At 33.1% G+C, this 95302-nt stretch carries 76 protein-coding genes and 1 tRNA gene; 36 read left to right on the forward strand and 41 right to left on the reverse strand.

Features of this window, described 5'->3' with window-relative positions; all coding sequences use genetic code 11:
* Both DZ60_RS0113930 and DZ60_RS0113940 read right to left on the reverse strand, forming a co-directional pair.
* Positions 1-3647, reverse strand: a 3647-nt coding sequence (locus tag DZ60_RS0113930; RefSeq protein ID WP_025742657.1) for an integrin alpha, incomplete at its 3' end; no start/stop codon positions are given.
* 276 nt (positions 3648-3923) lie between these two features.
* Positions 3924-5165 (reverse strand): ABC transporter permease, encoded by a 1242-nt coding sequence (locus tag DZ60_RS0113940; protein WP_025742658.1) that lies wholly within the window; start codon positions 5163-5165, stop codon positions 3924-3926.
* An 8-nt stretch (positions 5166-5173) separates the two neighbouring features.
* On the opposite strand from DZ60_RS0113940, the gene DZ60_RS0113945 reads away from it, so the two are divergent.
* The 4 genes from DZ60_RS0113945 (at position 5174) to DZ60_RS25255 (ending at position 9896) form a co-directional block, all read left to right on the forward strand.
* Positions 5174-6454: an exo-beta-N-acetylmuramidase NamZ family protein gene (locus tag DZ60_RS0113945; RefSeq protein ID WP_025742659.1), complete on the forward strand. Its 1281-nt coding sequence runs from the start codon at positions 5174-5176 to the stop codon at positions 6452-6454.
* Positions 6455-6654: 200 nt separating this feature from the next.
* A complete protein-coding gene (locus DZ60_RS0113950; protein ID WP_051477662.1) occupies positions 6655-8799 on the forward strand; it encodes a tetratricopeptide repeat-containing sensor histidine kinase in 2145 nt (714 codons plus the stop codon).
* A complete protein-coding gene (locus tag DZ60_RS0113955) occupies positions 8789-9436 on the forward strand; it encodes a response regulator transcription factor (protein WP_025742661.1) in 648 nt (215 codons plus the stop codon). Before DZ60_RS0113950 ends, DZ60_RS0113955 begins: the two co-directional genes overlap by 11 nt.
* 310 nt (positions 9437-9746) lie before the next feature.
* The gene (locus DZ60_RS25255; RefSeq protein ID WP_161634422.1) at positions 9747-9896 is read left to right on the forward strand and encodes a hypothetical protein; all 150 of its coding nucleotides are present in this window, start codon (positions 9747-9749) and stop codon (positions 9894-9896) included.
* 222 nt (positions 9897-10118) lie between these two features.
* Here DZ60_RS25255 and DZ60_RS0113965 read toward each other — a convergent pair whose 3' ends face one another.
* Entirely contained in the window at positions 10119-10613 is a 495-nt protein-coding gene (locus tag DZ60_RS0113965) for a YkgJ family cysteine cluster protein (protein ID WP_025742662.1), read from the reverse strand.
* Between the two features lie 72 nt (positions 10614-10685).
* Between DZ60_RS0113965 and DZ60_RS0113970 the strand changes: the two genes are divergently transcribed.
* Together DZ60_RS0113970 and DZ60_RS0113975 are read left to right on the forward strand one after the other, a co-directional pair.
* Positions 10686-11399: a class I SAM-dependent methyltransferase gene (locus tag DZ60_RS0113970; protein WP_025742663.1), complete on the forward strand. Its 714-nt coding sequence runs from the start codon at positions 10686-10688 to the stop codon at positions 11397-11399.
* A 177-nt stretch (positions 11400-11576) separates the two neighbouring features.
* Complete coding sequence (locus DZ60_RS0113975; RefSeq protein ID WP_025742664.1) at positions 11577-12353, forward strand: hypothetical protein; 777 nt, start codon at positions 11577-11579, stop codon at positions 12351-12353.
* Positions 12354-12425: 72 nt separating this feature from the next.
* On the opposite strand, the gene DZ60_RS0113980 is transcribed toward DZ60_RS0113975, so the two are convergent.
* On the reverse strand, positions 12426-14051 hold the full coding sequence (locus DZ60_RS0113980) for an amidohydrolase (protein WP_025742665.1): 1626 nt from the start codon (positions 14049-14051) through the stop codon (positions 12426-12428).
* A 262-nt stretch (positions 14052-14313) separates the two neighbouring features.
* Here DZ60_RS0113980 and DZ60_RS0113985 point away from each other — a divergent pair, with 262 nt between their 5' ends.
* On the forward strand, positions 14314-14607 hold the full coding sequence (locus DZ60_RS0113985; RefSeq protein WP_241448746.1) for a hypothetical protein: 294 nt from the start codon (positions 14314-14316) through the stop codon (positions 14605-14607).
* Positions 14608-14876: 269 nt separating this feature from the next.
* Here the strand turns inward: DZ60_RS0113985 and DZ60_RS0113990 are convergent, their stop codons facing one another.
* Positions 14877-16676 (reverse strand): DUF885 domain-containing protein, encoded by a 1800-nt coding sequence (locus tag DZ60_RS0113990; RefSeq protein WP_034229774.1) that lies wholly within the window; start codon positions 16674-16676, stop codon positions 14877-14879.
* Between the two features lie 517 nt (positions 16677-17193).
* Here DZ60_RS0113990 and DZ60_RS0113995 point away from each other — a divergent pair.
* Entirely contained in the window at positions 17194-22977 is a 5784-nt protein-coding gene (locus tag DZ60_RS0113995; RefSeq protein WP_025742668.1) for a BACON domain-containing protein, read from the forward strand.
* A 157-nt stretch (positions 22978-23134) separates the two neighbouring features.
* On the opposite strand, the gene DZ60_RS25690 is transcribed toward DZ60_RS0113995, so the two are convergent.
* The 3 genes from DZ60_RS25690 to DZ60_RS0114010 all read right to left on the reverse strand — a co-directional run bounded on the left by DZ60_RS25690 (position 23135) and on the right by DZ60_RS0114010 (position 29049).
* Positions 23135-23950: a M23 family metallopeptidase gene (locus DZ60_RS25690; RefSeq protein ID WP_025742669.1), complete on the reverse strand. Its 816-nt coding sequence runs from the start codon at positions 23948-23950 to the stop codon at positions 23135-23137.
* 226 nt (positions 23951-24176) lie between these two features.
* Positions 24177-26003 (reverse strand): TonB-dependent receptor, encoded by a 1827-nt coding sequence (locus DZ60_RS0114005; RefSeq protein ID WP_025742670.1) that lies wholly within the window; start codon positions 26001-26003, stop codon positions 24177-24179.
* 28 nt (positions 26004-26031) lie between these two features.
* Positions 26032-29049 carry a tetratricopeptide repeat protein gene (locus DZ60_RS0114010; protein ID WP_025742671.1) on the reverse strand — a complete coding sequence of 1006 codons (3018 nt, stop codon included), beginning with the start codon at positions 29047-29049 and terminating at the stop codon, positions 26032-26034.
* A 444-nt stretch (positions 29050-29493) separates the two neighbouring features.
* Between DZ60_RS0114010 and DZ60_RS0114015 the strand changes: the two genes are divergently transcribed.
* Positions 29494-30177, forward strand: coding sequence for a cell division ATP-binding protein FtsE (locus DZ60_RS0114015; protein ID WP_025742672.1), 684 nt, complete (start codon positions 29494-29496; stop codon positions 30175-30177).
* 635 nt (positions 30178-30812) lie between these two features.
* Here DZ60_RS0114015 and typA read toward each other — a convergent pair.
* On the reverse strand, positions 30813-32612 hold the full coding sequence (typA, locus tag DZ60_RS0114020) for a translational GTPase TypA (protein ID WP_025742673.1): 1800 nt from the start codon (positions 32610-32612) through the stop codon (positions 30813-30815).
* Between the two features lie 555 nt (positions 32613-33167).
* Here typA and DZ60_RS0114025 point away from each other — a divergent pair.
* The 5 genes from DZ60_RS0114025 (at position 33168) to DZ60_RS0114045 (ending at position 37408) form a co-directional block, all read left to right on the forward strand.
* Positions 33168-33917 carry a hypothetical protein gene (locus tag DZ60_RS0114025; RefSeq protein ID WP_152537439.1) on the forward strand — a complete coding sequence of 250 codons (750 nt, stop codon included), beginning with the start codon at positions 33168-33170 and terminating at the stop codon, positions 33915-33917.
* 28 nt (positions 33918-33945) lie between these two features.
* Positions 33946-34482, forward strand: coding sequence for a hypothetical protein (locus tag DZ60_RS0114030; RefSeq protein ID WP_152537440.1), 537 nt, complete (start codon positions 33946-33948; stop codon positions 34480-34482).
* Positions 34483-34494: 12 nt separating this feature from the next.
* A complete protein-coding gene (locus DZ60_RS0114035; protein WP_025742676.1) occupies positions 34495-35457 on the forward strand; it encodes a sporulation-delaying protein SdpB family protein in 963 nt (320 codons plus the stop codon).
* Between the two features lie 245 nt (positions 35458-35702).
* Entirely contained in the window at positions 35703-36521 is an 819-nt protein-coding gene (kdsA, locus tag DZ60_RS0114040) for a 3-deoxy-8-phosphooctulonate synthase (protein WP_025742677.1), read from the forward strand.
* Between the two features lie 5 nt (positions 36522-36526).
* On the forward strand, positions 36527-37408 hold the full coding sequence (locus DZ60_RS0114045; RefSeq protein WP_025742678.1) for a hypothetical protein: 882 nt from the start codon (positions 36527-36529) through the stop codon (positions 37406-37408).
* Between the two features lie 9 nt (positions 37409-37417).
* On the opposite strand, the gene DZ60_RS0114050 is transcribed toward DZ60_RS0114045, so the two are convergent.
* Positions 37418-37762 (reverse strand): DUF1801 domain-containing protein, encoded by a 345-nt coding sequence (locus tag DZ60_RS0114050; RefSeq protein WP_025742679.1) that lies wholly within the window; start codon positions 37760-37762, stop codon positions 37418-37420.
* A gap of 55 nt (positions 37763-37817) precedes the next feature.
* Between DZ60_RS0114050 and DZ60_RS0114055 the strand changes: the two genes are divergently transcribed.
* The 7 genes from DZ60_RS0114055 (at position 37818) to DZ60_RS0114090 (ending at position 44005) form a co-directional block, all read left to right on the forward strand.
* Positions 37818-39317, forward strand: a complete 1500-nt coding sequence (locus DZ60_RS0114055; RefSeq protein ID WP_025742680.1) for a carboxypeptidase-like regulatory domain-containing protein — start codon at positions 37818-37820, stop codon at positions 39315-39317.
* A 72-nt stretch (positions 39318-39389) separates the two neighbouring features.
* On the forward strand, positions 39390-39995 hold the full coding sequence (locus tag DZ60_RS0114060) for a hypothetical protein (protein WP_025742681.1): 606 nt from the start codon (positions 39390-39392) through the stop codon (positions 39993-39995).
* Between the two features lie 30 nt (positions 39996-40025).
* Positions 40026-40319 (forward strand): winged helix-turn-helix domain-containing protein, encoded by a 294-nt coding sequence (locus DZ60_RS0114065; protein WP_025742682.1) that lies wholly within the window; start codon positions 40026-40028, stop codon positions 40317-40319.
* 53 nt (positions 40320-40372) lie between these two features.
* The gene (locus DZ60_RS0114070; protein ID WP_025742683.1) at positions 40373-40834 is read left to right on the forward strand and encodes a Coq4 family protein; all 462 of its coding nucleotides are present in this window, start codon (positions 40373-40375) and stop codon (positions 40832-40834) included.
* A gap of 310 nt (positions 40835-41144) precedes the next feature.
* Complete coding sequence (locus DZ60_RS0114080; RefSeq protein ID WP_025742684.1) at positions 41145-41792, forward strand: DUF1361 domain-containing protein; 648 nt, start codon at positions 41145-41147, stop codon at positions 41790-41792.
* A 25-nt stretch (positions 41793-41817) separates the two neighbouring features.
* Positions 41818-43173: a cell envelope integrity protein CreD gene (gene creD, locus DZ60_RS0114085; RefSeq protein ID WP_025742685.1), complete on the forward strand. Its 1356-nt coding sequence runs from the start codon at positions 41818-41820 to the stop codon at positions 43171-43173.
* 58 nt (positions 43174-43231) lie between these two features.
* Positions 43232-44005 (forward strand): hypothetical protein, encoded by a 774-nt coding sequence (locus DZ60_RS0114090; RefSeq protein WP_152537441.1) that lies wholly within the window; start codon positions 43232-43234, stop codon positions 44003-44005.
* A gap of 1117 nt (positions 44006-45122) precedes the next feature.
* On the opposite strand, the gene DZ60_RS0114095 is transcribed toward DZ60_RS0114090, so the two are convergent.
* On the reverse strand, positions 45123-45656 hold the full coding sequence (locus DZ60_RS0114095) for a DUF2911 domain-containing protein (protein WP_025742687.1): 534 nt from the start codon (positions 45654-45656) through the stop codon (positions 45123-45125).
* 258 nt (positions 45657-45914) lie between these two features.
* Here DZ60_RS0114095 and asnB point away from each other — a divergent pair, with 258 nt between their 5' ends.
* From asnB to secDF, 6 genes are all read left to right on the forward strand, one after another.
* Entirely contained in the window at positions 45915-47585 is a 1671-nt protein-coding gene (gene asnB / locus DZ60_RS0114100; protein ID WP_025742688.1) for an asparagine synthase B, read from the forward strand.
* A 404-nt stretch (positions 47586-47989) separates the two neighbouring features.
* Entirely contained in the window at positions 47990-49930 is a 1941-nt protein-coding gene (gene gyrB / locus DZ60_RS0114105; RefSeq protein WP_025742689.1) for a DNA topoisomerase (ATP-hydrolyzing) subunit B, read from the forward strand.
* A 199-nt stretch (positions 49931-50129) separates the two neighbouring features.
* Positions 50130-51128, forward strand: a complete 999-nt coding sequence (locus DZ60_RS0114110; protein ID WP_025742690.1) for a DUF6588 family protein — start codon at positions 50130-50132, stop codon at positions 51126-51128.
* Between the two features lie 421 nt (positions 51129-51549).
* Entirely contained in the window at positions 51550-52476 is a 927-nt protein-coding gene (mdh, locus tag DZ60_RS0114115) for a malate dehydrogenase (protein ID WP_025742691.1), read from the forward strand.
* A 274-nt stretch (positions 52477-52750) separates the two neighbouring features.
* Positions 52751-53374: a hypothetical protein gene (locus DZ60_RS0114120; protein ID WP_034229758.1), complete on the forward strand. Its 624-nt coding sequence runs from the start codon at positions 52751-52753 to the stop codon at positions 53372-53374.
* 228 nt (positions 53375-53602) lie between these two features.
* Positions 53603-56671: a protein translocase subunit SecDF gene (gene secDF, locus DZ60_RS0114125; protein ID WP_025742693.1), complete on the forward strand. Its 3069-nt coding sequence runs from the start codon at positions 53603-53605 to the stop codon at positions 56669-56671.
* Between the two features lie 296 nt (positions 56672-56967).
* Here secDF and DZ60_RS0114130 read toward each other — a convergent pair whose 3' ends face one another.
* The 7 genes from DZ60_RS0114130 to DZ60_RS0114160 form a co-directional block, all read right to left on the reverse strand.
* Positions 56968-57699: a hypothetical protein gene (locus tag DZ60_RS0114130; RefSeq protein ID WP_025742694.1), complete on the reverse strand. Its 732-nt coding sequence runs from the start codon at positions 57697-57699 to the stop codon at positions 56968-56970.
* Positions 57700-57811: 112 nt separating this feature from the next.
* Positions 57812-58180, reverse strand: coding sequence for a cupredoxin domain-containing protein (locus DZ60_RS0114135; protein WP_025742695.1), 369 nt, complete (start codon positions 58178-58180; stop codon positions 57812-57814).
* 64 nt (positions 58181-58244) lie between these two features.
* A complete protein-coding gene (locus DZ60_RS0114140) occupies positions 58245-58793 on the reverse strand; it encodes a carboxymuconolactone decarboxylase family protein (protein ID WP_025742696.1) in 549 nt (182 codons plus the stop codon).
* Between the two features lie 184 nt (positions 58794-58977).
* Positions 58978-59133, reverse strand: a complete 156-nt coding sequence (locus DZ60_RS25260; RefSeq protein WP_161634423.1) for a hypothetical protein — start codon at positions 59131-59133, stop codon at positions 58978-58980.
* Positions 59134-59504: 371 nt separating this feature from the next.
* On the reverse strand, positions 59505-59885 hold the full coding sequence (locus tag DZ60_RS0114150) for a DoxX family protein (RefSeq protein ID WP_025742698.1): 381 nt from the start codon (positions 59883-59885) through the stop codon (positions 59505-59507).
* Between the two features lie 143 nt (positions 59886-60028).
* Positions 60029-60868, reverse strand: coding sequence for a helix-turn-helix domain-containing protein (locus DZ60_RS0114155; protein WP_025742699.1), 840 nt, complete (start codon positions 60866-60868; stop codon positions 60029-60031).
* Positions 60869-61015: 147 nt separating this feature from the next.
* Positions 61016-61660, reverse strand: a complete 645-nt coding sequence (locus DZ60_RS0114160) for a flavin reductase family protein (RefSeq protein WP_025742700.1) — start codon at positions 61658-61660, stop codon at positions 61016-61018.
* 758 nt (positions 61661-62418) lie between these two features.
* Here DZ60_RS0114160 and DZ60_RS0114165 point away from each other — a divergent pair.
* The gene (locus tag DZ60_RS0114165) at positions 62419-63783 is read left to right on the forward strand and encodes an FAD-dependent oxidoreductase (protein ID WP_025742701.1); all 1365 of its coding nucleotides are present in this window, start codon (positions 62419-62421) and stop codon (positions 63781-63783) included.
* Positions 63784-63786: 3 nt separating this feature from the next.
* Here DZ60_RS0114165 and DZ60_RS0114170 read toward each other — a convergent pair whose 3' ends face one another.
* The 9 genes from DZ60_RS0114170 to DZ60_RS0114215 form a co-directional block, all read right to left on the reverse strand.
* Positions 63787-65154 carry an aldehyde dehydrogenase family protein gene (locus tag DZ60_RS0114170; protein ID WP_025742702.1) on the reverse strand — a complete coding sequence of 456 codons (1368 nt, stop codon included), beginning with the start codon at positions 65152-65154 and terminating at the stop codon, positions 63787-63789.
* Positions 65155-65197: 43 nt separating this feature from the next.
* Positions 65198-66130, reverse strand: coding sequence for a sterol desaturase family protein (locus tag DZ60_RS0114175; protein WP_025742703.1), 933 nt, complete (start codon positions 66128-66130; stop codon positions 65198-65200).
* 157 nt (positions 66131-66287) lie between these two features.
* Complete coding sequence (locus DZ60_RS0114180) at positions 66288-66713, reverse strand: VOC family protein (RefSeq protein ID WP_025742704.1); 426 nt, start codon at positions 66711-66713, stop codon at positions 66288-66290.
* A 55-nt stretch (positions 66714-66768) separates the two neighbouring features.
* Positions 66769-67725, reverse strand: a complete 957-nt coding sequence (locus DZ60_RS24720; protein WP_081740500.1) for a YybH family protein — start codon at positions 67723-67725, stop codon at positions 66769-66771.
* A 207-nt stretch (positions 67726-67932) separates the two neighbouring features.
* A complete protein-coding gene (rluF, locus tag DZ60_RS0114195) occupies positions 67933-68802 on the reverse strand; it encodes a 23S rRNA pseudouridine(2604) synthase RluF (protein WP_025742705.1) in 870 nt (289 codons plus the stop codon).
* Between the two features lie 95 nt (positions 68803-68897).
* On the reverse strand, positions 68898-69737 hold the full coding sequence (locus tag DZ60_RS0114200) for an alpha/beta hydrolase (RefSeq protein WP_025742706.1): 840 nt from the start codon (positions 69735-69737) through the stop codon (positions 68898-68900).
* A complete protein-coding gene (locus DZ60_RS0114205; RefSeq protein WP_025742707.1) occupies positions 69737-70102 on the reverse strand; it encodes a cupin domain-containing protein in 366 nt (121 codons plus the stop codon). The genes DZ60_RS0114200 and DZ60_RS0114205 overlap by 1 nt, the downstream gene beginning before the upstream one ends.
* Positions 70103-70107: 5 nt before the next feature.
* On the reverse strand, positions 70108-70674 hold the full coding sequence (locus DZ60_RS0114210) for a hypothetical protein (protein ID WP_025742708.1): 567 nt from the start codon (positions 70672-70674) through the stop codon (positions 70108-70110).
* A gap of 19 nt (positions 70675-70693) precedes the next feature.
* Positions 70694-72229: a helicase HerA-like domain-containing protein gene (locus DZ60_RS0114215; RefSeq protein ID WP_025742709.1), complete on the reverse strand. Its 1536-nt coding sequence runs from the start codon at positions 72227-72229 to the stop codon at positions 70694-70696.
* A 114-nt stretch (positions 72230-72343) separates the two neighbouring features.
* On the opposite strand from DZ60_RS0114215, the gene DZ60_RS0114220 reads away from it, so the two are divergent.
* The 3 genes from DZ60_RS0114220 (at position 72344) to DZ60_RS0114230 (ending at position 75187) form a co-directional block, all read left to right on the forward strand.
* Entirely contained in the window at positions 72344-72793 is a 450-nt protein-coding gene (locus DZ60_RS0114220; RefSeq protein WP_025742710.1) for a RidA family protein, read from the forward strand.
* Between the two features lie 164 nt (positions 72794-72957).
* Positions 72958-73587, forward strand: coding sequence for a 7-carboxy-7-deazaguanine synthase QueE (locus DZ60_RS0114225; protein WP_025742711.1), 630 nt, complete (start codon positions 72958-72960; stop codon positions 73585-73587).
* A gap of 1102 nt (positions 73588-74689) precedes the next feature.
* Positions 74690-75187, forward strand: coding sequence for a DUF192 domain-containing protein (locus tag DZ60_RS0114230; protein WP_025742712.1), 498 nt, complete (start codon positions 74690-74692; stop codon positions 75185-75187).
* Between the two features lie 47 nt (positions 75188-75234).
* Here DZ60_RS0114230 and kynU read toward each other — a convergent pair whose 3' ends face one another.
* The gene (gene kynU / locus DZ60_RS0114235; protein WP_025742713.1) at positions 75235-76527 is read right to left on the reverse strand and encodes a kynureninase; all 1293 of its coding nucleotides are present in this window, start codon (positions 76525-76527) and stop codon (positions 75235-75237) included.
* A 127-nt stretch (positions 76528-76654) separates the two neighbouring features.
* Here kynU and DZ60_RS0114240 point away from each other — a divergent pair, with 127 nt between their 5' ends.
* Positions 76655-77302 carry an O-methyltransferase gene (locus DZ60_RS0114240; protein WP_025742714.1) on the forward strand — a complete coding sequence of 216 codons (648 nt, stop codon included), beginning with the start codon at positions 76655-76657 and terminating at the stop codon, positions 77300-77302.
* Between the two features lie 118 nt (positions 77303-77420).
* Here DZ60_RS0114240 and DZ60_RS0114245 read toward each other — a convergent pair whose 3' ends face one another.
* The 6 genes from DZ60_RS0114245 to DZ60_RS0114270 all read right to left on the reverse strand — a co-directional run bounded on the left by DZ60_RS0114245 (position 77421) and on the right by DZ60_RS0114270 (position 84421).
* Complete coding sequence (locus DZ60_RS0114245) at positions 77421-78932, reverse strand: S8 family peptidase (protein WP_025742715.1); 1512 nt, start codon at positions 78930-78932, stop codon at positions 77421-77423.
* 483 nt (positions 78933-79415) lie between these two features.
* Complete coding sequence (locus DZ60_RS0114250; protein WP_025742716.1) at positions 79416-79709, reverse strand: Sec-independent protein translocase subunit TatA/TatB; 294 nt, start codon at positions 79707-79709, stop codon at positions 79416-79418.
* Positions 79710-79797: 88 nt separating this feature from the next.
* Complete coding sequence (locus DZ60_RS0114255) at positions 79798-82113, reverse strand: M1 family metallopeptidase (protein ID WP_025742717.1); 2316 nt, start codon at positions 82111-82113, stop codon at positions 79798-79800.
* Positions 82114-82176: 63 nt separating this feature from the next.
* Positions 82177-82686 carry a DUF6702 family protein gene (locus DZ60_RS0114260; RefSeq protein WP_025742718.1) on the reverse strand — a complete coding sequence of 170 codons (510 nt, stop codon included), beginning with the start codon at positions 82684-82686 and terminating at the stop codon, positions 82177-82179.
* Positions 82687-82781: 95 nt separating this feature from the next.
* Complete coding sequence (locus DZ60_RS0114265) at positions 82782-83537, reverse strand: peptidase associated/transthyretin-like domain-containing protein (RefSeq protein ID WP_161634424.1); 756 nt, start codon at positions 83535-83537, stop codon at positions 82782-82784.
* Between the two features lie 95 nt (positions 83538-83632).
* Positions 83633-84421, reverse strand: a complete 789-nt coding sequence (locus DZ60_RS0114270; RefSeq protein ID WP_025742720.1) for a peptidase associated/transthyretin-like domain-containing protein — start codon at positions 84419-84421, stop codon at positions 83633-83635.
* A gap of 99 nt (positions 84422-84520) precedes the next feature.
* Here DZ60_RS0114270 and pepE point away from each other — a divergent pair, with 99 nt between their 5' ends.
* The 3 genes from pepE (at position 84521) to DZ60_RS0114285 (ending at position 88588) form a co-directional block, all read left to right on the forward strand.
* Entirely contained in the window at positions 84521-85228 is a 708-nt protein-coding gene (pepE, locus tag DZ60_RS0114275) for a dipeptidase PepE (protein ID WP_025742721.1), read from the forward strand.
* Positions 85229-85239: 11 nt separating this feature from the next.
* The gene (locus DZ60_RS0114280) at positions 85240-86154 is read left to right on the forward strand and encodes a glutaminase (protein WP_025742722.1); all 915 of its coding nucleotides are present in this window, start codon (positions 85240-85242) and stop codon (positions 86152-86154) included.
* Positions 86155-86263: 109 nt separating this feature from the next.
* Positions 86264-88588, forward strand: coding sequence for a tetratricopeptide repeat protein (locus DZ60_RS0114285; protein WP_025742723.1), 2325 nt, complete (start codon positions 86264-86266; stop codon positions 88586-88588).
* A 9-nt stretch (positions 88589-88597) separates the two neighbouring features.
* Here the strand turns inward: DZ60_RS0114285 and DZ60_RS0114290 are convergent, their stop codons facing one another.
* From DZ60_RS0114290 to DZ60_RS0114320, 7 genes are all read right to left on the reverse strand, one after another.
* Positions 88598-89440, reverse strand: a complete 843-nt coding sequence (locus DZ60_RS0114290) for a GNAT family N-acetyltransferase (protein WP_025742724.1) — start codon at positions 89438-89440, stop codon at positions 88598-88600.
* Positions 89441-89488: 48 nt separating this feature from the next.
* On the reverse strand, positions 89489-90358 hold the full coding sequence (locus tag DZ60_RS0114295) for an NAD-dependent epimerase/dehydratase family protein (RefSeq protein WP_025742725.1): 870 nt from the start codon (positions 90356-90358) through the stop codon (positions 89489-89491).
* Complete coding sequence (locus tag DZ60_RS0114300; RefSeq protein ID WP_025742726.1) at positions 90351-91967, reverse strand: GMC family oxidoreductase; 1617 nt, start codon at positions 91965-91967, stop codon at positions 90351-90353. The genes DZ60_RS0114295 and DZ60_RS0114300 overlap by 8 nt, the downstream gene beginning before the upstream one ends.
* Positions 91958-92368, reverse strand: a complete 411-nt coding sequence (locus DZ60_RS0114305; RefSeq protein WP_025742727.1) for a hypothetical protein — start codon at positions 92366-92368, stop codon at positions 91958-91960. Before DZ60_RS0114305 ends, DZ60_RS0114300 begins: the two co-directional genes overlap by 10 nt.
* Positions 92358-93203: a polysaccharide deacetylase family protein gene (locus tag DZ60_RS23130; protein WP_025742728.1), complete on the reverse strand. Its 846-nt coding sequence runs from the start codon at positions 93201-93203 to the stop codon at positions 92358-92360. The genes DZ60_RS0114305 and DZ60_RS23130 overlap by 11 nt, the downstream gene beginning before the upstream one ends.
* Positions 93204-93278: 75 nt before the next feature.
* Positions 93279-94157, reverse strand: a complete 879-nt coding sequence (locus DZ60_RS0114315; RefSeq protein WP_025742729.1) for a glycosyltransferase family 2 protein — start codon at positions 94155-94157, stop codon at positions 93279-93281.
* Positions 94158-94303: 146 nt separating this feature from the next.
* Positions 94304-94376: transfer RNA gene (locus tag DZ60_RS0114320), tRNA-Gly, on the reverse strand.
* Positions 94377-94743: 367 nt separating this feature from the next.
* Between DZ60_RS0114320 and DZ60_RS0114325 the strand changes: the two genes are divergently transcribed.
* A partial coding sequence (locus DZ60_RS0114325; RefSeq protein ID WP_025742730.1) for a hypothetical protein occupies positions 94744-95302 on the forward strand: 559 nt, incomplete at its 3' end.

Below are 95302 nucleotides of genomic sequence, written 5' to 3' on the forward strand. Positions count from 1 at the left end.
GTGCAACCCAATTCCTGATCAGAAGGACAGGTAATATCGGGGTCGGTTGTATCAGCATCAGTGTTTACCTGAAATGTACATTGTGTTTCATTTTCACTATCATCTGTAACAGTAATCGTTACAGATATATTTGCAGTAAATATAGTTCCTGCTAATGGGGCTTGGGTAATCTCTAGATCCGAATCACAATTATCTGTGGCAACTACCATCGTAGTATAATCGGGTAGTTCTGCACCAATCGTTAATGTTTGATCTTCAACACATGTTTCTATCTCTGGTGCGGTGGTATCATTGTGACCTCCATAAACAATGTGTGTTTTTCCTTGTACTTGATCAAAAGGAGAATCTGGTATTTGTCCTAAAAAAACATCATCGATATCATCTCCATTAAAATCTCCAATTCCGTCAACAGAAGACCCCAAATACCGAGAAGAATCATTAGTCCCCAAAAAATAAACTCCATTGGCACCATTAATTTGACGAAGATCAAAAACTGCATCCCAACTGGTATTTCCATAGACTACATAAACATTTCCGTTATCTCTACTATATTGTGCACTAAGTATTAAATCATCAATATTATCATTATTAAAATCTCCTGCACTATTAATGGATGCTCCGGATTGCCCTCCAAACACATTTCCATAAATAGCAAAACCATTCGTCCCATCTAGACTGGTTAGATCAAAATTTGCCGGATAACTGGGTTGATTTCCAAAAATCACATAACTTACACCTGCTCCTGGCTCCCCATCATCTGCTGAAGGCGCTGTAACAACAAAATCGCTGTATGCATCTCCATTAATATCAAACATTCCGGCAGTACCCGCTCCCAGACCTCCATCATTGATTCCGGAAATAACAAATCCATTAGAGCCATCTAACGTAGTTAAATCCATTTCTGCAACCCCTGGACCCGGACCAAATACGACGAACGCCTGCCCTGTTCTACTCACACCATTAATTTCTGAGTATGGAGCTCCGACAACTATATCCCCAAAACCATCATCATTAATATCACCTATCCCTGATGCACTGCTACCTAAACGGCTATTAAGAAGTACCCCATTCATTTTGAATCCATTGGTACCATTGAGACCATCTAAATCAAAATTACTTGGAAATGTAACCCCAGAACCAAAAACCACATAAGCATTACCAGCATGATCCATGCCATTGGGTGATGAATAATAGGTTCCTAAAATTATATCATCAATATCATCGTCGTTTACATCACCGGCAGCTCTAACAATATTCCCACCTCCAGCTGAATTAGTTTCTTCATCATACGTAATCGTAAACCCATTGCTTCCATCAAGGGATGCTACATCAAATTCAAAAGGAAACGGAGAAGTTACATCTCTTCCATAAATTATAAATGCTTCATAAGAGTCATTAAGGATAAGATCATCTATCCCATCATCATTAAAATCACCTATCTTATCTGCCGAGACAAATTCGAAACCTCCGGTACTTTGCTTTGTGATTTTAAATCCTTGTGAAGGTGTTAGAAGAAACAGGTCAAAAGTGGAGGGATATGGAGTACTGGAACCATAAACCACATAAGCTTCGAAAGGCGCATCAGGTAGGGCATATTGGTCGTCATAATTAGAGAGATGCTCAGCAACCAAAATGATTACATCATCCAAACCATCATTATTAATATCACCTGCATCACTCACAAATGTTGACCAACCTGGCCTTTCAAGATAAGGTCCCATCATGGTAAACCCATTAGATCCTGATAATTGTTCTGGATAGACTAAGTCGTAACATTCGGGTTCTTCGATATCCTGCAGTATGATAGAAAACTGACATTCTGTATAATTACCTGCTCTATCTTCTGCTCTGATGGTTACTATCATCCCATCAGTTACGGGAGTACCCCTTGGTGGATCTTGTGTAATAATTAATGTATAATTAGGTTGACATCCATCGGTAATATCCTCATACATAGGCTGTATATATTCCGGCAATGTTACATCTGGTGCAAGTATCTGATCGCCTGGACAATTTGCTATCACAGGAGGCGTATAATCTATACTTCCGTCCAAGGTTCCTCCATAAACAATATAGGCTCTTCCGGTAAGGTTATAGGAATATAATGATCGAGATATTGCACCAATAATCAAGTCAGGTCTATCATCACCATTGATATCACCTGCATTACTTACGTTACGCCCTAATTGTTGATAACTAAACCTAGCATCATCTATGAATGCTATTCCATTATCACCATTCACTAAAGAAGTCTCAAAAACAGCGTCCCATGGTTGATCACTACCATAGATCACATATGCTTCACCCGCGTTGCCCTGGCCATACGCTCCTACAATAATATCATCAAATGTATCGTCATTAAACTTTCCTGCCATACTTACAGAATATCCGACATACCCATAGTTTTCATCCCCTTCTATAGTAAAACCATTAGTGCCATCCAAAGCAGTAACATTCATACTTGCTCCAAAACCAGTACTATTTCCAAAAACTACATACGCTTTTCCTGCTTGGATTGAAGCTTCAACATCTGCATGATATGCTCCAATAATCATATCATCTACCCCATCTACATTAATATCTCCGGCAGCAGAAACCGAAATACCAAACCGATCTCCACCCTCTGCACCTATCATTTGAAAACCGTTACTTCCATCTAAATCCGAAAGTAATAACTCAGATGGAAATGGATTCGTAGCATCGCGGCCATATACCACAAAAGCAACACCTGTATCAGGAATTACGTCAGCAGCATAGGCAAATCCTAATATAATATCATCGAAGCCATCTCTATTAACATCACCCGCGGTATTAATGGCTGCTTGATCTGGATTACTTGATCCAGTAAGGGTATCGTAATTAATGACAAAACCATTGCTTCCATCCAATGTTGCTGTATCAAAAACATCAGGAAATGTATCAGAGGACCCAAAAATGACATTTCCTTTCCCTGAAAGAACTCCGACAGAAGTAGATGAATATACGATTACATCAGGTTGACCATCACTATTAATATCTCCTGCTGTATTTACTGCTGTTCCAAAAGATCTTTCATCAGTTGTAGAGATCAATCTAAACCCCGTACTCCCAGAAATATTGGAGGTTAATAAAGTAGAAGAAAATGTATCACCCCCAAAAACAACATAGGCACTTTCATTTCCGGGCTCTCCTAAAATAACATCATCAAACCCATCGTCATTAAGATCCCCAAGAGCCCCTGATGATAATCCAAGATTCCCATCTTCCGTTTCTCCTTGTATAGTAAATCCATTGGTCCCATCCAATGTTGATAAATCAAAATTGAGATCAAATGGCTCGCCCTCTTTGCCAAATACAATATATACCGTTCCTGCATCTTCTTCTGCTGTATCGGCCAAAGGAGCACTTATCAAAAAATCATCAATATCATCATCATTGATGTGACCAGCATTACTAACAACATATCCTGCTTGATCATATGCTGTAACGCCTTCTGCAATGAAACCATTGTCTCCATTAATGTAAGAAATAGGTATTTCCGGACATTCATAAGGACTACTTGACTGACCATAAGAACCTAAAAAACAATTACATAAAATAATAAAACTCAAAAGTAATAATTGTATCCCCTTATCAATTTTAACTTTTTTATTCACTACATTTTTCATCTCTCCTTCCTTATAATTAACTCCTACGAAATTAAAATGTAGCGCGAAAAATGTTGGTACTATATACCGTGATAAATTATCTTTAAAAAATCACGGTTTTCAGTGTTTTTTTATTTAAAAAAATTTTTTTCATAACCATTAATTCAAATTTTACAGAAAAGAAAAGTTGAATTTTATTTTCTATCAAATCTCTTTTCATAATAAATGAGGTTGGGTCATTAATATGGAATATCTTTTTTAAGAAAAATATGATATGGTAGTAAGTACATTATTTCCTTACTGAAAACGTATTGATTTTGTGGGAGATATTTTTGATATTATATACGAAGGAATTAATAACATAAGAAGGCATAACAACATAGTACCTATATTAAGAATAAATATATACCCCCAATCTATATAAATAGGTGCTGTATTTACATAGTATGTTTCTGGATTGAGACTTACTATCTCATATTTTTGTTGAAGTAGCAATAATCCAATTCCGATTAGATTTCCCCAAAAAAGTCCAATCAATATTAAATACGCAGCGTTATACAAAAAAGTCTTACGTATACTCCAATCATTTGCTCCCAAGGCTTTCAATATTCCTATCATAGGTGTTTTTTCAAGAATCAAAACAAGTAAAGCGGTAATCATATTAATTCCTGCCACCAAAATAATGATTCCTATAATACCAATAATATTCAAATCAAAAAGCTTTAACCATTCAAAAATAGTAGCATATTTTAAAGTAATAGTCTGACTATCTAAAGTAGAGGGTATATTTTCATAAATCTCCTGTCCTTTTTGATCTATCTTATCAAAATCATCAAGAAATACTTCGAAGTTTCCGACATCATCTTTCTCCCATTTATTCATTTTAATGATATGGCGTATATCTGCAAAAAGAAAGGTTTCATCAAATTCTTGAAAACCTGAATTATAAATCCCTATAACCTTAAAAGCTCTAACGAAAGGTTTTGAATTTGACGAGGTATTTTTTTTCAAAAAATATGTAACTACTTTATCTCCTAATTTCAACCCCAATCGATTGGCTAAATGCGATGACAAAAGAATTTCTTCATTAAGTTTTCCTGTATAGTCAGGAATTTTACCCTCAATAAGGTATTCCTCAAAATAATTCCAATTATACTCTTTTCCTACTCCTTTTACCACAACTCCATCAAAATCTGTTGCTGTTCTTATGAGCCCCATTTTTGTAGCTACACCTTGTATATGGGTTATCCCATCTACTTCTGGGAATTCTGGGTAAAAACTTTGATCTGTCGATATTGGAAATGTGGACTCTAAACTACTGTTACCATCAAAATTAGAAATTAAAACATGCCCGTTAAATGCGGCAACTTTTTCACGAATTTTGCGTTGTAAGCCTACACCTGTAGCAATAGTAATCAACATCATGATCATACCGATTGCAATAGCCGAAATTGCAATTTTTATGATTGGGGTCGAAATGCTACTTTTATGTTCCTTACCTTTGATAAGGCGTTTGGCAATAAAATACTCAAAATTCAAGTTTCACTATGGTTTTTGTTAGAAATGCATTCAAAAATACATTTTTATTCCTTTTAATAATTTTTATTTCTTGTGTAAGCGGAATAAAAACACCTCCGAATACTGAGGCTGAAGAAGCTGAGAGTCCTATTTCTTCTTCATACCGCGTACAAGATACTATAAAAAACCAACATCAAATTGTTGTTGGGGCAAATCAAACAGAGGTTTATATACCGCTTATCGGAAATAAAAAAATAGCCCTTGTAGGAAATCAGACTTCTGTTATTTTTAAGAATACTATAGACCAAGAAGATTATGTACATCTAGTTGACTCTTTGCTATCAAGGAATATCAATATTGTTAAAGTTTTTGCTCCCGAACATGGTTTTAGAGGCAAAGCAGATGCTGCTGAACTTGTTGCCGACGGAAAAGATATTAAAACAGGTATTCCTATTTTATCTTTATATGGTAAACAAAAAAAGCCTTCAACTAAATCTTTATCTGATATTGAGCTTATGGTTTTTGATATTCAAGATGTGGGGGTACGATTTTACACTTATATCTCTACACTTCATTATGTCATGCAGGCCTGCGCAGAAAATAACATTCCGGTGTTGATATTAGACCGTCCCAATCCCAATGCTCATTATATCGATGGTCCTACCCTAGAATCAAAACATGCAAGTTTTGTTGGCATGCATCCCATTCCTTTGGTTCATGGTATGACAATTGGTGAATATGCTAAAATGGTTAATGGTGAAGGCTGGCTAGGTAAAGGCTTAAAATGCGATATTGAGATCATTCCTGTAAAAAACTATACACATAGCACTCCATACCACCTACCCATTCGACCTTCTCCGAACTTACCTAATGATAAAGCTATCAATCTATACCCTAGTCTAGGTTTTTTTGAAGGCACTACCATTAATGCAGGTCGAGGAACAGAATATCAATTCCAGATGTATGGATCGCCAGATCTCACCATTGAAAATTACGACTACACCTATATCCCGAAACCTAATTTTGGGGCAAAATATCCCAAACATAGAGGAGAAATATGTTATGGTCAAGATTTAAGAAAAAGTACTGCATTAGATTCAATACAATTGAAATGGCTGTTTGATGCTTATAACAATTCAAAAAATAAAGAAACATTCTTTAAGACTAAATCGTTTACAGCCCATGCTGGCAATGAAAAACTGCAACAGCAAATAGAACAAGGAATATCCCTACAAGAAGTACGAGCTTCATGGCAAGAGGATTTAGAAAAGTTTAAAGAAAAAAGAGAACAATATCTTATTTACAAATAGATTCTCATTATAACTATAAAATTACTAAAAATCCTTTACTACTTATTTTGAAAAAAATATCCTAAGGAAGTTGATTCTTTTGGCGTACAAATAAAACAAATTAAACACAAATAGCTACAAAACAACATTTTACACAATAAAAATACCCCTGAAAACAGGGGTATTTTTTTTTACAGGAAACAATACATTTGTCTATGCTTATGTCATTACATAGAGTCATTATATATAATATCTTTCTTCTTCCTTACCTCATTTTGGCGCAGGTAAAGGAGCATAAGATTGTCCATCTTGGAGAAAGTATAATTCAAGGTTATGGAGAAAAAGAAGAACAATACATAGAAAAAGCATACGAGCTGTTTCACAATAATAAGCAAAAAGAAGCTTACCAACTAGCACACAGACTACTTAAGACTGTAGTAAAAAGACATTCTAAAGCCAAGACAAGTCTACTTTTGGGGTATTACTTTAATTCAAAAGGTCTTATAGATTCTAGTTTTTATTTTACCAACAAAGCAATAAAACTCAACATTATCTCCAATGATTCACTAAGAAATCGAATTAACGGACAAGCGTATAATCTACTCGGTATTAATTGCAAAAACAAAGGCCTACTCGAGAAAAGTAAAAAATGGCACATACAAGGGATTAGTGTCTCACAAAAATTTAATGAAGAAAACCTATATTACGCACACACGCACGGTTTAGCACTTACTTACAGTAAAATGAAAGATTATGAAAATGCCTTAAACTTGTTTAAAGAGTGTTTAGAATACAAAAAAAACCCAGAGATCGTTTATGGAAGCTATATCAATATCGCTAATATTTATGCCCAATTAAAAGATTATAATTCATCAAATAATTACTTTGAAAAAGCACTACAATTAAGTCAGAAGCAGGAAAAACATAAAGCCTCAGTAGTAATCACTATAAATATAGCCGCAAATTATCATGAGCAAGGAAATTTTAAAAAAGCTATTGTTCTATATAAGAGTGCGATCAAAATAGCCGATAAAAATGAGTTTACACAACTTGCACTTATTGCACGTCTAAATATTGGTAATTCTTTCCTAAAATTAGAACAATATCAAAAGGCAAAAAAAATCTATGAAAGCAGTTTAAGCAGTGCAATAAAACTTGGATTTCTTGCTGAACAAAAAACAATTTATGACAATCTTAAAGACATACACCTAAAGCTTAAAGATTACCAAAATGCTTTTGAATTTTTAACAAAGTCAATAGAAATTACTGATTCTATCAATCAAATGCAAAAGGCCAAAGAGATAAGAGAATTAGAGGTTGAGTACCAAACATTACAAAAAGAAAAAGAAATTAAGGTATTACAAGTTGTAAACGCCAATAGATCATTAGAACTAAAAAATAAGGAAGAGGCAATAAAGAATCTTAAACTACAACAAGAGGTCATACAAAAAGAAAATGAAAATAAGATTTTAGCATTTCAGAATTCATCAGAAAAAAGAAGAAATGAAATTGTTGTCCTAAAAAAAGATCAAGAATTACAAGAAGCGAAACTTATCCGACAAAAAAGTATAAAAAATATTATTTTATATTCTTCAATAATTATTCTGATCCCTATTATTGGTTTATTGATAATGTATTATCAAAAACTCGTAACTCAGAAGGAATTGCACAGAAAAAAAGAAGAAATTAGCCAACAACAAACAGCGTCTTTAATAAAAGATCAAGAACTAAAACTTATTAAAGCATCTATAGAGGGGCAAGACAAAGAGAGAAAACGTATCGCCCAAGAGTTACATGATAGTATTGGTGGTAATCTGGCAGCAATAAAACTACAGCTTAATAATACCATTGTGAATGGCCAAAGGAAATCACTAAAAACAATAAATAATCAAATTGATGATACCTATGAACAAGTACGTAATTTATCTCATAATTTGATCCCTAAGAAGTTTAGAAAGAATAATTTTTGTGATGTTATCGAAGAATATATGGACAATATTGCCAGTGCATGCAATCTCAAAACATCTTTTCTTGTATACCCAAGAAAAGAGATCGATTATATTGATGAGTTCCTTCAAATCGAAACATTCAAAATTATACAAGAACTTATTACTAATACTATAAAACACGCCAAAGCTTCTTCGATAGAATTGCAATTAAATCTTATAGAAGATACACTCAATGTATTATTCGAAGATGATGGGATCGGTTTCGAAACCAAAAATAGTATCGAAGGTATTGGACTTAATAATATAAAAAGTAGATTAAAAAATATATCCGGCGACTTTTTTATTGATTCTAGAATCAATAGAGGTACCATCATAAATTTAGAAATCCCAATAATAACCATTCAAAATGAAATATAATTTAATTATAGTAGACGATCACAAAATGTTTTTAGACGGTCTGTTAAGTATTTTAAATTCTGAAGATGAGTATAACATCCTGCTAACAGCAAAAGATGGAACCCATGTTGCTAAGTATTTAGAGATTAACCCAAATGAAAAAATTGACCTTATCATTACGGATATTTCTATGCCCGAATTAGATGGTATTTCGCTCAACAAAGTGATAAAAAAGAAAAAAAAGAATATAAAAACACTAATTGTGAGTATGCATAATGATTCGCAAATGATCGATTCACTGATAGAAAATGATGTAGATGGTTATGTGCCAAAAAATGCCGAAAAAGAAGAACTTCTCAAAGCTATCAAAACCGTACTTAAAGGAAAAAAATACTTCTCAAAAGAAATAAAAGACATTTATCTCGAGAACAAATTCTTACGTAAGAAACAAGAAGATATCAAATTAACACAACGCGAAGTCGATGTCATCACATTAATCGCTCAAGAATTCACTACTCAAGAAATTGCTGATCAATTATTTTTGAGCAAGCATACCATAGAAAGTTACAGAAAAAATCTAATCGCAAAATTAAATGTTAGAAATCTGGCAGGGTTAACAAAATATGCACTTAAAATGAATTATATAAAAAATGACTGATTAAACTTATTCTTATTTTAGAAAAACTTTAAAATATTAATCATTTTATAAGAAAGATAATCACTTGAAGACTTTACTTCAAAAATAATTCAATTTCTTTTATATATAACCTACTGATTTAGGTACAACACCCAAGACAACTTATTGTTGTTAGTTTTTCAAAACACACAGAACTAACTCACTGATTATTAGACAAAATGTTATAAACTTGTTAATTCTAAAAAATCACTGAAAACAGGGGGGTATTTAATACCAAAATGATCTAATTTTCAAACTCGAAATTCATATAAACCTGAAAAGAATAGTCAAAATGAAATTATCAATCAAAAGCTACAAAATCCAATCAAATGATGTTCTAAATCAAATTCAATTATCAAAAATATTTGGAGGAACAGAAGTAACACGTCCGGGATATGATTTAGAAAATCCATTAATAGACCCAGATGAAGCTACAAGCTAAAATTTTTATCAAAGGCAATCAGATAAACGACAATAGTTAATTAAAATATAAAAAATTGATCTTTATTTTTTAATATGAAGATCAAACAAGTTAAGTCCTACCAATATATCTGTAAAAAGGTCATAAGAACACTATCTTATGGCCTTTTTTATTGTCTCGTAAAAAACCCAATTAAATAGCCCCTTTCCTTCTTTCATTAAAACCGCTACTGTAATACAAAATTTACAAAGTTAATCTTGCTTTCATTTTTTCGACAATAGCATATGCAGCTGGACAAATTGCAACGTTTTTTAAGGTTATATTCGTGATTTGTTGAAATTTCTTACGATCCGTATGCGGATATTCTCGACATGCCTTGGGTCTTACCTCGTAGATCCCACAATAATTATCTACCCCTAAAAAAGTACATGGTGTTTGTTGCAGTACTAAATCATTATCTTCATCAGTTCTAAGGTATTGTTCTTCGAACCGTTTTGGTTTAATTTTCAAAAACTTCGAGATACGCACTACATCTTTATCAGTAAAAAGAGGCCCTGTGGTTTTGCAACAATTTGCACATTGCAAGCAATCAGTCTCGCCAAATTCTTGATCATGCAGGTCCTGCATTATTTGGTCCAACTTTTTAGGAGGTCTTTTTTTGAGTTTAGCAAAGAACTTCTTATTCTCGATATGTTTATCTTTGGCCAATTGTGGTAATTCGTCTATACGATCTTGCATACTACAAAAATAAGATATTTTGATCATTGCAAAAGCCAATATCAATACATCATTTTAAAATCAAACAACATTATGAAACCTGATATTTTTGGAAACGCCATCAAGGATTTTTATTCAAATCAATATACCCAAGATATTATTGTTAAAGCAGATGATTTTGATGACGACCATATACCAATCCCTTATCTTTTCAGGTCATATACTGATATGCCCAAAATAGAACAAAGAGCATTAGATCTATCTTTTGGTAAAGTATTAGATGTTGGATGCGGAGCTGGCAGTCACAGTCTTGTGCTTCAAAACCAAAAAAAACTAGACGTAACAGCTATTGATATTTCTGAAGGTGCCGTCGAAGTCTGTAAAAAAAGAGGAATAACAGATGTAAGAGTTTTTGATTTTTTTGAAATTGATAACTCACAGTATGACACTATTTTGTTCTTAATGAATGGTAGCGGTATCATAGGCACCTTACATAATATAGATCGCTTTTTTTTACACCTTAAAACTGTATTGGCGCCAGGAGGGCAAGCATTAATTGATTCTTCTGATATTTCATATCTTTTTGAAGAGGAGGATGGCGGATTTTGGGTTGACACATCAGTTGGATATTATGGAGAAATGAAATACAAAATAGCATACAAAAAACAGGTTTCAGAAGAATTTGATTGGTTATATATCGACTATAATACCTTACAAAATGCGGCAAATACTAATGGATTTCTAGTAGAACTATTATTGACAGGAGAAAACAATGAATACCTTGCAAAACTTACTGTAGCTGATTGATTACATCAAAGAAAAGGATACGTTTTGGTTTTTATTTAAAAAAAAGAGCGTGTTCACAAAACCTCGGTACAATTTTTGATACCTAGAGATTCTATATAGTAAAACTATGTTAAAGAAAAATATAATGACGAATAAAACCGTTTATTTATATGTGCTAACCTCTATAAACTGCATCTTTTGAAAATATTAAAATTACTCAGTTATCTATTTATATCCTCCCTAATTCTTGTGGGATGTTCTAATGATGATAATGACAACGTTGATTCTAATAGTATTGCCAATCAGGCAAACAACAAACAACCTCTTGGATCATCAGCCAATGATTTATTGAGTGATACAAACTTTAGCAGTATCACCGTTGAAATTGTTTCTGTAGAAGGATTTGAACCTACTGCGGCTGCATTATCTGGTTTTACTCAATTTCTAGAAGACCGTTTATTCAAACCAGAGGGCATTACTATTACACAACGCTCTGTCGTTTCTTCTGGCAAAGCCCCCTTTTCTATAGAAGAAATCGTAGAAATAGAAAATGACACGCGAACCTTATTTAATGAAGAAGATGATATTGCAGTATATATATACTTTGCTGATGGTAGCAGAGAAGATGACAATGGTGATGAACAAATAACTTTAGGTTCGGCATACCTGAACACCTCGATAGTCATCTATGAAGATACTTTACGAAATCTAACAACTAATTTTAATGCTCCGTCTCTTAGTACTATAGAAAATGCAACACTAAACCATGAATTTGTTCATTTATTGGGTTTGGTGAATATTGGCACTCCTCTACAATCTGATCATGAAGACGAAGAAGAAAGTAATCATTGTAATGTAGTCGGCTGTCTAATGCAATCAGCCATACAATTTGGCAACGGTGTTATGGGCATAAATAATGTCCCTGAACTTGATCCTCTATGCATTGCAGACTTGCAAGCCAATGGCGGAAAATAAGAAGCCGCAATCGCAATGAGCTCCAAAAAACCAAAAGAAACCTCTTCTACTTCATAAGAAAAAAGGAGGTTTTTAATATACTTTTTCTCCGCCCAAATAAGTCGCATTTACTTTTATAGTAGGAATTTTATCTTCATCTACCTTCATTATATCTTCTTCTAGTATTACAAAGTCGGCAAATTTACCTCGGGTGATACTTCCTTTTTCTAATTCCTCAAAATTACTGTAGGCAGCCCAAAGTGTCATTCCTTTTAAAGTTTCTTCTCTTGTAAGTGCATTTTCTTTTTGAAAACCACCTTTGGGATACTGTTTTAAATCTTTTCTTGCCACAGCAGCATAGAACGTGTAAAAAGGGTTCACATGTTCTACCGGATAATCTGTCCCCAAAGCGAGTCTCCCTGTTTTTTCTAATAACTTCTTATATGCATATGCTCCTTTTAAACGCTCTAACCCCAATCGTTCATCTGCCCAGTACATATCACTGGTAGCATGAGTAGGCTGCACACTCATTATTAAGTTATCATCAAGCAATTCAAATTCATTAGAATCTACAACCTGTGCATGTTCAACACGCCATCTTCTATTAGATGTACCCTGTAAAACATCATAGTACGTTTTCATTACAAGAGCATTGGCAGAATCGCCTATAGCATGTGTATTCATCTGAAAATCTGACAATACTAATCTTTTGGCGAGTTCTTTGAAATCTTCATTGCCTATCACCATCGCACCAAAATGATCCTCCTGATCACTGTATGGTTTTTTTAATACGGCACCTCTTGACCCCAATGCTCCATCGGCATACACCTTAAAAGAAGAAACATTAAGCTTATCGGTTTTGTATACTCCTTTTTGCAAATAATAATCTACATACTCTGGCACATTACTTACCATTGCATACATGCGTATCTTGAGTTTATTCCTTTTTTGCAAACTATCTATTAATGCAATTACCTTTGGACTAAGTCCTGCATCATCTATTGTAGTCAACCCATAACCAAAATTAATTTTTTCAGCATCCATTAATGCGTTAATTTGTTCATCACGAGATGGCTCAGGAATTATTGCTTCAACGAGTCCCATTGGGTTGTCTATAAGAACCCCCAAAAGCGCACCATCTTTCTGTAAAATCTCCCCTCCCATTACCTTAGTATCAATTGTAATTTTGGCCATATCCAATACTTTTTGATTCACAAGCATTGCATGACCATCTACCCTTGTCAAAGCTACAGGAGTATCCGGAAATAGACTATCTAAAATCTCTTTTGAAGGATACTCTTTTACCTCCCAATCGTTCTGATCCCAACCTCTACCAGTAATAAAAGATAAATTCTTTTCTTCTTGAAACACTACAAGACGTTTCAATACCTCATCATAGCTTTTGGTTCCGGTAAGATCTACTTTCTGTTGTTGTAAACCAAGTCGATAAAAATGGCAATGTGCATCTATCAAACCAGGAACTATTGTTTTTCCCTTTGCGTCTAATGTGTCTGTAGCTGCATACAAATGTAATAACTCTTCATTGGTACCAATAGCCAAGAATTCGCCTTCTTTAACAACAAATGCTTCGGCTTTGGGATACGAATCATCTACTGTATACACATTAGCATTAAACACTAATAGGTCTGCTTGGATTTTGGTTTTTTGACAAGAAATAAGTAATACGATACTACCTAGAAATAGGACTATTTTTTTCATGTTAGTTGAGTTTGTGTTTCTAAAAATAATAATATCCATTTTGTAGGTTGGTTAATTTTTTCATAATATCAAAACACTAATTTTTCAATTTCAAAAACTGTATAATATTTTGCCTTAGTAAAAATTCCCTTAACACCTTAAACAACAAACTTAAAAGCAAAAAAAGCACACCCTAATATTGAGGTGCTATTTAGTTTTAAAACACCAAATAGTATCTTTACAATAAAAACATATGCGTGACGAAAAACTAAAAATCTACAAAATGCTTGTCGATAAATGTCCCAGATTTAAAATTAAGGGCAAAACAATGCCATACACTTCTGCAAATGGCCATATGTTTTCTTTATTCAACAAGAACAATGAAATTGGCATGCGTTTTTCTAAGGATGTCCAAAAAAAGTATTTGAAAGAATTCAACACGACACACTTTATTTCTTACGGAGCAGTAATGAGAGGATATGTCTTAATTCCTGAAACTATGCTCAATGATTTGGACCTATTAGCTATTTACCTTAATGAAAGCTATGAATATGTTATGTCACTTGATCCTAAATAATCATTAGAAAAATTAATAATCTAATGAAATGAAATACCGAACATGAATAACATTACTTCGGGATAGCACCAAATCTTATAAACACTAAGAAGCAAAGGTCTAATTGTTTAATTACTTTAAAGAATAGTGCGCATCACAAAACAGTATCGCATAAATTCATAATGATAAAAACTGTTGAAACTTTTATCATTGACCTCTTTTACCAACATACCATTCAAAGAAAATCGTACCAGAGTTATATATGGCATTTAAAATTATAGGCTTACAAATCAACTTTTATTCTTTTTTATCCAATTGTTAATCTTATTTTCCAGAATAGCCAAAGGCACACATCCAGTTTCTAGAACTTCATTATGAAATTGTCTAATATCAAAGGTTTCTCCTAATTCTTGTTCTGCTTTTGCTCGAAGTTCCTTAATTTTTAGTTGGCCTATTTTGTATGATAACGCTTGCCCTGGGTTTGCCATATAGCGTTCTATTTCGGAGATAATACCTGCTTCGGATTCTGCCTCATTATCCATTGAATATTGTATAGCTTCTTCTCTAGACCATCCCTTTGCATGCAAGCCCGTATCGACAACTAAACGAATGGCTCTATGCATTTCCATTCCTAACATACCAAAATATTGATATGGATCGGTATATAAGCCCAGCTCTTTACCTAATGATTCACTATACAATGCCCAACCTTCACCATATCCGCTGTACCACAATGTTTTTCTAAATTTCGGAAGCACTTCACTTTCTTGAGTTAATGAAATCTGATAATGATGTCCAGGAATCGCTTCATGCAAAAATAACGATTCGTCATTATGGGTATTATATTTTAAGACATCAGGAATCGGAGTATAAAAAATTCCCGGTCGCGTACCATCTAATGATCCAGGGTTATATTCTGCACTTGCAGATTTTTCTCTAAAAGCTTCTGTACGCCTTACTTCAAAAGGGGTTTTAGGTTTTATATCGAATAATTTTTCAATTTGCGGTTTCATGCGATCATGAATAGCATTAAAATTATCCAAAACCTGCTTTGGCTCCGTAAAAGGCATCAATTCTTTCTTAGTACGAACATAATCAAAAAACGATTTCAGGTCTCCTTCATACCCTACCTGTTCTTTTATCTTTTCCATTTCTGAAGATATTCTTGCCACTTCAGAAAGTCCCAGCTCATGAATCTCATCAGCTGTCATATTTGTAGTTGTATACAGTTTAATCTGATGTTGATAAAATTCTTTTCCATTAGGAATTTCAGAAATTCCAGAACTTGTTCGACCCGCTTCGAGATATTCTGTACTCATAAATTGATGCAGTTTGGTATATGCAGGAATTACCTTCTCTGAAACCATCGCTTTATACTTTTTTGTAAGTTGTTCCTTATCTTCTACCGAAAAATTTTCTGGAAACATTTTGACAGGCGAATAAAAGAGATGTTCTTCAAGATTTGTTACGGTTAGTGCTTCTAATTGTGGTAAAACTTTTACTATTATTGATTTAGGAAGCACATATCCTTTTTCCATACCTTCTTTCATTTTTTCTTCTGCAGATTGCATCCATGCCAAATATCCATCAAGACGAGAAAGCCAATTATCATAATCTGTTACAGTAGCAAAAGGTTGTGCACTTGCCCCGCTAGCAAGCTGCCCTATTAATAGATTAATAGACCACATTTGATCAATCGGAAAATACTCCTTTTTAAATGTAAAGCCTTCTAAATGCACATCGCATTCCCACAACAAAATCTCTTTAGTTATTTTCTGACTTTCAGAAAGCATTGCATCATCATATTTTGACAACTGTTCTTTATATGACGTATAATATGTCTTCATTTTTTGAACCGTTTCTTCTGCCAATTCATTAGAAAATTGATCATTAAACCTGTTATCTCCTTCAAAAGTAGCCCTAAGAGGGTCAAACAAAAGACCTTCTTCATAATATGCATTCAACATAGTAGTAAAATCATTGTCAATAGCAGTTTTTGCAGCAGGCTCATTTTTGACAGTATTAACCTCTTTTTTACAAGATAAAAAAGTACTAATAACAAAAAATACAAACCCTATTTTTTTTATCATGATCGTGTGTGTTTTATTTTTAATAATGAGAAAGATACTAAAATTGGCATCAACATTTAGTACAATTATTGAAACATTTTTTTTCAAAAAAACTAATATAAATAACCATTCGGCGTTATACATATTCTAATGAGCAACGAAAAGCACGTATCTCAATATTTTGGTAATTATCAAGAGAAATTCTAATCAAAAAACAGCTAATTAACTTTATTTAACAATTGATTCTGATAATCTTATTTTTTTAACTAAAAAAATAAAAAAACAATATTATATTTACACTTTTTTTTAATCAACAACACAATAACTATAAAATAATTACGCATCACGAATTTCGTCTTAAAACCAACCTTTTTTTCATGAATAGGAAAGCATCCTTACATCTTCTTGCTAACTACAAATCATAATAAACCGATTACTTTTTTATGATTCTTCATAATGCACTTTTTTTAAAACAATAAAATATAGTACCAATACGTCACACTTGTACATTAATCACTAACACACATAAACACCAAAAATGAAAACTCACTTTAATGAATTTAGAGGCTCACACCATATGGCCGCTAATTCTTCACTACTCAAGTTAGTTAACGCTCAAACATTATTATTTCTAACTTTCTTATTTTTTATAACGCCAAAAACCGCTAATGCAACAGACTACACCATAAGTTCTGATGATGAGTTCAACGATCTCTCACTTTCTGCTGGTGATGTTGTTACATGGGCCAACGGAACGTACTCTGACCAAAGCATTAATTTTATAAATGCAAGTGGTACAGCATCAAACCCTATTATTTTAAAAGCAGAAACTCCTGGTGGAGTTATCTTTACAGGAGAATCTCGTTTATTTTTTGCTGGTGACTACCTGATCGTAAATGGATTTTACTGGAATGGTGGTGAAGGTGCAAGTGATCATATTTCTTTTCGTCGAAATGGTTCTGACTCTGATTTTGGAAACAACTGTACCATTAGAAATTGCGCTTTTAACAACTTATATACAGAAGAACCTGGAAAAAGTAGATGGATTGTTCTTTATGGCACCAACAATATTGTCGAGAACTGTTCTTTTGTAAACAAATTAAGTGCAGGAGCCTGTATTTTGGTAGAATTAGCATATCAAGGCACTACTATTCCGGCACATACAATTAGAAGTAATTACTTTTACAATATTACACCAAAGGATACATTCTCTACTAATTCAGGAGATTGTGAAGCGATAAGAATTGGTGTTAGCGAATTCCAAGCAATTAGCGCGCAAGTTACTGTTGAAAACAACTATTTTAAGGAAGCTGATGGTGAGAATGAAATTATAACCAATAAAAGTGCCGACAATATATTCAAAAATAACACTTTTAGAAACTGTCGAGGATCTCTGGTATTACGTCATGGTTCAGGAGCATTAGTTGATAGCAACTTCTTCTTAGGTGAAGGAAAAGCTAAATCAGGAGGAATTCGAGTAACCGATAGAGATCATGTAATTATTAATAACTACATGCAAGACCTAAGCAATGATGGGGATGTATGGAACAATGCAATTACCCTTGTCGGAGGTGGTGAGTCTTCTGGAGGAAGCGGTAATGGATACCAAAATGTAGATAATGTTTTAATAGCATTTAATACTATATATAATTCTGATGATCCAATTCATTATAATGACAGAAACTCGTATGATCCTACAGGTGTTATAGCTTACAACCTTGTATATGGCGCAACAGGAACTGACCTTATTACTGGCGATATTTCTGGAACAGGCTCTGGAATAGAATACGTAGGTAATATCATGGGAGGATCGACTATTGGGGTAACCTCTGGAGGTATCACAGAAGCAATAGAGACTTTTACTGCTAATGGTGAAATTGTTAAACCCATAAGTACAGGTATAGCTGCAAATGCAGGAGGTAATGACTATGCTGCGACAGTAAACACAGATATAGAAGGACGTACTCGACCTAATAGCAATATGGATGTCGGTGCCCATGAAGTATCAGGAGGTACAGGAAATGTTATATATAGTCCAATTACTGATAATCAAGTAGGGGATAATATTGGATCATGTTTCCTTGATGCATCTGGTAATACACTAAGCACATGTGGCGACACAGGAACAAGTGACATTTTACTAGTATCTTCAGCTTCAGACTTTAGTGCAGACGAAGAAACGCAAACAATAAATATTACTTCTAATCTATCCTGGAATGCTAGTGATGATAGTTCTTGGATCTCTATTACACCAACTAGTGGATCTAATGATGGATCTATAAGCATAACGGTTTCAGAAAACACAAGTACTTCTGATCGCTCAGGAGAAATTACGGTTACTGGAGGAAGCTTAACAAGAACAATAAACATAACTCAATTAGGAGTAGAAGATGCGACTGAAATATTAACTATATCATCACCTACTGATTTTTCAGCTAATGGTGGTACACAAACGCTTAGTATTACTTCTAACTTAGATTGGACTCTAAGTGAGAATAGCTCATGGCTATCAACTAGTACTACAAATGGTTCAAATAACGCAACGGTAAACATAATTGCTTCAGAAAACACTTCTAGTAGTTCACGAAACGCAACCGTAACCGTAAGTGGCGGAGACATTACACGAAGCTTTACCGTTACACAAGAAGCAGCATCAAATTCTAGCTTAGCACCTTCAAGCATACTTCCTGACTTAGCATATTTTAAAATCACATATCCATTAGATATAAATGGAGACGATTATGAAGGTGTTGAATATAATGACCGAGAAGATCCAGACATTAAAGCACATGAAGTTAGAGACCTTGTGGATTATGTACCTTCAACTCCGTTCTCTGAATACTTTTATGTCGAAGGAAACGAAGTTGTTTTTAAAGCGCATTGTGCTGGAGCATTAAGTAGCGCAAATGCCTACCCTCGAAGTGAACTTAGAGAAACAATAGATGGAAATGATGAATTTTGGAGTTTCGATGATGAACAAGAATTAAATGCAACTTTTAGAGTTACACACCTACCAAATATAAAACAAGAAGTTTGTATGCTGCAAATCAAAGGAGACTCATCTGAAGAAGTTTTTAGATTAGAGTACCGAGCAGATGATGACGATGAACTGTTACATGTAACTATAAATGAAGATGACAATCAGGATGACTACCAGAATATCATGGATTATTCACTAAATGATGTTATAAAGGCTAGAATGTATATTAATGATGGACGCGTATATATAGAACTTGACAACCTAAATGTAAGTGGACCTAATGGCGAATGGAATTACGACTTTGATAGTGCTTATGGCGGTGGATATTTTAAGGCTGGTGCATATACTCAATCTTCTATTTGGGAAGAAAAAAACAAGGCTGGAGATGAAGAACCAGATGCTTATGGCGAAGTACGATTTAGTGAACTAAGACTAGGGACTTCTGTACCTGAGGATTACTTAGAGCTTTCATCTGCCATAAATTTCTCTTCTAATGAAGAATCAAAAACAACAACCGTAACTTCTAATGTAGAGTGGACAGTTTCAGAAAACAACTCATGGATATCTGTGGACACCAATAGCGGATCTGGTAATGGCTCTATTACTATTACTACCGCAGAAAACCTTGAAACCTCAGAAAGAAGTGGATTAATTACTGTTTCGGGAGCTGGTATTACCAAAACAATTACTGTTACTCAAGCAGGTTTTACTATTCCTGGACTCTGTACTGAGGGGACTAATTTATCATTGACAGCATCAATAGCTAATTTTAGTGATGAAGAAAACTCTACTAATACCGTTACTAATATTCTAGATGGAAACCCAGGTAACCGATGGTCTGCAGAAGGATTTCCGCAATATGCAGTAATTGATTTAGGAAGTGATTATAATATCAATGAAATTAATTTGACTCCTTATGAAAATAGAGCCTATCAATTTACTGTAGAAGGATCTTCGGTTTCGGCAACTTCTGATTTCTTTACATTAATAGATGCTTCGGATAATACATCAGGTGGAGATGTAATTAATAGAACTTTTCCAGAACAATCAGCTCGTTATGTAAAACTAACTATTACAGGAGCATCTGGTTATACTGGATCATGGTCCTCGATTATAGATTTTGAAATCCTCTGCGCAGGAGCAACTCAAACCGATAACCTAACAGTATCGGATGTTTCAGAATTTCCTGAGACTGGTGAAACACAAACAGTAACAGTTACATCGAATGTTGATTGGACAGTTTCAGAAAACAGCTCTTGGGTCTCTGTGAATACCAATAGTGGATCTAACAACGGATCTATAGAAATTACTGTAGATGAGAATACATCTACAAACACACGTACTGCTGATATAACTGTTGAAGGTGGTGACATTACCAGAACCATTACTATCACACAAGCAGCAGCTACCATTGATGATATACTCACAGTATCCGCTGTTTCTGAGTTTTCGGCTGATGGAGAAACACAAACGGTGACAATCACTTCTAATATTGACTGGACAGTTTCAGAAAACAGCTCTTGGGTCTCTGTGAATACCGATAGTGGATCTAACAACGGATCTATAGAAATTACTGTAGATGAGAATACGTCTACAAACGAACGTACTGCTGACATAACTGTTGAAGGTGGTGACATTACTAGAACCATTACTATCACACAAGCAGCAGCTATCATTGATGATATACTCACAGTATCCGCTATTTCTGAGTTTTCAGCCGATGGAGATACACAAACGGTGACAATCACATCTAATATTGATTGGACAGTGTCAGAAAACGGCTCTTGGGTCTCTGTGAATACCGATAGTGGATCTAACAACGGATCTATAGAAATTACAGTAGATGAGAATACATCTACAAACGCGCGTACTGCTGATATAACTGTTGAAGGTGGTGACATCACCAGAAACATTACTATCACACAAGCAGGAATAAATATATCAGAAGGTTGTACCGAAGGAACCAATTTATCCTCTAGTGGTTCAATTATTGACTTTAGTAATGAACAGAACTCTGAACATACAGTTGATAACATATTGGATGGCGACCCTGACAATCGATGGTCTGCAGAAGGATTTCCTCAGTATGCTGTGATTGATTTAGGAGACACTTACAACGTAAATGAAATTAATTTGTATCCGTACAGTGATAGAGCATATCAATTTTTGGTAGAAGGTTCATTAAATTCTGCAACTTCAGGATTCGAAACATTAACAGATGCAACAGATAATACTGATGATGACTCTATCATAAATCGTAGCTTCACATCCCAAACAGTTCGATATATCAAACTGACTATTACGGGAGCTTCTGGATATACTGGATCTTGGTCTTCTATTTCTGATTTTCAAGTTATCTGTTCTGGAATCATAGTACCTGAAGAAGTTTTAGAAGTCTCTTCTATATCTGATTTCTCATCAGAAGGAGAAAATCAAGAGGTTACAGTCACCTCAAACCTTTCCTGGACTATTACAGATAGTACAAATTGGATATCAACTACTCTCACAAGTGGATCAGAAAATGGTTCTTTCGACATAGTTGTTGAAGAAAATACAGAAGCTAATGAGCGTACGGGTACTGTAACAATAAGTGGAGGAAATTTAACTCGAACGATAAACATTACTCAAGATGCTGCCGAACTCAATAGTAATTGTACCGAAGGATCAAACCTAGCTATAAATGGGGTTATTGTGGACTATAGTGACGAACAAAATTCTGAACATACTGTTGATAACATTATAGACGAAAATCCAGATAACCGATGGTCTGCATCAGGATTTCCTCAATATGCGGTGATTGATTTAGGCGATTTGTATAATGTAAATGAAATTAATTTGTATCCATACAGTGATAGAGCTTATCAGTTTTTGGTAGAAGGCTCACAAAACTCTTCTACTTCTGGTTTTGTAACATTGACAGATGCAACATCAAATACAGAGGGAGGTTCTATAATAAATCGTAGCTTCGCACCTCAGTCAATGCGTTATATTAAACTCACAATTACAGGAGCATCAGGATATACTGGGTCTTGGTCTTCTATTTCTGATTTTGAAATTTTATGCTCTGGTATTACTGCTAGTAGCAACCCTATTTTAGAAGAAAGTACTGCTTCTATTAAATCATACCCTAATCCAACAAATTCATTTATCAATATAGAAATCGAAGGTTATTCTGATGCGAGAGAAATACAGATATTCTCTACATTAGGCCAATTACTTCATACTTCCAAAATTGAATCTAGAATTAACACAATCGATGTAAGCCAATTCAAAACAGGAATATATTTGATCGACATAAAAGGGAAAAAGAATCTTCCAATAATAAAGTTTAGTAAAAAATAACGTACTAAACCTATATCAAAAAAACCGGGTAGTTTTTATGACTACCCGGTTTTTTGTTTTTTTAAATTGTCTTATCCTGAAATAGCGTTACAATTAAATGTTATTTTATGGAATCAAGAGATTCAAATTACCTACCTAAATTGAAACTGATCAAAAATTAATACCCTCTCATATATTTCTTCTTTTCTATAAGCTCTACTGCTTCTTCCCCCTTCCCTATCAGAAACTTTGTCTTAAGAGTTTCTCTTTTCTTTAATCTCTGAAAAAACACTGTAAAATGTAAATGAGGTCCTGTAGCCCAACCTACATCTCCGCTTAACCCAATTAACTGACCTATTTTCACATTAGCTCCCACTTTTACTTTAGCACCATTCTGTTTGAGATGTGTATATTCGGCAAAGGTTCCGTCCTCATGATAAACAAGAATATAATTATTATATTTTGCGCATTCTGATGTAGTACACCTTTTAGTATAACTTTGCTCAACATCTACTACAACCCCTCCTCTTGCAGCATAAACTTTTGTGCCAATAGGCATTTTGAAATCTAATGAATTTTCATTCTGATGAGAAACAGCCCCATTATAACCTTGCGAAAGCCAATAATCTTCACCTTTGGGAAATGGTAAATAATATTTAAAATCATCATCATATTTTAAACGATTATGGTCCCCAAAATTATATGTTGATTCGAACCCTAGTTTAATCCTCTTTCTTGCATTTACAATTTCCAAAACAGTAATTATATGCCCTTTGGTTTTTTTTGGTACTACAAAGACTTTATCATTACCGTTACTGGAACTAAGATTTTCTAGTCTTAAGTTCATTTCGACGGATACTGGAGTTACTTCATCATTGTCAGCCAAAATCACATATCCAGTTTTGGTTTCTTCATAATATAGACGAAAGTTCTCTTGTGAGAATGTAATAACAGAAAACAAACTGAAAAGAAGAAAAAGACTACTATTTCTCATTATTTTTATTTTATCGTATTAAAACCATCATTTTTTAAATAATGACAAATAAGATAACAAAAAATATGCCTAGAATAAGAAATATTTGATTTCTCGCACAATAGCAAGCGTATATCTACAGTAAAATTGACCAAAAATATATAAAATACATTACAGCAAATAGGAGCAAGAACATTCTTAAAATTTTATCTTTTGCCCTTTCTATTTTGTGTATTAAAACAGATAATTAATAATCGAACTTATAAGTAGCACCTCCTAAAACCTGTAACCCTTGTACCGGAAAATTGACCCATTGCTCATAATTTTGTCCTGTAAGATTATTGCCCTTTACAAAAAAGGAAAGTCTTTCACTTAGGCGATATCCCAAATTAACATTGGCATCAAAATAAGAATCTAACACGGTAATAGGTTCTGAAAAAGCAGTAGGTGTAAATTGATTATCAATATCCTTTCGTTCTCCTACATGAAATAGTTGTGCTCCAAAAAACCAATTTTTATTGACTTGATAGTCCAAAAACACTGTAGACTTCATTTCAGGTAAATTCCATGGCTCTTGTTCATTCTCCATTGTATAATCAAAAACTTCGACAGATGCTCCCAAAAAAAACTTTTTATTAACCTCTACATTTAATTCTCCATAGGCTTTTATGGTTTTTACATTGTCATAACGATATGCAAAAGAGTTACCATGATCAAATCCTGCTAACTTTAGCAGCGGCACACTATTAGAAACAAATAAGGGCTTGCTATTCTCGATATTATAACTTCCTTTTATGTTATACCCCAATACATCTGCTATTTTACCTTTTAACCCTATATAAGCATCATATGGATTATCTGTGGGTTGTATAGTCATTGTCGGAGAAACAAACGGGTTTTCTTTTACGGCATCTCTGTACGTATTTTGCCTAAGCATTCCTTCTAATCCACCGTATACAATTACATTATCATCTAACAACCTATAAGATGCCGTTATTTTTGGATAAATTAAAAGGTCATTATCTGCTTGCTGCGTATTTACACTATACACAAGCTCTGCTCCTAGAATCAATGTTAGATTATCTCTTAACACCTGAAGGCTGGGATGTACACCAAAATTTATGACCTGGTAGTTATTTATTACACCCACAGTAATCTCTCTATCAAAAGACCCCTTAAGAAAATCAACCGTTGCCTTTGTAGTAATTAATTCATGGCCCATCTCAAACTCCATCGTAGGAGCGACGACCAAATGACTTTCTTTAGACTTAAAAGCATCTCTAAAAAAACTAAAGTCAGCTTCAATTCTCTTAAAATATAGTTTATTAAACTCAAACTTACCTCCTAGTTTTGCTCCAAAGTAACTTTGTTGAGGGTCTATAGCTTCAATTTCTTCATCAGATAAAATTGGGGTTTCAGGAAGCCCATACCAGTTATACAATTTATGCTCTATCCCCGCCTCGATACCATATGTATAATCTCTGGTTCTTGAGGTATAATTAAAATCCAAAAAAGTATTGTAATACTTATCTTCTAATTTTACATCTTCTATTCCTCCTTGAGAGGAATTATGATGCAAGTAAATTCCTGCATTATCCGACCTATTGATCTGAAAATTACTATAAAACTCTGCCAAAACAGATGTAAAACTCCCTAACCCCAAAGTAGCATAATTATCATAAATCTTTATAGGTTTTGGTTTATCTATATTAGCTGCCTTCCCTTTAATCGGAGTATATGTAGAAGCTACCGGAACAGAAAAAATACTATATCGTAATTCTTTTTTTTGTTGCGTAATAGAATCATTAAGAACAGGAATAGATTTTACTTTAAAAGCATCACTTATGGTTGGGGTGTAAGCTTTAACAATCACCACACGCTCTGTATCTAGTGTTTCATTTTCATTATCTTCTTCTTGCCCAAAAGCAGACATACTAAAAAAGACACCTAACAAGAAAGAAACAAGGAACCTGTTATACTGCACCTTACTAAAGGTTTTTACCAAAAAAATTGCTAAATATTTTTGATATTTGTTTGAAAAGAGAATAATATCCTTTTTAAAATATATCGACATATAATATAAATCGTTTAATAACTGATTACTACTGTTCGGTTTGAATTGATGAGTTTGTCTTTGCTTCATTGGCTTTAATCACCTGCAATTCGATACTTGCCTCATCAACCACCTCTGGGTAATCCGTGAAATTTTTAATTACAGTTTCTAAAATATAAGTTGCCTGATAGGCATCGTTAAGCCCATAAAAGTTTTTGGCCATTAACACCAATCCTTTGCATCCAAAAAATCGATACCCTGGAAAATCTTTAGAGAGTGTCTGGATAACATTATTAGATGCCTTGTAATTTCCTTCTAAATTCTTAAAATATGCATCATGATATAAGGCTTCAGCAGCTAATTCACCAGTTGCAATTTTTTGCACTTCAGCATATGCGCTTTTTGCCTTTGACATATTAGAAGTTTGCATAGCTGCTCGTGCTATAAAAATCTGAGCATCGCTTTTTACATCATTCTGAATTTTTGCATTGGTCAAAACCTTATCGGCATATTCAATTGTTTTTTGATAATCCCCTAATTGGTAATAACACTTCATTAAGTTAGTTTGTGCAAAAATTATATTTTGGGGGTAATCAGCATATTGTTCTAGACGTTCTAATACAGGAATTGCGTTTTTATATGTACTTGACTCTAGATATATCTGCGATAATCTAGCTAGCGCTCTCTCTGTAAATTCTGTCCTATCTTTTTGCAATACATACTCATAATGTGGGATCGCCTCATCAGTATTTTGATTCTTAAAATATAATTGAGCAAGATAAAAATGCCCCTTCATCGCATGCAACCCAGTCGGAAACTCATTTAAGTATTTTTTAAAACCAGTAATTGCTCCCTTATCATTACCATCTAAAAATTGTTTTTCTGCAGCCTCATAAGAAGTGTTATCCAAATCTGCATCACTAATATCAACAAAACTTAAACCTTTTACCCAAGATGCGTATTCATCTGTTCTTCCTAAGTCTACATAAATAAGTCGAGCAGTATTTACAGCTTGTATTGCTTCATCAGTACCTGGATATTCGGCTACTACTTTTTTAAATTTTGCTAATGCATTTTCTCCTTTATCTCCATTGTAATAAACCAGCCCTTGTTTTAATAATGCTTTAGGAACATAGGAGCTTCTTGGCATATCATCAATAAGACGATTATAAGCATCAATACCTTGTTGTATTTTATTCTCAGAAATATAAACATCTCCCAGAGTAAACATTACATCGTCTCTATACGTGGATTCTCGATATACTTTTAGGAACATTTCGAGGTTCTCAATCTTTTGATCATTTTTATCTATAAAACCATAACTAATAGCCTTCTGATAATGCGCATAATCAGAGTTTGGTCCATTTTTTTCGATTACCTTATTGTACGCTTCTAGAGCTGGCCAATATTTACTCGAAATAAAATGGCTATCCCCTAATCTCAAATATGCATCCATCAATTTGATCTCATCAACTCCGCTTTTTTTAGAAAACGCATCAAAATTATCTGTAGACTTGGTATATTGTTTTAGTTTAAAATTAGTGTAACCTAAATGATATTCGATATCGGCATATTCCTTAGTTAGGTATGCGCCATTACTATTTACATACTCCTCAAAATTTAGTAAGGCCTCTTCAAAATCTCCCAAAACATAATAACTTTCTGCTCTCCAAAATAAAGATCTAGCGATAAAAATAGGATTAATACGTTCGTTTAGGGATTTATTAAAATATACAATTGCTCGCTCATATTGATTTGACAGATATAACTCTAACCCCCTATAAAAAGCAACTTTTTGATACACTGATCGATCACCATAATTATTGTTCCCCTCAAGAAGGTTCATTGCTTCTTTATAGTTCTTAGATGTAATATATGAGCTAATTAAAAGTTCCTTAATCTCGTCTTCATGCTCAGTATCAGGATATAATTTTAGGTATCTCAATAATACATTTGGCGTACTCTCAAAAGAATTCCCAATTTCATACCCTAATTTAGCATAGTTATAAAGTGCATCTTCTTTGATTTTTCCTTCAAAATCCATTTCTGATGCATTCTTAAATGCATTTAATGCCTGTTGTTTTTGGTCTGTTTTTAAATAAGACTCTGCAAGATGGTAGTATGCATTTTGCGCAGGAGCATTTCTACCATCAACTATCTTATTAAATTCTGAAATTGCATTTTGATAATCTCCCTCCTTATAGTAGGCATATCCCAAATAATAGTAATCTGTATTATTCCATTTTCCTTTTCGTCCTTTGTATTCTTTTAGATAAGGAATTGCATTTTTATAATCTTCTAGATTAAAATAGCTTTCTCCTATAATCTTATTTAATTCAGATTTTTCTAATGATTTAGATTTTGGTAATTGCACAAGCCCTTCTTCTATTGCCCCCCTAAAATTACCAGATTTAAAATTCATATCACTCTGAAAATAGGACAGGTTTTTATTATACTCGTCCATATCTCTAACCTCATCAAATAACTTATCTGCTTCCCTATAATTATCTCCTTCATAAGCAATAAAACCAAGATAATATTTTGCTCTTGCACCATATTTGGGCGAATCCTGTACCCTAACTAAGAATTTCTTAGCCTCGTTAAACCGTTGTATTTTAAAATATGCATATCCATTATTAAAATCATAGAGTTCCTTTTGAAAACGATTTAGATTACTCGTATCAACCTTATCATACCATTTACGGGCATACGCATATTTTCCATTATCAAAATAATACGTAGCAGCATCCATATATGCCGCATTACGCTTTACACTTGTTGGATATTGTCTAACAAAATTTTCTAGAAGTTGATCTGCATCTCGTTGATTTAACCATACTGCACAATTTGCAATATAATAGGTACACTCTGCATCAATATTTTCGTCTTCGGATGCATCTCTTACTTTATCAAAAAGATTTTGCGCAGCAAGAAATTGCTTATTATTATATAATTCTAATGCTTGATTAAAAAGCACTAAATCATTAGTGTAGATGGCAGATTGTTGTGCCGTAATTGATATTGACACACCAATTACGAGAAGCATCGAATAGATGTAATTCTTCATTTAATTAAATGAGTTTAGAGTTATTTATTTCGATCCAATATAAATCGATCAAAACAGAACAACAATTTAATGAAACTCAAGGTAAACCTTGTTTTGTTTGAGTAAATATCTTTTCCCAGTAGATGATTTATGTGTTAAATATCGTCCAATTTATGCTATATTAACGTAAGTTTTTAAAGATAATTACATTAAGAAATTAGAATTATGAATTCTTTAGTATGCAATCAATTAAAAAGGACAAAATTGAAAATATATAGTAACTAAGTAATTTATTTAGTAAAACAAGAGTATACAAAAACCATTTATTTATAAAAACCTAAAATATTTATATCAAAAAAAGGTTATTAATTGGTATTAGTTAAAAACTATTGCTTTGCTAAAATATTTATACCAGAAAACTTTTTACTTTTACCAATAACTATTAATAATTTAGAATCATTACTTATGTCTAATACGGTTTTAAGCCTAAAAAATGCTTCAATTTATCAACGCGAAAACTTAATCCTCTCAGAAGTTAATGTAGAAGTAAACAAAGGTGATTTTGTATACCTAATTGGTAAAACCGGTACAGGTAAAAGTAGTTTTATGAAAACACTTTACGGAGATCTTCCACTTTTAGAGGGAGAAGGAAGTATTGTAGATTTTGATTTACCTACATTACAAGAAAATCAAATTCCCTTTTTACGAAGAAAACTAGGTATTGTATTTCAAGATTTTAAACTTCTTAATGATCGTACCGTAAAAGACAACCTTTTATTCGTTCTTAAAGCCACAGGATGGACTGATGAAAAAGGGATGATTAGTAAAATAGATGATGTCCTTGATAAAGTAGGCATGAAAACCAAAGACTTCAAATTTCCGTATCAATTATCAGGAGGAGAACAGCAGCGTATAGCGATTGCAAGAGCATTACTCAATGACCCAGAATTAATACTTGCCGATGAACCTACAGGAAATTTGGATCCTCAAACCTCTGTAGAAGTTATGGAAGTGCTACAGGATATTAATAAAAATGGTAATACAATTCTCATGGCAACTCATGATTATGCCTTATTACTAAAGTATCCATCAAAAACATTAAAGTGTGACGGCAGCAAGGTTTTTGAAGTAGTACAAAGAAAAGGATAACAACATCAATACTATACAACCACCTACCTTAATACAATAAATAGCAACACTACTATTTAGTTTCAAAAATCAAAAAAAAATACGAAAACCTGTATTTAATCGTTAAAAAATTGCTTTTTACCGATTATTTATTGTTTTTTACAAGTGAAGTCATAATAAAACTACGTATATTTGAAATGTAGATTTAATTAAAATTATTTATTACACTCGCCCCAAAAAGCGAACAATACCTCGAGATATTTGGATTAGCCCCAAAAATATCGAATAAAAACCCGGAAGCCTTCGGGTTTTTTTTATGAAAAAAAACAACTTTTTCTTGTTATGATATCATATCTGTGCATCTAATAAGTAGTTGGATACATGAAGTTCGGTATCCATTGATAAACAATTAGTCTAACAAATAAAATTAAGGGGTATGAAATTATTTTACACAGCAATGAATTTCAATTTAAATGGTGTTTTAAGTTTCTTAAAACAATTACCAGAAGCAACAAGCTATGTTATGAGGAAATAATGTTTTTCTTGGGGAAGATTAAAAACATATAATCATTACATTTTTTGATTGCAAATCAAAAAACCCGAATAATTAAAATTATTCGGGTTTTTACATATTATATAGTATTTAAGAAATACTATTATACAATCTTATTACGCTTACGCTCTACTTCTGTTAAGTAAATTTTACGCAATCTTAAGTGATTTGGAGTTACCTCTACGTATTCATCTTTTTGAATATATTCTAGCGCCTCTTCTAACGAAAACTTAATTGCTGGTACAATTTTAGCTTTATCATCTGCTCCAGAAGAACGTACATTTGAAAGTTTTTTGGTTTTGGTAATATTAACAGCCATATCATCTCCTCTAGAGTTTTCGCCTATTACCTGCCCCTCATAAATATCTTCTCCCGGATCAACAAAAAACTTACCTCTATCCTGTAATTTATCAATAGAATATGGTATTGCAGATCCTTTTTCCATAGAAACTAAAGATCCATTAATACGCCCAGGTATATCCCCTTTTAATGGTTGATATTCCTTAAAACGGTGCGCCATAATCGCCTCTCCTGCAGTGGCTGTCAGTAATTGATTACGCATACCAATAATTCCTCTAGAAGGAATTATAAATTCGCATACCATTCGATCACCTTTGGCTTCCATACTCAACATTTCTCCTTTTCGCATGGTAACCATTTCTACAGCTTTCCCAGAAACGCTTTCAGGCAGATCAATAGTTAATTCCTCTATAGGCTCACATTTCACACCATCAATCTCCCTTATAATCACCTGAGGTTGACCTATCTGCAACTCATATCCTTCTCGACGCATAGTCTCAATAAGTACAGATAAATGCAATACTCCACGACCAAAAACGATGAACTTATCAGCACTGTCTGTTTCATTTACTCGTAATGCTAAGTTCTTCTCTAGTTCTTTCTCTAATCTTTCCTTAATATGTCTTGAGGTAACGAATTTCCCATCTTTTCCGAAGAAAGGTGAATCATTAATTGTAAACAACATACTCATTGTTGGTTCATCAATAGCAATTGTCTTAAGCCCTTCTGGGTTTTCTACATCTGCAACCGTGTCACCAATCTCAAAACCTTCTAAACCAACCAAAGCACAAATATCTCCCGCTTCTACCTTCTCAGCTTTTCTTCTTCCTAATCCTTCAAACGTATGAATCTCCTTTATTTTGGTCTTTTTGATAGATCCATCTCTCTTTACCAAAGAAACTTGCATGCCCTCTGTCAGCGTTCCTCTTTGTAAACGACCAATAGCAATACGTCCTGTAAATGACGAAAAATCCAAAGAAGTAATTAACAACTGCGGTGTACCTTCTTCTAACTTAGGAGCAGGAATATGCTCTATCACCATATCAAGTAAAGGCTCTATAGAATCCGTCTCGTTTTTCCAGTCATCACTCATCCAGTTGTTCTTTGCAGAACCATATACTGTAGGAAAGTCTAACTGCCACTCCTCTGCACCTAGTTCAAACATCAGATCAAACACTTTCTCGTGAACTTCTTCTGGAGTACAATTTTCTTTATCTACTTTATTCACTACAACACAAGGCTTCAATCCTAGATCTATTGCCTTTTGTAATACAAAACGAGTTTGCGGCATTGGCCCTTCAAAAGCATCAACAAGTAATAAAACCCCATCAGCCATATTTAGTACTCGCTCTACTTCTCCTCCAAAATCGGCGTGACCGGGGGTATCAATAATATTAATTTTAGTATCCTTATATATAACAGAAACGTTCTTTGAGGTAATTGTGATTCCTCTTTCGCGCTCAAGATCATTATTATCCAAAATTAAATCACCCGTATTTTCGTTTTCACGAAAAAGTTGACAATGATACATAATTTTATCCACCAACGTAGTCTTACCGTGATCTACGTGAGCAATTATTGCAATGTTTTTTATAGCAGTCATATACACCTTAATTTAAGGCTGCAAAGGTAAGGGTTATTTTGACAGGTTGTATATTTAATTTACAATATTAAGACGGATACAAAACAAAGGAATCAAAAACTATGAAAAACAAAAATAAAACACTTTAAATCAGTAATTTAATACAAAAAAAATAAAGATTTTTATCAGACAAAAATTGCTTTGGAATTATGATAAAATACGTTTCTCAAATTTTTAACGAGAATGACACAATGTAAGTACTGTCTACAAAAAACAGCTGTGCTAAAAAAATTAAACAAATAGCAGGAATTTTCTACCCTCCAAAAAACACAAACTTCTTTTCTAGGTAATTACCATATTAATCAAAAGTATTTATGGTCTAAAAAACTTCTTGAGATTTATAAATCAAAACCCCTGATTTATAAATCTCAAGAACCACCTCTTGTTTCTCATACATCATACAGATTACTTTTAGGTGTATAAATAATCACAAACATGACGCACACAGAACGTTTTAATGGTGAAAGCCGAAAAACCATAAACATAGAGTAGGCATAAAATTAAAAATCATTTAGTATGAAAAACACTCTTAAATTCTTAATGTTTGCCATTGGCATGGCAGCTTTGATCATTAGTTGCTCAAATGAGCAAGACGACCTCGAATATACGGACGCACATATTAATAACCTGTCGGGCGAAGAACTCTTTAAAAGTATCATTTTTGCCGATGGAGAAATCACTAGTAAAATCCCCGCTTTAACAAGTAATCTTGATTTTGAATCTTTCTTTAACGATGAGGAATTGGTCGCTTATCGTGAGACACAAGATAAAATCCTTTCAAGAATTCAAGAAAAGGACCCGAATTTTCTCTCTTCATTTAAGGAAGCAATTATTTCTAAAGAATTTTATCTAATTAAAAAATCAATCCTAGAGGCAACTGATTTATTAGTTAAAACATCTAACGAAATTAATAACATATCTATAGCAGATGGAGAAAAAATTGCTCAATCGATCATAAATAACAAGGAACTCGATATTACCAAATTTGATGCAGAGGGAAGAAAGATCATCAATATGAAATTAGACGAACTATCTAAAACAAATTTGAACGAGGATAACAAATTTGTATTGGTAATTGGTTTTGGTATAGCAGTAGTGACTGCCGCTGTTATCGGAAATGTAGCCTATGTTGTTAATGCGTACAGCTTTGGAAATGTTACACAAACTGTTAATTGGCAATTACCTGAAGCATACCCAGATCAGGATTTGGGCGATGATATGGTACTTGATGAAGTTACTACATCCCTAATACAGTTAACTAACTAAATCATAAATCTACAAACAAACCTTGGCTATGAATATTACACGCTTCTACTTTATGATGATGATCATAACGGGCTTTATTATTTTTTACACCCTCGTTGTTTTTATTCAAGATAACCCTGTTTCTCTTAGGTACGATATCGGGAATAAAAGAAGTGTAAAAATGTTTATCAGCCAAGGTTTTGGTTTTTTTACCAAAGATCCCAAAACAGATATATATAGGTTGTACAAAGACAATAACGGAACAGTTGAAGAAATCAAGCACGAAAATTTTGGTATTGATAACAGTTTTGGAACTAATAGAAGAATGCGCTTACTAGAAAGCAAACTTGAAATGGTTTTTGGTAGATTAGACTCCACAGATTACCTATCGCCCAAAATACCACTTCAAAAGTTTTTTGTGGACCCAGAATCCATAAAACCAGTAGTTATAAAATTTGATCATCAGCTTATATGTGGTGAATATTACCTTGTAAAAAGCAAACCAAAACCTTGGTCTCTTTTCTCAAAAGATTTAATAGGCTATTACCCATATAAGGTTAGTAAAATGATTTTTAAATGTCAATAATATACCTATACAATGAAAATTATATCTCAAATAACCAATAAAGAATATCATACAAATGTAGTAGGGTTATCAAGAAGCCTTCTAGCCTTTGGCACATTGTTAACGCTATTATTTAATAACAATCAATTATTATTTTTTTATGGAGTTGATTTTGATACTAGATATATAGGTCAAAGTCCATTTACTCTTTTTGGCCTATTCACAGATGCTAATTTAATGTATGCTAAGCTAATAGCAATTGCAGTACTATTGGTAGTAATACTTGGTTATTACCCAAGATTTATGGGCATCCTTCATTGGTATATAACCTACAGTTTTTTGAGTGATTGCCCTATCGTAGACGGAGGAGATCAGATCGCTTCACAAATCACATTGATACTAATTCCTATTACACTTTTGGATAGTAGAAAAAGTCATTGGAATAAGCCTCGGACAAAAAACTACAGTCCATACTTAAGAATTGTTACTTATTTCGCTTTTTTTCTACTACATTTTCAAATAGCCTTTATATACTTTGATGCAGCGGTATCAAAAATTAGAGTTGAAGAATGGATAAACGGTACAGCAGTGTATTACTGGTTTACGAGTCCCACTTTCGGAGTTGGTGATTTTTTACAACCCTTAATATACCCTCTACTCAAACACCCAATTACCTTAACGCTTATTACATGGTCTACCATAGCACTTGAACTCACCCTTGCAGGAGCACTATTCATGAAATATACTAAATCAAAGATTCTCCTGTTTTTGGGTTTGGCTTTTCACTTTATGATTATTCTAATACATGGCTTACCTAGTTTCTTTTGCACCATGTCAGCTTGTTTGGTCATCTATTTACTCCCTTCAAATTACCACATATCATCTATAAAAATCGCAGAAATTTTTTCAAAAAAAAATGATTTCTTTTTTGTTTTCAAAAAAAAATTCGAAACCATTTTGTCTAAAAATAAATCATCTAAAAGAGTAATCTCATAACTTAAATTTACATCCGAGGGTACATAAAAGATGTACTTTAAACAATTATTTCTCTTTCTCATTAATTCGTGCTAATGCAGATAATGTAATAGTTAATCAAAAAGATACTTGTGATATTTTTTTATGATGTTGTTTTCTGTCAGAATAGATCGGTCTTAATCCAACTCCTTGTTATAATTACTTTTAGTGATAATTCTTTGCTTGCGTTACTAAAAGACTATCTTTGCTTCGGAAAAAAACTAATGATGGAATTAAAGAACATCCCTAATATCAAGCATCTTGACGCTGACAATTTTTTTCTTTTGGCAGGTCCTTGTGCAATCGAAGGAGAAGAAATGGCATTGCGCATTGCAGAAAAAGTAGTTGAGATTACCTCTGAACTAAAAATTCCATATGTTTTTAAAGGTTCTTTCAAAAAAGCAAATCGTAGTCGTATTGATAGCTTTACTGGGATCGGAAACGAAAAAGCCTTAAAAATTTTACGTAAAGTTGGGGAAACATTCCAGATTCCTACCGTGACAGACATCCACGAAAATGAAGATGCCCTAATCGCTGCAGAATATGTAGATATTTTACAAATTCCTGCTTTTTTAGTGCGACAAACAGACCTTGTTGTTGCTGCCGCCAAAACAGGAAAGACTGTTAATTTGAAAAAAGGACAATTTATGAGTCCTGAAGCCATGCAACATGCTGTAAAAAAAGTAAAAGACAGCGGCAATGACAATGCTATGATTACGGATCGTGGTACCATGTTTGGATATCAAGACATGGTTGTTGATTTTAGAGGGATCCCAACAATGAAACAATTTGCTACAACTGTCCTAGATGTTACACATTCTCTACAACAGCCAAATCAGTCAAGTGGTGTAACAGGAGGAAGACCCGATATGATAGAAACAATTGCTCGAGCAGGAATCGCAACGGGCGTTGATGGCTTATTCATAGAAACGCACTTTGATCCTGCAAACGCAAAAAGCGATGGAGCCAATATGCTAGACCTACAATATCTAAAAAAATTATTAAGCAATCTGGTAGCGATTAGACAAGCTATTGCTAATCTCTAATCGTCTTGAGAAAAAAAATACTACTAAGTTTCTTAGTTTTAATACTGGGAAAACAGAAAACTATTGCGCAAAATGAAGAGGTTTCACCCCTTGCAAATAGCGACAATAATACAACAGGAAATAAGGGAAGAGTTTTCTTTTATTGGGGCTGGAACACTGCGCAGTATAGTAATTCGAATATTCATTTTTATGGAAACAATTATGATTTTACTATTCATAATGCACAAGCCGGAGATAGAATTACAAAACCTATTACATTTAGAGAATACTTACATCCTACAAATCTTACCATCCCACAAACTAATGCAAGATTAGGATACTATTTTCATGACCATTGGAGTGTTTCGATTGGATTAGATCATATGAAATATGTGATGCGCCTTTTTGGTAATGCAACAATATCAGGAGAAATTAATCTCACAGATCAGGACGAGGGCGTTCCTTACTTTAATGGTAATTATGATCATAGTGACATTGCCTTATTAAAAACATTTGTTGAGTTCGAACACACAGATGGACTTAATTATGTAACTGCAGAAATCGGCCGTATTGATAATCTGGGAGCGTACATAAACCTTAATCCGAAGAAAATACAAATTAACCTTATCGAAGGGTTTAGTGCCGGGGTGGTAATCCCCAAAACAAATGCAACCATTCTAGGAAAAGAGCGTCATGATGCGTTTCACCTTGCTGGCTATGGTATATCACTAAAAGGAGGAATTAATATCACTTTCTTTAATTCATTTTTTATTCAAACCGAGATCAAAGGAGGATTTATAAACCTTCCCGATATTAGAACAACCAATAGCACTAGTGATAAAGCAACACAAAATTTCTTTTTCTTTCAACAAAATGTTACCCTTGGCGGAACCTTTAAGATATTTTAAAATATCTTTTTATTCATATAACCCTTTAGCCTCATTGAGAATATCGATGGCAACCTGATTATCTATATCCTCAAGAGCCCTATACCTCAATGATTTCATCACCTTTCTCCCATCTGTTACTAAATGATCTAAATGAATATTGATCTGATTGGCTTTCCAGAATCCAACATCAACATATCCTTTGGTTACATTGAGGTAACAAAATGGTTTATCAAACAAATAATAAAAAGGAATTTTATACTTGTATTTAAGCACCACAGAAGGAACAGATGTCTCTATAAGTATCTGAATGTGTGACAGTATCGTTTTAAAAGGTTCTGATTGATTAAGTATATATTCTTCTGCTGGATTCATAAAAAATCGCTATTTTTAGAGTAGAAAAACAGTAACCCCAATATACATATTCCCTTTGAAACTAAAAAAAACAGATTGCCTGCCCCTGCAACTAGTTCTTTTACTTTGCTTATTTACCCCATTACTAATAATAGCGCAAGAAAAAGAAAGCACTTCTAAACAAGCCCCTATTACCATCGTGGCAAAGGTTCTTGATAAAGAATCTAAAGAACCACTGCCTTTTACAAATGTAATTGTAGAAGGAACTTCTATAGGAACTATTACTAATGAAGAAGGCTTTTTTGAACTTACAGTCAGCGAAAAATACAAAAGATCTAAACTTGTTTTTTCATTTATAGGATATCAAAACACAAGTATTGCGATCAAATCATTTGATGGCAATGACAAATTTGTATATCTAGAAACCGAATCTAACTCATTAGATGAAGTACTACTTATAGCTAAAAACAAATACAAAGAATTTATAAACCAAGCCATCGCTACGACATCTCAAAATTATGCACAACAAGCAACATTGCTAGAAACATATTACCGAGAGCTTACCAAAATAGACAATAAGTACACAAAATTTGCAGATGCTGCAATCAACCTTTACTATTCTCCGTATGATGGTTCTTTTGATTTACAGAGGTCAAGAGTAGGATATTATAGGTTTAGTAGATTAGAGAACGAAATAAAAAAAGTTCCTTTTCCAGAACCTTCGGACCTTATTGCTGACTACAAAGACCAAGCAAAAATAATTGCTCTTCGAAAAAGTGATAACCTACAGAAATATAAAATACTAAAGCAATCTAAAGAACTTAGCGCTATTGATACCACCAACTTAAAGTGGCTTGAAAATAATGAAATTGGCGGGGGACCTTTAAGACTAACGGGAGCAGATAAATTTAAGAGACAGGAAGATTTTTTTGATCCAAAAACCAACGGTCAATATTTGTTCAAACTCTATGGGCGAAGTAGCTATAACAACAAGCCAGTATATATCATTTCCTTTGCACCAAAAGATTCGACAAATGCAAAAGCAAAATATAAAGGAGAAATTACTCTCGATGAAGAGAGCAAAGCAGTAATAGCCTACCAATATAGCCTAACCAAATTATCAAAAAAACAAAGCAGTCAAAAATTTGGGGCACAACTTAAAACACCAGAATCTGTAGAAAAAGAAAGTAAACTGGCTTTTATAAGTCGTACGACAAGTCTAGAAGATTATAAAATATATGTAACCTACTCTTATTATAACGGAAAATGGTACTTAAAACGTATTAAAGCCACAAACACCTATCTTAATACCGGAGATTTATTCGAAGACTATACCGCAATTACAGAATCAGAATTAGTAATCAATAAAACCCAAACAGAGAATATTCAAGTATTTCCTATTAATGAAGTATTTGATAGTATATTTTCGAATGCATTATTTAATCTTAACCTCCCCTATAATCAACCTTTCTGGAAAAGCTATAGTACCCTTGTAGCAACAGGAGTTGTCGGAAAAGCACTCGAAGATCTAGAGTCAACAAGTAGCTTAGAAAAACAATTCGAAACAAATAAATAGTAGTATTTATCAAATAAAAACTTGTGCATTTCAATATTTTAATTTTACTTTGCAATTCAAAGTACTTTTAATATGAGCACTAAAGAATACCTAAAAGACATTACAGAGATCAAAGACATGATGAACAAATCATCTCGTTTTTTTTCTCTTAGTGGTTTATCAGGAATTATGGCAGGAATCTACGCCTTAATCGGCGCCGCAATAGCATACTACCTAGTAACCACAAGCCAAAGAGGCTATCTTATTACTGATGGAAAAATATTTAATTACATTTTAATAGATTTGGCCGCCGTGGCACTTGTTTCTACACTCACTGCAATCGTGTTAAGTACGCAGAAAGCAAAAAGAAACAATGAGATTTTATGGAATACCGCCTCAAGGAGATTACTTGTAGCATTTTTGATTCCTCTAGTTACAGGCGGAGTATACATATTGATCAAAATTGCAACCAACCACTATGGATTAACAGGTTCCCTAATGCTTATTTTTTATGGTCTTGCATTAGTGAATGCATCTAAATATACCATTGGCAATGTCAAATACTTGGGGTATATAGAAATTGTCCTAGGGTTAATCTGTGCTATATATCCAGGCTATGGCTTTTGGTTCTGGGTACTAGGATTTGGTGTAATGCATATTATATACGGAAGCCTTATTTATTTTAAACACGATAGATAAACGCATCGTTATCCTAGGTAAAATAAAAAAATGAAGAACATCATTAATAATATTAATAAGGCTTTTGATCACAGAATCCGATTAGGCATTATGTCTATTTTGATGGTGAATGAATATGCTGATTTCAAAATGCTAAAGGAGCTACTTGGAGCTACAGATGGCAATCTGGCAAGCCATACAAAAGCTTTAGAAAAAGAAGCATATATACAAGTCGAAAAATCATTTATCGGTAGAAAACCCAACACAAAATATAGTGCCACAAAAAAAGGCAGAGAAGCATTTAAGAAACATGTAGAAGCAATTGAAAAGCTTCTAAAACAATAACTTATATTTTTTTATTCATTCACTTTGAAATTCAAAGTACTTTAAAAATTGAAATGAGAGCAATACTGGTAGAGAGATTATACGAATGGACGAAAAAACCGTATCAAAAATGGTTTAAAAAGGACCTCCCATGGAATATTTCGATAAAAGAACTTATCCAATATCCCAAAGAAAGTTTGGGATTTCACTTAGGGTGTTTTTTGTTACAGCATGACTTCACCCCTCAACCCAAACTAGAAGATCATGATGTGTTTCATGTGCTTACAAATACTGGGATTACAGTATATGAAGAAATCGCCATGCAATATTATCTTTTCGGAAATGGAAAACGCAGCGTATATCTTCTTTTCGTGCTCCTCATAGGTTCCCTATTATATCCCGATAAAATCAGGTTTTTTATACAAGCATATCAAAAAGGCAAAAAAGCATTTCCCTTTTATCAACTAGCCTATCAAAATTTACTTTATCAATCACTGTCTTCATTACAAAAAACTTTATCAATCCATTCTATATGAAAATCATACAACCCATAAACAAGAATTCTCTAATACTAGCTTCAGTTAGTTTTTTATTAGGCACTACACTCTTATTGCTCTTTTTTATAGTGAATTCTCCCATTATTAAAGTCGTCAGTATTTTTTATGTATTAATTAGCGCATCACTTAATGCAATAGCATTTATAGGCTTATTAAGCAACTCCCTTATAAATACCCAATACACCAAAGAGAATATTACTTCGATCCTACTCTTTCTAATCAATATTCCCGTAAGCCTTCTCTACTTCATTATCATATATACACAACCACACTTTTAAAAATTAAACATATGAACACACTACATGAACAACTTCCGTTTATAAAAAATTTTACTGCATCGGTCATCTTCAGTTTCACCCTATTTCTAATGCGTGCGATAAAAACGGATTCTATTTATTACCTATTCTTATTCTGGAATCTATTTTTAGCCTGTATCCCCTATGCTATCGTGCTATTAATCAGTATTAGAAAAATGAATCCATTATTATTTTGGCTGGGTTTTCTAATTTGGTTGGTATTTTTACCCAACTCACCCTATATCCTAACAGACCTACAGCATATACGTCTTAGTCCAAAACACACTGTTTGGTTTGATGTATTAATTATCATGTCGGTTGCCGTCAATGGGCTGACTATTGGTTTTGTATCCCTTCGCATGATGCAAAAATTACTTCAAGAAAAATTAACAGGAAAAACAATCAATAGGATCACCCATCTTATTCTTCTTCTCTGTGGATTCGGAATCTATCTGGGCAGAGTTCTAAGATGGAATAGCTGGGATATTCTTTATCATCCGATCGGGATTATATCAGATGTCGTAAAAAGGTTTGTATTTCCGATACAATATATCGAAACATGGATGTTCACTATGGCATTTGGTGGGTTCCTTATTCTAACCTATCGATACGCTTATAACAATCAAGAAAAATCTAATTAAAAATAAACACTAAAATTTTATTACTATGGAAACGCAAAAACAAAAGAAACCCTTTGGTGAATGGATCAAAACCTCTATTACCATTAGAATGCTTATGGTCGGTATTTTGATTCTGGTGCTACTTATACCCCTATCCTACATCAAAAACCTAATACAAGAACGCAATATCAGACAAGATGAAACAGTAAAAGAAATTAATCAAAAATGGGGAAACGAAGTTCTATTATATGGACCCATACTTAAAATACCCTATCAAATACATACCCCAAAAAAAATCTGGGACAAAAAAACTGAATCCTATATAGAGGAAGATATCATTACTACAGATTATGGATTCTTTTTTCCCAATACGCTAGACATACAATCAGACATACAATCAGAAACTCTTAAAAGAGGAATTTACAAATCTGGTGTATATACAGCAGATATGGATATCAAAGGTTCTTTTTCAGTACCAAATTTTGAAATACAAAATATTGCAGCTGCAGATATTTTATGGAATAAAGCAACTGTAATTATCAACTCTACCAATTTAAAGGGAATAAAAAGTAATTTAGAATTAAAACTGGGACCAAATTCGTATCCATTAAGATCTAGATATACGAAAAACTCCTATACCAATATTTTAGAAACCAAATTTCTAAATGAAAACTCGTTACCCAAAGACAACACTATTAACTTTGACCTCCAGCTAACTATAAACGGAAGTGAAGAGTTAAAATTTATCCCCGTAGGAAGAGAAACCAAGGTAACTATGACATCAAATTGGTCATCTCCTAACTTTTCTGGCAATTATTTACCTGATCCAAAAACGAAGGAAATCTCTGAAAATGGTTTTAAAGCTAATTGGAAAATATTACAAATCAATAGAGAATTTGAACAGGAGTTTTTTGGAGAATTGCCGCATATAAACTCATCAGCATTTGGTGTAAAACTCTTTATCCCCATTGATGAGTACCAAAAAAGTGAACGAGCTACCAAGTATGGATATCTAGTAATCGCACTCACCTTTTTAGTATTTTTTCTAATACAAAGCATTAGTAAAATACATATTCATCCTTTTCAATACCTTATGATTGGTCTGGCTTTAACCATGTTTTATACATTACTGATTTCTATATCTGAGCATTCTAACTTTTTTATAGCCTATGGCATTGCAGGAGTTTCTGTTATCGTTCTGATCTCTACATACTCTAAAGCTATTCTTAAAAGTTTTAAGTTTATGAGATTTATAGCCACTTCACTAATTGCTTTATATACATTTATCTTCGTAATTATACAATTAGAGAAGTATGCATTGCTAGTAGGAAGTATAGGATTATTCTTAATTCTTGGCACTATTATGATGGCATCCAGAAAAATCGATTGGTCAAATAACTAATCTTAGTCTAACACAACGGCTATGATTTATTTAAATTATAGCCGTAAAACCTACAAAATTGAAATATTTAATACTCATATTATCGTTTCTATTATTCGCTTTAGGCATGATAATCCTATTGATAAGTCTTTATGTTTTTGGACTAGGTTTCTTTACCATAGCTATGACAACAGGAACTTTAATAGGTTTTATTGCAACTATTATAAAACCAAGAATTGGGTACACTATTATTTTTATAAGCACAATAGTCTGGCTATTAAGATACTCTGAGCATGCAAGTTTCTTGATTTTCTATGATATAGAAAATTTCGGAAGATGGATTATGGTTCTCATCCCTTTATCAATCTCAGCAGTTTTATTCGGACTAAGTCTTAAAGCAGTACAGAATGAACGTAAAAAAGAGTTCAAATTTATCTGGATACCCATAACATTAATAACATTCATTTCGATAGGACTTTTATCATTTGTTAGAAAGTCACATATCAATGAAATTAATTGTTGGTATTATTTAGATAATAAATCTGATACGATAAAAATGACATTCGCCATCAGTCCCCAGCATAAATTTGATGCCCTATGTCACTCAAAAAACCTCAAGGAACTGATCCTTCAACAAGGAATCAAATATGAGTCAATAGATGGATATTATTTTCCCGAATCCAAAGTAAAAGTTATAACAAGCTTTAAAAAAATTACTAATGTCAAAGTTATGGGTTTTAGAAACTCTGAAACGAACAAAAAAATTAATTTCGAAAATGACTTCGAAATAGACATAAATTCAATAAAAGGAGATAAAAGCATATTAAAACCTAGGTTTACATGGGGAGATTAAATCAAAACTATATTTTCAATAAATAAAGCTTCTCGTTGATAACAAAAAATCATATTATGTAAGAACTTATTTTACGTTGTACAATTCACTTCAAAAAAACAACTAAAACCGTTGTATGTATTTTTTCAAAAAAAACACCTCTCTAAAAGCAGGTACTTATATATACAATTATACACCCGTTTTTTCCTACAAGTATTTTCAAAAAAACAGTATCAAAAAACGAAATAATTAAATTTAAAATTAGATAATATTCGCCATCCTTTACGACTTAAAAATTGGTCAACCAAAAACAAAAAATTGGTCAACCAAAATGACCTTTATTCTGACCTCTAAAAAAGGGGAAAAAACCCCTATCCCCAGATCATTTAATGTAAGAATTTACTTCAATTATTAACATTTATTTGTGATTAAAAAATACATACAGCGCCTTTATACGCCTTACATCTAAAACATCATTTTCACTATGTTAATTTTTTTTTCAAGGTACCTTTTGATAGTATCTTTGCATAACAAATTATAAATCAAAAGATTATGAAGCTATTTTACGGAATTATAACAATTAATTTTAAAGTTTTAAAAAGCTTTTTGAAGCAACTACCATCGGCTAGTAGTAATGCTATTCACAGATAAAATTGTTATACAAAAAAATTAGGTAAGCCGAGGGGTACAAAACATATTGCAAATACAAGATTATTGAAAAAAATAACAGGGAAAAAACCCTCAAATTTTCTTTAATAAAGACAATATTTTTTCGAAAAAAACAATTAAAATACGTTTTCTGGTATTTTATCGCAAAAAGGACAATTTATATCCTAAATTGTTCTAAAAGAACTTTCTAAAACCTTACAAGTTATTATATTTGTAAGTAATTAATACATATAGTAATCTAAATTAAAATAATATGGGGATATTTTACACAAAATTCAGATTAACTTTTAGAATTGTAATGGATTTTCTAAAAGAGCTACCTGGGGCGTCTGGTCACGCAATACACAGGTAACAAAACGAAATTTATTATTCTGTATGGAGAATAATTAGTATTGAAGAAATACAAAAAAAAGCTTGACACTAGTTCTGTCAAGCTTTTTTTATTTTATTTATTCGCCAAATAATTCATTTACATATAAAATGGTACTTCGGTACGTACAGTATCCCATGCCATAATCATATGATATCCTTTATCCACTTTTTTAAACCCTATAGAAAACGCTTCGACTTCATTACCAGAAGCAACAGGAACCTTAATTCTTGCTACATCCATACTTTTGTCATAGGTATATGCTCCCCAACTATCTAAATCTGAATTTATGATAATTGTCCATTCCTTTTCACCCGGAATTGTAAACAAAGAATAAGTCCCAGCTTTTATTGTTTTGTCACCCATAGTAACATCTTTAAAAAATTTGACCTCAGTCGCTTCATCTGCCCCAGTACGCCAAACTTTATCATAACTTACAAGCTCTCCAAAAATTTTACGTCCTTTTTTCTGAGGTCTACTATATATTACCTTAATCGTAGGCTTGGCATTTTTATCTACTTTTGCGTACGAAATATCAGTAGGACTCTTTTGTAACTTTGCAAATTTTTGTGCATTAACAGTCGATAATACTCCCAAAATCAATACTGCAATTAGAATTAGTGATTTTTTCATAATGGTGATTTTAATTTTAATTAAGAGATGTAAAGATATTATTGAACTTACATGCTAAATGTTAATCCTACCCCAAATTCTGTTAAATATCTTAAAAATAACAATCTATTAGCAACTGTAAGTCTTATCTCATTTTAAAGTTACGATTCAATACTAATAACACATTATAAATAACAAAATGAAATCAAAAATCCTGATTATGTTTTAATACACAAATTATAAGCCAATCTTTGATCTCTCAATAAAAAATTATAATGTATGTGTGGAATTGTTTGTGCTTTTGATTTGAAGCAAGATTCAGAGATATTAAGACCTCAGTTATTAGAAATGTCCAAAAAGATTCGTCATAGAGGACCGGATTGGAGTGGTATTTATTCAAATGAAAAGGCAATCTTAGCGCACGAGAGACTAGCTATAGTAGATCCAGTCTCTGGTAAACAACCTTTATTTAGTGAAGATAAAAAATTAGTACTTGCCGCAAATGGTGAAATTTATAATCATAGAGAACTGCGTAAACAATTTGATGGAAAATACAATTTTCAGACAGAATCTGATTGTGAAATTATATTAGCATTATACAAAGAAAAAGGTGCTGATTTCTTAGATGACCTTAATGGTATTTTTGCTTTTGCACTATATGATGTAGAAAAAGATACCTACCTTATTTCTAGAGACCATATGGGAATAATTCCTTTATACATGGGATGGGATCAAAATGGTAGTTTCTATGTAGCATCAGAACTGAAAGCTCTTGAAGGAGTTTGCACAAAAATAGAATTATTCCCTCCAGGACATTATCTGTCTAGTGAAGAGGAAGGATTAAAAAAATGGTATGTTAGAGAGTGGTCTGATTATGATGCTGTAAAAGATAATCAAACCAGCATAGACGAACTAAGAGATGCACTAGAAGCAGCGGTGCATAGACAATTAATGTCTGATGTTCCTTACGGCGTATTACTTTCTGGTGGCTTAGACTCTTCTGTAACTTCTGCAATAGCAAAAAAATATGCAGAAAAAAGAATCGAATCTGGTGATACTAAAGATGCTTGGTGGCCAAAGTTACACTCTTTTTCTGTCGGATTAGAAGGATCTCCAGATCTTGCAGCAGCACAGAAAGTAGCAGATCACATAGGAACAGTTCATCATGAAATCAAATTCACGATACAAGAGGGACTTGATGCAATTAAAGATGTAGTATACAACTTAGAAACATATGACATCACAACAATAAGAGCTTCTACTCCTATGTACCTTATGGCACGTGTAATAAAATCAATGGGAGTAAAAATGGTTTTATCAGGAGAGGGTGCTGACGAAATTTTTGGAGGATATTTATACTTCCATAAAGCTCCAAATGCACAAGAGTTTCATGAAGAAACTGTACGTAAATTGAGTAAATTACATATGTATGATTGTTTACGTGCTAATAAATCTCTTGCCGCTTGGGGAATCGAAGGTCGTGTTCCGTTCCTAGATAAAGAATTTATGGATGTAGCCATGCGTATCAACCCGCAGGATAAAATGATTAACGGTGAGCGTATGGAAAAATGGGTAATTCGTAAAGCATTTGAATCTTATTTACCAGAAAGCGTAGCTTGGAGACAAAAAGAACAGTTCTCTGATGGTGTAGGATATAGCTGGATTGATACACTCAAAGAAGTGGTTGATAAAGAGGTGACAGACGAGCAAATGGCAAATGCACATTTCAGATTCCCGATACAAACACCTCAAAACAAAGAAGAATTTTATTATAGATCTATTTTCGAAGGTCATTTCCCTAGTGATACCGCTGCCTTAAGTGTTCCTCAAGAACCATCAGTAGCTTGTAGTACTAAAATTGCCTTAGAATGGGATGAAGCTTTCAAAAACATGAATGACCCAAGTGGTCGAGCTGTTGCTAATGTTCATGAAGAAGCGTATGATGAATAATATATAACGATTACAGTTTACTTTATTTAAACTGAAATTTGAGTTAGTTGAGCTATAAAACCCAGAGAAAATTTTCTCTGGGTTTTATTATTACACCAATCTATAGTAGAAATTAAACAATTCAAATAGGATATTAACGTGCACCAATACCCTACCACAAATCCAATCCACTTTTAAAGACCTCTACGCATAATTAACAAATAAGAACTTATGACCTCATTATGCTCAAATTGATTTTAAGGGGGTTTTTATCGTTTTTAAGGGCTTTTTTTGCTTTTCTAGTATATTTCTCAACGAATTGTTAATAACTCTTTAAATCATCTTTGACAAATCCTTTTTATATTTTACTGTTTTTTTATCTTTGTTTGTTGTCAAAACAAAAAAAATAAAAACAAAGGGATTTTATGAGCGAAGAAGCTAATAGGAGTAATTACTCTGCAGATAGTATTCAGGCACTAGAAGGAATGGAACATGTTCGTATGCGTCCATCGATGTACATTGGCGATGTTGGATCTCGAGGCTTACACCATTTGGTATACGAAGTAGTAGATAACTCAATTGATGAAGCTCTTGCAGGATATTGCGATGCTATTGAAGTAACCATTAATGAAGATAACTCTATTACTACCAAAGATAATGGTCGTGGTATTCCTGTTGGAATTCATAAAAAAGAAGGTGTCTCTGCATTAGAAGTTGTAATGACCAAGATTGGTGCAGGAGGAAAATTCGACAAAGATTCTTACAAAGTTTCTGGGGGTCTTCATGGTGTGGGTGTATCTTGTGTAAATGCATTATCAGACCATTTGCATGCCACTGTACACAAAGAAGGAAAAGTATGGGAGCAGGAATATGAAAAAGGAAAACCTCTATACCCAGTTAAATCTACTGGTGACACGGATTTTAATGGTACTATAGTTACTTTCAAACCAGATGCTACAATTTTTCAGCAAACGCTAGAATATAATTATGACACCTTGGCAAGTCGTATGCGTGAGCTATCATACCTTAACAAAGGTATCACCATTATACTTACAGATAAGCGCCATCAGGATGACAAAGGAAATGATATTACAGAAACATTTCATTCTCAAGAAGGATTAAAAGAATTTGTAAAGTTCCTTGATGCTAGTCGAAGCCCTATCATTGCTGATGTAATTTCTATGGAAGGGGAAAAAAATAACATCCCAGTAGAGGTTGCTATGATCTACAATGATTCCTATGCAGAAAATCTACATTCTTATGTAAATAACATCAACACGCACGAAGGAGGAACTCACCTATCAGGATTCAGAAGAGGTCTAACCGCTACGCTTAAGAAGTATGCTGATGCTTCAGGAATGTTAGACAAATTAAAATTTGAGATCGCTGGAGATGATTTTAGAGAAGGACTAACAGCTATCATTTCTGTAAAGGTACAAGAACCACAGTTCGAAGGACAAACCAAAACCAAATTAGGAAACAGAGAAGTTACCTCGGCAGTTTCTCAAGCGGTTTCAGAAATGCTAGAAAACTATCTAGAAGAAAACCCGAATGATGCAAAAACCATTGTTCAAAAAGTAATCTTAGCTGCTCAGGCAAGACACGCTGCCAAAAAAGCACGTGAGATGGTGCAACGTAAATCTGTGATGAGCATAGGAGGATTACCTGGTAAGCTTTCTGATTGTTCTGAGCAAGATCCTGCATTGTGTGAGGTATTCTTAGTAGAGGGAGATTCTGCAGGCGGAACAGCTAAACAAGGTCGTGACCGAATGTTTCAGGCAATTCTTCCACTTCGTGGTAAGATATTAAATGTAGAAAAAGCAATGCACCATAAAGTTTTTGAAAACGAAGAAATCAAAAACATCTTTACTGCATTGGGTGTAACAATTGGTACCGAAGAAGATAGTAAAGCTTTAAACCTTTCAAAATTAAGATACCACAAAGTGGTCATTATGTGTGATGCCGATGTCGATGGTAGTCATATTTCCACATTAATTCTAACCTTCTTCTTCAGGTATATGAAGGAACTTATAGAAGCTGGTCACATATATATTGCTGCACCACCATTATACCTTGTAAAGAAAGGTGCAAAAAAACAATATGCATGGAATGATGATCAACGAGATCGAATTGTACAAGAATTTGGAGACAACTCTAAAATACAACGATACAAAGGTCTGGGAGAAATGAATGCTGAACAATTATGGGACACTACTATGAATCCTGAATTTAGAACAATGCGTCAAGTAACCATAGAAAACCTAACAGAAGCAGATAGGATCTTCTCTATGCTTATGGGTGATGAAGTGCCACCGCGTAGAGAGTTTATAGAAAAGAATGCTGTGTATGCCAATATCGATGCATAACAGATTTTATACAGTATGAATATATGAAAAACCACCTTCACAGGTGGTTTTTTTATTGTACTGATTTGCAAAAAATAGATTTTTTAGGATAATAGGAGCATCGAAAATCCGTTATCCCTATAAGTATAGCGGATTTTTTTTATATTGCAATCCCTAGAATACCAATTTTAAATTTAAAATGGTAATAAACCCAAATCTAATGAAAAGATGTTTTATGCTGCTGGTGGTACTAATCAACCATGTTGCCATTTCTCAATCCGATGTTGATAGAATTCTAGAAATAGGAATCGATAATGCTCAGACATTTAGTAAAGATTATTTTGCCCCTGTAGGAGAGTTATTGGTAAATAGCGCTACAAATGGCTGGTACAATACTGCAAAAACAAAAAAACTATGGCATTTTGAGCTTGGCATCGTAGGCAACCTTTCTTTCATAAGAGAAGACAAGCAATCCTTTATATTTAGAGTTCAGGAATATACTGACATAACACTGCCCAATGGAGAAACCAATCAGGTAGTATCTACCGCTTTGGGTACAAATCAAAATGATATTTCCGTTATTATAGATGAAGGACAAGCAACCCAAGCTACAGTGATTTTACCAAACGGATTAACAGACAAAGCTTTTAAATCATTACCTAGCGGATACATACAAGGATCAATGGGATTAACTAAAAGCACAGAAATAAAAGTAAGATTCTTACCCAAAACAGGTGTCAGAGGAGCAGAAATACAATTATACGGTGTAGGTTTTCAGCATGAATTTACAGATTGGGTATACCCTCTAAAACGATGGCCAGTTCGTGTATCTGCATTACTAGGATATACAAATATCAAAGGCTTTTATGAAGCTAACTCTATTACAATAATACCCGGAACTGATCAGGAAGTACAGCTTACCACTAATTCCTGGATACTAACGAGTATTGCATCCACCAAATTTCCAGTTCTAAACTTTTACGGTGGTCTAGGATATTACTTTGGTGCTACAAAAGCTGATCTATTAGGCTCTTTTGAAATACAAAATGGCCCACTGGCATCAGAAGTTGTAATTAATCCTATTGCCGTAAAAACGAAAACCAATGGTGTAAAAGCTACTTTTGGAACTTCTGTAAAATTTGGTGTTTTCAAGGCTAATCTTGATTACTCATTTCAAAACTACAGCAATATCTCTCTCGGACTCGGATTTGGGTGGTAATTAACCGTTGACGCAGTTTCTCTTTTTAGTATTTAGAAAACAAAAAACAGGATAATTCCTTTTTACAAGAGTAAGATACATCACAAGCCATCAACAATTATTATGCGATACTAATTATGAATTAAAACGAGCAAGAAAGCCCAAACAGAAATAAACAAGTCTTTTGGCGTATTGTAACTTCCCATTTGTATCAGATCAATAATTACCAAACTACTAAAAATCAAAAACAAAAAACACTTCATTTTGTCTTTTATTCTTTTATTATCTTAAAAATTTGAATATCCCTAAGTAAAACAACCGTAACCATTTCTTAGATTGACAAATAACCTCTTAATAAACCCCTCTTTTCTTAATCAATTCATTAAAGAATTTGTATTTTCGCCAAAAAAATAAGTTTTATTTATAATCAAAAAAAAATACCATGAAAGTTACAGTAGTTGGTGCAGGTGCCGTAGGTGCTAGTTGTGCCGAATATATCGCAATAAAGAATTTTGCTTCAGAAGTAGTTGTATTAGATATCAAAGAAGGATATGCAGAAGGAAAAGCAATGGATCTTATGCAAACCGCATCTTTAAACGGGTTTGACACCAAAATCACAGGAACTACCGGAGACTATTCTAAAACCGCAGGAAGTGATATTGCTGTAATTACCTCAGGAATTCCACGTAAACCAGGAATGACACGTGAAGAATTAATAGGAATTAATGCCGGTATTGTAAAAACAGTTTCTGCAAATCTTATTGAGCACTCTCCAAACGCAATTATCATTGTAGTAAGTAACCCTATGGATACCATGACGTACTTGGTACACAAAACCACAGGACTTCCTAAAAACAGAATCATCGGTATGGGCGGAGCCCTAGACAGTGCTCGTTTCAAGTATAGATTAGCTGAAGCATTAGAAGCACCAATCTCTGATATTGACGGTATGGTTATAGGTGGTCATAGTGATAAAGGAATGGTACCATTAACAAGACTAGCTACAAGAAATAGTGTGCCAGTTTCTGCATTTATTTCTGAAGAAAGACTTGAACAAGTAGCTGCAGACACAAAGGTAGGTGGAGCAACACTAACTAAACTTCTTGGTACCTCTGCATGGTATGCTCCAGGAGCTGCTGTATCAGGACTTGTACAGGCAATTGCTTGTGATCAAAAGAAAATTTTCCCTTGTTCTGTTTTATTAGATGGTGAATATGGTTTAAGCGATCTATGTATTGGCGCTCCTGTTATACTAGGTAAAAACGGAATCGAAAAAATAGTAGAAATAGAACTAAGTGATGCCGAAAAAGCTAAACTTTCAGAAAGTGCTGAAGGTGTTAAAAAAACAAACGGATTGTTAGAGTTATAAAAACAACCCTTTTTAGCATATAAAAAATAAGAGCTGCGTAATGCAGCTCTTATTTTTTTAGGTAATAGTAAATCTCTTTCAAAGCAACATACCAAAACTAAAAGAAAAACGTTTTGAAGTTTATCTCGTATTAAGGTTATGCATCTGTAGAAGAGTAAATGACTTTTTTTTATTTGCATGTCATAGTTTTCGAGATTATCAACATTTGATACTTTAAATAGATATTTATCTGAAGTCATTACCTATGAAGTTTTAATTTTTTTATATTTGCCGCATGAAGAAAAAATGGTACTTCAGAACTCTACTAACCACACTTATCGTGTTTGCTGTTATTCAGCAACAAGCTGTTGTACCTAATCAAGAAATCATACTAGATTTTATTGATACAGATGTTACTTCAGAAGAAGCCCAGAACACAATATCAATTGTAAAAAAACAATTACAATCGATTGGCGTTAAAAACACTCGATTATCACAAGGGATAAAGAAAGGACAGCTCAAAATCACATATTACAGTGATGAAGACGTATCCTACATCAAAGGGATACTTTCTAAAGAAAAAAATGTAGCTCTTGGTCATATTCTTTATGACAACCAAACAGAAGGCAATCAGGATTTTCCCTCTCAGAAAAAATCAAAAGACTATAGTCTAGATGTTCATGAGATTCAAAAAAGCACAGATTTTAGTACTGACTTAGTAGGTAAATATGTTTTAGAAGAAAAACACGAGCAAAATGGGTATCCTACTTTCAGTCCCATTAGTATTACTATTAAAAATAGCAACAGTGACTTAGATGGGCTTATAAAGACTGCTCAAAAAGTGCATACAACCATTGCATTAGCAATAGACACTAACTCTCGTAGTATTCCAGAAGTGAGAGCTGGACCGATCTCCTAATAGGAATTCATACTTTTTTAGTACATCCCTAAGAAAAATCACATTAAAAAAAGTTAAGAGCAATAATAACTGATTATAGTGCAGAAAAGCTAACTAACTTTTTAATCATACAGCTTCATCTATTAAACGATAAAGCGTCTTCAAATAATTTAAACCATAATTGTCAAATGCTAAAAAGAGTACAATCAAAACTCCTTTTTAGTAGAATTTGACCAAAACAAAAGAATAATGCAAAATAAAGGAATTGTAAGAATATTTGCGATTTTATTTGGCTTGGTATGTGTATACCAATTGTCATATACGTACATGACTTACACAAAAGAAAAAGAAGCAGAAGTATATGCTCAACAGAAATATAACGATAATGTTAAAGACTATTCTAAATTAAGAGAATCCGCAGAAAAATTCTATTTAGATTCTATTGGTAAAGAAGAAATTTTTGCAGGAATCACCTATAATGATGCAAAGGATAAAGAGCTTAATAAAGGGCTTGACCTTAAAGGAGGGATTAATGTAATTCTTCAAATTTCTGTAAAAGACATCTTAAGTGGTTTGGCTAACAAATCAAAAGACCCATCTTTTAATCAAGCACTACTAGCTGCAGACGAGGCTCAGAAAGACAGTCAGAATACCTATATAGAAGATTTCTTTACTGCTTTTGAAAAAATCCCTGATGCGCAACTTGCATCACCAGACATATTTGCCAACAAAAACTTAAGTGATGATATCACTTACAACATGTCTAATGAAGAGGTAAAGCCTATATTAAGAAAGAAAATCGATGAGTCTGTTACTTCTGCATTTGAAGTATTACGTAAACGTATCGATAAATTTGGAGTTACTCAACCTAATATCCAACGTCTAGGAGAATCGGGGCGTATCTTAGTTGAGTTACCTGGTGCAAAAGACATCGAAAGGGTAAAAACATTAGTTACCAGTACTGCACAATTAGAATTTTGGGATGTATATAAATCTGAAGAAATTTTTTCTTTCTTATTTGCTGCGAACAACTTACTGAAAGAACAAGTTGAAAAAGCTGAAACAACAAAAACAGCCGGAGAAGAAAAAGAAGAAGTTACTATAGATTCTACAGTAGTAGATACAACCGTGGTAGATTCTTTAAAAACCGATGCTGATTCTGCTATTGAGAATTTACTAGAAGATGCAGAAGATTCTACAGCTATAGAAGAGCAAGTAAATCCATTATTTGATTTAATTGCAGGACAAGGAAGACAAGGAGGACCAATTATCGTATCTGTAGAAAAAAAGAATGCCGAACAATTCATGGCATATCTTAAAGACCCTAAAGTAAGAGCTTTGCTACCAGTAGAGCAGCGATACGCAAAATTTGCATGGGGAAAACCTGTTAAAGATTCTGAATTTTTAGATCTATACGCTATCAAAGGAAACCGTGACAATGAACCTGAATTAAGTGGTGGCGTAATCACGGATGCAAGACAAGACTACAACCAATTAGGTGTTGTTACAGTTAGTATGCAGATGGATGGTAAAGGTGCTAAAAAATGGGAAGAAATGACGGGTAAGGCATTTAGCCAAAGAAGTCAGATTGCTATTGTTCTTGATGATGTTGTATATTCTGCTCCTGGTGTTACTACAGGTGCCATTTCTGGAGGAAGAAGTGAAATCACAGGTGATTTTACCATCGAAGAAGGTCAGGATTTGGCAAACGTATTAAGAGCAGGTAAACTACCAGCTTCTGCAGACATTATTCAAAGTGAAGTTGTAGGACCATCTCTTGGTCAAGAAGCTATTGATAGTGGTATCATGTCTTTTGCTATAGCATTAGTGCTAATCTTGATCTGGATGATTTTCTATTATGGTAAAGCAGGTATTTTTGCTGATATCGCCTTGGTAGTAAACATCCTATTTATTTTTGGAGTATTAGCAGGACTTAAAGCCGTATTGACACTTCCTGGTATTGCAGGTATTGTATTAACAATTGGTATGTCTGTGGATGCAAACGTATTAATATTCGAAAGAATTAAAGAAGAACTGGCTAAAGGAAAATCTCAGGTCGATGCGATCAAAGATGGATTTAGCAATGCATTATCATCAATTCTTGATGCCAATATTACAACTGGACTTACAGGTTTGATTTTATTACTAATAGGTACAGGACCAATTAAAGGATTTGCTACAACATTACTGATTGGTATTTTAACTTCATTATTTACTGCCATTTTTGTAACTCGATTATTTATTGATGGATATGGTAAAAACGGTAAAGAACTAGCCTTTTCTACTGGAGCAACCAAAAACTTATTTAAGAATGTTAATATCGACTTCTTAAAGAAACGTAAAATGGCTTATGTTATCTCAGGAATTATTATCCTAGCAGGTCTTGGTTCATTATTTACGCAAGGGTTAGACCAAGGAGTAGATTTTGTTGGAGGAAGAACCTATACTGTGCGATTTGCAAAAGATGTAGTACCTACGACTATAGAAAAAGATCTGGTAGCAGTTTTTGGAAGTGCACAGGCCAAAACATTAGGTGCTAATAATCAATTAAAGATCACAACAAAATACAAAGTTGATGAAACTGGTGAAGAAATAGATAAAGAAATTTCTAACAAACTATATACAGCATTACAACCTCATCTTACTGATGGATTAACCTATGACGAATTTGTTAATGGTGATGAAGATAAGCAAGTAGGAGTTATGTCTTCTATGAAGGTTGGACCTACTATTGCAGATGATATCAAGAAAGCAGCATTCTGGTCGGTATTAGGATCATTAATTGTAGTATTCTTATACATCCTATTACGTTTCAGAAGATGGCAATTTAGTTTAGGTGCAGTATCGGCTGTATTCCATGATGTATTAGTGGTATTAGGTATATTCTCATTAACATATAAGTTTATGCCATTCAATATGGAGATTGATCAAGCATTTATCGCAGCGATATTAACTGTGATTGGATACTCCCTAAATGATACTGTGGTTGTATTTGATAGAATCCGTGAATTCTTGCACGAACATACTGGGTGGCCATTAGACAAGAACGTAAATGGTGCATTAAACAGTACTTTAAGCCGTACATTAAATACATCATTAACAACCTTACTAGTACTTGTAGCCATCTTTATATTTGCAGTGCCATTAAGAGGGTTTATGTTTTCTCTTATTATTGGTGTTATTGTGGGTACATACTCCTCATTATTTATTGCAACGCCAATAATGTATGACACCGTTCGTAAAGTAGGACTAAAAATAAAAGAACCTAATACGGCGGATGATGAAAAAACAAAAGCTAAAGAAAAAGCACACGCTTAATCTTCTTTTTTCATAAAACAAAAAAACCTTCGTGCATTACACGAAGGTTTTTTTATGTCTGTATTATAACTTCTAAATATTGAAGCTTCTTTAAACTGAATTATGCAGTAGAAAATCTCTTACAACCCAAAACCATTGTATACACTGAGGATTCGCTACATTTTTTGTAGTCACCATAGCTGTGCTACGAAGAAAACAAGAAAACAGGGGTGTTTATTGCAGTTTTGCGTCTCATCACGAAGTCCTATTGCATAAAACGGGTTAACCAAAATTAAGGTTCAACAATATATACGATACTACTCAGTGATAACTTCAATATTTGTAAAATAAAGTTTCCAGTCCCCTTCATCACGTTGATGTACTTTAGCTATTCGTATTCCATTAAAATCCTGATAATCTTCCCATGAAGTAATTAAAGAAGGTTTCTCTTGATTTCCTTTTCTATACACCCATTCTCTTATAATAAAATCTCCTTTGAAATAAAAATCATATGCATCACCAGGCGTATACCCATCAGAATCGTTATATACAATTGTCAATTTTTGCATCTCGACATTTTGTATTGGACTCAATACCTTAAAATAATGTTTTGAAACAAAGCTATCAGCATCCCAAACCAAATTAAAAGGGCATAACAACCAATATTTATCATTTATAAACCCTGTATCCAACTTGATAGTTGTACTGTCTAGCTTAGCCCTATAATAAGCAAGCGTATCTTCTTTTGAAAAATAAGTAACCTTATTATATTTTGGCATCCAACTCCATGAACGCTCAAAATGGCTACTATCCTTATCTACATTAAAAGTGAATTTTATTTCCTTTACATGATCCCATTTCTTTAGACCATTTGCTTTTGCTATAGCTTCTGCAGTACTCAATATTTTTTCTGCATTACTATTCTCTTCATTTTTTTCTACATACACAGGTTCTGTATCTGTAGTATATTCCTTCCCCTTTTCTCCTTTTGTATTACAAGCACTAAATGAAAGCACTGCTATAAAAATAAATAAAGTATAATTTTTCATAAGAAATTGCATATTATCATTCAATAATCTTATGCTAAAATAACAAACCCTAAGCCCTAGTTAATCAACATTAACAAGGGATTAGGGTTTAAAAATTATAAATCAAAAGGAATTACTCTACAATCAATGTATATTGCGGGGTCTTATTAAGAGGACAGAAATATGAGTAGGTCCCTTTTTCTAAGGTAACTGTATTAGAACTTTCTGTACTACCTTCGGTTACGACTTTTGTCACATACGCTTCTTTAATATGATTTTTAGCATCAGACGCATCTGCCCCTTCAGGAATTAAAACAAACCCTACATCAGTACCAGCATTATTATTGGTGATATCAAATATGTAACTTCCCGGTGTTAATTTAACCTCCTTTTGAGTAAACTCTCCTTTCGTCTGTTCTAATGAAACTTTCTTTACTTCTTGACCTTGTGCATTAAAAGTAATTGCTAAAATTAGCGACAATACTGCGATTATTTTTTTCATGATATTAATTATTTGTTATTGTTAAAATATATTCTCTTTATGTACTTAAAATTATTGATTCGTCTTATATTGATACTGTTTCTAGTGGCTTTGCTACCGGAAAATCGACAGGTACCTGTGTTGTATTATGAATGTAATTAGAAATAGTTTTATCCCCTACTAATACGATAGTATCAATCAAATTTCCTTTTGTATATCCCGCTTCAAAGAAATTATTAACAACTTCTTGATCCGCTCTCCCTCTATTTTCAGTAATATTTTTTGCCAATTTCACTAATGCATCGAACTTAGTATCAAACGATGCATTCCCTGTTCTCAATTCAACTATTTGATCATCTGTAAACCCATTCATTTTGGCTATTGCGGTATGGGCAGATAAGCAATAAAGACATTCGTTAACTTGGCTCACTATCAAATTAACAACCTCTTTCTCTTTTGAGGTAAGGGACGTTTTGGCATTCTGAAAATTAAGATAGTTCTCTAATGCTGTATCACTATGCGCATATGTTGCATATAGATTAGGTACAAACCCTATAGACTTAGCAAGGGTATCAAATATTGCCTGGTGATTAGGACTTACTTCTTCTCTTGTTGGTACATTAAATGTGCTCATAATTAGTATTTTTTTTAGTTATTATTATTAAAAATCAGGAAGTTTTTACATCTCGTACATCTCATTTTAACTTAGATTATGTATTGAAATTTTATTAAAACCTGCTATGCAAAGATGAGATCTTGGTGAGAGTGATAAAAGAGCCAATCTTCCCATTATCTTGTCAATCCTTCCCTTTGTTTTTTTATTTTTGAACGGGAATCAATTCTTTTTCACAATAAAAATCATGAAGTGCTTTTTGCTCGCAGTGAGTTTTCGGATGTATAGTATTAATTGCTTTTCTGCCTCCTTTGCTAAAAATTTCAATTAAATTGAAAATCGATGTATTCTGAAGTTTCATTTTGTATTGTTTTAAATTAACAGTACAAAGATGCGTCGTAAAAACAGGGTAGAGAATGATTGTTTTTCCCGAGGACTTGTCAATTTTTCCCGATCCAAAAATTTGGTCACTTTTTTGGCTATAATAAAACCAATTATATACCAAAACAACTTAAAAACAATGAAATCTAATCATTGTTATGTGCAGTAGCGTGAGACCATTCAAATTTTTACTTTGATAGAAGTAAGTAAAGTTTTGAATCATCCTTTATAAAACAAAAAAAATCTAAAAACGAAAATTTCTGAAACCATAAACGGTATCAAAACATGAATTAGCTATTACAACTTTAATAAGAAGAAATATGTTATATTTTACTAATTACAGAAAATGGTCTATAGATTTTTATGAATAGAAATCTCTTTTCTCCTTGTCCACAGAATAATCGCACTTAGAACAAAAGTAATTACCGCCGTAAAAAAGAGGACTCCTTTATCATCGTGAATCTCAATACCAAGCTTAGTAAGATGCATAGATATCGCACCACCCAGAACACCCATTGTTATTACTGCTCCTATCCAAGTCGTTTTAGGTATCAGTAAAAGAACACCAGCAATTAGTTCAAGAACCCCTATTCCTATACGACCATAAGGTTCTAAACCTACTTTTGTAAAAATATAAACACTATCAGGGTGTGCGGTAAATTTAAACCTTAGAGTTTGTATTAAAATAATTGCAACAATTATCGGCAAAATCGATGGACCTAGTTTTTTCATAGCTCAGTTGGTTTTTGTTCTTTTTACACATAAAACTCCTTAGAAGACTTCAAAGCATATTACTTAGAAAGCAGGTATACAAAATCAATACATCTCAAAATTATAGTTTACAATATATCTAATTAGAACAAGACCCTAATTTCTCATAATGACTCTGGCTTTAGCTGCTTCTTAAACTCAGAAGGAGGAAAAGATGTATGCTTTTTAAACATTCTACTCAAGTGAGAGGCATCATCAAAACCTATTTCGTACGCGATCTCTTTTAAAGATTTATCAGTATAAATAAGTAATCTTTTAGCCTCTAAAATTATTCTATCATGAATAACTTGTAATGGGCTCTTCTCAAATTTGGCAAAATTATTTGATAATGTTTTAGGTGACTTAAACAATTTTTCTGCATAAAACTTAACTGCATGTTCCTTTCTAAAATGCATATCTACAAGAATCGTAAATTTTCTAATTATATCTACCTGATCTCCCATTTTTCCTAAACCACCTTGTTGTTTTATCAATCTCGTAGTGGTAATAATGAATCTTGCCATTAACATTTGCAACATTTCTGACTGAATCGTATCTACCGTATCCAGTTCATCCAAAAAAACATGATGTAACGTCTCTAACTTATTCAACTCCTTAGAGGTAAGAATTACTTCTGTAATCACCGAATTAGAATAAAACAGGACTCCCATACAACTAACTTCTTTATCATGATCTTTAATACAGTAAAACTCTCTATTAAATTGATATACCGTAATACCAGAACCTTGCAAGAATCTAAAGTACTGATTTGGTGTTAAGACAACGATTGTATTCCTGTCAATGTACGTTGTTATTCCATCTATTTCTAATGTAATTTGCTCTTCTCTTGACCAAATAAACGTAAACAAACCTACTTGCTTTGACTCTTTATAAAGTGATAATAATTCTTCGTCTGCAACTTTTAGTAATGCACCTGTTGAAAATTCTTTAAACTCTTTGATCATAATCAGTTGGTCGTTTTACTCATATTCAAATTACAATTTTCTTAAAAAAAGCTATCACTCAAATATAAATTATCAATTACACGTACAAAAAACATACCTCATCAAAATAACTTCAACCCAACACTATGCCGCACCCCTAAAATTTCATTAAGACTGATTAAGTATTGATTTTATAGGTTGGTCCGGCTTTGCATAAGCAAATCGATTTAATACCTCAGGCAATGCATAACCATCTAAACCTATTGACGAGACTGTTTCTGCTTTATCTAATTGCACCCAACCATCGGGATGTATTAATTCATTAGACAGGTATAAATGCTCAACAGCTCCAATCACCAAAATAGTATTATTTTCTTTGATCAAATATTCATTGACATAAGAACACCCTAATTGTATGGGACTTTTATCTACGTAAGGAGCAAAAAAATCATTTCTATAGGTAGAAATCAAATCTGTTTTATCAAATTCTGAAATATCATCCTCATATTTTGCCGACGTATGATGTGCGTCTGCAATCATATCCTTATGCACCTGATTTATTGTAAAAAAACCAGTTTCTTTGATATTCTGATACGTATTTCTAGCTACAGTAGTCGGTCTTAAAACAAAACTTAACAATGGTGGATTACTGCCAATATGGGTTATAGAGTTAAAAATCGCAAGATTTGTTTTCTCGTTTTTCCCTTTCGTTCCTAACAAATTACAAGGTTTATACCCTGTGCAACTATTCATGAGATTCGCTCGATACCTAGAAGGCATATCTGTAAGATCCTGTAATGTGTAATGATTCATTATATTTATGATAAAGATACGCTCAAAACTACTTAAATCTAATTAAACAGCATAATGAGTGAAGAATTTGAACATTATTTCGAAACAAATAAAGAAACTTAGAATAAAAAAGTAGTAGTAAATAAAGACAGTGATTTTTATGCATTGAAAAGCCTTCAAAGAAGAAAAAACATCATTAAAACGTTATGAATTAGAACCATTGGGTGATGTTTCTCAGAAAACTATACTACACCTACAATGTCATTTTGCTCAAGACACCCTAAGCCTAAGTCGAATGGGAGCAAAATGTACTGGGATCGATTTATCAAAAAAAAGGAATAGACTTAGCACAACGACTTAATGATGAGCTTCATCTCAGTGCAAGGTTTATTTGTGCTGTAAGGTATTAGATACCTCATTACATCTTACAGAAGCAGGGTTAAGAATTGAATATCTAAAGGAACATAATGAATCACCTTATGAAATATTTCTGAACATGATAAAAAATGAAGAAGAAATGTTTGTTCTAAAAGATAGATTATACCCCTTACTCTTTTCGATAAAGGCTACATTATAACTGTTTTCTGGGGAATAATTCCTACTTCTAAACTCGAAGATCGGGCATAATTCACTTATAATCCTTACATTTACCGAAGGTTTTAGTGTAAATATGTGCTTTCTGTTAGAATGAACGCAGGTCTGTTGGAAACATTAAAACTCGAATCTTCTGAACATGATTCTTTGTATAGTCCAACGGGTTATCAACCGCAAATTAATTTATGCAAACAAAAAACATTGCCATTGTAGGAAGTGGGCTTGTAGGCTCATTATTAGCCCTATATCTAAAAAAAAGAAACCATAACGTTACTGTATTTGATAGAAGACCCGACATTAGAACTATTAATTTTAGTGGTCGCTCTATTAACTTAGCTATGTCTGTAAGAGGATGGAAAACTTTGGACAAAATAGGTATTGGCGATGATGTAAGAAACTTGGCTATACCAATGCATAAACGATCTATTCATGTTTTAGGTAATCCCGAATACTCGCAACATTATGGGATGAATGGAGAAGCTATTTATTCAATCCCAAGAGGAATTCTAAATAGAGAAATGATCACATTTGCAGAAAATGCAGGAGTAGAATTTAGATTTAATGAAAAAGTATGGGATATTAATTTACCCGAAGCCAAAATCTACACCGGAGAAACAGAAAAAAGTGAGTGGAAAGAATATCAATATGATATTATTTTTGGTTGTGACGGCGCTTTCTCTCGGGTTCGACATAAAATGCAGCGAAGAAGTCGTTTTAACTATTCTCAAAATTTTTTAGATACAGGATACAAGGAATTGGGCATTCCTGCTAATCCTGATGGTACTCATCGATTAGATAAAAACTCCCTACATATATGGCCAAGAGGAGAGTTTATGCTGATAGCATTGCCAAATCTTGATGGTAGCTTTACCTGCACACTATTTATGCCACATGAAGGAAAAAACTCTTTTGAAAACCTTACAAATGAAAAGGAAGTTTTAGATTTCTGGAATTTGCATTTTCCTGATACAATTGAGTTAATGCCGGATTTGTTAAAGGATTTTATGAAAAACCCAACAAGTGCTCTTGTAACTATGAAATGTTACCCATGGACCTATTGGAACAAAATAGCATTGGTCGGCGATTCTGCCCATGCAATCGTTCCTTTTTACGGACAAGGTATGAATGCTGGTTTTGAAGACATTACGATACTCGATGAAATTATCGAAAAACATGGAGATGATAATTGGCAAGAAATATTTGAAACGTATCAAAAATCGCGCAAGCCAAATGCTGATGCAATTGCAGAATTGTCATATCGCAACTTTATCGAAATGAGTACTAAAACGGCAGATCCTAATTTTATTCTTCAAAAAAAGATAGAAAAACGTTTCTCAGAAAAATATCCTAATAAATGGTTGCCATTATACTCTAGAGTCACATTTAGTCACCGTCCATATAAAGAAGCACTTCAGATTGGAGACCAACAAGCTGCAATCATGAAAAAAGTAATGCAAATGGAAACAATTGAATCTATCTGGGACACAGATACTGTAGAAAATTATATTCTCGAGCTTTTAGAAGACAAAACACTAATCAAAACTCATTAGTCATTAACTAAGAAGTCTTTTAATCCACTTTAACTTGTTTTTAGTATATGGGGAATACTTTAAATTAAGTTCTATTAAGAAAGATTTTTGAAGAATACTTTTTTGGTGAGAAAATGTTTCGAATCCATAGCGTCCATGATATTGACCTATCCCACTATCGCCAACACCACCAAAAGGCAGCCTAGGTTCACTAAAATGCATAACAGCATCATTAATTGCTCCTCCACCAAATGAAATCTCATCGAGGACTTTCTTTTTTATCCTATTACTTTTAGTAAACACATAACAAGAAAGGGGTTTTGGCAGTTTCTTTATTTTTGTTATTGCCTCCTCTATAGACTCAAAGGAAAGTACAGGCAAAATAGGTCCAAAAATCTCCTCCTGCATTATCTTATCAGAAAACTCAACGTTAGTAAGAAGCGTCGGAGGTATACTCCTCTTTTCGGCATTATAATCACCCCCTAAACTTATTTTATCTGGATTATCCAAAAAACTAACAAGGCGTTCAAAGTTCTTGTCGTTTACTATTTGCGTATAATTATGGTTCTCCACCTGATAATCTGTGTTTAAAATTTCAGTTTTCATGGCTTCCAAAAAAGTTTTGTGCACACTTGATTCGACCATTACATAATCAGGAGCAATACAGGTTTGTCCGGCATTAAGAAATTTGGCCCAAACCAATCTTTTTACAGTCATAGCCATATTAACATCTTTGGTAATAATAGCAGGACTTTTTCCTCCCAACTCTAGGGTAACCGGTGTAAGATGTTTTGCTGCTGCTTGGTAAATAATCTTTCCTACAGGAACACTCCCGGTAAAAAATATTTTATCGAACTTAATTTTTAATAAATCTGTGGTTTCCTGCACCCCACCTTCTATCACCTTAAAAAAATTAGGATCAAAGTTTTGATTAATCAGCTTTGCCAAAGTAGAAGCCGTATTCGAAGGGACTTCGCTTGGTTTAAGTATAACTGTGCAACCAGCAGAAATAGCGGCTATAGCAGGACATAAAGATAACTGGTATGGATAATTCCAAGCGCCAATAACTAAAATAGTTCCATAAGGCTCCGGAATAATATAGCTTCTTGCAGGAAGATTTGTCAAACCAGAAAATACTCTCTTTTTTTTAGTCCATTTCTTAATTTTGGATATTGCAAGATCTATATCATGATAAATGATAGACAACTCTGTAGTATACGTCTCAAATTTCGATTTTTTAAAATCTGAATAAATAGAAGAGTACAATAGCTCCTCATTTTCTTGCAAAACACTTCTAAGACGCCTAAGTTCCTTTATTCTAAAAGATACATCCTTAGTTGTATTTGTATTAAAAAAATGGCGTTGTTGCGCTATACAATCTTCGTAATTCATGAAACTCGATTTTAGGGATTCCGAATTTCAAAAATACGGTTTTTTATAAGGCTTGTTGTTTTTTTAGCTCAAGCTCTTTTTGCATTTGTTTTACCGTCATTGTACTACCATCATGACTCCATCCTGGAGGACCAAAAATATACATGAATTTATGATACCAATTTTTTGATTTTTTGGTATCATTCCAGATATCCTTGTATTCGTGTGTTAGAATAACCCATGGATTATATGAATTAGGCGCATGAGTTACCCCATATTGAACATCTATGTTTTCATCAAGTTCTTTCCAGGTACCAAATATTTTATCAAAAATATTAAGAAAGCCTCCATGATTCTTATCCATATATTCTACATTCTTTGCATGATGTACCTGATGCATCGTATGTGTATTAAATATCTTTTCTATGATTCCCATTTTAGGAATATACACAGAATGTAATTGAAATTGCCATAAAGCCTCGATACCCAGACAAACAACTACCATTTCTGGCGGAAAACCTATTGCTGGCATCCACATATAAAATAAAGGTTTATATAACAAGGTAAACCAGCCATTACGCACTGCTGTTCCTAGATTAAAATTATCAGATGAATGATGAACGATATGCGCTGCCCACAAGGCACGTACCATATGATTCTGTCTATGAAACCAATAGTATGTATAATCATCTGCCAATTGACATAACAACCAAACATACCAAGCATATCCAAATGATTTCCAACCCATTATGTTAGTACGTACTCCGTCAATTTCTGGATTAAAAAACTCGTATACATAATGAAAAAGAACAATCGAAAAAGCCGTTTTGATTAAGGGTCCCAATATAGCAGACCCTACCCCCATAGTTAAACTCGCTTTAAGGTCTTTCCAATTATAAAGATCCTTATGATCATGTGTTTTGCTATATGTAAGTTCTAATAATATGAGTCCTAAAAAACAAGGCACTCCATAGACCAAAGGGCTGGTAAAATCCATTTTCTTATATTGAGTTTATTCCGGGGGCGGAATATAGTAAGAATTTCTTAGTATACCTTTAACAATCGAAGTGTAATTAAAGAAAAAGCACAATTTTAACGATTGTCTAAAAGAAAAGCGCATATTTATATAAAATGATAATAAAACATTAGACGAATTATTTCTCAAATAATTGAGAAGGGTCTTTAAAAGACTTAAATTCTAAGGCATTACCACATGGATCATAAAAAAACAGTGTCGCTTGTTCTCCTTTTTCTCCTTTAAACCTTATATATGGTTCTATAACAAACTTAATTTTTTTCTCAGAAAGTTTTTCTGAAAACTCTAGCCATTTTTCCCATTCTAATATCACCCCAAAATGAGGAACAGGAACATCCTTACCATCAACAGGATTACTATACTTGTTTTCTAAGTCAGACTTTGGTTTATAATGAAGAACTAACTGATGTCCAAAAAAATTAAAGTCGACCCAATGGTCACTGCTCCTCCCTTCTTCGAACTCTAGGATTGTGCTATAAAAGTTACGGGCAAGTGGTAGATCATTTACCGGGATTGCTAGATGAAACGGAGAGAGAGTTTTCATAATTTTTTAAAGAAATATAACATACATTTATTCGAAACATTAAATACAGTTTTACCTATTGTTTCACTCGATTCCATATATCAAGATACATTTTCCATTGATTATTTATTTTTTTCCAGACTACGACATATTTCCCTTTATAAACCAACTCAGAACCATCGTTATTTTTATTTTTGCCTTTATAATAACCGTAGTCATGTGCCGTATCACCAAGAATAATAATCTCTTCTGGTATAATCTCATGCTCAATAGGTACATAACCAGAAGCCCCCGACCATCTTTTCTTAATGGCCTCGTACCCGCTAATAATTGACGTATTATTTGGGAAAATTTTTGCATCCTCGGTATACGATCTTGCTATTGCTTCGTAATCCTGTTTAATATATGAAGCAGAAAATGCTGCAGACAAACTTCTTATCTGCTCTTCATCTGAGAGTGTAGAAGTATCTTTTCTTTTAACACAATCTATTTTCCAGGTAGGAAATGATATTGTTTTATCCTTATTAGTCCATTCTCCTAGCCATTTAAAACCTTTTTCATTTATTTCATGAAAGGTAATTTTAAAAAAACCCTCCATTCCGTTAGGAGCATTCTGTTTTTTATATAAAATTATCTTATCCCCTTTTTTATTTCCTTCCCATGTCCCCAAAGTAGTAGAAGGGGTCGCTGATGAATAGTAATGAACAAACCATCGACTACTATCTGCAATAAATTGACGTATGCTACCCGAATGCTTACCATCTTCCTTTATCGTTTGGTCCTGTACTGCCATACCATTCATGATATACTTGAACTCCCATGTCATTTTAACGGGTTCTGCCCATGTCTGATCTTGATTTCTTGTTTGTGAGTTACAATCACAAATACCAATCATAGGCGCATAATCCTGTATTTCTTTTGGAGCGTTCGGATTAGGTTTTCCGAAGGGATACGCACCTGTAGGTTCATAGGTGCCTTGGGATGTTATAAGACCACAAATAAGTAAAAGTACACTTAAGACCAATGTTTTCATATCATTACATAAAATTGATTCGACATGAAATTTACTTATTTTGAAAATTAAATACTTATAGAACAAAGTAGATTAAGATATTATTAACATGCAAAAGACAGGTCCTCATTCAATTTTATACTCAGCAAACTGAAAAAACTAAAGGGATAACTCAATAACACTTCAGTAATCATAAATCACACAAAAAACCTATGTATAATTATACAACTAATTCATACGGTCTCTGCGCTTTCTACTTGGCGATTTGGGGTTATTTTTTTTCGAAAAATCACCTTTCGAATTTGACTTAAAAGTAGAATTCTTTACAGAGCTTTTTTTCTTTTTTTGATCCGAATTTGTTGTTAGCGAATACTCCTTAGTCTTGCCTGAATCTGTAACATCTTGATTGATAATTTCTAATTCTTTCTCTGAAAAATAACGCCATTCTCCTACAGGAATATCCAAAGAAATATTCATTATCCGCACTCGCTTTAGTTTTATCACTTCATACCCCAAATGTTCACACATTCTTCGGATTTGCCGGTTTAGGCCTTGGGTAAGAATAATTTTGAAAGTATACTTATTAATGCGTTCAACCTCGCATTTTTTTGTGATTGTATCAAGAATAGGAACTCCATTTGCCATACGTTTGATAAATTGATCGCTAATAAGCCTATCTACAGTAACAATATATTCTTTTTCATGATTGTTTCTTGCTCTAAGAATCTTGTTAACAATATCACCATCACTAGTCAAAAAAATAAGCCCTTCACTTGGTTTATCCAATCTTCCGATAGGAAATATTCGTTTAGGGTATTTTATATAATCAATGATATTATCTTTTTCTTGCTGTGAGGTAGTACAAACAATCCCTACGGGTTTATTAAAAGCTAGATATACATGTTTTTCTTCAGAATTAGTGATTAATTCGCCATCAACATGAACTTGATCTCCTGTAGCAACTTTGGTCCCCATCTCGGGCACAACACCATTAATAGTAACTCTACCTTGATCAATAAGCTTATCTGCTTCCCTTCGGGAGCAATATCCTACTTCACTTAAAAATTTATTGAGTCTTGTTAAATTAGATTCTGACATAGTAACAAAAATAGTCTACAAATATAGTGTTTATACAAGTGCATACCATTTCTCACATAAAATCAATTATAGTGGGAGCGATGTTTCGGCTTTTATTAATCTTTTAAAAAATCTAGAATCATACGATCTACTTCCGGAAAAAACAAGGAATGACCAAATCCTTCTGTCGGAACAAGTGTAACATTTTTCCAATGTGTGCTAATTGCTTCCGCTTCTGTATAAGGTGTTATATCGTCTAGTTTATCATGAATCAATAATCCCTTAATAGTAATTTTTTTCGAAAAATCGGCCGACGAAAACTCATCAAAATAGAAACCATGTTTCTCTTTAAAATATTGATCTAAGGCTTTCATAAATTTAGTAGAAAACCTAAGCACTTGTTGATACTCTTGTACCATTCTGGATAATTCTGAAGGAGGTGCTAACATGATTAACCTATCAATTTCTTGACTCGAATGAATGTATTGATGAAAAATGGTGGTCATTCCTCCCATAGAGTGGCCAATTACATAATTAGGACGATATAACTCTATGATTTTCTGAAGACACTCTGCGTTTAGCGGAATGTTAAATATCTTTCCAGATGAATTGCCATGTGCAGGTGCATCATAAGCAATGACGTTATACCCTTGTCTCTGTAATTTTTCTATGAGCTCTCTCCAACGAAACGAATTACTTTCCCACCCATGAACTAATAAAACAGTTTCACCCATACCAGACCATCGATAGGTTTGGACATATACATCTTTTACAAGAACAACTTCATCTTCTGCTTCTTCAAGAAAATATTCTTGCTCTGGCAAAACACTCCCTTTTCTGGGAGTACAAAACAACACATATGCCTTTCTGAGCGCCTTTTTTTTATTAAAAAAAAAGAGGAATTGGATATATTTCCCAATGATTACAGGTAGTTTTTTTTTATATTTTTCTTTCATTAATCTTCACGATGAACTGCCTCCATAGTAAATGCAGGAAGACAAATGGCAAGATACTCACATTCTTCATTAAAAGGGTTAGAATATTGAATTCTTGTATGTTTTTTTATTTTTATGGATTGTCCAGCTTCTAATATTATTTTTTCATTATCAATAAAGAATTGTTTTTTACCTTTTATGATATATGTATACTCATCAAAATCAGGAGTCTGAAAAGGTTCACTCCACCCAGGAGGTGCTATCATATGAGCGATACTAATATTAGAACTTTTATCCGACGCCATTCCAAAATGTTCTTCGATTAGCTTACCATCTGTGGTAGGAACTACAAAAGGTGATTTCTGAATTGTATATTTTTTACTCATACCTTTTATTTATTATCCCAATGAATCCAAAAATGTTTAATCTTTGCAGAATCAGGGATATCTGTATCAGTTATCTTAGCATCTGTACTTGTTTGAAACTTAGCCGGTAATTCTTTCTTACTAATGGTAAAATAAGCCTGAATACTATCGACAAATATAACCGCAGTACTTAACGTGTTATTAATTTTTGAAATTGTGTAGTACTCCTTAATATCCTTAAAAACACTTGTAGAAGATAAGCCAGAAGCTGTTTTGTATCTAGGGTCAATTATTTGGATATTTTCTATGGTAGAACTAGGATCAGACTCCTCATGAGCTTCTAGCACTAATAGTTTAGCTCCACCTTTTTCATATATCTCTATTTCGTTAGACGCACTTATTAGTTGTTCTTCTCCAATTCTTTTTACAATTGAATCATTAGCAAAAATAGAATCTAAGTCTCTAACACGCGTTTCATGAGTCAAAAGCCCTACCTCATTGATGCCAATCTCAAAAGGATCTTGTTTTACTTCTTTATTACAGCTGTAAATACTTATCAAAACGAATAGGATGATAGAAATTCTTTTTATCATAATGAATTATGTATTAATTTTACTTTAGTAGTTTATTAAGTACCCCCAAAGCACCTCTTATAAAAGTAGCACTTGTAAGTACTTTTATAATTGCTTTTTCTGTAGTACTTGATTTTCTGCTTGATTTTCGAGAACTCGACGAGCTCTTATTTAATTTTTCTCTTTCTTTCTTTGCTTTTTCTTTTGCCTCTTCTGCTTCTGCTTTTTCAATTTTTTTATTCAATAACTCATAAGCACTTTCTCTATCTATTTCTTCATTATATTTAGGTATTAACTCTGATTTTTTTAACACAGCTTTTAATTCGTTATCACTTAGTATATCCATTCGACTCATCGGAGCCCTCAGCATAGTAGCTGCTAATGGTGTAGGTCTTCCCTTTTCATCTAACGCAGACACCAAAGCTTCTCCAATCCCTAAAGAGGTAAGAACTTCTTTGGTATCATAAAACTCAGAAATAGGGTAATTCTCTGCAGTTAGCTTAATTGCTTTTCTGTCTTTTGCTGTAAACGCTCTTAGCGCATGCTGAATTTTTAATCCTAATTGGCTCAAAACCCCATCTGGTACATCTGTTGGATTTTGAGTCACAAAATACAACCCTACTCCTTTTGAACGTATCAACTTTACGATACTCTCTATTTGACCCATTAACGCATTAGAAGCTTCTTTAAAAATTAGATGTGCCTCATCAAGAAAAATAACCAATTCTGGTCTACCACTATCTCCTTGCTCTGGAAAAGTTCCGTATATTTCTGCCAATAGGCTGAGCATAAAAGTCGAAAATAGTTTTGGTTTATCTTGTATGTCCGTTAATCTAATTATATTAATAATACCCCTACCATTTTCATCAATGCGACATAAATCTTGAACATCAAAAGAAGTTTCCCCAAAAAACAAATCAGCTCCTTGTTGTTCTAGCTCTACAATCTTTCGCAAAATCGCTCCAGTTGATGCTGTAGATATACGTCCATAATCTTTTTCAAGCGTCTCTCTTCCCTCTTTTGTTGCAAATTGTAGTACCTTTTTAAGATCCTTAAGATCTAATAACGGCAATTTATTATCATCACAATACTTAAAAATTACAGAAATAATTCCTGCCTGAGTAGAAGTAACATCTAGAATTCTAGATAACAGAACTGGTCCAAACTCACTAACTGTAGCACGAAGTCGAACTCCATCTTGCTCAGACAAGCTTAATATCTCTACGGGAAATGCTTTAGGGTCAAAAGGTATTCCTATTTTTTCATGGCGCTCATCAATTTTTGCATGCCCAGGACTTGCTGCTGCAATACCACTGAGATCTCCTTTAATATCCATTAAAACTACAGGAATCCCCTGCTCACTCAAATTTTCTGCAATAACTTGTAATGTTTTTGTTTTACCAGTACCCGTAGCACCTGCTATCAACCCATGACGGTTTAACGTTTTGAGAGGTATCTTTACATGAGCTTCAGTTATTGTTTCTCCTTTATGCATTGCAGCCCCCATTGTAAGGAAATCCCCTTTTGTTTTGTAACCTTCATTGATATGATCAAGAAATGCCTGATTATCGCTCATAATTTGATATAATTTTTCATAAAAATAGCAATCTTAATTTTTCTATTGAAATTATACGTTATTTTTAATACAAAGTAAAAAAAATTACTAACCTATAACAACTCATAAAACCATATGAAAAAAGTTATATCAATTGGTTTACTGTTCCTATTAATAAGTTGTAAACCAAATTCTCCAACTTCCGAAAACTCAATAATTTTTCATAAGACTCATGAACCAAAAAAGGCAAATGCGCCATTTTCTGATGCTGTACAAGTAGGTAATTTATTCTTTTTATCAGGACAAATAGGCATAAATCATACAACAAGAAAACTTGTTGACGGCGGTATAGAAGCAGAAACAAAACAAGCTCTTGAGAATATCAAATCCGTCCTAGAACAACATGATATGAAAATGGACAATATTGTTAAGTGCACAGTCATACTATCTAACATAGAAGATTTTGCTTCTTTTAATAAAATATACAAAATGTATCTACCTCAAAAACCCGCACGAACTACATTTGCGGCTTCTGGATTAGCACTTGGCGCAAAAATAGAAATCGAATGTATTGCTGCTAAATAAATTGTGTAACCAAAAACACCCAAAATACTAACACGTGATCAAGAAACCACTATTTTTAACTGAAATCAAAAAAGTGTAAACCACTTCATAGTATCAGAATTATCTAAAAATCCGAATTCATAATCATAACTTGATAATTTATTATTATTTACCTTTGCACCCTTATGCAAGAGAGTGTACAAAAATTGGTAAACATGGGTAAGATGCTTCCTTTAATGGAAGAATTTTATACTATTCAGGGAGAAGGGTTTCATAAAGGAACAGCTGCGTATTTCGTAAGGATTGGTGGCTGCGATGTTGGTTGCCATTGGTGTGATGTAAAGGAGAGTTGGAACGCAGAATTACATCCCCCTACAGATACAGATATTATTATCACAAATTCTCTTAGGCATAGCAATGTAATTGTTGTTACAGGAGGTGAACCATTGACATGGGATATGAACCCTCTAACTAGAGGTCTTAAAGAAAAAGGTGCACAAACACATATAGAAACCTCTGGTGCATATCCACTTACTGGAGATTGGGATTGGATTTGTCTTTCGCCCAAAAAAGTAAAACTTCCAACAGAAGAAATTTATTCTAAAGCAGATGAATTAAAGTGCATAGTATACAATAAAAATGATTTTGAGTTTGCAGAGCAACAAGCATCAAAAGTGCAAGATAATTGTATACTGTATCTACAACCAGAATGGAGTGTACGGGAAAAAATAATTCCACTTATAGTGGATTATGTTATGAAAAACCCAAAATGGAAAATATCTCTACAGACTCATAAATATCTCAATATCCCATAGTGAAACACCTTTTTTTAACGGGTTGCTGACGTTTTACAAAAATATACAAGTATCTAGCATTTAGAGTTTTACGGAAAAACCATATTGTCATTGACAAATTCCCTTGAGCTCATTTTTAACTTGAAGGAAAAATACTACAGACTGCTTTCTACTTAACATTTTTTTATAGTTTTTTAACTATGTTTTTCAAACTTGTATCGAAAACAGAATTTTTACTTTTGTTTTATTTTATCTAACTATCAGATATCCTTAATTTTACCCCAAAATCATTTAAATCATAATTTTATGGGACAGTTTTACACAACTTTTGGATTAACTTTTAGATCAGTGCTTAATTTTATTAAGGAGTTACCTGGTGCATCTCTTTATGCAATGCGCAGATAATTAAGAGCTACTTGATTTGATTAATTCTTAGAAAACAGAACTCTAAATTAGCAAAAAACTCAACTCATTTTTGACAAACCTGTAAGTTTTTGTGCTTGTCAAAATACTTTTATATATCATTGCTAAGGATGTAGTTCTTTTTTTTATTTTCAAATTTTAAAGTAGACACGATCATTACGTTAAATTGTGTCATTAAGTTAAAGGAAAAATTAAACCTTATTAGGCTTTTTACTATCGACCTATTTTTAGTATTATGCCTAGATATTTACATCAAATTTTTATTAAAACTTTTAAAGTTTTGTCCCCCAAAATAATTCTTTAACAATCGTTTTCAAAAAATAGAATATAGGGCTGTTTAACCTATAACTTAATGACATTGATTTTTTACCCATCTTATACTTCATAGACTGGGGTTTATTAAATATAGTTTACTAACTATATATACACTACAGCAATAATAAGATTATTGTTCGATCAAAAAATTTATTGAGACCTTCTTTATCTTAAGGTATTTTGCTTTACCTCTAAAAACTAAGGCAAACACTCTGGTTTCTGATCAATCGTAGCTGAACTACCTTAAAAAATTAGTGAAACACATGTTTTTATAATTTTCTAAGCTTATTTAAGAAGCTATAGTACAGACAATAGCTAAAAAGTTTCTCTTCCCACTTTCGAAATGCATCTATTTTATCTACTTTTATTTTTTATATCAGAACAGATGAAAAAAAGCATTCTTATTTTATTTATACTTACTTCTTTTACCACATTATTATCTTGTAAAACAGAGTCTCGAAATGATCAAAATCTCGTTAAAGAAATCGTCTTTACCAAAGAAGGAGAACTCTCAATATTCGGTAAAAGTAATTCGGAATTCAATATTATAACTGAGTTAGATATAGAATTAGCTGATGATGAGTATCAAATACAAACTGGTCTTATGTATCGAGAATCTATGCTAGATAACCAAGGAATGTTGTTCGTTTTTCCTGAGGAAGCTCAACGATCTTTTTACATGAAAAACACAGAATTCTCTCTAGATATCATTTTTATTGATGGTCAAAAGAAAGTAGTAAGTATACAAAAAAATGCTAAACCTTTTGATGAAACATCTTTGCCCTCTTTAGAACCCGCACAATTTGTACTAGAAGTAAACGCTTCACTTACCGAGGTCTGGAACCTTAAGGTTGGTGATTCTATTTCTTTTACCAAAATGTAATTAAGTAACCCAAAAAGACTGATAAAATCAGTCTTTTTTGCTATAGATTATACTTTCTTACTTCTACTTTCTAAAATAGCTTTTTTAAGTATCTGTCCGAACTCAAACATGTCCTCATATGAGCAATAGAAAGGAGCCGGGGCCAATCTAATTACATTAGGTTCTCGCCAATCGGTAATCACTCCATTTTTCATCAGATAATCAAATATTTTTCTCCCTTCGCCATGTAAAAATACCGAAAGTTGTGTACCTCTATCTTTTTGGGAAGAAGGTGTTATAATTTCAAAATCACTATCTGACTCAACAGCAATTTCCTTTAAAACATAGGTTAGAAAGGAAACCATAAGATTTCGCTTTTTGATAAGGGAATCCATACCAACGGTATCAAACAATTCTAAGGAAGCCAAGTAAGGTGCTAATGCCAGAATTGGAGCATTACTCAATTGCCAAGCATCAGCATTGTTCATAGGCTCAAACTCTGGTTTCATAAGAAAACGAGTTTCTTTGCTTGTTCCCCACCAACCTTCGAATCTATTAATATTTTTTTGTCCGTGAAAACGTTCATGTATGAAACAACCAGATGCATTACCCGGACCACTATTCATATACTTATAGCTACACCAAGAAGCAAAATCTACATTCCAATTATGTAGTTCTAATTTTATATTCCCCGCTGCATGAGCTAGATCCCACCCGACCATTGCTCCTACGGCATGTCCTGCTTCAGTAATAGCCTTCATATCGAACACTTGTCCTGTATAATAATTCACACCACCTATCAGCAACAAAGCACACTCATCACCTACTTCCTCTATAGTATCAAGTATGTCTTGAGTCCTAAAATTGTGCTCTCCTTCTCTTTTTTTTATTTCTACAATGGCATCTGTATGTTCATATCCATGAAATCTAACCTGGCTCTGCAATAAATACTGATCACTAGGAAAAGCCTTTTCTTCACAAATAATCTTATAGCGTTTCCCTTGGGGCCGATAAAAAGAAACCATTAATAAATGAAGATTCACAGTCAAGGTATTCATAACTGTAATTTCTTGAGGTTTTGCCCCTACAATTTTACTAAGTGGTATTGCTAAACGCTCATGATAATCCCACCACGGTTTTTCTGCATAAAAATGTCCTTCTACCGCCAAATCTGCCCAATCCTTCATAACCTCATCAACATATTTCTGCGTATTCTTAGGTTGAAGGCCCAATGAATTTCCCGCAAAATAAATTACTTCTTTTCCTTCTACTTTAGGGAATAAGAATTGGTCTTTATATGCTCTTAATTCATCTTTTTGATCTAATTCTTGAGCAAATTCTCTAGTATTCTCGAACTGCATTCGTTGCTTTTTACATCAAAAATACACAATCTCCTCTTTAAACACCTAAAAAATAATTTGTATTAGAATTAGACAGTATAATCTTTTATAGACTAAAGTTTTTTTAGTTTTGTAAAAAAATCACACCATGCATTTTATTCCTGAAGAATTAGACACCTATGTGGTAAAACACAGTCAAAAAGAACCCGAATTATTGCAACAATTAACAAGAGAGACGTACCAAAAAATACTTCAGCCCAGAATGCTAAGTGGCCCCTACCAAGGTAGAGTTTTAAGTATGTTATCTAAACTGGTTAATCCAAAAAACATCTTAGAAATAGGGACGTATACAGGATATTCTGCATTATGCTTGGCAGAAGGCATGCAAAACAATGGGGCCTTGCATACCATTGATATAAATGAAGAGTTAGAGGATTTTCAGAGAAAATATTTCAACCTTTCGCCTTATGGCAATAAAATACATCAACATATAGGAGACGCTACTAAAATCATTGACTCTATTAACCTAACATTTGATTTGGTTTTTATAGATGCTGATAAACCAAACTATAGCAATTATTTTGAATTGATAATTAACAAAATGAATCCAGGTGGCATTATCCTTTCTGATAATGTATTATGGAGTGGTAAGGTGATTCAAAAAATTAAAAAAGATGATATTACTACTAAAGCGTTGTTAGACTACAATAAACTTCTTGTAGAAGACGAAAGAGTAGAAACTGTGCTATTACCTATACGCGATGGTCTAACCATCAGTAGAGTTACATCAATCTAATTTGCCTGTGCGTGCGTGAAGAACATCGCAGAGTTTCCTTTTAATAAAAAAGCTCAGTTATTTTGCTTACACAATAACTGAGCTTTTTAAGGTAATCTATCCATTGGGGGATGGGAGATTATTGTACCGCTTTGAGCGCGTCTATATTACCATATCCAAAATCACTATCTGGATTAGGGTAAAACTCTCCGGCTTGCTTTAATTTATTAAGTACTTGATCTCTTGACATACTTGGGTTTGTAGCCCATACCAATGCTGCAATACCCGCTGTTGTAGCAGTTGCTATAGAGGACCCACCTGCATAAGATTTATCACCTGTATTAAACCCGATCACGGGTGAAGTTCTATCGGTATTTGCTGCTCTTTGCATTACAATAGTAAAATCAATTTTACTACCATCATGACAAATATCACAAGTATTATAGCCATTATCCTTTATTCCTGTCACTGCCACAGTTTCTGACATACTTGCAGGAAAAATGACACCATACCAATTGGTAAATGTGGTAGAAGTACCTCCTGCCGCAATAATCATTTTTCCTTTCGAATAGGCATATTTTACTGCATCTTTTACGTTACCAATAGACCAAGGGTATCCTACTGACATAGAAATAATCTTAACATCTGACCTATTTGCCAAGCTTTCTAACGCATTACTCACTCCTTTTCTCTCATGATAATCATTTAATACTACATCTTCTGTTCCTCTATATGCTACAAGATTACAATTATAAGCAACTCCTACCGGCATAAGATCATTGTTTCTTGGTGATGCCAACGCAGAGGCCATCTGCGTACCATGACCGCATTTATCATTTGGACCATCCGTACCACTAGCCCACCACCAAAAGGAGTCTATATATGTTCCATAACGTTCTACCGTTCTTCCTGAAGAAACGCCATCATTAAATCCATTACCCAACAAATTCTGACTTGCTGATATACCCGTATCAATTAGACCAACAGTAATACCAGCACCAGTACTATAGTCCCATGCTTGTGTCACATTGTGGATGTCAAAATTCCATGGTAACCAAGCATTTGGTGAAATCACTCTATAATCAGCACTGTTAATATTCTCTCCGCTTGTTACACACCCCGCAGATTTTTGCTGACTTACCGATACCTTTTCCTCTAGATACAAACCATATGAAGGATCCAAATAACGTATTTGCTCAGCATTTTGAAGAGCCAATATCGTTGTGAAATTTGATATTTCTGCATCAATCACATTCAACGTTTCATCTGCTAAAATTTTGTCGCTAGATTTTAGTAATCCCTCTCCCGATTGCACTAATGAAAGTACATTTTCTCTTGCAGTAATTAAGTTCGAGGATTTCTTACCAGGCTCAGAAAAACTTTGTCCTTCATCCCCATATCCAATACTCAAAATACCTTCTCCATGAACAACTGCACTCCATAATACATTTGTAGGTGCATTTTTCCATATTACATCACCATTTTGTTTCAATTCGCTTTCTATATAAGCATTAATTTCTGTTACAGAAAGTAGTTCTTGTGTTTTTGTATCCGTATTGCTGATACTTTGATCTATTATTTCGTTTGTGTCCTCATTAGTACATGATAGCACAAATAATAGTGTCATGACTATTAGTGTGAATTTTTTCATTTTTAGAATAAGATTTATGAGTTTGTGTTAAAAACTGTGTAATCGAAATAGCTAAGTTTTAAATTTTAACAATTACACAATTTAAATACTAATATATTAAATAATTATTAAATTTTAACACATTAACTTGTCAAAATAACAAAATCACAATTATCTATTTTCCAAAGCATGAATAACTTATATGATGTGCACTTCGGGTTTATCGTAAAGAAATTAGTAAATTTCTGAATATAAAAAGTAAAAAAACTGCGATCTGTTTTACCAAATAACAGTCATAAATTAATGATTAGTAGCTTTCATTTTCAACATACAGATAATGAAAGAGCATGCGCCATTACATCTCATAAATACTTATGCAAAAAGTAATTAATTCTACATCTTAAAAAACTTAAGGTATCTAGAAAAATAAGCGGAAAGTACTTGTTTCAAAATTGAACAAGTAAAATTAGTTTTTTTAAGCTATTACTGTACTGGGAAAGCAACCTAAAACTTACGCTTAATAGATCCGGTAATGTCATCTATCTCTTCTTGAACCTTACCTATTTCTTTTTTTACATCAGAAGTAATTGATGAAGTTACATCGGCATCAAGTCCATGCATATCTGCACTCTTTGTAATTTCAGTTTTGATGTCATTAGTCGCATCTTTTATTACACGCATTCCTTTACCTAATCCTCTTGCTATTTCAGGTATTTTATCAGCACCGAAAACCATCACCAATATAAAAACTATAAAAGCTATCTCTGTTCCGCTAATAAATAAGGGTAATACTGTCATAACAATGCAAATATAGGTAATATTATATATAAAAAAACCATTCAAATATACTTCGAATGGCTTCTTTTTATAGAAATTAATCAAGAAACTATTGTCCCTTAACTTTATTTTTAAATTGTTCGAATTTCCCCAATGTATTTTGTTGAGGCCAACTATTGTTAGAAGTATCAATATCCGCAGTTTCTTGTTTTGGATCTACAACAATTTTAGAAATAGCTTTTTCTGCTGCAATTGCTCTCTTAACAACATGATCATTTTTTCTCCATATTTCTGCAGGATAAGTAATAGTTTCTTTAGTCCCATCCTCATAGGTGTACTCAACAATTAGAGGCATCACCAGTCCTCCTGGTTTCTCAAAAGTAACCTCATAGAAAAACTTAGGTTCTTTGAGTTTTTGACGTTCTTCTGGCGAAAAATTATCCATAACATATTCTTTTAATGCTATTGGATCCTCAATAATACCATCATTTTTCTTTATTCTATTATATTGGTCACTACCTTCTTCTACCATTATTACTAAATCAGATGGGTTGGCAAATCGCAAACTCCTGCTAGTCGAAGCAAATTTCTGAGCATTAAGTGTAGGAACTTTTGAAACCACATACTTCTTAACATCTCGTACTCCTATATCTGTATAATCTGTAGTGTAGAACCATCCTCTCCAAAACCAATCTAAATCAAAGGCAGAAGCGTCTTCCATAGTTCTAAAAAAGTCCTCTGGCGTCGGATGCTTGAACATCCATCTTTGGGAATAGGTTCTAAATGAATAATCAAAAAGATCTCTTCCCATTACAGTTTCTCTCAAAATATTCAGTGCAGTTGCTGGTTTTGCATATGCATTCGGACCAAACTGATGAATATTGTTAGACTGTGTCATAATTGGCGACAACTTACTCTGATTACCGCTCATATAAGGAACAATTTTTTGTGCTGGTCCTCGGCGAGATGGATACTTTGAATCAGATCCCAATGCTTTTGGATACCACTCTCCAAAATCCTGTTCAGCAACATACTGCACAAAAGTATTTAAACCTTCATCCATCCATGTCCATTGACGTTCATCACTATTAACAATCATAGGGAAAAAATTATGCCCAACCTCATGGATAATAACACTCATCATTCCGTATTTAGTACGATCACTAAAATTACCATTCTTATCTGGTCTACCATAATTCCAACAAATCATAGGGTATTCCATTCCTTGATTTTTTGCGTGTACAGAGATAGCCTTATGATACGGATAATCAAAAGTCATTCGACTATATGATTTAAGTGTACTAGCCACAACTTTTGTTGACCAATCTTCCCACAGTGGATTCCCTTCTTTAGGATACATTGAGACGGCCATTATATCTTTTCCTCCAATCTTTACAGCCATCATATCCCAAATAAACCTTCTCGACGTTGCAAAACCAAAATCTCGAACATTTTCAGCTTTTAATCTCCATGTTTTCTTTTGACTAGAAAAAACTTTTTCTTTGGCTATTGCTTCCTTTTCAGTAACAATAACTACCGGAGAATCATAGGATTTTTTGGCCTTTTCATATCGAGTCAACATTTCTTTAGTAAAGACTTCCTTTCTATTCATTAAGACTCCGGTTCCATCAAGGATATGATCTGCAGGAACCGTAATATTTACCTCAAAATTCCCAAACGGTAAAGCGAATTCTCCTCTACCCCAAAATTGATGATTTTGCCATCCTTCAACATCATTATATACTGCCATTCGAGGATAAAATTGAGCGATCACATAAGCCCTATTACCATCCTCAAATTGTTCATATCCAGAACGTCCTCTTCCATTAACATGGTCATTTATATTATACCACCAGTCGATTGAAAACACAAATTTATCACCAGATGCTAAATGCTTAGGCATTTCTATACGCATCATAGTTCTATTTATGGTATATGTTAGTGGTTTTCCATTAGAATCTTTTACTGCAGTGATATTAAAACCTCCATCAAATCGCTCTGCCAAATACTTAGTAATAAAACCTTGAGGTGACGAGGCGGGATCAACTCCACTTCCTTCTATTAAAGGTGTTTTTGAATCTTTTGCTCGCATATTTTGATCCAATTGAACCCACAGAAACTCTAAATTATCAGGAGAATTGTTTGTGTATGTAATGGTTTCGCTACCCGATATTTTTTTATTTTTATCATCAAGCTCTATGTCCATTTTATAATCTGCCTGCTGCTGATAATATGCCGGACCTGGTGCCCCAGAACCAGTTCGATACATATTGGGAGTAGCAAATTCATCATACATTTGCTTAAATTTGTTCTTATTTGTATGTCCTAATTCACGTTCATTTTTCGCCGCTCCCTGATCTTGAGCATAGGTAACTGCTCCCAACATCAAAAAAATCGCCAAAAGGACTAAAAGTATTTTTTTCATTTAATTCATTTTGAGTTTATGTTTAGTCACGCAAATTACTTGTTTTTTAAAAGTTTAAATAATTTATTTACTAAACTTTAACATCCCGGTCTCTCTTTCTTTTTCAAGGATTAGACTTTTGCGCTTTTTTTCTTTCTTAACGTGAACTATATTTTGTTGTTCCTCAAAAAGATCCATCAAAACTTTATTCGTCACCTCTATAGTTTCTAAAGATGAAACATCTTCTACTTCGAGATAAAAAATAATAAGGTCATCTTCATATTCTTTGCCAATAAAAACAAAAGATTCTCTTTTTCCATTTACAACAAATACAAGTTTTTCATTAAGATAACTACTCAAATAAGCATCAACACCTTTGGTCTCTTTTCCTTTATCCAAAAAGATAGATTGGTCATACCTTTCTTTTAAAAGATCCTCGATATCATCTACAAAAACTCTTGTAATCACCTGAATAGAACTACTTTTAACATTAAACTCTACTTCTGTAACGCTAACATAAAATTTATGCCCATTAGTAAAAGAGCTAAGCAAAAATGTAAGAATAAAAAGAAATGTAAAGACAATTTTCTTCATTATAAAAAAATTATTAAATGATAAATGTAAATTAAATTTAGTCTTACTAGACAAAAAATCATACCAAACTTTGCAAAACCTACATTGAGTCTTGGTTACTCAATCTCCTTGTGTTTTTTATACGACACTATTTTTTTTTCAAAAAACTCGAGTAGAGCCAAACCATCGGGACTTCTTAGGAGTGGTTTAAAAGACACATCATTAGCACAATAGTACATAAAATCAGTAACTAACTCTTCGGGTAATTTTAAACTATCTATAAAAAAAGTTTTGTGAAGTGAATGTTCACCTTCTTGTACTATTTTTTTGAGGTCTTCTATCCTCTTTATTTCTTTTAATTTTTCTATTGCACCACTAAAATAATTAAGAGGACGGTCTATTATTCCGCTTTTTGCTGTCATAATTCTTCTTTCGGCCAAAGTTGGCTGGGGTCTATCACTAAAAGGAAGGCCTAATATTTGATTATCAACAAAAGGGGTAATTGCTACCATACTCATATCTTTTTTCAAATTACCAGACAACTTAACATTACTCATATTCACTTGATCTAATTGCTCAACACCAGACCTTAGTATAACAGTAATAATATCCTGCGATACTATATCTTGAGTCACCACAACTGACTTAGTTTCATATTGTACAGACGAAAAAACCAGAGAATCCCCTTTAACTGCGGGTATTTCGAAAAAACCATGATCATCATTCGTGGTTCCTATTTCTTGGGTGAAATTAATAATATTAATGGCGTATCCCTTTAGAGAATCCGCGATAATTTTTCCTTTAATAGCATTTGATTGTGCAAATATTTGAAAAGAAGAAAGTAAAAAAAGAAAAAGTAAAGATTTTGTCATATATATCATCTAACATAACCTTTACCTACCTCCTACATAAAGATTATCAGAAGAAAGACGATAAAAACACTATATAATTACAAAACCTTCGAATATTAGTGTTCTTTCAAAAACAAATTACTTTGGAACACCAAAAATTGCAATAGATCTAATTCTTTTCCCTCGTTAAAATAACTTTTGTTTAACCCATTACTTTCTGCGAAGAAAATAAAATCATTGATTTGATTGATTTCTAGAGCTAAATAATCTTTAAAAAACTGGTCATCATATACATCACGAATTCTAACATCTATATCTGTGGCATTCTTTTTCTTTTTAGACTTTTTTGTTTTATACGCTGCCTTAAAAAGATTAACAAAATTCAGACCATTAATCATCCTGTCCTCTAGCAATACTTTATTCTCTAAAAATGATAAATTATCCTGTGTAAAATCATAATGAATATCATTAACTATAGACGACGTTTCATCTTCAACCTCATTCAATCCTCCGACACTTACATCTATTTTTCCCACGTCAGCAGTAACGTTACCCAACAAATCGTAAGGAGTAACCACTACTTCTTCTAGTTGATTTACTGTTTCGTGTAAAAATATGTGTAATCGCTTACTGTCAACAACTCCCTTATCAACTAATATTATAAAATGTTGATATTGCATTGCAACTACCTCTATTCTATCATTGATTCCTGCATTAATCTTGAACCACCCCTCTTTATTTGTTATAGTACCCTTATCTGTACTTCGGTTATAGACCACAACACCTTCTACATTGTCTCCAATTGGGGCACTAATTTTACCTTCTACCATAACACGGGAGGTAATTTGAGCAAAAGAAATACTCACAAAAAAACACACAAAAAGTAGGGATAATTTTATTTTCATAGCAAATCGGGTTAATTTTATGTTTTAAGATACTACATTTTTTTCTCTTCTGAGAAGAATTGAGTATAAGAAAACGTTAAACTACTTTTATAAAAAATAATGGCAAACTGTATAATCGCAAGCACATCAACACTTCACGGGAGTGATCCTCTAATGTATCTAAAAGAATCCTTAGTAAAATTATACGCAGATTGCAAGGAAATACTTTTTATCCCCTATGCGAGACCTGGAGGGATTTCTCATGATGAATATACCATTGGTGTAAATAACATTTTCAAAAAAATAGATAAAAAAATTAGTAGTATTCATATGTTCGACAATCCCATTGAAGCGATTACAGATGCCAAAGGTATCTACACAGGTGGTGGAAATACATTTTTGCTTGTAGACCAACTACATCGACAAGGGATTATTGAACCACTAACAAAAGCTATACTATCCGGAGTACCCTATCTGGGAACAAGCGCAGGGAGTAATATCTGTGGTTTAGATATGAAAACAACAAACGATATGCCTATCGTTCATCCCCAAAGTTTTAAAACCTTAGGGGTGGTTCCTTTTAATATCAATCCTCATTATCTTGATCCAGATCCAACCTCAAAACACAAGGGAGAAACTCGAGAAACTAGAATAAAAGAGTTCCATCAATTAAACCCACAACCTGTTGTTGGGCTAAGAGAAGGAAGTTGGTTACGCGTAACGAATAGTGAAATCTTCTTGCGAGGCGGTTTATCAGCTAGAATTTTTGAAAAAAACAAAACCCCTTATGAACTAGAAAATGGAAGCTCTTTATCTGAATTAAATTAAAAGATGCTATGATAGACTATCAAAAAATACTTGATTCTATACAATCCGAATTATCTGTTCTACCTCATACAGGAAAAGTAGCCTCTTATATTCCTGAATTAGCACAAGTTGAATCCGAAAAATTAGGAATGCATCTGTATAGTATCAACTCAGAACATTACAGTTTTGGAGATAGTAATGAACTATTTTCGATACAAAGTATTTCAAAAGTATTTGCTCTTACATTAGCTATGTCTTTAGTAGAAGATAAAGACATATTTAAGAGAGTTGATGTAGAACCGTCTGGAGATCCTTTTAATTCTTTAGTACAATTAGAATATGAAAACGGAATCCCTAGAAATCCCTTTATCAATGCCGGAGCATTGGTCATTTGCGACATCCTTATTTCGATATTAAAAGACCCTAGAAAAGATTTTCTAGAATTTATCCATAAAATAACAGGAAATAAAACAATTAATATCAACACAAAAGTATATGAATCAGAAAAAGCATACAGCCACCGCAATGCGGCATTATTAAATTTGATGAAATCTTTTGGAAACATTACAAATAACCTAGAAACGGTTCTTGATTTTTATATTTACCAATGTGCAATAGCCATGTCTTGTAAAGATTTATCTACGGCATTTATGATCTATGCCAATGCAGGGAAAACCCTAAATAACCAAAAGATTATTTCGTTTCAAAAAACGAAACGTATTAATGCTATTATGCAAACCTGTGGATTCTATGATGAGGCAGGAGAGTTTAGTTTCAGGGTAGGATTACCAGGAAAAAGTGGTGTTGGCGGCGGCATTTCTGCTATTCATCCTGGGCAATATGCCGTTACTGTCTGGAGCCCTCCTCTAAACCCTAAGGGCAACTCAGAACTAGGCATGCATGCGCTTGAAGAGCTAACAACGTTAACTGGTTTTTCTATTTTTTAATATCACTGAGCATCAAATTGAAATAAGTTCCAAAAAAATTAATTTCATCAAAACTTTATTAAATTCTTTTTTAACACAAAATCATAGATGCTTATTTAAAATAAAAGATATGAACAAAAGAATAATATATATATCCGTATTAATACTCCTCATTAGCACAACAATACTATATCTTAATCATTTTGATAATTCATTTCATTTTGATGACTCTCATACAGTAACAGGAAATGTTTACATACAAGACATCAAAAACATACCTTTATTTTTTAAAGATGGAAGTACAATAAGCTCATTACCACAGAATCAATCATACCGCCCCATTGTAACCACCTCACTTGCAATTGATTATTGGTTAGGAAAAGGATATATTCCTTTTTATTTTCATATTACATCTTTTATACTATTTCTGATACAAGGAGTTCTTATTTTCTTTATAGCCAAAAGAATTATAGATCTCTCAAGAGAGAGTTCATACAATACATACATAAGTGGATTTATAGCATTATGGTATATGATTCATCCTGTAATGGCTGAAACAGTAAATTATGTAATCGCACGATCAGACTTACAATCCACCTTTTTTGTAGCACTTTCATTTATTTTATATCAATATTCAAAAAAAGCAAAAAAATATTACTTGTATCTAATTCCTATAATTATCGGAGCTCTAGCTAAACCTACTGCCATAATGTTTGCTCCTCTATTCTTTGTCTACGTTACTTTATTCGAAGAAAAAATGAGTTTCATTCAATTATTCAATCCTAAGAATTTAAAAAAAACATTTTCTGCCCTTAAAAAAACACTCCCCGCAATACTTGTATGCGCATCATTATACATGTTTATAATAACAATGACACCCGAAAGTTATACTACAGGGTCGGCAAAAACTCTGAATTACCTTATTACACAACCTTTTGTAATTACATACTATTTTATTAGTAGCATATTGCCAATTCACCTCAGTGCAGATACCGATTGGAAAGTTTTTGATAACATCTGGTCGTATAAATTCTTTTTAGGAATTCTATTTGTAATCATACTAATAAGTATTGCTTTTATATCTTCAAAGAAAAAAAAGTATTACCCAATCAGTTTTGGGATTGCTTGGTTCTTTATTTCCCTTATACCTTCATCAAGTATTATCCCCTTAGCCGAAGTCATGAATGATCATCGTATGTTTTTCCCATATATAGGTTTATTAATAGCATTGGGATGGGGAGCAGCATTACTAGCTATGCGGATTCAAAAAAAGTACTCGGTTAATAAAAGATATGGTGTACTATGTATATCCAGCATATTGTTACTATATGCTTATGGTACATATCAAAGGAATGAGGTATGGGATAATGACGAAAGCCTTTGGAAAGATGTAACAATAAAAAGTCCGAAAAACGGCAGAGGATTAATGAATTATGGACTTTCTCAAATGTCCAAAGGAGAATATAAAATAGCCGAAAAATATTTCTTGAAAGCATTAGAATACACTCCTTATTACCATACATTATATATAAATCTGGGGATATTAAATAATACTCAAGGCAATACAGAATCCGCCGAAAAATATTTTAAAGAAGCAATTAAATATGGCTCAAAATACTACAGCCCAAGGTTTTATTATGGTAGATTTTTAACTAGAAACAACCGAGCGGCTGAAGCTATTGAACAACTTTCAAAAGCACTAGATATCTCTCCATCTCATATTACAACAAGATTACTACTAATGGAGAATTATCTTGAACTAGAAGACTGGGATAATCTACAAAAAATAGCGAAACAAACTTTGAGTATTGATAAAAACAATAAAAAAGCGCAATTATTTCTAGTTTCAAGTGTAGAAAAAATAAGTAAACTAGAAACCGAAGAAAAAGAAATATTAGTAAACCCTTCTGCTCAAAAATACTTGAATTTAAGCCTAAAATACTATCAGAAAAAACAATATATCAAATGTGTAGAAATGGCTCAAAAAGCTATTGATCTGCAACCTGATTACTCAGAAGCTTATAATAATATTTGCACCGCTTATAACCTTCTTGGAGATTACGAAAAAGCCATTAACGCTTGTAATAAGGCCTTAGCAATAAACCCCGGTTATAATCTAGCCAAAAACAACCTAAAAGATGTACTAGAACGAAAAACCAAATTAAAGAATCATACCCTGAAACTTGCAGAAAATTCATCTGAGGCAAATTATCTAGATCTAAGCCTATTTTACTATAAAAATGGAAGATATGTGAGGTGTATTGAAATAGCTAAAGAAGGAATTATTAAACACCCAAATTCTGATAATTTATACAACAATATTTGTGCAGCATATAATGAATTAAAAGACTGGGAAAATGCTTATAAAGCAGGGCAAAAAGGATTAAAACTCAATCCTGATAATCAACTCCTTAAAAACAATTATCATATAGCTAAAAAAAATAGAATTGAGTAGGTGATAGTATCAATATGCATCAAAGTCCAAAGCACTGAACTGCACTCCCGAAAAATTAAATTCTCTCCCCTTCTCTGTAAGATCTTTAAAAATTAAATTAAGAGGAGAGGGTCTCATTTTTTTCGGAATATCAAAATAAAAAGATTTTTTCCAATCAATTTTATCATCTATTCCAATCCAAAGTTGAATAGGTCTAAATCCTAGAGTATTTTGGGTGTTTTTTAGTCTATAGGAAGCATCAAAATCTTTTAGAATTCCTTGTATCCCAAAGCTATCAGTCGGCGCTAAAACTCTATTGTTTTTAACCTGATATTTGAGTTCTGGATTTGCCAAACGCCAACGTACAGACTCATCATCCCAAACACGTTGATAATCAATATGATTATTACTGTTCTTTTGAACTATTTTACCCCAACCTAATTTGGCATTAAGCATACCAACCAATTGAAAATCAAGCTTTTTTAAAAAACCTGATGTGCTTTGCGCATTAGCCACCCCAATAACAAAACCAAAACCCAGATCTGAAGCTCTTTGATAGCTTTTTGCCGCCAAAATCGGAAACAATTTTTTCCCTCTATGTTGAGGGTGAGTTGCTGTATTTAACGATAACAAACCCTTTTCTTCTTTACCATGTACCAGAGCTTTAATAGGCATTAATGCGTAATGTGCAGCTAATTCATCGTTTAGAAAAGCATTAAAACCAATCATGGACCCCACAGGATTTTCAACATATTGCCACTTTACAAATTCCTCCGTATATTTCTCGGCTTTAGGAAACGTAACCCTAAGAAGATTTGTTATCTTGTGAATCGACTCACCATCCGTTTTTATTGGTAAAAAATCATAACTCATTTATAACATTCGTTTTAGGGATTAATTTTTCAAAATCACAGGCTGTAATCATTTTTCTAATAATAAATCTAAGCTTTCTTCATAGCTTTTTAACTCAATTCCTATTAATTTTTGGTCTTCCTTAGTATCTAAAGTTATTAGCTTTTTTAATCCCAATACACTTTCTGAGGATACAGGTATTTTCACTCCAATCTTTTCAAAAAACAAACAGCTCCAAAATAATAAAAAAGTAGGAATTGGTACAAAAATTAATTTTCGACCAAGTTGCTTTGCCAATATTCTATAAAAAATTTTCATAGCTATTATTTCGTGATGTGCAACGTTAAATATTCCTGTCAATTCTTTTTTTACCAGTACATTTTCAACCACTTGACATAAGTCATTAATATATACAGATTGTATCGGTTGTTTCCCACCTCCCACTAACGGAAAAAAAGAAGAACTTTTCATACGGTGTATCATTTCTGATAAGATTCCTTTCTTCCCGATAACAAATCCAATCTTAAGAATAGTATCTTTATTAAAATCAAATAATTCCTCACAACGCATTTTGGTTGTTCCATAATGTGAAATTGCATTTTTATGTGCAGAAAATGAAGACAAAAATGCAATCTTAATTTTTTTTTCATTGCATATAGAAATAAGGTTTTCAGTACCCCTTAAGTTAATCGAATCAGCGCGATCATCATTCTCATACCTAAGATAAGCAGCATGAATCAAAAAGTCAACATTATCAAAATCAATTGGATTAACATCTTCTTCCATTTTATATTGTACGTAGGTAACACCATCATCTTTTTCCTTAGGAAGACGATGCACAAATGCTTTTATACGCCAATGTTTATCTTTAAAATAATCAAGAAGACATTTGCCTAAAAAACCATTAGCTCCAGTTATAATAAGTGTAGGGTTATTCATTCTTAAGAACATTTTTTGCCACTCGATAAGCATTCGCCATCAAAGTTAATGTTAATCCTTTTGCTGGTAAATATTTAAAACCTGACCCGTCTGCCACGAATACGTTTTTTGTGCCCGCCAATTTTCCAGATTTCGAAATCGTAAATAGTTCCCCACTTTCATCAAATGGTAATGTACCACCATAATGAATACTCCCTCCTAACGGTGTCCGAATTGTTTTAAGAGGAATACAACCTAAAGTTTTTAGTGCTTTCCTTATCTTTTTTTCTCTTGACAAATTTATACGTAGTTCTTCATCAGATAATACATATTCACCTGTCAAAATATCTCCAGTGTATTGATTAGAATCTTTTTGCAAAGTAATAAATTTATTTACCGTTCCTTGATCAGGATGGTGAATCCCAGCTATTGTAAAAGAAGAATGCAAAAATTGCATAAGAATTCTCGCATCAGCAAAATTCAATGGAGTCTCTTTTATAAGTTTAAACAACAAAAGTGATCTATAACTAAATAAAGCAGCCATTCCAACATCAAAGTTATTTTGATATTCATCAACATAAAGCACCAATTGAGCAAAACTAGTTTTATATTGCTCAATCTTCTTTCCTAATCTTCTCCATTGCAAACAAGGGATATAAGAATATGGGTTACAAATTATCGGTAATTTCTCTTTCTTATAATCAAAAGATCGTGTTACTATTCGCGCAGTTCCCAATACTCCGGGAGACAATATTAATTTTTTACATGTAAATTTTATTTCCTCATCCGTATCTGTTCTCTTAACAAAAACAGCCACTCCATCATGGTCTTCTTCAAACTTTGTAACCAGACAATGTTTATGATAACTAAAATTTGGTTGTTTCATTAATTCCTCTATAGTTATCCAAGATCTATACGCAGATTTATTAGCATCACTCCAAAAACCCATATCCTGATATTTTGTAGCGGATCTATCTCCCTTGTCTTTCGTCAATAAAGCCAAGGCCGATCTACCTAAGTAAATATCATTTTTGTTAAGAAACTTTTTTTTCTTTTGATAACGATCAAAGATATTCTTCAAGTTATCTTCAATTTTTGTCGCAGGTTGTATATCTTCTAAGTCCCTGAGGCAATATGGCTTACTATCATCTTTTTCTCCCGAAACACCAATATAAGAAGCTACTGATTGATAAGCAGGCAACATTTCTGCCTCATCCAATCCCAAAGCTTCTAATTCAAGTTTAGAAAAAGTATAACACCCTAATCCCCAGCCTCCACCAAGCCCTCCTTTCGCTGTACTCTCCATAGGCTGAAAACTATCTGACCGAAAAGGAATTAGTTTTTCAGAAAATCTCGTTAAAAAACTGCGGGGTGGTGTTAATTGTGAACCAACTTTTGTGGTTTCCCAAGGAACTCCCTCAAACTCATTTCCTAAAAAATAAGAATACTGTTCTTGATCCTTTTTTCGAATAGAAATAAAATCAGTGTTCGGAATTTTATTTTTATGAGTTCTATCTTCTTCTCCAATATCCAGTAATCCAACCTGCACACCAGCATCCACCAAAGTTTTAGCAGCTATTGCACCAGTAGCACCAGAGCCTACAACTATGTAATCATAACTTAACTGCACCTATTCTTAATGTTTTTTATAATTATAATACCCAAAAAAGCTCTTACTACAGATCTGCAACCGACAAAAATTATAGTAACAAATTGAAAAAAATTAAAATTAGACGATAAAAAACAAGACGTGTAATTTGGAGAAGCTTCCAAAATAGCCAACATTGTAAAAATTTTTCTTCTCACGACATTTCCAGGATCTCTCAAGGCCAAACCAGCATCTATACAAGCCATTTTCCATTTACTTTTAAGCATGATAGACAATAACATCTCTTCATAGTCCGTTAACTCAATATCAAAGCAACGCATCGCCTCACAATAATTAACCCGCTCCTGATTAAGTAATGGCTTTGATATCAAATAATTAGTTATTCGATTCGCTTCTAATGTATAATTATTATCACCTCCCATTTAAAAGTTCTATATAACTTTTGTAAGTCATTATTGTTGGTTCAAACATTTCCATCACTTTTTTAAGTCTCGGAAAAACGCCTTTCCTATTATAGTACATTAATTGATTATAGACCCAGCGATCGTTTATTTCAGGATGCATAAATCGCTCTTGCTTCAAATCTATGTCATAAGGATGAAAATAGCTTGTTACCGCTTTATTTTTTTTGAAATGAAATTCAAAACTTTTTTTTATCAAGTAAAAAGGTAAAAACCTAAAATATACACCACCAGAAAAAGGCACTTTAAAAATAGAACCTTTTCTTAGACTCACAGGAATTTCCCATAGATCATTGCTCATTTTTTTAGGACATTCACCAAACCCTTCCCACCCATATAAAGGGTTTTTTGCAGGTAATACTGAACTCGAATAACGAAACCCTAGATCTGATAAAACATCAAAAAACCAAGGTGTACTTTTTGTAACAGAATACGTAGGAGCTCTATAACCGAGGAGTTCAATAGCTCCTGCATTATAGAGGTGTTCCTTATTTCTACATACATCTTCCCTGAATTCTTCTTGAGTTTGCGATGTAACTGGTATGTGCATATTCGAATGACATGCTATCTCATGCTCCTCAGCAACAATAGTTTTAATAAGACTTGGATAATGTTTTGGGATATCACCTACCGTAAAAAAGGTAGCCTTTGCATTATAGGTATTCAAAAATGAAAGATAATCTTCAACCAACTCTTCTACTCTCGCTCTGTAAGACAAACCATTTTTCACCCTAAGACGAACATCTTCAAGATCAATACTAAATAAAAAAATATGTTCCTTTTCCTCTTGATTCATGTAATATTGCCATTAAAAAAAGCTTCTTATAAGTTTAGGTCATAAAAAATTAAACAATTATTTCATTTATATCAATTATTGATTTTTCCTAACTGCAGATAATTGTTCTGCAATTAATCCTAAAAGAAAAATAATCAACCCCGTAAGTATCAAAGTACTTGCTCCTATACTTATTCCTTTTCCTTGAAAGAAAAAATTAGCTCCCCATATAGTTCCAAAAACAAGAAAAAAAGCAGAAATCGGAAGAAAAATTCGAGCAGGGTTAAACAAAATAATAATATTTATAATCTCCATCACAGTTTCAAATGCTGTCCGTACTCCAATGGTGCTCAACCCCTTAATCCTTTCCTTAATTCTGATAGGTTCCTCTATTACTAAATGACGATTATTCACAAAAGTTAAGGTTATAATGTCACTAAATGACATGGTATCTGGTGTTAGGCTTAAATATTTTTGAACCAATTCCGTATCATAAATTTTCATCCCAGAATTAATATCATAAATAGACAACTTCATTAAAATTTTTGCCACCATACGTATAATCGATTTTCCGACACTACGATAAACGGAAGCAGAGGAATGACCTCTTCTACTACCAACAATGAGATCCGCATCTGTCTCCTTTATTTTTTCAAATAAAACATCAACATCTTCAAGATAATGTTGTCCATCAGCATCTATGGTAATAGTATATTTCGTTTTACTTTTAGCTATACCACTTTTTAAAGCACCTCCATATCCGCGATTAACTTTGTGAGATAATACAGTAAAATCAAAATCCGAGTTCTTTTTAAAGTCAGTAAGAATACTTAAAGTATTATCAGAAGATCCATCATTAACAATAATAAGTTGGTACCCTTTGTTTTTGCAGTGATCCAACACTTCAGAAAAAAATAAACTTAAAGATTCTGACTCATTATAAGCAGGAATAACTATAGTTAAATTATCAGGCATGCAAATCTAAGTTTTGCTAAATCTAAGTTTTTTTTTGTAAAAAAAAAACTTAGAGCAACAACTTTAATAATTAACATCTAACACAAAACAATAACAATTTTTAACTTTTAAAACAAAAAAAGCCTTGTCATTACAACAAGACTTTGAGCGGGAGACCAGGTTCGAACTGGCGACATTCAGCTTGGAAGGCTGACGCTCTACCAACTGAGCTACTCCCGCAATCGCGGTTGCAAATGTAAAAGAATTCTTCAAAAAGCAAAACAAAAGCGTTTATTTTTTTAAAAAAAGATTTATCAAGTATCGAAAGAAAGATTAATTATTAGAGAGATACAGAAAAACCGTTAAGAAAACACTAACAAACCGTTTAAAACCACTTTTTATCGTAATAAATAGCTTTTTATCGAATAAATTTTGTACGTTTGCATGTAAAACTATATAATTTTATCAAAAAAATAACTATATTTATAACATATCGTCTATATAAATTAACCATACACCCCATTTTTTGTTTAAAAAAACAACTTATGGTATAACCTCAAAAAAAAGAAGGCGCAGCCTTCTTTATAAAGGAAAAATCCTACAAAATATGAAGACAAAACTACTTCTATTTATATTCCTATTATTTTCATTAACTTTTATTAATGCACAAGTAAAAATAGGTGACAATCCTGACCTAATAGATAGTGAATCGGTTATGGAATTAGAAAGTGTAGACAAAGCTTTTGTTCTAACACGTGTTACTACTTCTCAAATGAACAGTATCACTCCTTTAAATGGTGCATTACTATATAATGTTGATGAAAATTGCCTTTTTCAATACAACAACAATAGTTGGACAAGTCTATGTCAAGGTAATAACCAACAATTATCTTTTAATAATACCACAAATATTTTAACATTAGAAAATGGAGGATCGATCGATTTATCATCGTTGATTAACGATGCTGATCCAGACCCTACTAATGAAATCCAAATATTAAACCAAGTTGGCAACACCATAACATTGTCAAATGGTGGAGGTAGTTTTACTGAAACATTATCTACACTTACGGATAATGGCAATGGGACTTTTACCTATAGAGCAGAAGATGGATCAACCGTAGTTATAGGTACAGTAGGTGCAACGGGAGCGACAGGTGCTGATG

Source organism: Aquimarina pacifica (genome assembly GCF_000520955.1).
Classification (GTDB): Bacteria; Bacteroidota; Bacteroidia; order Flavobacteriales; family Flavobacteriaceae; genus Aquimarina; species Aquimarina pacifica.

Coding starts and splice junctions, on each gene's coding strand:
- mdh (WP_025742691.1), top strand. CDS start 51,550: ATGAAAGTTACAGTAGTTGGTGCAGGTGCCGTAGGTGCTAGTTGTGCC.
- DZ60_RS0114065 (WP_025742682.1), top strand. CDS start 40,026: ATGAAGAACATCATTAATAATATTAATAAGGCTTTTGATCACAGAATC.
- DZ60_RS0114140 (WP_025742696.1), bottom strand. CDS start 58,793: ATGAGCACATTTAATGTACCAACAAGAGAAGAAGTAAGTCCTAATCAC.
- DZ60_RS0114180 (WP_025742704.1), bottom strand. CDS start 66,713: ATGAAAACTCTCTCTCCGTTTCATCTAGCAATCCCGGTAAATGATCTA.
- secDF (WP_025742693.1), top strand. CDS start 53,603: ATGCAAAATAAAGGAATTGTAAGAATATTTGCGATTTTATTTGGCTTG.
- DZ60_RS0114245 (WP_025742715.1), bottom strand. CDS start 78,932: ATGAAAAAATTCACACTAATAGTCATGACACTATTATTTGTGCTATCA.
- DZ60_RS0114265 (WP_161634424.1), bottom strand. CDS start 83,537: ATGACAAAATCTTTACTTTTTCTTTTTTTACTTTCTTCTTTTCAAATA.
- DZ60_RS0113965 (WP_025742662.1), bottom strand. CDS start 10,613: ATGCAAGATCGTATAGACGAATTACCACAATTGGCCAAAGATAAACAT.
- DZ60_RS0114025 (WP_152537439.1), top strand. CDS start 33,168: ATGAAAAACACTCTTAAATTCTTAATGTTTGCCATTGGCATGGCAGCT.
- DZ60_RS0114130 (WP_025742694.1), bottom strand. CDS start 57,699: ATGAAAAATTATACTTTATTTATTTTTATAGCAGTGCTTTCATTTAGT.
- DZ60_RS0114035 (WP_025742676.1), top strand. CDS start 34,495: ATGAAAATTATATCTCAAATAACCAATAAAGAATATCATACAAATGTA.
- DZ60_RS0114170 (WP_025742702.1), bottom strand. CDS start 65,154: ATGAATTACGAAGATTGTATAGCGCAACAACGCCATTTTTTTAATACA.
- DZ60_RS0114290 (WP_025742724.1), bottom strand. CDS start 89,440: ATGAGTTATGATTTTTTACCAATAAAAACGGATGGTGAGTCGATTCAC.
- DZ60_RS0113970 (WP_025742663.1), top strand. CDS start 10,686: ATGAAACCTGATATTTTTGGAAACGCCATCAAGGATTTTTATTCAAAT.
- kdsA (WP_025742677.1), top strand. CDS start 35,703: ATGGAATTAAAGAACATCCCTAATATCAAGCATCTTGACGCTGACAAT.
- creD (WP_025742685.1), top strand. CDS start 41,818: ATGGAAACGCAAAAACAAAAGAAACCCTTTGGTGAATGGATCAAAACC.
- DZ60_RS0114030 (WP_152537440.1), top strand. CDS start 33,946: ATGAATATTACACGCTTCTACTTTATGATGATGATCATAACGGGCTTT.
- DZ60_RS0114260 (WP_025742718.1), bottom strand. CDS start 82,686: ATGAAGAAAATTGTCTTTACATTTCTTTTTATTCTTACATTTTTGCTT.
- DZ60_RS0114150 (WP_025742698.1), bottom strand. CDS start 59,885: ATGAAAAAACTAGGTCCATCGATTTTGCCGATAATTGTTGCAATTATT.
- DZ60_RS0114060 (WP_025742681.1), top strand. CDS start 39,390: ATGAGCACTAAAGAATACCTAAAAGACATTACAGAGATCAAAGACATG.
- DZ60_RS0114155 (WP_025742699.1), bottom strand. CDS start 60,868: ATGATCAAAGAGTTTAAAGAATTTTCAACAGGTGCATTACTAAAAGTT.
- DZ60_RS0114205 (WP_025742707.1), bottom strand. CDS start 70,102: ATGAGTAAAAAATATACAATTCAGAAATCACCTTTTGTAGTTCCTACC.
- DZ60_RS0113990 (WP_034229774.1), bottom strand. CDS start 16,676: ATGATAAAAAAAATAGGGTTTGTATTTTTTGTTATTAGTACTTTTTTA.
- DZ60_RS0114210 (WP_025742708.1), bottom strand. CDS start 70,674: ATGATAAAAAGAATTTCTATCATCCTATTCGTTTTGATAAGTATTTAC.
- DZ60_RS0113950 (WP_051477662.1), top strand. CDS start 6,655: ATGTCATTACATAGAGTCATTATATATAATATCTTTCTTCTTCCTTAC.
- DZ60_RS0114080 (WP_025742684.1), top strand. CDS start 41,145: ATGAACACACTACATGAACAACTTCCGTTTATAAAAAATTTTACTGCA.
- DZ60_RS0114285 (WP_025742723.1), top strand. CDS start 86,264: ATGAACAAAAGAATAATATATATATCCGTATTAATACTCCTCATTAGC.
- DZ60_RS0114215 (WP_025742709.1), bottom strand. CDS start 72,229: ATGAGCGATAATCAGGCATTTCTTGATCATATCAATGAAGGTTACAAA.
- DZ60_RS0114110 (WP_025742690.1), top strand. CDS start 50,130: ATGAAAAGATGTTTTATGCTGCTGGTGGTACTAATCAACCATGTTGCC.
- asnB (WP_025742688.1), top strand. CDS start 45,915: ATGTGTGGAATTGTTTGTGCTTTTGATTTGAAGCAAGATTCAGAGATA.
- rluF (WP_025742705.1), bottom strand. CDS start 68,802: ATGTCAGAATCTAATTTAACAAGACTCAATAAATTTTTAAGTGAAGTA.
- DZ60_RS0114070 (WP_025742683.1), top strand. CDS start 40,373: ATGAGAGCAATACTGGTAGAGAGATTATACGAATGGACGAAAAAACCG.
- DZ60_RS0114225 (WP_025742711.1), top strand. CDS start 72,958: ATGCAAGAGAGTGTACAAAAATTGGTAAACATGGGTAAGATGCTTCCT.
- DZ60_RS0114255 (WP_025742717.1), bottom strand. CDS start 82,113: ATGAAAAAAATACTTTTAGTCCTTTTGGCGATTTTTTTGATGTTGGGA.
- gyrB (WP_025742689.1), top strand. CDS start 47,990: ATGAGCGAAGAAGCTAATAGGAGTAATTACTCTGCAGATAGTATTCAG.
- DZ60_RS0114050 (WP_025742679.1), bottom strand. CDS start 37,762: ATGAATCCAGCAGAAGAATATATACTTAATCAATCAGAACCTTTTAAA.
- DZ60_RS0114175 (WP_025742703.1), bottom strand. CDS start 66,130: ATGGATTTTACCAGCCCTTTGGTCTATGGAGTGCCTTGTTTTTTAGGA.
- DZ60_RS0113985 (WP_241448746.1), top strand. CDS start 14,314: ATGCTTGTCGATAAATGTCCCAGATTTAAAATTAAGGGCAAAACAATG.
- DZ60_RS25255 (WP_161634422.1), top strand. CDS start 9,747: ATGAAATTATCAATCAAAAGCTACAAAATCCAATCAAATGATGTTCTA.
- DZ60_RS0114010 (WP_025742671.1), bottom strand. CDS start 29,049: ATGAAGAATTACATCTATTCGATGCTTCTCGTAATTGGTGTGTCAATA.
- DZ60_RS0114315 (WP_025742729.1), bottom strand. CDS start 94,157: ATGCCTGATAATTTAACTATAGTTATTCCTGCTTATAATGAGTCAGAA.
- DZ60_RS0114250 (WP_025742716.1), bottom strand. CDS start 79,709: ATGACAGTATTACCCTTATTTATTAGCGGAACAGAGATAGCTTTTATA.
- DZ60_RS0114160 (WP_025742700.1), bottom strand. CDS start 61,660: ATGAATCATTACACATTACAGGATCTTACAGATATGCCTTCTAGGTAT.
- DZ60_RS0113980 (WP_025742665.1), bottom strand. CDS start 14,051: ATGAAAAAAATAGTCCTATTTCTAGGTAGTATCGTATTACTTATTTCT.
- typA (WP_025742673.1), bottom strand. CDS start 32,612: ATGACTGCTATAAAAAACATTGCAATAATTGCTCACGTAGATCACGGT.
- pepE (WP_025742721.1), top strand. CDS start 84,521: ATGGCAAACTGTATAATCGCAAGCACATCAACACTTCACGGGAGTGAT.
- DZ60_RS0114005 (WP_025742670.1), bottom strand. CDS start 26,003: ATGTCGATATATTTTAAAAAGGATATTATTCTCTTTTCAAACAAATAT.
- DZ60_RS0114120 (WP_034229758.1), top strand. CDS start 52,751: ATGAAGAAAAAATGGTACTTCAGAACTCTACTAACCACACTTATCGTG.
- DZ60_RS0114305 (WP_025742727.1), bottom strand. CDS start 92,368: ATGGGAGGTGATAATAATTATACATTAGAAGCGAATCGAATAACTAAT.
- DZ60_RS0114165 (WP_025742701.1), top strand. CDS start 62,419: ATGCAAACAAAAAACATTGCCATTGTAGGAAGTGGGCTTGTAGGCTCA.
- DZ60_RS0114095 (WP_025742687.1), bottom strand. CDS start 45,656: ATGAAAAAATCACTAATTCTAATTGCAGTATTGATTTTGGGAGTATTA.
- DZ60_RS0114200 (WP_025742706.1), bottom strand. CDS start 69,737: ATGAAAGAAAAATATAAAAAAAAACTACCTGTAATCATTGGGAAATAT.
- DZ60_RS25690 (WP_025742669.1), bottom strand. CDS start 23,950: ATGAGAAATAGTAGTCTTTTTCTTCTTTTCAGTTTGTTTTCTGTTATT.
- DZ60_RS24720 (WP_081740500.1), bottom strand. CDS start 67,725: ATGAAAACATTGGTCTTAAGTGTACTTTTACTTATTTGTGGTCTTATA.
- DZ60_RS0114135 (WP_025742695.1), bottom strand. CDS start 58,180: ATGAAAAAAATAATCGCAGTATTGTCGCTAATTTTAGCAATTACTTTT.
- DZ60_RS0114295 (WP_025742725.1), bottom strand. CDS start 90,358: ATGAATAACCCTACACTTATTATAACTGGAGCTAATGGTTTTTTAGGC.
- DZ60_RS0114240 (WP_025742714.1), top strand. CDS start 76,655: ATGCATTTTATTCCTGAAGAATTAGACACCTATGTGGTAAAACACAGT.
- kynU (WP_025742713.1), bottom strand. CDS start 76,527: ATGCAGTTCGAGAATACTAGAGAATTTGCTCAAGAATTAGATCAAAAA.
- DZ60_RS0113945 (WP_025742659.1), top strand. CDS start 5,174: ATGGTTTTTGTTAGAAATGCATTCAAAAATACATTTTTATTCCTTTTA.
- DZ60_RS0113995 (WP_025742668.1), top strand. CDS start 17,194: ATGAAAACTCACTTTAATGAATTTAGAGGCTCACACCATATGGCCGCT.
- DZ60_RS0114220 (WP_025742710.1), top strand. CDS start 72,344: ATGAAAAAAGTTATATCAATTGGTTTACTGTTCCTATTAATAAGTTGT.
- DZ60_RS0114230 (WP_025742712.1), top strand. CDS start 74,690: ATGAAAAAAAGCATTCTTATTTTATTTATACTTACTTCTTTTACCACA.
- DZ60_RS0114270 (WP_025742720.1), bottom strand. CDS start 84,421: ATGAAAATAAAATTATCCCTACTTTTTGTGTGTTTTTTTGTGAGTATT.
- DZ60_RS23130 (WP_025742728.1), bottom strand. CDS start 93,203: ATGAATCAAGAGGAAAAGGAACATATTTTTTTATTTAGTATTGATCTT.
- DZ60_RS0114015 (WP_025742672.1), top strand. CDS start 29,494: ATGTCTAATACGGTTTTAAGCCTAAAAAATGCTTCAATTTATCAACGC.
- DZ60_RS0113955 (WP_025742661.1), top strand. CDS start 8,789: ATGAAATATAATTTAATTATAGTAGACGATCACAAAATGTTTTTAGAC.
- DZ60_RS25260 (WP_161634423.1), bottom strand. CDS start 59,133: ATGAAACTTCAGAATACATCGATTTTCAATTTAATTGAAATTTTTAGC.